General features: G+C 72.4%; 105 protein-coding genes, 1 pseudogene and 1 riboswitch (2 of these 107 only partly in view). Of the genes and pseudogenes, 39 read left to right on the forward strand and 67 right to left on the reverse strand.

Annotated features, from left to right (window positions below):
* A protein-coding gene (locus IE273_RS14590; protein WP_189815589.1) for a TetR/AcrR family transcriptional regulator crosses the window boundary here: on the reverse strand, positions 1 to 517 show its 5' portion. Its footprint begins 95 nt before the window's first position; 517 of the gene's 612 nt are visible here — the first part of the coding sequence; the start codon lies at positions 515 to 517; its stop codon lies beyond the left edge, outside the window.
* A 25-nt stretch (positions 518 to 542) separates the two neighbouring features.
* On the reverse strand, positions 543 to 1328 hold the full coding sequence (locus IE273_RS14595) for an SDR family oxidoreductase (RefSeq protein WP_189815590.1): 786 nt from the start codon (positions 1326 to 1328) through the stop codon (positions 543 to 545).
* 67 nt (positions 1329 to 1395) lie between these two features.
* Here IE273_RS14595 and IE273_RS14600 point away from each other — a divergent pair, with 67 nt between their 5' ends.
* Both IE273_RS14600 and IE273_RS14605 read left to right on the forward strand, forming a co-directional pair.
* Positions 1396 to 2535, forward strand: a complete 1140-nt coding sequence (locus IE273_RS14600; protein ID WP_189815591.1) for an acyl-CoA dehydrogenase family protein — start codon at positions 1396 to 1398, stop codon at positions 2533 to 2535.
* Positions 2535 to 3488, forward strand: coding sequence for an acyl-CoA dehydrogenase family protein (locus IE273_RS14605; RefSeq protein ID WP_189815592.1), 954 nt, complete (start codon positions 2535 to 2537; stop codon positions 3486 to 3488). The genes IE273_RS14600 and IE273_RS14605 overlap by 1 nt, the downstream gene beginning before the upstream one ends.
* 33 nt (positions 3489 to 3521) lie before the next feature.
* On the opposite strand, the gene IE273_RS14610 is transcribed toward IE273_RS14605, so the two are convergent.
* The 4 genes from IE273_RS14610 to IE273_RS14625 all read right to left on the reverse strand — a co-directional run bounded on the left by IE273_RS14610 (position 3522) and on the right by IE273_RS14625 (position 11676).
* Entirely contained in the window at positions 3522 to 4247 is a 726-nt protein-coding gene (locus tag IE273_RS14610) for a vWA domain-containing protein (protein WP_189815593.1), read from the reverse strand.
* Positions 4248 to 4412: 165 nt separating this feature from the next.
* Positions 4413 to 5876, reverse strand: coding sequence for a glutamate synthase subunit beta (locus tag IE273_RS14615; protein ID WP_189815594.1), 1464 nt, complete (start codon positions 5874 to 5876; stop codon positions 4413 to 4415).
* Positions 5869 to 10467, reverse strand: coding sequence for a glutamate synthase large subunit (gene gltB / locus IE273_RS14620; RefSeq protein WP_189815595.1), 4599 nt, complete (start codon positions 10465 to 10467; stop codon positions 5869 to 5871). Before gltB ends, IE273_RS14615 begins: the two co-directional genes overlap by 8 nt.
* Before the next feature lie 477 nt (positions 10468 to 10944).
* On the reverse strand, positions 10945 to 11676 hold the full coding sequence (locus IE273_RS14625; protein WP_189815596.1) for a VIT1/CCC1 transporter family protein: 732 nt from the start codon (positions 11674 to 11676) through the stop codon (positions 10945 to 10947).
* Positions 11677 to 11938: 262 nt separating this feature from the next.
* On the opposite strand from IE273_RS14625, the gene IE273_RS43505 reads away from it, so the two are divergent.
* From IE273_RS43505 to IE273_RS14660, 7 genes are read left to right on the forward strand one after another with little or no spacing between them, the layout of a single operon-like run.
* Complete coding sequence (locus tag IE273_RS43505) at positions 11939 to 13552, forward strand: ADP-ribosylglycohydrolase family protein (RefSeq protein WP_229887232.1); 1614 nt, start codon at positions 11939 to 11941, stop codon at positions 13550 to 13552.
* Positions 13549 to 14667 (forward strand): ADP-ribosylglycohydrolase family protein, encoded by a 1119-nt coding sequence (locus tag IE273_RS14635; protein WP_189815597.1) that lies wholly within the window; start codon positions 13549 to 13551, stop codon positions 14665 to 14667. Before IE273_RS43505 ends, IE273_RS14635 begins: the two co-directional genes overlap by 4 nt.
* An 8-nt stretch (positions 14668 to 14675) precedes the next feature.
* A complete protein-coding gene (locus IE273_RS14640) occupies positions 14676 to 15860 on the forward strand; it encodes an ADP-ribosylglycohydrolase family protein (protein WP_189815598.1) in 1185 nt (394 codons plus the stop codon).
* Positions 15848 to 17209 carry an ADP-ribosylglycohydrolase family protein gene (locus IE273_RS14645; protein WP_189815599.1) on the forward strand — a complete coding sequence of 454 codons (1362 nt, stop codon included), beginning with the start codon at positions 15848 to 15850 and terminating at the stop codon, positions 17207 to 17209. Before IE273_RS14640 ends, IE273_RS14645 begins: the two co-directional genes overlap by 13 nt.
* Positions 17206 to 18099, forward strand: coding sequence for a ribokinase (rbsK, locus tag IE273_RS14650; RefSeq protein ID WP_189815600.1), 894 nt, complete (start codon positions 17206 to 17208; stop codon positions 18097 to 18099). Before IE273_RS14645 ends, rbsK begins: the two co-directional genes overlap by 4 nt.
* Positions 18096 to 19355, forward strand: coding sequence for a CaiB/BaiF CoA transferase family protein (locus IE273_RS14655; protein ID WP_268257505.1), 1260 nt, complete (start codon positions 18096 to 18098; stop codon positions 19353 to 19355). The genes rbsK and IE273_RS14655 overlap by 4 nt, the downstream gene beginning before the upstream one ends.
* Complete coding sequence (locus IE273_RS14660) at positions 19352 to 20164, forward strand: HpcH/HpaI aldolase/citrate lyase family protein (protein ID WP_189815601.1); 813 nt, start codon at positions 19352 to 19354, stop codon at positions 20162 to 20164. Before IE273_RS14655 ends, IE273_RS14660 begins: the two co-directional genes overlap by 4 nt.
* Positions 20165 to 20229: 65 nt before the next feature.
* On the opposite strand, the gene lgt is transcribed toward IE273_RS14660, so the two are convergent.
* From lgt to hisI, 11 genes are all read right to left on the reverse strand, one after another.
* The gene (lgt, locus tag IE273_RS14665) at positions 20230 to 21210 is read right to left on the reverse strand and encodes a prolipoprotein diacylglyceryl transferase (RefSeq protein WP_189815602.1); all 981 of its coding nucleotides are present in this window, start codon (positions 21208 to 21210) and stop codon (positions 20230 to 20232) included.
* Positions 21211 to 21301: 91 nt separating this feature from the next.
* Positions 21302 to 22075, reverse strand: coding sequence for a DsbA family protein (locus IE273_RS14670; protein ID WP_189815603.1), 774 nt, complete (start codon positions 22073 to 22075; stop codon positions 21302 to 21304).
* A gap of 111 nt (positions 22076 to 22186) precedes the next feature.
* Positions 22187 to 23005 carry a tryptophan synthase subunit alpha gene (gene trpA / locus IE273_RS14675; RefSeq protein ID WP_189815604.1) on the reverse strand — a complete coding sequence of 273 codons (819 nt, stop codon included), beginning with the start codon at positions 23003 to 23005 and terminating at the stop codon, positions 22187 to 22189.
* Positions 23002 to 24285, reverse strand: a complete 1284-nt coding sequence (gene trpB / locus IE273_RS14680; protein WP_189815605.1) for a tryptophan synthase subunit beta — start codon at positions 24283 to 24285, stop codon at positions 23002 to 23004. Before trpB ends, trpA begins: the two co-directional genes overlap by 4 nt.
* Positions 24286 to 24400: 115 nt before the next feature.
* On the reverse strand, positions 24401 to 24589 hold the full coding sequence (gene trpM / locus IE273_RS45120; protein ID WP_189883883.1) for a tryptophan biosynthesis modulator TrpM: 189 nt from the start codon (positions 24587 to 24589) through the stop codon (positions 24401 to 24403).
* A 20-nt stretch (positions 24590 to 24609) separates the two neighbouring features.
* Positions 24610 to 25419: an indole-3-glycerol phosphate synthase TrpC gene (gene trpC / locus IE273_RS14685; protein ID WP_014672119.1), complete on the reverse strand. Its 810-nt coding sequence runs from the start codon at positions 25417 to 25419 to the stop codon at positions 24610 to 24612.
* A gap of 133 nt (positions 25420 to 25552) precedes the next feature.
* Positions 25553 to 25996 carry a DUF2752 domain-containing protein gene (locus tag IE273_RS14690; protein ID WP_189815606.1) on the reverse strand — a complete coding sequence of 148 codons (444 nt, stop codon included), beginning with the start codon at positions 25994 to 25996 and terminating at the stop codon, positions 25553 to 25555.
* 148 nt (positions 25997 to 26144) lie between these two features.
* Positions 26145 to 26402 (reverse strand): HGxxPAAW family protein, encoded by a 258-nt coding sequence (locus IE273_RS14695; RefSeq protein ID WP_189815607.1) that lies wholly within the window; start codon positions 26400 to 26402, stop codon positions 26145 to 26147.
* A 159-nt stretch (positions 26403 to 26561) separates the two neighbouring features.
* Entirely contained in the window at positions 26562 to 27200 is a 639-nt protein-coding gene (locus tag IE273_RS14700; RefSeq protein WP_103815173.1) for a TIGR02234 family membrane protein, read from the reverse strand.
* Between the two features lie 72 nt (positions 27201 to 27272).
* Positions 27273 to 28751, reverse strand: a complete 1479-nt coding sequence (locus IE273_RS14705; RefSeq protein WP_189815608.1) for an anthranilate synthase component I — start codon at positions 28749 to 28751, stop codon at positions 27273 to 27275.
* An 11-nt stretch (positions 28752 to 28762) separates the two neighbouring features.
* Positions 28763 to 29164 (reverse strand): phosphoribosyl-AMP cyclohydrolase, encoded by a 402-nt coding sequence (hisI, locus tag IE273_RS14710; RefSeq protein WP_014672124.1) that lies wholly within the window; start codon positions 29162 to 29164, stop codon positions 28763 to 28765.
* 118 nt (positions 29165 to 29282) lie between these two features.
* Between hisI and IE273_RS14715 the strand changes: the two genes are divergently transcribed.
* Both IE273_RS14715 and IE273_RS14720 read left to right on the forward strand, forming a co-directional pair.
* Entirely contained in the window at positions 29283 to 29918 is a 636-nt protein-coding gene (locus IE273_RS14715; RefSeq protein ID WP_189815609.1) for a TIGR03085 family metal-binding protein, read from the forward strand.
* Between the two features lie 12 nt (positions 29919 to 29930).
* On the forward strand, positions 29931 to 30329 hold the full coding sequence (locus IE273_RS14720) for a VOC family protein (protein WP_189815610.1): 399 nt from the start codon (positions 29931 to 29933) through the stop codon (positions 30327 to 30329).
* 7 nt (positions 30330 to 30336) lie between these two features.
* On the opposite strand, the gene IE273_RS14725 is transcribed toward IE273_RS14720, so the two are convergent.
* Both IE273_RS14725 and IE273_RS14730 read right to left on the reverse strand, forming a co-directional pair.
* Entirely contained in the window at positions 30337 to 31575 is a 1239-nt protein-coding gene (locus tag IE273_RS14725; protein ID WP_189815611.1) for an MFS transporter, read from the reverse strand.
* Between the two features lie 22 nt (positions 31576 to 31597).
* Positions 31598 to 32185: an ArsR/SmtB family transcription factor gene (locus IE273_RS14730; protein ID WP_189815612.1), complete on the reverse strand. Its 588-nt coding sequence runs from the start codon at positions 32183 to 32185 to the stop codon at positions 31598 to 31600.
* A 165-nt stretch (positions 32186 to 32350) separates the two neighbouring features.
* Between IE273_RS14730 and IE273_RS14735 the strand changes: the two are divergent.
* A pseudogene (locus IE273_RS14735) lies at positions 32351 to 33478 on the forward strand (IS30 family transposase); the annotation flags it as partial.
* Between the two features lie 92 nt (positions 33479 to 33570).
* Here IE273_RS14735 and hisF read toward each other — a convergent pair.
* The 8 genes from hisF to hisD are packed head-to-tail and all read right to left on the reverse strand — an operon-like array spanning position 33571 to position 39305.
* Positions 33571 to 34326 (reverse strand): imidazole glycerol phosphate synthase subunit HisF, encoded by a 756-nt coding sequence (gene hisF / locus IE273_RS14740; RefSeq protein ID WP_189815613.1) that lies wholly within the window; start codon positions 34324 to 34326, stop codon positions 33571 to 33573.
* 24 nt (positions 34327 to 34350) lie between these two features.
* Entirely contained in the window at positions 34351 to 34740 is a 390-nt protein-coding gene (locus IE273_RS14745) for a RidA family protein (RefSeq protein WP_103815187.1), read from the reverse strand.
* Positions 34737 to 35462 carry a bifunctional 1-(5-phosphoribosyl)-5-((5-phosphoribosylamino)methylideneamino)imidazole-4-carboxamide isomerase/phosphoribosylanthranilate isomerase PriA gene (gene priA, locus IE273_RS14750; protein ID WP_189815614.1) on the reverse strand — a complete coding sequence of 242 codons (726 nt, stop codon included), beginning with the start codon at positions 35460 to 35462 and terminating at the stop codon, positions 34737 to 34739. Before priA ends, IE273_RS14745 begins: the two co-directional genes overlap by 4 nt.
* A gap of 3 nt (positions 35463 to 35465) precedes the next feature.
* The gene (gene hisH, locus IE273_RS14755; protein WP_189815615.1) at positions 35466 to 36122 is read right to left on the reverse strand and encodes an imidazole glycerol phosphate synthase subunit HisH; all 657 of its coding nucleotides are present in this window, start codon (positions 36120 to 36122) and stop codon (positions 35466 to 35468) included.
* The gene (locus tag IE273_RS14760; protein WP_014672133.1) at positions 36113 to 36277 is read right to left on the reverse strand and encodes a CG2302 family histidine operon protein; all 165 of its coding nucleotides are present in this window, start codon (positions 36275 to 36277) and stop codon (positions 36113 to 36115) included. The genes hisH and IE273_RS14760 overlap by 10 nt, the downstream gene beginning before the upstream one ends.
* Positions 36278 to 36280: 3 nt before the next feature.
* Positions 36281 to 36874 (reverse strand): imidazoleglycerol-phosphate dehydratase HisB, encoded by a 594-nt coding sequence (gene hisB, locus IE273_RS14765; RefSeq protein ID WP_030783530.1) that lies wholly within the window; start codon positions 36872 to 36874, stop codon positions 36281 to 36283.
* Positions 36871 to 37983 (reverse strand): histidinol-phosphate transaminase, encoded by a 1113-nt coding sequence (locus IE273_RS14770; protein ID WP_189815616.1) that lies wholly within the window; start codon positions 37981 to 37983, stop codon positions 36871 to 36873. The genes hisB and IE273_RS14770 overlap by 4 nt, the downstream gene beginning before the upstream one ends.
* Entirely contained in the window at positions 37980 to 39305 is a 1326-nt protein-coding gene (gene hisD / locus IE273_RS14775; protein WP_189815617.1) for a histidinol dehydrogenase, read from the reverse strand. Before hisD ends, IE273_RS14770 begins: the two co-directional genes overlap by 4 nt.
* A 202-nt stretch (positions 39306 to 39507) precedes the next feature.
* On the opposite strand from hisD, the gene IE273_RS14780 reads away from it, so the two are divergent.
* The 4 genes from IE273_RS14780 (at position 39508) to ybaK (ending at position 43646) form a co-directional block, all read left to right on the forward strand.
* Positions 39508 to 41085 (forward strand): oxidoreductase, encoded by a 1578-nt coding sequence (locus IE273_RS14780; RefSeq protein ID WP_189815618.1) that lies wholly within the window; start codon positions 39508 to 39510, stop codon positions 41083 to 41085.
* A 216-nt stretch (positions 41086 to 41301) separates the two neighbouring features.
* The gene (locus tag IE273_RS14785; RefSeq protein WP_189815619.1) at positions 41302 to 42375 is read left to right on the forward strand and encodes a hypothetical protein; all 1074 of its coding nucleotides are present in this window, start codon (positions 41302 to 41304) and stop codon (positions 42373 to 42375) included.
* Positions 42376 to 42386: 11 nt separating this feature from the next.
* Complete coding sequence (locus IE273_RS14790; RefSeq protein ID WP_189815620.1) at positions 42387 to 43127, forward strand: LON peptidase substrate-binding domain-containing protein; 741 nt, start codon at positions 42387 to 42389, stop codon at positions 43125 to 43127.
* Positions 43128 to 43145: 18 nt separating this feature from the next.
* Entirely contained in the window at positions 43146 to 43646 is a 501-nt protein-coding gene (gene ybaK, locus IE273_RS14795) for a Cys-tRNA(Pro) deacylase (RefSeq protein WP_189815621.1), read from the forward strand.
* 16 nt (positions 43647 to 43662) lie between these two features.
* Here the strand turns inward: ybaK and IE273_RS14800 are convergent, their stop codons facing one another.
* The 4 genes from IE273_RS14800 to IE273_RS14815 form a co-directional block, all read right to left on the reverse strand.
* Entirely contained in the window at positions 43663 to 44289 is a 627-nt protein-coding gene (locus tag IE273_RS14800; RefSeq protein WP_189815622.1) for an AAA family ATPase, read from the reverse strand.
* A gap of 34 nt (positions 44290 to 44323) precedes the next feature.
* Complete coding sequence (locus IE273_RS14805) at positions 44324 to 45145, reverse strand: ABC transporter permease (protein ID WP_189815623.1); 822 nt, start codon at positions 45143 to 45145, stop codon at positions 44324 to 44326.
* A 94-nt stretch (positions 45146 to 45239) separates the two neighbouring features.
* Positions 45240 to 46253, reverse strand: coding sequence for an ABC transporter ATP-binding protein (locus tag IE273_RS14810; RefSeq protein ID WP_189815624.1), 1014 nt, complete (start codon positions 46251 to 46253; stop codon positions 45240 to 45242).
* A gap of 59 nt (positions 46254 to 46312) precedes the next feature.
* On the reverse strand, positions 46313 to 47536 hold the full coding sequence (locus IE273_RS14815) for an NYN domain-containing protein (protein WP_189815625.1): 1224 nt from the start codon (positions 47534 to 47536) through the stop codon (positions 46313 to 46315).
* A 225-nt stretch (positions 47537 to 47761) separates the two neighbouring features.
* Between IE273_RS14815 and IE273_RS14820 the strand changes: the two genes are divergently transcribed.
* On the forward strand, positions 47762 to 47929 hold the full coding sequence (locus tag IE273_RS14820) for a hypothetical protein (RefSeq protein WP_165951540.1): 168 nt from the start codon (positions 47762 to 47764) through the stop codon (positions 47927 to 47929).
* An 81-nt stretch (positions 47930 to 48010) separates the two neighbouring features.
* Here IE273_RS14820 and dnaE read toward each other — a convergent pair whose 3' ends face one another.
* Complete coding sequence (gene dnaE / locus IE273_RS14825) at positions 48011 to 51550, reverse strand: DNA polymerase III subunit alpha (protein WP_189815626.1); 3540 nt, start codon at positions 51548 to 51550, stop codon at positions 48011 to 48013.
* 273 nt (positions 51551 to 51823) lie between these two features.
* On the opposite strand from dnaE, the gene IE273_RS14830 reads away from it, so the two are divergent.
* From IE273_RS14830 to IE273_RS14845, 4 genes are all read left to right on the forward strand, one after another.
* A complete protein-coding gene (locus IE273_RS14830) occupies positions 51824 to 53149 on the forward strand; it encodes a DUF2252 domain-containing protein (protein ID WP_189815627.1) in 1326 nt (441 codons plus the stop codon).
* Positions 53150 to 53216: 67 nt separating this feature from the next.
* A complete protein-coding gene (locus IE273_RS14835) occupies positions 53217 to 53897 on the forward strand; it encodes a hypothetical protein (protein ID WP_189815628.1) in 681 nt (226 codons plus the stop codon).
* A 66-nt stretch (positions 53898 to 53963) separates the two neighbouring features.
* A complete protein-coding gene (locus tag IE273_RS14840; protein WP_189815629.1) occupies positions 53964 to 54776 on the forward strand; it encodes a thioredoxin domain-containing protein in 813 nt (270 codons plus the stop codon).
* A gap of 80 nt (positions 54777 to 54856) precedes the next feature.
* Complete coding sequence (locus IE273_RS14845) at positions 54857 to 56530, forward strand: alkaline phosphatase D family protein (protein WP_189815630.1); 1674 nt, start codon at positions 54857 to 54859, stop codon at positions 56528 to 56530.
* A gap of 18 nt (positions 56531 to 56548) precedes the next feature.
* On the opposite strand, the gene IE273_RS14850 is transcribed toward IE273_RS14845, so the two are convergent.
* Positions 56549 to 57121: a dienelactone hydrolase family protein gene (locus tag IE273_RS14850; RefSeq protein ID WP_189815631.1), complete on the reverse strand. Its 573-nt coding sequence runs from the start codon at positions 57119 to 57121 to the stop codon at positions 56549 to 56551.
* A gap of 105 nt (positions 57122 to 57226) precedes the next feature.
* Here IE273_RS14850 and IE273_RS14855 point away from each other — a divergent pair, with 105 nt between their 5' ends.
* Positions 57227 to 58333, forward strand: coding sequence for a mechanosensitive ion channel family protein (locus IE273_RS14855; protein WP_189815632.1), 1107 nt, complete (start codon positions 57227 to 57229; stop codon positions 58331 to 58333).
* 30 nt (positions 58334 to 58363) lie between these two features.
* Here the strand turns inward: IE273_RS14855 and IE273_RS14860 are convergent, their stop codons facing one another.
* The 6 genes from IE273_RS14860 to IE273_RS14885 form a co-directional block, all read right to left on the reverse strand.
* Positions 58364 to 59104, reverse strand: coding sequence for an SDR family NAD(P)-dependent oxidoreductase (locus IE273_RS14860; protein WP_189815633.1), 741 nt, complete (start codon positions 59102 to 59104; stop codon positions 58364 to 58366).
* 104 nt (positions 59105 to 59208) lie between these two features.
* Positions 59209 to 60795 carry a Na+/H+ antiporter gene (locus IE273_RS14865; protein WP_189815634.1) on the reverse strand — a complete coding sequence of 529 codons (1587 nt, stop codon included), beginning with the start codon at positions 60793 to 60795 and terminating at the stop codon, positions 59209 to 59211.
* A gap of 130 nt (positions 60796 to 60925) precedes the next feature.
* Positions 60926 to 61399, reverse strand: a complete 474-nt coding sequence (locus IE273_RS14870; protein WP_189815635.1) for a GNAT family N-acetyltransferase — start codon at positions 61397 to 61399, stop codon at positions 60926 to 60928.
* Entirely contained in the window at positions 61390 to 62334 is a 945-nt protein-coding gene (locus IE273_RS14875) for an RluA family pseudouridine synthase (RefSeq protein ID WP_189815636.1), read from the reverse strand. Before IE273_RS14875 ends, IE273_RS14870 begins: the two co-directional genes overlap by 10 nt.
* A 69-nt stretch (positions 62335 to 62403) precedes the next feature.
* Positions 62404 to 63045 carry a signal peptidase II gene (gene lspA / locus IE273_RS14880; RefSeq protein WP_189815637.1) on the reverse strand — a complete coding sequence of 214 codons (642 nt, stop codon included), beginning with the start codon at positions 63043 to 63045 and terminating at the stop codon, positions 62404 to 62406.
* 67 nt (positions 63046 to 63112) lie between these two features.
* Entirely contained in the window at positions 63113 to 64339 is a 1227-nt protein-coding gene (locus IE273_RS14885) for a TraR/DksA family transcriptional regulator (RefSeq protein WP_189815638.1), read from the reverse strand.
* A 605-nt stretch (positions 64340 to 64944) separates the two neighbouring features.
* Between IE273_RS14885 and ileS the strand changes: the two genes are divergently transcribed.
* On the forward strand, positions 64945 to 68088 hold the full coding sequence (gene ileS / locus IE273_RS14890) for an isoleucine--tRNA ligase (protein ID WP_189815639.1): 3144 nt from the start codon (positions 64945 to 64947) through the stop codon (positions 68086 to 68088).
* A 171-nt stretch (positions 68089 to 68259) separates the two neighbouring features.
* On the opposite strand, the gene IE273_RS14895 is transcribed toward ileS, so the two are convergent.
* The 16 genes from IE273_RS14895 to rsmH all read right to left on the reverse strand — a co-directional run bounded on the left by IE273_RS14895 (position 68260) and on the right by rsmH (position 86362).
* The gene (locus IE273_RS14895) at positions 68260 to 69408 is read right to left on the reverse strand and encodes a DivIVA domain-containing protein (protein WP_189815640.1); all 1149 of its coding nucleotides are present in this window, start codon (positions 69406 to 69408) and stop codon (positions 68260 to 68262) included.
* 54 nt (positions 69409 to 69462) lie between these two features.
* The gene (locus tag IE273_RS14900) at positions 69463 to 69753 is read right to left on the reverse strand and encodes a YggT family protein (protein WP_189815641.1); all 291 of its coding nucleotides are present in this window, start codon (positions 69751 to 69753) and stop codon (positions 69463 to 69465) included.
* Positions 69754 to 69813: 60 nt separating this feature from the next.
* The gene (locus IE273_RS14905; protein ID WP_030642042.1) at positions 69814 to 70455 is read right to left on the reverse strand and encodes a cell division protein SepF; all 642 of its coding nucleotides are present in this window, start codon (positions 70453 to 70455) and stop codon (positions 69814 to 69816) included.
* Between the two features lie 128 nt (positions 70456 to 70583).
* A complete protein-coding gene (locus IE273_RS14910) occupies positions 70584 to 71303 on the reverse strand; it encodes a YggS family pyridoxal phosphate-dependent enzyme (RefSeq protein ID WP_189815642.1) in 720 nt (239 codons plus the stop codon).
* A 6-nt stretch (positions 71304 to 71309) separates the two neighbouring features.
* Positions 71310 to 72041, reverse strand: a complete 732-nt coding sequence (gene pgeF, locus IE273_RS14915; protein WP_189815643.1) for a peptidoglycan editing factor PgeF — start codon at positions 72039 to 72041, stop codon at positions 71310 to 71312.
* The gene (gene ftsZ, locus IE273_RS14920; RefSeq protein ID WP_189815644.1) at positions 72038 to 73246 is read right to left on the reverse strand and encodes a cell division protein FtsZ; all 1209 of its coding nucleotides are present in this window, start codon (positions 73244 to 73246) and stop codon (positions 72038 to 72040) included. Before ftsZ ends, pgeF begins: the two co-directional genes overlap by 4 nt.
* A gap of 279 nt (positions 73247 to 73525) precedes the next feature.
* Positions 73526 to 74320 carry a cell division protein FtsQ/DivIB gene (locus tag IE273_RS14925; protein WP_189815715.1) on the reverse strand — a complete coding sequence of 265 codons (795 nt, stop codon included), beginning with the start codon at positions 74318 to 74320 and terminating at the stop codon, positions 73526 to 73528.
* A gap of 29 nt (positions 74321 to 74349) precedes the next feature.
* Positions 74350 to 75438: an undecaprenyldiphospho-muramoylpentapeptide beta-N-acetylglucosaminyltransferase gene (gene murG / locus IE273_RS14930; RefSeq protein ID WP_189815645.1), complete on the reverse strand. Its 1089-nt coding sequence runs from the start codon at positions 75436 to 75438 to the stop codon at positions 74350 to 74352.
* 6 nt (positions 75439 to 75444) lie between these two features.
* Positions 75445 to 76824: a putative lipid II flippase FtsW gene (gene ftsW, locus IE273_RS14935; RefSeq protein WP_189815646.1), complete on the reverse strand. Its 1380-nt coding sequence runs from the start codon at positions 76822 to 76824 to the stop codon at positions 75445 to 75447.
* 68 nt (positions 76825 to 76892) lie between these two features.
* Positions 76893 to 78335, reverse strand: a complete 1443-nt coding sequence (gene murD / locus IE273_RS14940; protein WP_189815647.1) for a UDP-N-acetylmuramoyl-L-alanine--D-glutamate ligase — start codon at positions 78333 to 78335, stop codon at positions 76893 to 76895.
* The gene (gene mraY, locus IE273_RS14945) at positions 78317 to 79387 is read right to left on the reverse strand and encodes a phospho-N-acetylmuramoyl-pentapeptide-transferase (RefSeq protein ID WP_030347870.1); all 1071 of its coding nucleotides are present in this window, start codon (positions 79385 to 79387) and stop codon (positions 78317 to 78319) included. Before mraY ends, murD begins: the two co-directional genes overlap by 19 nt.
* Entirely contained in the window at positions 79387 to 80802 is a 1416-nt protein-coding gene (locus IE273_RS14950; RefSeq protein WP_189815648.1) for a UDP-N-acetylmuramoyl-tripeptide--D-alanyl-D-alanine ligase, read from the reverse strand. Before IE273_RS14950 ends, mraY begins: the two co-directional genes overlap by 1 nt.
* 28 nt (positions 80803 to 80830) lie before the next feature.
* Entirely contained in the window at positions 80831 to 82486 is a 1656-nt protein-coding gene (locus tag IE273_RS14955; protein ID WP_189815649.1) for a UDP-N-acetylmuramoyl-L-alanyl-D-glutamate--2,6-diaminopimelate ligase, read from the reverse strand.
* Positions 82487 to 82517: 31 nt separating this feature from the next.
* Positions 82518 to 84482 (reverse strand): peptidoglycan D,D-transpeptidase FtsI family protein, encoded by a 1965-nt coding sequence (locus tag IE273_RS14960; protein ID WP_308437036.1) that lies wholly within the window; start codon positions 84480 to 84482, stop codon positions 82518 to 82520.
* A gap of 310 nt (positions 84483 to 84792) precedes the next feature.
* Positions 84793 to 85338 (reverse strand): cell division protein FtsL, encoded by a 546-nt coding sequence (gene ftsL / locus IE273_RS14965; protein ID WP_189815651.1) that lies wholly within the window; start codon positions 85336 to 85338, stop codon positions 84793 to 84795.
* A 67-nt stretch (positions 85339 to 85405) separates the two neighbouring features.
* Complete coding sequence (rsmH, locus tag IE273_RS14970) at positions 85406 to 86362, reverse strand: 16S rRNA (cytosine(1402)-N(4))-methyltransferase RsmH (RefSeq protein ID WP_189815652.1); 957 nt, start codon at positions 86360 to 86362, stop codon at positions 85406 to 85408.
* 419 nt (positions 86363 to 86781) lie between these two features.
* On the opposite strand from rsmH, the gene IE273_RS14975 reads away from it, so the two are divergent.
* From IE273_RS14975 to IE273_RS14990, 4 genes are all read left to right on the forward strand, one after another.
* Positions 86782 to 87330 carry a beta-class carbonic anhydrase gene (locus IE273_RS14975; protein WP_189815653.1) on the forward strand — a complete coding sequence of 183 codons (549 nt, stop codon included), beginning with the start codon at positions 86782 to 86784 and terminating at the stop codon, positions 87328 to 87330.
* A 247-nt stretch (positions 87331 to 87577) separates the two neighbouring features.
* Positions 87578 to 88624, forward strand: a complete 1047-nt coding sequence (locus IE273_RS14980) for an AAA family ATPase (protein ID WP_189815654.1) — start codon at positions 87578 to 87580, stop codon at positions 88622 to 88624.
* Positions 88624 to 89985, forward strand: a complete 1362-nt coding sequence (locus IE273_RS14985) for a DUF58 domain-containing protein (protein ID WP_189815655.1) — start codon at positions 88624 to 88626, stop codon at positions 89983 to 89985. The genes IE273_RS14980 and IE273_RS14985 overlap by 1 nt, the downstream gene beginning before the upstream one ends.
* A complete protein-coding gene (locus IE273_RS14990) occupies positions 89982 to 92360 on the forward strand; it encodes a transglutaminase TgpA family protein (RefSeq protein ID WP_189815656.1) in 2379 nt (792 codons plus the stop codon). The genes IE273_RS14985 and IE273_RS14990 overlap by 4 nt, the downstream gene beginning before the upstream one ends.
* 312 nt (positions 92361 to 92672) lie before the next feature.
* On the opposite strand, the gene IE273_RS14995 is transcribed toward IE273_RS14990, so the two are convergent.
* The 3 genes from IE273_RS14995 to IE273_RS15005 all read right to left on the reverse strand — a co-directional run bounded on the left by IE273_RS14995 (position 92673) and on the right by IE273_RS15005 (position 94922).
* Entirely contained in the window at positions 92673 to 93056 is a 384-nt protein-coding gene (locus tag IE273_RS14995; protein WP_189815657.1) for an SCO2097 family morphological protein, read from the reverse strand.
* A 315-nt stretch (positions 93057 to 93371) separates the two neighbouring features.
* The gene (locus IE273_RS15000) at positions 93372 to 94199 is read right to left on the reverse strand and encodes a class I SAM-dependent methyltransferase (protein WP_189815658.1); all 828 of its coding nucleotides are present in this window, start codon (positions 94197 to 94199) and stop codon (positions 93372 to 93374) included.
* A 120-nt stretch (positions 94200 to 94319) separates the two neighbouring features.
* Positions 94320 to 94922, reverse strand: a complete 603-nt coding sequence (locus IE273_RS15005; protein WP_189815659.1) for an SAV_6107 family HEPN domain-containing protein — start codon at positions 94920 to 94922, stop codon at positions 94320 to 94322.
* 168 nt (positions 94923 to 95090) lie between these two features.
* Between IE273_RS15005 and IE273_RS15010 the strand changes: the two genes are divergently transcribed.
* The 5 genes from IE273_RS15010 (at position 95091) to IE273_RS15030 (ending at position 101384) form a co-directional block, all read left to right on the forward strand.
* Positions 95091 to 95984 (forward strand): ATP-binding cassette domain-containing protein, encoded by an 894-nt coding sequence (locus IE273_RS15010; RefSeq protein WP_373309345.1) that lies wholly within the window; start codon positions 95091 to 95093, stop codon positions 95982 to 95984.
* Positions 95956 to 98040, forward strand: a complete 2085-nt coding sequence (locus tag IE273_RS15015) for a YhgE/Pip domain-containing protein (RefSeq protein WP_189815660.1) — start codon at positions 95956 to 95958, stop codon at positions 98038 to 98040. Before IE273_RS15010 ends, IE273_RS15015 begins: the two co-directional genes overlap by 29 nt.
* Before the next feature lie 47 nt (positions 98041 to 98087).
* Positions 98088 to 98717: a TetR/AcrR family transcriptional regulator gene (locus IE273_RS15020; protein ID WP_189815661.1), complete on the forward strand. Its 630-nt coding sequence runs from the start codon at positions 98088 to 98090 to the stop codon at positions 98715 to 98717.
* A 470-nt stretch (positions 98718 to 99187) separates the two neighbouring features.
* A complete protein-coding gene (locus IE273_RS15025) occupies positions 99188 to 99790 on the forward strand; it encodes a DUF4126 domain-containing protein (protein ID WP_014672187.1) in 603 nt (200 codons plus the stop codon).
* A gap of 58 nt (positions 99791 to 99848) precedes the next feature.
* Positions 99849 to 101384 carry a phytoene desaturase family protein gene (locus IE273_RS15030; protein WP_189815662.1) on the forward strand — a complete coding sequence of 512 codons (1536 nt, stop codon included), beginning with the start codon at positions 99849 to 99851 and terminating at the stop codon, positions 101382 to 101384.
* Positions 101385 to 101481: 97 nt separating this feature from the next.
* Here the strand turns inward: IE273_RS15030 and IE273_RS15035 are convergent, their stop codons facing one another.
* The 6 genes from IE273_RS15035 to IE273_RS15060 all read right to left on the reverse strand — a co-directional run bounded on the left by IE273_RS15035 (position 101482) and on the right by IE273_RS15060 (position 106273).
* Positions 101482 to 102417 carry an SCO2102 family sporulation regulator gene (locus tag IE273_RS15035; protein WP_189815663.1) on the reverse strand — a complete coding sequence of 312 codons (936 nt, stop codon included), beginning with the start codon at positions 102415 to 102417 and terminating at the stop codon, positions 101482 to 101484.
* A 56-nt stretch (positions 102418 to 102473) separates the two neighbouring features.
* On the reverse strand, positions 102474 to 103397 hold the full coding sequence (metF, locus tag IE273_RS15040; protein ID WP_189815664.1) for a methylenetetrahydrofolate reductase [NAD(P)H]: 924 nt from the start codon (positions 103395 to 103397) through the stop codon (positions 102474 to 102476).
* A gap of 96 nt (positions 103398 to 103493) precedes the next feature.
* A complete protein-coding gene (gene thiE, locus IE273_RS15045; protein ID WP_189815665.1) occupies positions 103494 to 104144 on the reverse strand; it encodes a thiamine phosphate synthase in 651 nt (216 codons plus the stop codon).
* Positions 104145 to 104227: 83 nt separating this feature from the next.
* A complete protein-coding gene (locus IE273_RS15050; RefSeq protein WP_189815666.1) occupies positions 104228 to 104593 on the reverse strand; it encodes an Rv2175c family DNA-binding protein in 366 nt (121 codons plus the stop codon).
* Positions 104594 to 104657: 64 nt separating this feature from the next.
* Positions 104658 to 105890 carry an NAD(P)/FAD-dependent oxidoreductase gene (locus IE273_RS15055; protein WP_189815667.1) on the reverse strand — a complete coding sequence of 411 codons (1233 nt, stop codon included), beginning with the start codon at positions 105888 to 105890 and terminating at the stop codon, positions 104658 to 104660.
* A gap of 32 nt (positions 105891 to 105922) precedes the next feature.
* Positions 105923 to 106273: an avidin-fold protein gene (locus IE273_RS15060; RefSeq protein ID WP_041665116.1), complete on the reverse strand. Its 351-nt coding sequence runs from the start codon at positions 106271 to 106273 to the stop codon at positions 105923 to 105925.
* 53 nt (positions 106274 to 106326) lie between these two features.
* Positions 106327 to 106438, forward strand: a riboswitch (TPP riboswitch).
* On the opposite strand from IE273_RS15060, the gene thiO reads away from it, so the two are divergent.
* The 6 genes from thiO (at position 106436) to IE273_RS15090 (ending at position 112265) form a co-directional block, all read left to right on the forward strand.
* Positions 106436 to 107632 carry a glycine oxidase ThiO gene (gene thiO, locus IE273_RS15065; protein WP_189815668.1) on the forward strand — a complete coding sequence of 399 codons (1197 nt, stop codon included), beginning with the start codon at positions 106436 to 106438 and terminating at the stop codon, positions 107630 to 107632. (Overlaps the previous riboswitch by 3 nt.)
* Positions 107629 to 107841: a sulfur carrier protein ThiS gene (gene thiS, locus IE273_RS15070; RefSeq protein ID WP_189815669.1), complete on the forward strand. Its 213-nt coding sequence runs from the start codon at positions 107629 to 107631 to the stop codon at positions 107839 to 107841. Before thiO ends, thiS begins: the two co-directional genes overlap by 4 nt.
* A gap of 3 nt (positions 107842 to 107844) precedes the next feature.
* On the forward strand, positions 107845 to 108639 hold the full coding sequence (locus tag IE273_RS15075; protein ID WP_189815670.1) for a thiazole synthase: 795 nt from the start codon (positions 107845 to 107847) through the stop codon (positions 108637 to 108639).
* Between the two features lie 129 nt (positions 108640 to 108768).
* Complete coding sequence (gene pknB, locus IE273_RS15080; protein WP_189815671.1) at positions 108769 to 110736, forward strand: Stk1 family PASTA domain-containing Ser/Thr kinase; 1968 nt, start codon at positions 108769 to 108771, stop codon at positions 110734 to 110736.
* 56 nt (positions 110737 to 110792) lie between these two features.
* Positions 110793 to 111671: a deoxyribonuclease IV gene (locus tag IE273_RS15085; RefSeq protein WP_189815672.1), complete on the forward strand. Its 879-nt coding sequence runs from the start codon at positions 110793 to 110795 to the stop codon at positions 111669 to 111671.
* Between the two features lie 75 nt (positions 111672 to 111746).
* On the forward strand, positions 111747 to 112265 hold the full coding sequence (locus IE273_RS15090; protein ID WP_189815717.1) for a DUF4396 domain-containing protein: 519 nt from the start codon (positions 111747 to 111749) through the stop codon (positions 112263 to 112265).
* A 12-nt stretch (positions 112266 to 112277) separates the two neighbouring features.
* Here IE273_RS15090 and IE273_RS15095 read toward each other — a convergent pair whose 3' ends face one another.
* Positions 112278 to 112910, reverse strand: coding sequence for a sulfite oxidase-like oxidoreductase (locus tag IE273_RS15095; protein ID WP_189815673.1), 633 nt, complete (start codon positions 112908 to 112910; stop codon positions 112278 to 112280).
* 171 nt (positions 112911 to 113081) lie between these two features.
* On the opposite strand from IE273_RS15095, the gene bfr reads away from it, so the two are divergent.
* Complete coding sequence (gene bfr / locus IE273_RS15100; protein WP_189815674.1) at positions 113082 to 113600, forward strand: bacterioferritin; 519 nt, start codon at positions 113082 to 113084, stop codon at positions 113598 to 113600.
* A gap of 19 nt (positions 113601 to 113619) precedes the next feature.
* Here bfr and IE273_RS15105 read toward each other — a convergent pair whose 3' ends face one another.
* Both IE273_RS15105 and IE273_RS15110 read right to left on the reverse strand, forming a co-directional pair.
* Complete coding sequence (locus IE273_RS15105; protein ID WP_014672203.1) at positions 113620 to 113844, reverse strand: (2Fe-2S)-binding protein; 225 nt, start codon at positions 113842 to 113844, stop codon at positions 113620 to 113622.
* 181 nt (positions 113845 to 114025) lie between these two features.
* A protein-coding gene (locus IE273_RS15110) for a class II 3-deoxy-7-phosphoheptulonate synthase (RefSeq protein ID WP_189815675.1) crosses the window boundary here: on the reverse strand, positions 114026 to 114163 show its final stretch. 1215 nt of this gene lie beyond the right edge of the window; the window shows 138 of its 1353 coding nt (coding positions 1216-1353); its start codon lies beyond the right edge, outside the window; its stop codon occupies positions 114026 to 114028.

Raw genomic sequence — 114163 nt, forward strand, 5'->3', positions numbered from 1 at the left:
CGGCGACCCACACGGTGTCGCGGACGAACCGGTAGGTGAGCCGGACGTCCAGGTCCGCGCGGAAGACCCGCTCGGCGACCCCGCGTTCCAGCGTGCTGAGCCAGGCCTTCTCGAACCGGCGCTGGGACTCGGCGAGGAAGGCGAACCGGTCCTGGGCGACGAGCTGTCTGCTCTCCTTCTGGTAGATCGCGACGGCCGCGCGGTGCCGGTCGATCTCCCGGAAGGACTCGGTGACCAGCGCCTCCAGCGTCTCGCGGGGCCCGAGTCCGGAGGCGAGGACGGTGTCGTAGCCGTCCCAGAGCTCGTCGAGGAAGGTCCGCAGGATCTCCTCAAGCATCGACTCCTTGGAGTCGAAGTGGTAGTAGAGGCTGCCCGCGAGCATCCCTGCGTGGTCGGCGATCCTGCGGACGGTGGTGGCGTTGTAGCCGTGCTCGGCGAAGACCTCGGCGGCGGTGCTCAGGAGCTCTCCGCGCCGGGCCGCTGCCGCGGTCACCTGGGGCTTCTTCTTGGTCGGCACGCACCCATTGTGGTCTGCCCGCCCGTCAGGGGTGCTGGCTGCTGACGGCGACGACCTCGCCGGTCAGGTAGGAGGAGTAGCCGGAGGCGAGGAAGACGATCACGTTGGCCACCTCCCAGGGCTGCGCGTACCGCCCGAAGGCCTCCCGTCGGGTCAGCTCGGCCAGCAGTTCGGCGGAGGTGACCTTCTCCAGGTGGGGGTGCATGGCGAGGCTGGGGGCGACCGCGTTGACCCGCACGCCGTACGCGGCGGCCTCGATCGCCGCGCAGCGGGTCAGCGCCATCACACCGGCCTTGGCGGCGGCGTAGTGGGCCTGTCCGGCCTGGGCGCGCCAGCCGACGACGGAGGCGTTGTTGACGATCACCCCGCCGCCGCTCCCGCGCATGGCGCGCAGGGCGGCCCGGGTGCAGCGGAAGGTGCCGTTCAGGGTGACGTCCAGGACTCGGGACCACTGGTCGTCGGTCATGTCGACGAGGGCCGAAGTGCCGCCGAGGCCGGCGTTGTTGACGACGATGTCCAGCCGTCCGTGGGCGGCGACGGCCGCGTCGAACATGGCCCGCACCTGGGCCTCGTCGGTGACGTCGCACGGCACCGCGGCGACCGCGCCGGGGAACTGACGGCCCAGCGCGGCCTCGTGCTCCTTCAGTCGGCGCGGGTGGGCGTCGCTGATCAGGACCCGGGCGCCCTCCTCCAGGAAGCGGCGCGCGGTGGCTCCGCCGATGCCGGTGCCGGCCGCCGCGGTGACGACGGCGGTGCGCCCGCGCAGCAGTCCGTGCCCGGGTGTGTAGGCCGGGCTCTCGACGCCTGTCATAGGGCCACGCTAACCTACCAAACACTTGTTAGGGAAGATGGGCGGCACCGGAAGGAAGGCGGCGATCGTGGACCTGACCCACTCTCCGGCCGACGAGGAGTTCCGCGCCGCGGCCCGGTCCTGGCTGGCCGCGCACGTGCCGCGTACGCCGCTGCCGTCCCTGGAGACGGAGGAGGGCTTCGCGGCCCACCGCGCGTGGGAGGCCGAACTGGCCGCGGACCGCTGGTCGGTGGTGTCGTGGCCGGAGCGGTTCGGCGGACGGGACGCCGGGCTGCTGCGCTGGCTGGTGTTCGAGGAGGAGTACTGGGCGGCGGGCGCGCCCGGCCGGGTCGGCCAGAACGGCGTCAGCCTGCTCGCGCCGACCCTCTTCGCGTACGGCACGGAGGAGCAACGCGCGCGCGTGCTGCCGCCGATGGCCACCGGTGAGGTGGTCTGGGCGCAGGCATGGTCGGAGCCGGAGGCGGGCTCGGACCTCGCCGCGCTCACCTCACGGGCGGTGCGCGCGGACGGCGGCTGGCGGCTGCGCGGGCAGAAGACCTGGTCCTCGCGCGCCGCGTTCGCGGACCGGGCCTTCGGCCTGTTCCGCAGTGATCCCGACGCTCCCAGGCGGCACGAGGGGCTCACGTACCTGATGTTCGACCTGCGGGCGCCCGGCGTCACCGTCCGCCCGATCGGCCGGCTGGACGGCAAGCCGGCCTTCGCGGAGCTGTTCCTCGACGAGGTGTTCGTCCCGGACGAGGACGTGATCGGCGCGCCGGGCCAGGGCTGGCGGATCGCGATGTCCACGGCGGGCGACGAACGCGGGCTCACCCTGCGCTCCCCGGGCCGTTTCCTCGCCTCCGCCGCCCGGCTGCGCGAGCTGTGGCGGGCCCGGGGTGCGCCGGAGCACGCCCGCGCCCGGGTGGCCGACGCCCTGATCGCGGCCCGTGCCTACCAGTTGTTCACCTACGCCGCCGCCTCCCGGGTCCTGGACGGCGCCCGGCTCGGCCCGGAGTCCAGCATGAACAAGGTGTTCTGGTCCGAGCTGGACCTCGCCCTGCACGAGACGGCGCTCGATCTGCTGGGCGCGGACGGCGAACTGGCGGACGGCGCCTGGTCGGAGGGGTACGTCTTCTCGCTGGCGGGGCCGGTCTACGCGGGCACGAACGAGATCCAGCGGGACATCGTCGCCGAGCGGCTGCTCGGCCTGCCGAAGGGACGCCGCTGATGCTCTTCCTCCTCGACGCCGGCCAGCGCGCCCTCGCCGACACGCTGCACGCGATGCTGAGCGCGGCGGACACCCCGGCGGCGGTCCGGGACTGGAGCCGGGGGGACCACACGCGCGGGCGCGCGCTGTGGTCGCGGATCGCCGAGGTGGGGGTGTTCGGTCTGGCGGTGCCGGAGGAGTACGGCGGGGCGGGGCCGCACCCGGTGGAACTGGCGGTGGCCTTCGTGGAGCTGGGCCGCCACGCCGTACCCGGCCCGCTCGCGGAGACGGTCGCGGCGGCCGTGCTCCTCGCCGAGCCCCCGCTGGCCGAGCGCTTCCTGCCGGGGCTCGCGGCCGGCACGGACATGGCGACCGTGGCGGCGCCCGGCGGCTGCGCCCTCGACGGCGACGCCGCGTCCCTCCGTCTGGTCCCGGCCCCCGACGGCCTGTGCCTGTCCACGGCGGCCCCCGGCCCCGTGCGCCGCTCCCTGGACCCGGCCCGCCGGCTGACCGCGCTCTCCCCCGCCGGTGAACTCCTCACCCCCGACGCGCCGTACGACCGGGCACTCACCTGGACCCGCCTGGCCACCGCCGCCCAGGCCCTCGGTGTCGGCCTCGCCCTGCTCGACCGGACCGTCACGTATGTGAGGCAGCGCACCCAGTTCGGCGTCCCCGTCGGCTCCTTCCAGGCCGTCAAGCACCGCCTGGCCGACGCGAAGACCGCCCTGGAGTTCGCCCGCCCCCTGCTGTTCGGCGCGGCGGTGTCCCTGCGCCCGGCGGAGGTGGCCGCCGCCAAGCTCACGGCGTGCGAGGCGGCGTACCGGACGGCCCGTACGGCGCTGCACCTGCACGGCGCGATCGGGTACACGGCGGAGTACGACCTGTCCCTGTGGCTGTCCAAGGCCCGGGCGCTGCGCTCGGCGTGGGGGACGCCCGAGGAGTGCCGTGACCTGGTGCTCACGGACGGGCTCTGAGAGGTGGTGGCGGATCGACGCGAGGTCGTCGTGTCAGTCCGGTCGTACGACGCCCGCCGCGCGCGCGGCCGTGAGCCACCTCGGGAACTCGCCGACGAGACGGTCGTACAGCTCTGCGTCGGAGACCCGGCGCGGGTCCTGGCCGGCGTGGAAGAAGCCGGCGTTGTCCACGATCCGCTTGCCGGGGACCGCCAGTTCGTCCAGCTTGCGCAGGAACTCGAACTGCCGGCTGCCGGGGTCACCGAAGCCGACGAACTGCCAGAACAGCGGGAGCCGCGCGGCCTTGCACAGATAGCGCTCGGCGGCGAGCTTGCTGATGGGGCCGCCGTCGGTCTGGAAGACGACGAGGGCGGGGGTGGTGGCGCCGCTGTCCAGGTAGTGGTCGATGACGGCGTCCATCGCCAGGTGGTAGCTGGTCCTGCCCATGTGGCCGAGCCCGGCCACGATCCGCTCGACGCGGCCCTCGTGTCCGGCGAGGGCGATGTCGGTGACCGCGTCGACGTCCGTGGAGAAGAACACGACGGGCACCCGGCCGTCGTCGTCCAGGTGCGCGGACAGGCCGAGCACCCGGTCGGCGAGCGCCTGCACACTGCCGTCCTGGTAGTACGGCCTCATCGAGCCCGAGTAGTCGACCACGAGGTAGACGGCGGCCCGCAGTCCGTCCAGGCCGTGCTTGCGCAGGGACACCCCCGCCGACCGGTAGGCGCCGACCAGCGCGGGCGCGGTCTCCTCCACCTTGCGCAGACTGATCGCGGCCATGATCTCCCCCCTCGGCTGTTCCGGCGCCCGAGCGTACCCGTACGACGTATATGCGACGACGCCTGCCCAGTCGTCCGGTCGGGGACAGGCGGGCAGGCGCCGTTCATGTTCCGTACGCCTTTGTACGGGACGTCTGTGCGGGACCTGGGGTCCGTTGTGCGCGCGTCAGACCGCCAGGGCGCGGTCCGTCGGGCGGATCGGGGCCGGCAGGTCGCTGGCTCCGGTCAGGAAGCGGTCGACTCCGCGGGCGGCCGAGCGGCCCTCCGCGATCGCCCACACGATGAGGGACTGGCCGCGGCCGGCGTCACCGGCGACGAACACACCCGGCACGTTGGTCTGGAAGTCGGCGTCGCGGGCGATGTTACCGCGTTCATCGAGCTCCAGGCCGAACTGCTCCACCAGGCCGTTCTCCCGGTCGGTGCCGGTGAAGCCCATGGCGAGGGTGACCAGCTGAGCGGGGATCTTGCGCTCGGTGCCCGGCTTCGGGGTGAGCTTGCCGTCGATGAACTCCACCTCGGTGAGGTGCAGCCACTGGACGTTGCCGTCCTCGTCGCCCTCGAAGTGGGTGGTGGAGACGGAGTAGACCCGCTCGCCGCCCTCCTCGTGCGCGCTGGTGACCTTGTAGAGCATCGGGAAGGTCGGCCAGGGCTGGTTCGTCGGGTGCCGGTCGTCGTTCGGGCGGGGCATGATCTCCAGCTGGGTGACGGAGGCCGCGCCCTGCCGGTGGGCGGTGCCCACGCAGTCCGCGCCGGTGTCACCGCCGCCGATGACGACGACGTGCTTGCCCTCGGCCGAGATCGGCGTGGTGACGTAGTCGCCCTCCTGGACCTTGTTGGCCAGCGGCAGGTACTCCATGGCCTGGTAGACGCCCTTGAGCTCGCGGCCGGGCACCGGCAGGTCACGGGCGGTCGTGGCACCGACGGCCAGGACGACCGCGTCGTACCGCTTCTTCAGGTCGGTCGCCTTGAGGTCGCGGCCGATCTCGACGCCGGTGCGGAAGCGGGTGCCCTCCGCGCGCATCTGCTCGATACGGCGGTTGATGTGCCGCTTCTCCATCTTGAACTCGGGGATGCCGTACCGGAGGAGACCTCCGACGCGGTCCGCGCGCTCGTAGACGGCGACCGTGTGGCCGGCCCGGGTCAGCTGCTGGGCGGCGGCGAGACCCGCCGGGCCGGAGCCGATGACCGCGACCGTCTTGCCGGACAGGCGCTCGGGGATCTGCGGGGCGACGTCCCCGGTCTCCCACGCCTTGTCGATGATCGAGACCTCGACGTTCTTGATGGTGACCGGCGGCTGGTTGATGCCCAGCACGCACGCCGACTCGCAGGGGGCCGGGCAGAGGCGACCGGTGAACTCCGGGAAGTTGTTGGTCGCGTGCAGCCGCTCCTGGGCGGCAGCCCAGTCCTCGCGGTAGGCGTAGTCGTTCCACTCGGGGATCAGGTTCCCCAGCGGACAGCCGTTGTGGCAGAAGGGGATGCCGCAGTCCATGCAGCGGCTGGCCTGCTTGCTGATGATCGGCAGCAGGGAGCCGGGGACGTAGACCTCGTTCCAGTCCTTCTTGCGCTCTTCGACGGGACGGGTCTTGGCGACCTCACGGCCGTGATTCAGGAAGCCCTTCGGGTCAGCCATTGATCGCCGCCTCCATCATCTTCTCGGTGATCTCGGTCTCGGTGAGACCGGCTCGCTCGGCGGCGTCCTTGGCGGCGAGCACTGCCTTGTACGTGCTGGGGATGATCTTGCTGAACCGCTCCACGGCCGTGGCCCAGTCGGCGAGCAGCTTCTCGGCGACCGTCGAGCCGGTCTCCTCGGCGTGGCGGCGCACCACGTCGTGCAGCCACTGCTTGTCGGTCTCGTCCAGCGCCTCGACGGAGCCGGCGTTGCCGGCGTTGACGTTGTCGCGGTCGAGGTCGATGACGTAGGCGACACCGCCGGACATGCCGGCCGCGAAGTTGCGGCCGGTCGGGCCGAGGACGACCGCGTGACCGCCGGTCATGTACTCGCAGCCGTGGTCGCCCACGCCCTCGGAGACGACCAGCGCGCCGGAGTTGCGGACGCAGAACCGCTCACCGGTACGGCCGCGCAGGAACAGCTCGCCGCCGGTGGCGCCGTAGGCGATGGTGTTGCCCGCGATGGTCGAGTACTCGGCGAGGTGGTCGGCGGCCCGGTCCGGGCGGACGACGATCCGGCCGCCGGAGAGGCCCTTGCCGACGTAGTCGTTGGCGTCGCCCTCCAGGCGGAGCGTGACACCGCGCGGCAGGAAGGCGCCGAAGGACTGGCCGGCCGAGCCGGTGAAGGTGATGTCGATGGTGTCGTCGGGCAGGCCCGCGCCACCGAACTTCTTCGTCACCTCGTGGCCGAGCATGGTGCCGACCGTGCGGTTGATGTTGCGGATGGCGACCTGGGCGCGCACCGGCTGTGCCTCGGTGGCGTCCGAAGCGCCCAGCGCGTCGGCGGCGAGCTTGATCAGCTCGTTGTCCAGGGCCTTCTCCAGGCCGTGGTCCTGGGCGACCAGCTGGTGGCGGACCGCGCCCTCGGGCAGGTCCGGCACGTGGAACAGCGGCTCCAGGTCCAGGCCCTGCGCCTTCCAGTGGTCGACCGCGCGCTCGACGTCCAGCACCTCGGCGTGGCCGACGGCCTCCTCGATGGAGCGGAAGCCCAGCTCGGCGAGGAGCTCGCGGACCTCCTCGGCGATGAACTGGAAGAAGTTCACCACGTACTCGGCCTTGCCGGCGAAGCGGTCGCGCAGGGCCGGGTTCTGGGTGGCGATGCCGACCGGGCAGGTGTCCAGGTGGCAGACGCGCATCATCACGCAGCCGGAGACGACGAGCGGGGCGGTCGCGAAACCGAACTCCTCGGCGCCGAGCAGCGCGGCGATGACCACGTCACGGCCGGTCTTGAGCTGGCCGTCGGTCTGGACGACGATGCGGTCGCGCAGGCCGTTGAGCAGCAGGGTCTGCTGGGTCTCGGCGAGGCCCAGCTCCCAGGGGCCGCCCGCGTGCTTCAGCGAGGTCAGCGGGGAGGCGCCGGTACCGCCGTCGTGGCCGGAGATGAGCACGACGTCCGCGTGCGCCTTGGACACACCGGCCGCGACCGTGCCGACGCCGACCTCGGAGACCAGCTTCACGTGGACCCGCGCCTGCGGGTTCGCGTTCTTCAGGTCGTGGATCAGCTGGGCCAGGTCCTCGATGGAGTAGATGTCGTGGTGCGGCGGCGGCGAGATCAGGCCGACGCCCGGCGTCGAGTGACGCGTCTTGGCGACCCACGGGTAGACCTTGTGGCCGGGCAGCTGGCCGCCCTCGCCGGGCTTGGCGCCCTGGGCCATCTTGATCTGGATGTCGTCCGCGTTGACCAGGTACTCGGAGGTCACGCCGAAGCGGCCGGAGGCGACCTGCTTGATCGCCGAGCGGCGCGCCGGGTCGTACAGGCGCTCCGGGTCCTCGCCGCCCTCACCGGTGTTGGACTTGCCGCCCAGCTGGTTCATGGCGATGGCGAGGGTCTCGTGCGCCTCCTTGGAGATGGAGCCGTACGACATCGCGCCCGTCGAGAACCGCTTGACGATCTCGCTCGCCGGCTCGACCTCGTCGATGGAGATCGGCTGCCGGTCGGACGTGAAGCCGAACAGGCCGCGCAGCGTCATCAGGCGCTCGGACTGCTCGTTCACACGCCCGGTGTACTTCTTGAAGATGTCGTACCGGCCGGTGCGCGTGGAGTGCTGGAGGCGGAAGACCGTCTCCGGGTCGAACAGGTGCGGCTCGCCCTCGCGGCGCCACTGGTACTCGCCGCCGATCTCCAGCGCGCGGTGCGCCGGGGCGATGCCGGAGGCCGGGTATGCCTTGGCGTGGCGGGCGGCGACCTCCTCGGCGATGACGTCGATGCCGACGCCGCCGATCTTGGTGGCGGTGCCGTTGAAGTACTTCTCCACGAAGGTCTCGTCCAGGCCGACGGCCTCGAAGACCTGGGCGCCGCGGTAGGAGGCGACGGTGGAGATGCCCATCTTGGACATGACCTTCAGGACGCCCTTGCCGAGGGCGTAGATCAGGTTGCGGATGGCCTTCTCGGGCTCGACGCCGTTGATGAAGGTGCCCGCGCGCAGCAGGTCCTCCACCGACTCCATCGCCAGGTACGGGTTGACGGCGGCGGCGCCGTAGCCGATGAGCAGGGCGACGTGGTGGACCTCGCGGACGTCCCCGGCCTCGACCAGCAGGCCCACCTGGGTGCGCTGCTTGGTGCGGATGAGGTGGTGGTGGACGGCCGCGGTGAGCAGCAGCGACGGGATCGGCGCGTGCTCGGCGTCGGAGTGCCGGTCGGACAGGACGATCAGGCGGGCGCCGTTCCCGATCGCCGCGTCCGCCTCGGCGCAGATCTCCTCGATGCGGGCGGCGAGGGCCTCACCGCCGCCGGAGACCCGGTACAGACCGGACAGCGTGGCGGCCTTGAAGCCGGGCATGTCGCCGTCGGCGTTGATGTGGATGAGCTTGGCCAGCTCGTCGTTGTCGATGACCGGGAAGGGCAGCACGACGGACCGGCAGGACGCGGCGGTCGGCTCCAGCAGGTTGCCCTGCGGGCCCAGCGACGAGCGCAGGGAGGTGACCAGTTCCTCGCGGATCGCGTCCAGCGGCGGGTTGGTGACCTGCGCGAACAGCTGGGTGAAGTAGTCGAAGAGCAGCCGCGGGCGCTCGGACAGGGCCGCGATCGGCGAGTCCGTGCCCATGGAGCCGATCGGCTCGGCGCCGGTGCGGGCCATCGGGGCGAGGATGACGCGCAGCTCCTCCTCGGTGTAGCCGAAGGTCTGCTGGCGGCGGGTGACCGAGGCGTGGGTGTGGACGATGTGCTCGCGCTCGGGCAGGTCGCCCAGCTCGATCTCGCCGGCCTCCAGCCACTCGGCGTACGGCTTCTCCGCGGCGAGGGACGCCTTGATCTCGTCGTCCTCGATGATGCGGTGCTCGGCGGTGTCGACGAGGAACATCCTGCCGGGCTGGAGGCGGCCCTTGCGGACGACCCTGGCCGGGTCGATGTCGAGGACGCCGACCTCGGAGGCGAGGACGACGAGGCCCTCGTCGGTGACCCAGTAGCGGCCGGGGCGCAGGCCGTTGCGGTCGAGGACCGCGCCGACCTGGGTGCCGTCGGTGAAGGTGACGGTGGCGGGGCCGTCCCAGGGCTCCATCATCGTGGAGTGGAACTGGTAGAAGGCGCGCCGGGCCGGGTCCATGGAGGCGTGGTTCTCCCACGCCTCCGGGATCATCATCAGAACGGAGTGCGGCAGCGAACGGCCGCCGAGGTGCAGCAGCTCCAGGACCTCGTCGAAGGAGGCGGAGTCGGAGGCGTCCGGGGTGCAGACCGGGAAGATCCGCTCGATGGACTTGCCGTCGGAGCCGAACAGGTCCGACACCAGCTGCGACTCACGGGCGCGCATCCAGTTGCGGTTGCCCTTGACGGTGTTGATCTCACCGTTGTGCGCGACGAAGCGGTACGGGTGCGCGAGCGGCCACGACGGGAAGGTGTTCGTGGAGAACCGGGAGTGCACGAGCGCGATCGCGGAGGCGAAGCGGCGGTCGGACAGGTCCGGGAAGAAGGGCTCCAGCTGGCCGGTGGTCAGCATGCCCTTGTAGACGATCGTCCGGGCGGACAGGGACGGGAAGTAGACCCCGGCCTCGCGCTCGGCGCGCTTGCGCAGCACGAACGCCTTGCGGTCCAGCGCGATGCCCTCGCCGGCGCCCGCGGTGACGAAGATCTGCCGGAAGACCGGCATGGTGGAGCGGGCGGTGGCACCCAGCAGCTCGGGGGCGACCGGGACCTCGCGCCAGCCGAGGACGGTCAGCCCCTCGTCGGCGGCGATCGTCTCGATCTGTGAGACGGCGCCCTCGGTCCCGTCCTCCGGCAGGAAGGCGATGCCTACGGCATAGGAGCCGGCCGCGGGAAGGTCGAAACCGGCCACTTCGCGGAGGAAGGCGTCCGGCACCTGCGAGAGGATGCCCGCGCCGTCGCCGGAGTCGGGCTCGGAGCCGGTGGCGCCACGGTGCTCCAGGTTGCGCAGGACGGTGAGGGCCTGCTCAACCAGGGTGTGGGACGCCTCGCCGGTGAGGGTGGCGACGAAACCGACGCCACACGCGTCGTGTTCGTTGCGGGGGTCGTACATACCCTGCGCAGCAGGGCGAGCATCCATGAACGACCACTTCTGGCCATTCGCGGAATGCTGGGACGGCTGGCGCGGCGTACGCATCGGCTCTCCCGTCGTCGTCATGTGGCATGTGGCAGGTGCCGAGGGACGACGTTGGCCCTCTGCGTGAGATCTGCGATGAGATCAAAATTTCGTGCAGGTTACATGATGGAGCGGTTCTCGGGAACCGGAAACACCGTTCCAACATGCGGACGCCGCGGTCGCGGCTCGGGTGCCGCGCGGACGCGGCGGATGCCGTGCGGTGGCGGCGTGATGCCGCGCCAGGACGGCGGTGCCGTGCGGTGACGGCGGGGGCCGCGCGGTGGCGGCCGACGTGTACGGGGGGGACCGTTGCGGACACGATCGGTCGGATCGGCGTCCGGCGGCCCGAAGGGGGCCGGAGCGAGCGTCATCGCCCACCCCGCGGGGTACGGCAGGCGTCATTGCCCACAGCGCTTACGGCTCATGCCCGGTGGTCATGCACTCGAAACCAGCGAGTAACGGGTACTTATGCGGCCCATCGCATAGGTACCGGTCGAGCTATCCTACGGCCGTTCCGAACAGAGTGCCCAGGGCGTACGTCACACCGGCCGCCGCACCACCGAGCGCGAGCTGCCGCAGACCGCTGAACCACCAGCTGCGCGCGGTCACCTTGGCCACGACGGCACCGCACGCGAAGAGTCCGGCGAGGGCCAGCAGGACGGCGGGCCACAGCGCGGCCGCACCGAGCAGGTACGGCAGCACGGGCAGCAGGGCGCCGAGCGCGAACGAGCCGAAGGACGAGACGGCGGCGACCAGCGGCGAGGGCAGGTCCCCGGGGTCGATGCCCAGCTCCTCGCGGGCATGGATCTCCAGCGCCTGCTCCGGGTCCTTGGAGAGCTGCTGGGCGACCTGCCGGGCCAGTCCCGGCTCGACCCCGCGGGCCACGTACAGCGCGGCCAGCTCGTCCTCCTCGTCCTGCGGGTGCCTGCGCAGCTCACGGCGCTCGACGTCGAGTTCCGCCTCGACGAGTTCCCGCTGGGAGGCGACGGACGTGTACTCGCCGGCGGCCATGGAGAACGCGCCGGCGGCGAGTCCCGCGAGACCGGTGATGACGATGGTGTGCTGAGTCACGGACCCGCCGGCCACACCCGTCATCAGGGCGAGGTTGGAGACGAGACCGTCCATGGCACCGAAGACGGCGGGGCGCAGCCATCCGCCGTTCACATCGCGGTGCGTGTGGTTGTCGCGGTGCGCCTCGTGCAGCGCGGCCTCGGTTTCGATGATGGCCATCCGGGCCCCCCAGGGAAGCTAAGCCAAAGCTAACTTTGGACGAGTTCTACTTTTCGACAACACGGAATTTACGCTCATCATTTCGCCCGCGCCAGCAAGGAAAGGCTGGGCTAACCTGCGACTTCTCCGTTGGCCGCTCAGATGTGCCAGAGCTGGCTCAGATGCCGACCGGGTGACAGAGCCCCTCCCCCGGCTCACGCGGGCGCCTCCCGTGGGACACATCCGCAAAGGGTCCCGTGGGGCCCGCCGAAGGAGGCCGCCCATGGCATCGACCGCCTGCACTCCCCCGGCCCCGGCGCCCGGTGACGCCGCCGGACCGCGCGAGCGGGCCCGGGGTGCGCTGCTGGGCCTGGCCGTCGGGGACGCGCTGGGCGCACCGGCGGAGAACCTCAGGCCCTCCGAGATCCGCGCCCGCTGGGGCCGGATCACCGGGTACGTCAGCGAGCAGCCGTACGGCACCGACGACACCGAGTACGCGATCTTCTCCGGTCTGCTGCTGGCCCGGCACGGCTCGGCGCTCACCCCGGAGCATGTCGAGGCGGCCTGGCACGAGTGGATCGCCGACCGGGCGGAGGGTCCCTTCCGCGGCGCGGGCTTCAGCGAGCGCGGCACGCTGGAGAACCTCCGCCGTGGCCTCGCCGCCCCCATCTCGGCCCAGCACCGGCACGCCTGGAGCGACGGGCTGGCGATGCGGGCGGCGCCCTTCGGGGTCTTCGCCGCCGGGCGCCCCGCCGAAGCGGCCCGGCTGGTGGCCATCGACGGCTCCGTCAGCCACGAGGGCGAGGGCATCTACGGCGGCCAGGCGGTCGCGGCGGGCGTGGCGGCGGCGATGACCGGCGCGGCGGTCGCGGTGGTGATCGCCGCCGCGCTCGCGGTGATCCCGGACGACTCCTGGACGGCCCGTTCCCTGCGGCGCGCGGTGTCGGTGGCGCATCGCGGGGAACGCGCGGTCCGCTCCGCGGTCGTCATCGGCGGCTACCCCTGGACCGACCTGGCCCCGGAAGCGGTCGCCCTCGCCTTCGGCGCGTACGCGGCGGCCGACGGCGACTTCCGGGAGGCGGTCCTGACGGCCGTCAACATGGGCCGCGACGCGGACACGACGGCGGCGGTGGCGGGCGCCCTCTCCGGCGCCACCCAGGGCCTCTCGGCCATCCCGCCCCACTGGTCCTCCGCGATCGGCCCGGCCCGGGGCCGCTGCCTGCCGTCCATCACCGGCCACCACGTCCTGGAGATCGCGGAACTCCTGGTGACGGCGGCGGGGACGGGCACGGGAGAGGCCGGTGCGGCCGGGGAGCGGGGGACGATCGCGGCGAAGGCACCGGTGGCATGGGCAGCGGTCCTGCCGGGGGCCGCGGCCAAGGGGGGCACCGCAGAAGCGGGAGCGGCGGGGATGCCAGGGGTGACCGCAGCGGAGCCGGCGGGAACGTTGGCCGCGGTCCTGCCGGCGTCCGTGGCACAGGGAGAGCGGGCAGCAGCCGAGAGCGGGACGGAGCCGACCGAACTCCTCCCCCTACCTGACGCCGCCCAGCCCACCGAAGACGCACCACCCCATGCCCCCACCGCTCAGCCGGCCGAGTCGGGTGGCGGATGGGCGGGGGATCAGGGGGCCGGGGGGCGGAGCCCCCTGGTGGGGGACCGCAACGCCGGGCAAGCGGACAGCGGGCGGAGCCCCCTGGTGGGTGCCGGGCATGCCGGGCGACCCGACAGCCAGGGTCATTGGGGCACCGGGCGGAGCCCCCTCGCCGGGCGACCCGACAGCGAAGGTCGTGGGGGCACCGGGCGGAGCCCCCTCGCCGGGCGACCCGACAGCGAAGGTCGTGGGGGCACCGGGCGGAGCCCCCTCGCCGGGCGACCGGACAGCGAGGGTCGGCCATGACAGCGCGCCGCATCGAGGGCCTCCTCCTCGGCCTCGCCGCGGGAGACGCCGCCGGCTGGCCCGCCGCCCGGCACCGCGCCGCCCGGATGCCCGAGTGGACCCGCCGTCTCACCCGGGAACTGGACACCTTCGCCGAGCAGAACGCCACCACCACCCTCCCGGTGCCGATCGCCCTCAACCAGCCCCCCGAGCCCCTCCGCCTCGGCCCCTCCGACGACGCCGAGTGGGCGGCGTTCGCCGCGGAGACGGTCCTGCGCGCCGGCGCCGACGACGTCCTCGGCGACCTCAGCCGGGCCCGCCGTATGCGCGCCGCCATCGACCTCACCTGGACCGCCGTGGCCTCCGAGGTCGCCGCCGCGGCGGACCGCGCCCCGGAGATCGAGTCCGCCGTACTGCCGCTGCGCGCCCGCATCTCCGTCCGCGCCGGCCTCGGCAACCTCGCCACCGGCCTGCGCCCGCCCGCCACCGGCCACGACAACCCGCACTACTTCGACGACGCGGCCTGCGTCCGCGCCTGCGTCCTCGCCGTGGCCCACCCCGGCGACCCGCAACAGGCCGCCGCGCTCGCCGAGTTCGACGCCCGTTACACCCAGGACGGGGACGGCGTGCACGGCGCGCGGGCCATGGCGGCGGCCCTCTCCCTCGCCCTCGCCGACGCGGACACCGGCACCTGCGTGACCGCCGCGCTCGCCGAACTCCCGGCGGACACCGAGATCGGCCGCAACACCCGCCACGCCGTCGCCCTGGCCGAGGACAGCGGGTCCGCCTTCGCCCTCGTCCCCCTCCTGGAACACCAGATCGTCGACCACGTCTACAGCTACGGCATCGCCGCCGCGGAGACCGTCCCCGTCGCCCTCGCCCTGGCCACCGCCGCCCGGGGCCGGATCGCCGAGGCCGTACCGGCCGCCGCCTGCCTGTCCCGGGTCGCCGACTCCGCGCCCGCCCTCGCCGGCGCGCTCACCGGCGCCCTCGGCGGCGGCGCGGCCATCCCCGCGACCTGGCGGGACGCCTGCCGCGTCCTGCCCGGCTGCACCCTGCCCCGTCTCACCGGCACCGACCTGGTGGAACTCGCCGGACTCCTGGAAGCCGCACAACCGGCCCGCCCAGGAGGATGATTCGGGGCATGACGCCCAAAGAAGAAGGAATCAGCGGGCCCGGCCCGAACGGTCTCGCCGACCGCGTCACCGCCGCCGTGGTGGGAGCCGCCGTCGGTGACGCCCTCGGCGGCCCGGTCGAGGGCTACTCCCCCGACCAGATCGCCGAGCGGCACGGCGGTCGCGTGCGCGGCATCGTCGGCCCCTGGCACGGTGACGCCTGGCGCACCGCCCGCCCCGTCGCGCCCTACCACAAGGGCGACGGCCACGTCACCGACGACACCTTGATGACGCACGCGCTCATCCGCGTCTACGACCGCGTCCGCGACCACCTCGACGCCTACGCGATCGTCGACCACCTGGTCCCGGACCTGATGACCACCCCCCGCTGGATCCCCGAGCTGGAGGCCGAGGCACTGCCGCTGCACCGGCTCTTCCTCGCCGAGAAATGGCTGGTGGCCCGGCTGGCCTACGGCCACGCCGACCCCCGGGAAGCGGGCACCGGCAACATCGTCAACTGCGGCGCGGCGATGTACATGGCCCCGGTCGGCCTGGTCAACGCGGCCAACCCGGCCGCCGCGTACGCCGAGGCGCTGGACATCGCGGGCGCGCACCAGTCGTCGTACGGCCGTGAGGCGGCCGGTGTGTTCGCCGCTGCGGTGGCCGCCGCCACCGCCCCCGGCGCGACCCCGGACTCGGTGGTGGGCGCCTGCCTGACCCTGGCCAAGGACGGCACCCGTACGGCGATCGAGAAGGTCTGCGAAGTCGCCTCCGGACACCGGGACTTCGAGTCGGCGCTCGGTCCGCTGCGCGCGGCGGTGGAGCCGTACGACACCGTCGGGCCGGACTACCGTGCCCCCTCCCTCGCCGCCCGCCGCCCCTCCCGGCTGCACTCCATCGAGGAACTCCCGGTCGCGCTCGGCATGCTGGTCGTCTCCGGCGGCGACTACCGGCATGCCGTGCTCGGCTCGGTCAACTACGGCCGTGACTGCGACTCGATCGCGACGATGGCCGGTGCCCTCGCGGGCGCGCTCGGCTCGCCCGCCCCCGAGGAGTGGGCGAAGACGGTCGCCGACGCCAGCCGCCTGGACCTGTGGGCGCCGGCCCGGACGCTCACCGAGGTCACGCGCGAGGTCTTCGACCGGGACGTCCGCCGCCGGCGCGCCCACGAGGAGGCGTTCACCGCGCTCGGAGGCCGGCCGTGCTCCGACTGACCTGGGTCCAGCCGGAGGACCTGCTGGGCCACGAGCTGCGCCAGGCCCGCCTGGACGGGCGCGAGCCGAAGGCGGTCGAGGCGCGCTGGCGGGCGGCGGGCGGCCCGGACGCCCCGGAGCGCGCGGGCGCGTCCCCGCACCGGGCGTCCCGCTATCTGCGCCTGCTGGCGGAGGACCTGCTGGACGAACTCGCCGATCTGCCCAGCCGCTTCGCCGACGACGAGCCCACGGACCTGGCCCGCATCAGGGCCCAGTGCCCCGACTGGCCCGCCGGACGGTCCGCCGCCGCTGCCGGCCCCCGCGCCCTGGAGGCCGCCTGGCTCGGGCGGGCCATCGGCTGTCTCCTCGGCAAACCGGTGGAGAAACTCCCGCTCGACGGCATCCGCGCCCTCGCCCGGGCGACCGGGAACTGGCCCCTCACCACCTGGTTCACCGCCAGGGGAGTCCCCGACGACCTGCTGGCCGCCCACCCCTGGAACCGCCGCTCGGCCCCCACCTCGCTCGCCGAGAACATCGACGGCATGCCCCAGGACGACGACCTCGACTACCCCCTGCTCAACCTGCTGCTGCTCCAGCGCCACGGGAGGACCTTCACCACCGACGACGTGGCCCGGCTCTGGCTCGAAGAACTCCCGCCCGGCCGTACCTTCACCGCCGAACGCGTCGCCCACCGCAACCTCCTCGCCGGCATCGAACCCCCGCACACGGCCCGCCACCGCAACCCGTTCCGCGAGTGGATCGGCGCGCTGATCCGCGCCGACATGCACGGCTGGAGCAACCCGGGTGACCCGGCCGCCGCCGCGGAGCAGGCCCACCGCGACGCGGTCCTCACCCACACCGCCAACGGCGTCTACGCGGCGATGTTCACGGCCGCCACCATCGCCACGGCCGCCACCGGCACGCACGGCGTCCACGCCTGTCTGCGCACCGGCCGCGCGGTGGTCCCGGCCCGCTCCCGCCTGGCGAAGGCGATCGACCACGCCGTCCGACTGGCGACCGCCACCGACGACTTCGACGACGTCGTGGACGAACTCCACGCCGTCTACGGCCCCACCCACCACTGGGTCCACGCCCTCCCCAACACCGCCTTGACCGTTGCCGCCCTCACCCACGCCGACGGCGACTTCACGGGTTCCGTCTGCCGCGCGGTGTCGGGGGGTTGGGACACCGATTCCAACGGCGCCACCGCCGGAAGCGTCGCCGGCCTGCTCGCCGGCTCCCCCGGCGCGCTCCCCGACCGCTGGCGGGCCCCGCTGAAGAACCGGCTCGCCACGACCGTCGCGGACTTCGACGGCACCGGCTTCGACACCCTCGCCCACCTCACCCATCTGGAGGCGACCCGACCATGACCCACATCGCCGTCCTCGGCAGCACGAACATGGACCTCGTCACGTATGTCGGCAAGGCCCCGCAGCGCGGGGAGACCGTGACGGGACGGGAGTTCCGTACGATCCCCGGCGGCAAGGGCGCCAACCAGGCGATCGCCGCGGCCCGCGCCGGCGCCACCGTCTCGATGATCGGCGCGGTCGGCAACGACGCCTTCGGCGCGCGGCTGCGCGACACCCTCGAACACTCCGGCGTGGACACCGACTTCCTGCGCACGGTCGAGGGCCCGTCCGGCACCGCGCACATCGTGGTGGACGACGAGGGCGGCAACGCGATCGTCGTCATCCCCGGCGCGAACGGCACGGTCGACCACCTCTCCCCCGGCGACGAGGGGGTGATCGCCACCGCCGACGCCCTGCTGCTGCAACTGGAGATCCCGCCGGCGGCGGTCGTCGCCGGCGCGCAGGCGGCCCGCCGGCACGGCATCCGTACCGTCCTCACCCCGTCCCCCGTCCAGCCGCTGCCGCCCGAACTCCTGGCCGCCGTCGACCTGTTGGTGCCGAACGAGTACGAGGCGGTCACCCTCACCGGCCGCACCGACCCGCGCGAGGCGGCGGCGGCCCTGCTGGACCTGGTGCCGGAGGTCGTGGTCACCCTGGGCGCCACGGGCTGCCTGTACCTCGCCCGGGGCGCCGAACCGCTCGTCGTCCCCGCGCCCCGCGTGCGGGCCGTGGACTCCACGGGCGCGGGCGACACCTTCGTCGGCACGCTCGCGGTGGCCCTCGCCGAGGAGAAACCGGTACGGGAGGCCCTGTCCTGGGCAGCCGCCGCGGCGGCGATCTCCGTCCAGCGGGAAGGCGCGTCGGCGTCGATGCCGTACCGCCCGGAGATCGAGGCCCAGTACAGCGCATGAACACGACGAGCACGACGAGCACGACACGTACGACGACTACGACGGCCACGACGGCCACGACGGCACGGACGACCCCGGCCCTGGACGGCCTGCGGGTGCTGGACCTCGCGACCCTCTTCGCCGGGCCGATGGCCGCGACGCTGCTCGGTGACTTCGGCGCCGAGGTGATCAAGGTGGAGCACCCGCGGCGGCCCGACCCGTCCCGGGGCCACGGCCCGGCCAAGGACGGCGTCGGCCTGTGGTGGAAGGTGCTCGGCCGCAACAAGCGGGCCATCACCCTCGACCTGTCCGCACCCGGCGGCCGGGCCACCCTGCTGCGGCTCGCCGCCACCGCCGACGTGGTGATCGAGAACTTCCGCCCCGGCACCCTGGAGAAATGGGACCTCGGCTGGCCGGAGCTGTCCGCGGCCAACCCCCGGCTGGTCCTCGCCCGGGTCACCGCCTTCGGCCAGTTCGGCCCCTGCGCGCACCGCCCCGGCTTCGGCACCCTCGCCGAGGCGATGAGCGGCTTCGCCGCGGTCACCGGCGAACCGGACGCGCCCCCGACGCTGCCGCCCTTCGGTCTCGCCGACTCGATCGCCGGCCTGGCGACCGCCTACGCCGTGCTGACGGCACTGGCCGCGCGCGAGCGCACCGGCGCGGGACAGACGGTCGACATGGCGATCATCGAGCCGATCCTGTCGGTCCTCGGCCCCCACGCCACCTGGTACGACCAGCTCGGCTACGTCCAGGAACGCACCGGCAACCGGTCCGCGAACAACGCCCCGCGCAACACCTACCGCACCGCTGACGGCACCTGGGTCGCCGTCTCCACCTCCGCCCAGTCGGTCGCCGAACGGGTGCTACGGCTGGTGGGCCGCCCGGAGCTGATCGAGGAGCCGTGGTTCGCCACCGGCGCGGACCGTGCCGCCCACGCCGATGTGCTGGACGAGGCGGTCGGCTCCTGGATCGCCGGCCGTACCCGCGCCGAGGTGCTCGCGGCCTTCGAGGAGGCGGAGGCCGCGGTGGCCCCGGTGCAGGACGTCCGGGACGTCCTGGCGGACCCCCAGTACCAGGCACTGGACACGGTCACCACCGTCGACGACCCTGAGCTGGGCCCGCTGCGCATGCAGAACGTCCTCTTCCGGCTCTCCGCCACGCCCGGCGGGATCCGCTGGGCCGGCCGCCCGCACGGCGCCGACACCGACGCCGTGCTCAGCGAACTCGGCCTCACCCCGGCCGACATCGCGGCGCTGCGCGCGGAGGGCGCCCTGTGACCCGGTTCCCGCTCACCTGGCTCTACGTCCCCGGCGACCGCCCGCATGTCGTGGCCAAGGCCCTGGTGGCGGGCGCCGACGTGGTGGTGGTCGACCTGGAGGACGCGGTCGCCCCGGACCGCAAGGAGTACGCCCGCGCGGCCACCGCGGAACTCCTGACGGAGCCCCAGCCGGTCCCGGTGCACGTGCGCGTCAACGCCCTGGACGGCGCCTGGGCCGACGCCGACCTCCACGCCCTGGCCGGTCTGCCGGGCCTGTCCGGCGTACGGCTGCCGAAGGTGACGGCCCCGGGCGAGGTACGGCAGGCCGCCGTGGCCACGCCGGTCCCCCTCTACGCGCTCCTGGAGTCGGCCCTCGGCATCGAGCACGCCTACGCCATCGCCACCGCCCACCCCGCCCTGCGGGGCATCGCCCTGGGCGAGGCCGACCTCCGCGCCGACCTCGGGGTGCGGGCCGACGCGGGCCTGGACTGGCCGCGCTCACGGGTGATCGTCGCCGCCCGCGCGGCGGGCCTGGCCCCGCCGTCCCAGACGGTCTACCCGGACATCCGTGACCTGGACGGCCTGGCGGCCTCCTGCGCCCACGGCCGGGCTCTCGGGTTCCTGGGCCGCGCCGCGATCCACCCGCGCCAGTTGCCGGTGATCGAGCGGGCCTACCTGCCCACGGAGGCGGAGACCGAACACGCGGAGACGGTCATCAAAGCGGCCTCGGCGAACGAGGGCGCCCAGGCCCTCCCGGACGGCCGCTTCATCGACGCGGCGGTGGTGGCGATGGCGCGGCGGACCCTGTCGCTGGCTGCCCGGAGCTGACCCTCCGCACACACCGAGGGCGCCCGGAAGAACTCCGGGCGCCCTCGGTGTCGTACCACGAACGGTCAGCTCTTCTCGGCCGGAGCCGCCTTCTCCTCGCCCTGGGCGCCGGCGTCGTCCTCGGCGTCGGCCTTCGTGTCCTCGACGGCCTTCGTGTCCTCGACGGCCTTCGTGTCCTCGACGGCTTCCGTGTCCTTGACAGCCCCGGTGTCCTTGACCGGACCGTCGGAGAACCCCGGCTCGACCACGGCTTCCCGTCCCGGCCGCTTCTTCGACGACACCACGATGTACGCCACCGCCAGCAGGAAGACGAGCAGCGCGGTCCAGTCGTTCAGACGGAGGCCCAGGATGTGGTGGGCGTCGTCCACCCGCATGTACTCGATCCAGCCCCGGCCCACGCAGTACGCGGCGACGTACAGGGCGAACGCCCGGCCGTGCCCCAGCTTGAAGCGGCGGTCCGCCCAGATGACCAGCAGGCCCACCCCGACGCACCACAGGGACTCGTAGAGGAAGGTCGGGTGGTAGTACCCCGGCACCCGGCCGCCCTCGGAGGAGGTGATGTGCAGCGCCCAGGGCAGATGGGTCTCGCGGCCGTACAGCTCCTGGTTGAACCAGTTGCCCCAGCGGCCGATGGCCTGCGCGAAGGCGATGCCGGGCGCGACGGCGTCGGCGTACGCGGGCATCGGGACGCCCCGGCGCCGGGCGCCGATCCACGCGCCGAGCGCGCCGAGCGCGATGGCGCCCCAGATGCCCAGGCCGCCCTCCCACACCTTGAAGGCGTCCACCCAGTCACGGCCCTCGCTGAAGTACAGCTCGTAGTCCGTGATCACGTGGTAGAGCCGGCCGCCGACCAGGCCGAAGGGCACGGCCCAGACGGCGATGTCCGCGACCGTGCCGGACTGCCCGCCGCGGGCGATCCAGCGCCTGTTGCCGAACCAGACGGCAACGAAGACGCCGATGATGATGCAGAAGGCGTAGGCGCGCAGCGGGATGGGGCCGAGGTACTGCACCCCGTGCGACGGGCTGGGGATGTAGGCAAGGTTCATGGGGTTCATGGCAAGTCCGACGCTACCGTGCCGGGCCATGGGGACGGCAAGCATCCCGGCTACGGGTCCATAACGGGGGCGTGAGAAACGCTTACCCCCGGTCGGCCGCCTCCACGAGTTGCTTGAGCTTGGCCGGGGTCATCGTCTGGTCCTGGTAGATGTTCTTGCCGCCGAGCAGCACCGTGGGCGTACCGGTGAGGCCGCCGGAGTGGAACGCCTGGTTGGACCTCTCCACCCAGCTGTCGTGCGTGCCGTCCTGGACGCACTTGCGGAAGGCGGGCGTGCCCAGGCCCTTCACCTTGCCGGCCAGCTCGATCAGCTTGTCGTTGCTCGCGAAGGCGTCGTCGGTCTCCTTCGGCTGGTTCGCGTACAGCACGTCGTGGAATTCGCGGAACTTCCCGGCGTCCTGGGCGCAGGCCGCGGCGTTGGCGGCGCGCAGCGAGCCGCTGCCGCCGAGGTTGCCGTCGATCAGCCGGACGAGGTGGTACTCGATTCTGAGCTTGCCGGCGTCGGTCAGTTCATGGAGGGTCGGCCGGTACGCCACCTCGAAGGCCTGGCAGGCCGGGCAGCGGAAGTCCTCCCACACGGTGAGCGTCGACTTGGCGCCGTCCTTGCCGACCGGGATCGCGAGGCCGTCCTTGCCCTGCGCCCCCGACGGCGCCACAGCCGGGCCCGCGCTGCTGCCCTTGTGCTTGCCGGAGTTCGCGGCGACCACGCCGATCACCGCCGCCAGCCCCAGGACGCAGACGACGCTCGCCCCCACGATCAGCGCGCGCCGTCGCTTCTCCGTGGCCTTCTGCTTCTCGCGCTCGACCGCCAGCCGTTCCCGGGCGGTGCGCTTTCCGTCACGGTTCTTCTCGCTCACACCCCCAGAACGAACCGGGGAGGCGCAGCGCGCCTCCCCGGTCCGAGGTCCACCCGTTCGAGTGACCGCATCATCCGGTGCGGGATGTCCGCCGACGGTCGCTCCCGCCCGTCACGCCTGTCCGCGCACGCCTTTCGCCAGCTCACCGGCCAGCTCGCGGACCGCCGCGAGGCCGGAGGCGTGGTCAGGGGCGTCCAGCATCCGCTTCACGAACGCCGAACCGACGATCACGCCGTCGGCGAAGCCGGCGACCTCGGCGGCCTGGGCCCGGTTGGAGACGCCGAGCCCGACACAGACGGGCAGGTCGGTGCCGGTGGCGCGGGTGCGCCGGACCAGGTCCTGGGCCTGCGTACCGACGGACTCCCGGGTGCCGGTGACGCCCATGAGGGAGGCGGCGTACACGAAGCCGCTGCCCGCCGCGGTGATCTGGGCGAGCCGCTCGTCCTTGCTGCTCGGCGCCACGACGAAGACCGTGGCGAGGCCGTGCTTCTCGGCGTGCTCCCGCCACAGCGCCGACTCCTGCACGGGCAGGTCGGGCAGGATGCAGCCCGCGCCGCCCGCCTCGGCCAGCTCGGCGGTGAACCGCTCCACGCCGTAGCGGTCGATGGGGTTCCAGTACGTCATGACGAGCACCGGCTTCCCGGTGGCCTCGTGGGCCTCCCGGACCGTGCGCATGACGTCGGCGATCCTCACTCCGCCCCGCAGGGCGATGTCGTCGGCGGTCTGGATGACCGGGCCGTCGAGCACCGGGTCGCTGTGCGGCAGCCCGACCTCGACCACGTCGGCGCCCCCGGCGAAGACGGCCTTGATCGCCTCGATGCCGCCGTCCACGGTCGGGAAACCGGCCGGGAGGTAGGCGATGAGCGCGGAGCGGCCCTCGGCCTTGGCGGCGGCGAGGGTGTCGTTCAGCAGCTGTGCGTTCCCGCTCACTTGGCGTCCCCCTCGATCTCGGCGGTGTCGGCTTCGTTGGCGGCCACCTCGGCGTCGGTGTCGTAGAGGCCGAAGTAGCGGGCGGCGGTGTCCATGTCCTTGTCGCCGCGGCCGGACAGGTTGACCACGATCAGGCCGTCCTTGCCCAGCTCCTTGCCGACCTCCAGGGCGCCGGCCAGCGCGTGGGCGCTCTCGATGGCCGGGATGATGCCCTCGGTGCGCGACAGCAGGCGCAGGGCCTGCATGGCGGCGTCGTCGGTGACCGCGCGGTACTCGCCGCGGCCGGAGTCGCGGAGGTAGGAGTGCTCCGGACCGACACCCGGGTAGTCCAGGCCGGCCGAGATCGAGTACGGCTCGGTGATCTGGCCCTCGTCGTCCTGGAGGACGTACGACCGGGAGCCGTGCAGGATGCCGGGCTCGCCGGCGGTGAGGGTGGCCGCGTGCTCGCCGGTCGCGACGCCGTGGCCGGCCGGCTCGCAGCCGATGAGGCGGACGCTCTCGTCGGGGATGAAGGCGTGGAAGAGGCCGATGGCGTTGGAGCCGCCGCCGACACAGGCGACGGCCGCGTCGGGGAGACGGCCGGCGCGCTCCAGGAGCTGACGCCGTACCTCCACCCCGATCACCCGGTGGAAGTCGCGGACCATGGCCGGGAACGGGTGCGGGCCGGCGACCGTGCCGAAGAGGTAGTGGGTGCGGTCGACGTTGGCGACCCAGTCCCGGAACGCCTCGTTGATGGCGTCCTTGAGGGTGCGGCTGCCGGACTTCACGGCGACGACCTCGGCGCCGAGCATACGCATACGGGCCACGTTGAGGGCCTGGCGCCTGGTGTCGACCTCGCCCATGTAGATGGTGCAGTCGAGGCCGAACAGCGCGCAGGCGGTGGCCGTCGCGACACCGTGCTGGCCGGCGCCGGTCTCGGCGATGACCCGGGTCTTGCCCATGCGCTTGGTGAGCAGGGCCTGGCCGAGCACGTTGTTGATCTTGTGGGAGCCGGTGTGGTTGAGGTCCTCGCGCTTGAGGAACACACGGGCGCCACCGGCGTGTTCGGCGAAACGGGGCACCTCGGTGAGCGCCGACGGACGGCCGGTGTAGTGGACGAGCAGGTCGTCGAGCTCACGGGCGAACTCGGGGTCGTGCTTGGCCTTGTCGTACTCGACGGCTACCTCGTCCACGGCGGCGACGAGGGCCTCCGGGATGAACTTGCCGCCGAACGCGCCGAAGTAGCCCTCGGCGCTGGGCACCTGGCCGCTGGGGTCAGGGATGAAGAACTCGCTGGGCATGCGGAAACCTCACGGTGAGTGCGGTGGGACAACACTGATCGCCGTGGGGGCGGGGCCAGTCGTGCGGCCTCAGGCCGGGTGTGGTTGCTCGCGCACACGCGGCGGCAGCCGCATGTCAGACAGGAGTCCCGCGCCCCTTCGGGGCGCGCTGCCATCGGCGTCCGTTGACCTGCCCGGGTTCGTCGCCGATGACGTACCGGACGCGACGGCCGTGCACGCGCCGCGCGGGCGCCCGGCAGCCACGCGGACGGCAGCCGCGCGCCAGGCGCGCGTGCCGGTCCACGGTCGTCACGGTGGGAGTCATCGCTGCCAAGCCTAGCGGGATCAGCCGCGCCCGTGCCGCAGGGCCGGGTGTTCGCCCGCCGCCACCAGGTCGGCCACCGCGGCCTTGGGGTCGCGGCCGGTCACCAGGGACTCGCCGACCAGCACCGCGTCGGCGCCGGCGTTGGCGTACGCGATCAGGTCGTGCGGGCCGCGGACGCCGGACTCGGCGACCTTCACGATGGTGTCCGGGATCTCCGGGGCGACCCGCTCGAACGTGCCGCGGTCCACCTCCAGCGTCTTCAGGTTGCGCGCGTTGACGCCGATGACCTTGGCGCCCGCGTCCACCGCCCGCTCGACCTCGTCCTCGTCGTGCACCTCGACCAGGGGGGTCAGGCCGATGGACACCGCCCGCTCGATCAGCGACTCCAGGGCCGGCTGGTCCAGGGCGGCCACGATCAGCAGCGCGAGGTCGGCGCCGTACGCCCGGGCCTCCCAGAGCTGGTACGACGTGACGATGAAGTCCTTGCGCAGGACGGGGATGTCGACCCGCGCGCGCACCGCCTCCAGGTCGGCGAGCGAACCGCCGAAACGGCGCTGTTCGGTGAGGACGGAGATGACGGCCGCGCCGCCCGCTTCGTAGTCCGCGGCGAGTCCGGCGGGGTCGGCGATGGCGGCCAGCGCGCCCTTGGAGGGGCTGGAGCGCTTCACCTCGCAGATCACCTTGACGCCGTCGCCCTTGAGCGCGGCCACCCCGTCCTTGGCGGCGTGGGCCTTGGCCGCGCGCTCCTTGAGCTCGTCGAGGGTGACGCGTGCCTGCCGCTCCGCGAGGTCGGCACGGACTCCGTCGATGATCTCGTCGAGCACACTCACGCGAGCGGCCCCCTTCCAGACGGTGGTTCCTTCAGGTTCTGAAAACCCGTGGTCAAACCGATGGTATCCGCAGGAGCGCCGAGGCCTCGCATCCGGTGGCAGGCGGTCCCACTACCTGGACATTCGCTGTTGATCAAGGGTGGAGCCAGCCACCGAACGGCAGGTTCCGGACGACGGTGAACACCAGCAGCAGGACGCCGGCCGCCCACAGCGGCGCCGGTCCGACGTCGATCCGCGGCGGCCTGCCGCGTGCCGCGCGGACCACCCACACGGACCACAGCACGGCGAAGCCCAGATAGGCGGCCACGGCCGGCGCGTTGTCGCGCAGGGCGGCGAGGAGGTCGCCGTGCACGAAGGCATGCGCACTGCGCAGCCCGCCGCAGCCGGGGCAGTACAGACCGGTGAGCCGGTACAGGGGGCAGACGGGGTAGTGCCCGGGTTCACCCGGATCGACGACACCGACGTAGGCGAAGGCCCCGCCGACGGCCGCGAACAGCCCCGCGGGGACGGCGACCCGCCGCCAGAGGGGGGCGGGCCCCGGCACCGGGCGGCCGGAGGCATCCACAGGGGCGTTCACGGGGGCATCCGCGGGGGCGTTCACGCGGGCATTCTCCCCCGCCGCCCGTCGGCGTGCCCGCTCGCGGCCCCGGTCGGCGGCATCGCCGGCTCCCACGCGAAGGGCGGCCGGCACCGGGTGCCGGCCGCCCTTCGCGGAAACCCTGGGCTCAGCTCTCGGCCGCGGCCGGCTCCCGCGTGGCCGCGGGCGCGGTGTGCGGCAGCGTACGGGACTCCTTCGGCTGCCCCAGACCCATGGCGCGCATGATGGCGCCGACCACACCGCCGAGGAGCGTGAGGGCCATGCCGGCCCAGAAGCCGACGGGCTGGGCCATCACCATGAAGGCGCCCGCGACGCAGAAACCGATGAAGGCGATGATGACACCGGTCCAGGCGGCCGGGGTGTGACCGTGGCTGCTGCCCGCCATGACTTGCTCCTCGTTGCTGTGTACGTGTCGTACTGTCCGAGCCGGACGCTCGCCCTCCATTGTCCCGTACGCGCACGCGTGCCCGACGCGGGGGTGGCGTCTGTTTCACCACACCTGGGTCCCCGCTCCGGATGCGGGCTCCGGGCGCGCCCCGCGGATTCAGGCGCCCGTCGGGTCCTCGCCCCGGTCCAGCGCCTTCCAGATCTCCTCGGGCCGCTCCGGATCGACCGGCCGGGCCGTGCGCCGCGGGCGGGCGGTGCCGCGCTCGTAGCGGCCGGACATGGCGGGCCACAGACGGCCGTAGCGCAGGGCGAGCAGTCCGGCGAGCAGGAGCAGCACGCCGCCGGCGGCGGCGACATACGGCCAGCCGGTGTGGGTGAGCGCGTCGACCGTGGCGGAGGTGTCGCCGCTCGCCTTGGCGGCCTGCTCGTCCAGCGCGGAGCTGTCGGAGGCGGACACGAGGGCCGCGGCGGCGATCCCGGCGCCGGACAGCGCGAGCAGCCCGGAGACGAGGAACCGGCCGGCCCTGCGGACGGCGAAGACGGCGACGAGCGCGGCGAGGCCCACTATGGCGAGGGCCGCGGGGACGCCCGTGACGTCGCTGCCCTTGGCGGTCAGCGGGAACGCGCCGCCGGCCACCGTCGCGGTGCCCTCCGCCCAGCGCTGCCGGGTCGCGAGCAGCGCCACGGCCGCGCCGAGCGCACCGCACAGGAGGGCCACGGCGAGGCTCCGCCGGCCGGACCGGGCGGACGCGGCGGCTTGGGAACGGGGGTCAGGTACGGCAGTCACGTACTCCACTATCGCCTGAACCCCGGGTGAGCCGTCACCCGGGGTTCGTATGAGAAGCGCCCTATGCGCGAGCGGAATGCCCTACGCGCCCAACCGGTTGGCGGTGTGCACGGCCCGCAGCACCGCCGCCGCCTTGTTGCGGCACTCCTGGTCCTCCGCGACCGGGTCGGAGTCGGCGACGATGCCGGCGCCGGCCTGGACGTAGGCCGTGCCGTCGCGGAGCAGGGCCGTACGGATGGCGATCGCGGTGTCGGAGTCGCCGGCGAAGTCCAGGTAGCCGACGCAGCCGCCGTACAGGCCGCGCCGGGACGGCTCCAGTTCGTCGATGATCTGCATCGCGCGGGGCTTGGGGGCGCCGGAGAGGGTGCCGGCCGGGAAGCAGGCGGTGAGCACGTCGAAGGCCGTGCGGCCGGGGGCGACGGTGCCGGTGACGGTCGAGACGATGTGCATCACGTGCGAGTAGCGCTCGACGGACATGAAGTCGACCACCTCGACCGAGCCGGGCTCGCAGACCCGGCCGAGGTCGTTGCGGCCGAGGTCGACCAGCATCAGGTGCTCGGCGCGTTCCTTGGGGTCGGCGAGGAGTTCCTCGGCGAGGGCCTGGTCCTCCTGCGGGGTGGCCCCGCGGTGCCGGGTGCCGGCGATGGGGTGGACCATCGCGCGTCCGTCCTCGACCTTCACCAGCGCTTCCGGGGAGGAGCCGACGACGTCGAACCCGTCGAAGCGGAAGAGGTACATGTACGGCGAGGGGTTGGTGGCCCGCAGGACCCGGTAGACGTCCAGGGCGCCGGCCGTGCACGGGGTCTCGAAGCGCTGGGAGGGCACGACCTGGAAGGCCTCGCCCGCGCGGATGCGCTCCTTGACGTCCTCGACGGCCCGCTGGAAGTCGGGGCCGCCCCAGCGGGCGGTGTACTCGGGGAGCTCGGAGGGCGGCAGGTGGGCCGGGGGCTGGGCGACCGGGCGGGTGAGGTCGGCCTCCATGGCGTCGAGGCGGGCGACGGCGTCCGCGTACGCCTCGTCGACGCCGGTGTCGAGGTCGTTGTGGTTGATCGCGTTGGCGATCAGCAGGACCGAGCCCTCCCAGTGGTCCATCACCGCGAGGTCGCTGGTCAGCAGCATGGTCAGTTCGGGCAGCCTCAGGTCGTCGCGCTCGCCGGGGCCGATCTTCTCCAGGCGGCGGACGATGTCGTAGCCCAGGTAGCCGACCATGCCGCCGGTGAAGGGCGGCAGGCCCTCCTGGTGCGGGGTGTGCAGGGCCTGGAGGGTGGCGCGCAGGGCCGCGAGGGGGTCGCCGTCGGTGGGGACGCCGACGGGCGGGGTGCCGAGCCAGTGGGCCTGTCCGTCCCGCGCGGTGAGCGTGGCGGCGCTGCGGACGCCGACGAAGGAGTAACGGGACCAGGAACGGCCGTTCTCCGCGGACTCCAGCAGGAAGGTGCCGGGGCGCTCGGCGGCGAGCTTGCGGTACAGCGCGACCGGGGTGTCGCCGTCGGCGAGCAGCTTGCGCGTGACCGGGATGACGCGCCGGTCGGTGGCCAGCTTGCGGAAGGTCTCCAGTTCCATGGCCGCTGACCTTACTGACCGGATCCGGGTACGCCGGAACCGGCGTCCTTGAGGAGCACGTCCGCGTCGAAGCAGGTGCGGGCCCCGGTGTGGCAGGCGGCGCCGACCTGGTCGACCTTGACCAGCAGGGTGTCGGCGTCGCAGTCCAGCGCGACCGACTTCACCCACTGGACGTGGCCGGAGGTGTCGCCCTTGACCCAGTACTCCTGGCGGCTGCGCGACCAGTAGGTGCAGCGGCCGGTGGTCAGCGTCCGGTGCAGCGCCTCGTCGTCCATCCAGCCGAGCATGAGCACCTCGCCGGTGTCGTACTGCTGGGCGATGGCGGGGACGAGCCCGTCGGCGCTGCGCTTGAGCCGCGCGACGATCTCCGGGTCGAGGCTGCTGGGCCGGGGGGCACCGGTCGTACTGGTCATGGGTCACATTGTGCCGCGCGGGACCGACAGCGGGACGCGGCCGTCCACGAAATGGTCACGGCGGCGCGGAGCGACTCCACGGGTGGGCGGACCTGTTACGTGGTCGTAGGCTGACACCATGTCGACCTTCGCCAAGCGTGAACGGCTCCTCCTCGCCGACCTCTTGGAAACCGTCGGGCCGGACGCCGAGACCCTCTGCGAGGGCTGGCGGACCCGGGACCTGGCCGCGCACGTGGTCGTGCGCGAGCGCCGCCCGGACGCGGCGGGGGGCGCGCTGATCAAGCAGCTCGCGCCGCGTCTGGAGAAGGTGACGGCCGAGTACACGGCGAAGCCGTACGAGGAGCTGATCCAGCTGATCCGTACCGGCCCGCCGCGCTTCTCGCCCTTCCAGCTCAAGCAGGTCGACGAGGCGGCCAACATCGTGGAGTTCTACGTCCACACGGAGGACGTCCGCCGCGCCCAGCCGGACTGGAGCCCGCGCGAGCTGGACCCGGTCTTCCAGGACGCGCTGTGGTCCCGCCTCGAACGCGCCGCGCGGCTGATGGGCCGGGGCGCGCCGACGGGTCTGGTGCTGCGCCGCCCGAACGGCCAGACGGCGGTGGCGCACCGGGGCACCCCGGTGGTCACGGCGACCGGTGAGCCGTCGGAGCTGCTGATGTTCGCGTTCGGCCGGCAGCGCGCGGCCAAGGTGGAGCTGGACGGCGACACGGAGGCGATCGCCAGGCTGCACGAGACCGGGCAGCTGGGCATCTGAGAGGGCCGGGCCGTGATCAAGGTGGCGATGACCGGCGTCTACGTCGACGACGTGGCGACGGCGCACGCCTTCTACACCGACGTCCTCGGCTTCGAGACCCGTGCGCACATGGACCTCGGCGACGGCACGCTCTTCGTGACGGTCGGGGCGCGGGAGGGCGCCCAGCCGGATCTCCAGCTGCTGCTGGAGCCCGGCCAGGGACCGATCGCGGAGCCGTACCGCAGGGCGCTGTACGAGGCGGGGCTGCCGTGCATCGTCTTCTCCGTGGACGACCTGGGAGCGGAGTACGACCGGCTGCGCGGCCTCGGTGTCCGGTTCACGCATCCCCCGCGGGAGCAGGGGCCGGTCATCGCGGCGGTGTTCGACGACACGGTGGGCAATCTGGTGCAGCTGGTTCAGCCCAAGGAGTGAACGGCGGTCAGCCCGGGAGTTCGGCGCGGCGCAGGGCCGGTACGGCGAGGGCGACGACCCCGCCGAGCCCGCAGACGACCGCGCTGGCCACGAACACCGGGCCGAGACCCCAGGCCCCGATCGCGGCGGCGGCGAACGGCATGCTCAGCGGGGTGAGGCCCAGGCTGACCAGGCCGGAGACGGAGGTGACCCGGCCGAGGTAGGCGGGGTCGGAGTGGGTCTGGAGCAGGGCGCCGCACATCGCGCCGCTGAGCCCGGTGAGCAGACCGACCAGCACGGCCGTGGCGACGGCTGTGACGAGGCCCGGCACATAGGCGAGGGCGCCGATGGCCACGCAGCCCGCGATGATGGCGGCCCCGGCGACCAGCCCGGCGCGCGGCAGCCGCCCCCGGACGGTCAGCAGCAGCGAGGCGGCCCCCGCGCCGGCCCCGAATCCGGCGAGCACCCAGCCCATGCCCGCGGCACCCCAGCCGCGCCGGTCGGCGAGCAGGGTCAGCCCGACGTTCAACGGCCCGACGAAGCCGAGGTCACCGAGGGCGATGGCGACCATGAGCGGCGCGAGCACCCGGTGCCGCCGGATGTACCGCAGCCCGGCCCGCAGGTCACCCCAGGGGGTTCCCGCCGTGCCGGGGGTGCCGTCCTCGGGCAGCTCCCGCACCCGTACCGACACCAGGAGCGGTACGGACAGCGCGATGAGCAGCCCGGCGACGGTGAACGCGGCCGGGGCTCCGCCGGCGGCCACGGCGAGCCCGCCGAGCGGGGCGCCCGCGACGCTCGCGAAACGGATCGCGAGGCCGCGCATGCCCTGGACGCGGGCGAGCTGGTCCTTCTCGGTGAGACGGGCCGGCAGCGCGCCCACGGCGGGCATGAACACGGCGTCGACGGTGCCGAAGGCCAGCGCCAGCAGGGCGAGCGGCCACAGCCCGGGGCTGGTGAGGTACAGCAGGGCGGCCACGGCGAGGACGGCGGCGCAGCGTACGGCGTCGCTGCCGATGACGACCCGCCGCGGCCCGAACCGGTCGGCGACCACTCCCCCGCCGAGCATCAGCACGGCCCTGGGCAGCGCGCTGGCCGACATCACGAGTCCGGCCTGCGCGGGACTCCCGGCCTGGACGGCGGCCCAGGACAGGGCGAGGTAGTAGACGCTGTCGCCGAGCATCGAGGAGGTGTAGGCCCCGAGCCAGCGCAGCACGTTGGGGTCGCGGTGGGCCCGCGCGGTGGCCGGCGGTATGAGCGTGGCGGTCACGGGAGGGCTGTCCTCTCAGACGTCAGACACGGAACGGGAAGCCGTACACGTGCAGCGCGACGTGCTCGCGCCCCTCGGTGTCACCGGCGGCCTCGCGGGCCCGCCCCCGCTCGTCGTACCGCTTGAGCAGATCGGTCAGGTCCTTCTTCAGCTCGGCGAGTTCACCGGTGGTGAGCCGGAGCAGGGACTCGGAGTCGTGGGCCGCGGTGTTCCACCCGGGGCCCCAGTGGGCGCGTTCGTCGAGGTACCTCCGGTACATCTCGGCGCGCTGCTCCAGGAACATCCGCGAGGCCGCCAGGTGCGCCGCCGCCTTCTCGGGGGCGTCCCGGAAGTCCTCGTCGCGGATGGTGACGCCCTCGGACGACGGCTGCCACCAGCGCTCCCGCGCGTCCGCGCTGCGTGGCTCGGCCTCCTCGACGAGACCGTGCTCGGCCAGCTTGCGCAGGTGGTAGCTGACGAGGGAGACGGCCTCGTCCACCTGCTCGGCGAGCTGTGAGGCGGTGGCGACCTCCGCGACGAACAGCAGGCGGTACAGCTTCATGCGCAGCGGGTGGGCGAGCGCCTTGAGCGTCCCGATGTCGGTGATCCGGCGGTTCTCCTCGCGTGTCATGATCCGAACCCTAGATACGCAAGAGAAGTTGCGCAATATTCCTTGCGCAACTTCTCTTGCGCGACTCTCCTGCATGACTTCTCTCGCGCGTCCGGCGTACGAGAAGGCCCCGGCCGCCCGCTTCCGTTCTAGTGGTCGTCGCAACACCCCAGTTCAAGGGGTGCGGTGGACTTCGAGATCCGGAAGGATCGGCGGCCTCAGGGGCCGAGGAGGTTGGACCGTGAGCGGGAGGAATACCTTCGGCTCGTGGATCTTGGAATAGGGAACACGGAAGCCTGCCGGATCGTCGGTATCAACCGCCGCACCGGCAAGCGTTGGCTCTACGGCCGGCAGGCATCCGGGAGGTACAAGGCAGCCCCGCCCATCGTGGATACGGGGCTGCCCTGGCAGGCGCCCGAACCCCCGGCTCGTCCTGAGGAGCCCGTTGGCCCCTCGCGCTACCTCACCGAGGGCGACCGCATCCACATCGCTGACCGGATCCGGGAGAAGGCGTCCGTCCGGGCCATCGCGGCCGAGCCGGGCCGTAGTCCCTCCACCGTCAGCCGGGAGATCCGCCGCAACCGCACGCTCATGCCAGGCGGCGGCTGGTACTACCGTCCGCACGCCGCCCAGCGCCGCGCGGACGCCCGCAAACCGCGCCCCAAGCCCGGCAAGATCGGCCAGAACCCCGAGCTGCGGGACTTCGTCCAGGACCACCTGACCCGGCGGTGGAGTCCGGAGCAGATCTGCCACGCTCTACGGGCACGTTTCCCCGACCGGCCGCAGATGCACGTGGTCCACGAGACGATCTACCAGGCGCTTTACGTCCAGGGCCGCAGGGAACTGAGGCGCGAGCTGACCCGGGCACTGCGGACCGGACGCGCGATGCGCCGCCCGCACCGGCACTCGGCAGCCCGCCGATCGCGGTTCGTGCACCCCATGGTCATGATCAGCGAACGGCCGGCCGAGGTCGCCGACCGGGCCATCCCCGGCCACTGGGAAGGCGACCTGATCCTCGGCAAGAACAACGGCTCCGCCATCGGCACCCTGGTCGGACGCAGCACCCGCTGCCTGATGCTCGTCCACCTCCCACGCGACCACGGCGCCGCCGCTGTCCGAAACGCGCTCACCGAGACCGTCCAGACTCTCCCACCTCACCTGATGCGGTCACTGACCTGGGACCAGGGCATCGAGATGGCCTCCCACCGAGCCTTCACCGTCACCACGGACATCCCGGTCTACTTCTGCGACCCGGCCAGCCCCTGGCAGCGCGGCTCGAACGAGAACACCAACGGCCTGCTGCGGCAGTACTTCCGACTTGTATAGGGGGCAGCGGTGTTCGTGATCGGGTTGTTGCTACGACCCCTGGAATCCGCCAATTCGCCCGGGGCCCTTCGGAGCGGCGGCTACCTCACCGGGTGCCCTGCCCCCCGCAGCGCGTCCTTCACCTGGCCGATCCTCAGGTCGCCGAAGTGGAACACCGATGCCGCGAGGACCGCGTCCGCGCCCGCGTCGATGGCCGGGGGGAAGTCGGCCAGCTTGCCGGCGCCGCCGGAGGCGATCACCGGGACGGTCACGTGCTTGCGCACCGCCGCGATCATCTCCAGGTCGTAGCCGTCCTTCGTGCCGTCCGCGTCCATGGAGTTCAGCAGGATCTCCCCCGCGCCCAGCTCGGCCGCCCGGTGCGCCCACTCCACCGCGTCGATGCCGGTGCCGCGCCGGCCGCCGTGGGTGGTCACCTCGAAGGTGCCCCCGGGGGTGCGGCGCGCGTCCACCGAGAGGACCAGCACCTGCCGGCCGAACCGCTCGGCGATCTCGCGGATCAGGTCGGGGCGCGCGATGGCCGCCGTGTTGACACCCACCTTGTCGGCGCCCGCCCGCAGCAGCTTGTCCACGTCCTCCGCCGTGCGGACGCCGCCGCCGACGGTCAGGGGGATGAACACCTGCTCGGCGGTGCGGCGCACCACGTCGTACGTCGTCTCCCGGTCGCCGGAGGACGCGGTGATGTCCAGGAACGTCAGCTCGTCGGCGCCCTCGGCGTCGTACACCTTGGCCATCTCGACGGGGTCGCCGGCGTCGCGCAGGTTCTGGAAGTTGACGCCCTTGACGACCCGGCCGTTGTCCACGTCCAGGCAGGGGATGACTCGGACCGCCAGGGTCATGAATCCACGGCTCCTTAAAGGCCTTCAGCCTCTGAATGCTTCTAGTTCTACTTCGACCAGGATGCGCGGGTCGACGAAGCCCTCCACGACCAGCAGGGTCGAGACCGGGCGGACGGCGTCGAACAGCTCCTGGTGGGCCCGCCCGACGGCGTCCACGTCCCGCACATGGGTCAGGTACATCCGCGTACGGATCACGGACTCGATGCCGAGCCCGAACTCGCCGATCGCCTCCAGGGCGCTGGTGAAGGCCACCTTGGCCTGTTCGTACGGGTCGCCCTCCCCGTACAGCACGGTGCCCTTGAAGGACGTCGTGCCGCCCACCAGCACCCGGTCACCCGCCGCGACGGCGCGTGCGAACCCGAAACTCTCTTCCCAGGGACTTCCGCTCTGCACGCGCCGCACGGCTCCGCTCATGACGACACAGCCTCCAAGGCCTCTTCCAGGGTGAACGCCTTCGCGTACAGCGCCTTCCCTACGATGGCGCCCTCGACACCGAGGGGTACCAGTTCGGCGATGGCGCGGAGGTCGTCCAGGGACGACACGCCGCCGGAGGCCACGACCGGGCGGTCGGTTGCGGCACACACGTTCCTCAGCAGCTCCAGGTTGGGACCCTGGAGGGTGCCGTCCTTGGCGATGTCGGTGACGACGTAGCGGGCGCAGCCCTCCTTGTCCAGGCGCGCCAGCGTCTCGTAGAGGTCGCCGCCGTCGCGGGTCCAGCCCCGGCCGCGCAGCGTGGTGCCGCGCACGTCCAGGCCGACGGCGACCTTGTCGCCGTGCTCGGCGATGACCTCGGCGACCCACTCGGGGGTCTCCAGGGCGGCCGTGCCGAGGTTCACCCGGGTGCAGCCGGTGGCGAGGGCGGCGGCGAGGGTGTCGTCGTCGCGGATGCCGCCGGACAGCTCCACCTTGATGTCCATGGCCCTCGCGACCTCGGCGATCAGGGCGCGGTTGTCGCCGGTGCCGAACGCGGCGTCCAGGTCGACCAGGTGCAGCCACTCGGCGCCGGACCGCTGCCAGGCGAGGGCGGCCTCCAGCGGGGAGCCGTAGGAGGTCTCGGTCCCGGACTCGCCGTGCACGAGGCGGACGGCCTGGCCGTCGCGGACGTCGACGGCGGGGAGGAGTTCGAGCTTGGCCATGGTCTACAGGGTTCCGATCCAGTTGGTGAGGAGCTGGGCGCCGGCGTCGCCGGACTTCTCGGGGTGGAACTGGGTGGCCCACAGGGCGCCGTTCTCCACGGCGGCCACGAACGGCTTGCCGTGCGTCGACCAGGTGACCTTGGGAGCCTCGATCACCGGGTTGTGGCTCTCCAGGGCCCAGTCGTGGACGGCGTAGGAGTGCACGAAGTAGAACCGCGCGTCGGCGGGCAGGCCGGCGAACAGCCGCGAGTCGGCCGGGGCGTCCACGGTGTTCCAGCCCATGTGGGGCACGACCTCGGCCTGGAGCGGCGCGACCGTGCCGGGCCACTCGTCCAGGCCCTCGGCCTCCACGCCGTGCTCGATGCCGCGCGCGAAGAGGATCTGCATGCCGACGCAGATGCCCATGACCGGGCGCCCGCCGGACAGCCGGCGGTCCACGACCCAGTCGCCCCGGGCGGCGCGCAGGCCCCGCATGCAGGCGGCGAAGGCGCCGACGCCCGGCACGAGCAGGCCGTCGGCGTTCATCGCCTTGTCGAAGTCACGCGTGATCTCGACGTCGGCGCCCACGCGCGCGAGGGCCCGCTCGGCGGAGCGGACGTTGCCGAAGCCGTAGTCGAAGACGACGACCTTCTTGTTCGTGGACGTGGTGCTCAATTCCACACCTCCAGCCGCATGACGCCCGCCACCAGGCACAGGCCCGCGCCGATCGAGAGCAGCACGATCAGGCTGGTGGGCATCTTCTGCTTGACGAAGGAGATGATGCCGCCGACCAGGAAGAGGCCGACGACGATCAGGAGGGTCGACAGACCGGTCATGGGTTACAGCGCGCCCTTCGTCGACGGGAGGATGCCAGCCGCGCGCGGGTCGCGCTCGGAGGCGTAACGCAGCGCCCGGGCCAGCGCCTTGAACTGGCACTCCACGATGTGGTGCGCGTTGCGCCCGTACGGGACGTGCACGTGCAGCGCGATCTGCGCCTGGGCGACGAAGGACTCCAGGATGTGCCGGGTCATCGTCGTGTCGTACTCGCCGATCATCGGCGCCATGTTCTCGGGCTCGGTGTGCACGAGGTACGGGCGGCCGGACAGGTCGACGGTGACCTGGGCGAGGGACTCGTCCAGCGGGACCGTGCAGTTGCCGAAGCGGTAGATGCCCACCTTGTCGCCGAGCGCCTGCTTGAAGGCGGCGCCGAGCGCGAGGGCGGTGTCCTCGATGGTGTGGTGGGAGTCGATGTGCAGGTCGCCGTCGGTCTTGACGGTCAGGTCGAACAGACCGTGCCGGCCGAGCTGGTCGAGCATGTGGTCGTAGAAGCCGACGCCGGTGGCGATGTCGGTCCGGCCGGTGCCGTCGAGGTCTATCTCGACCAGCACCGACGTCTCCTTGGTGGTGCGCTCCACGCGTCCAACGCGGCTCATCGCTCAAGCTCCTTCTTCAACTCACGGACCGCGTCGAGGAACGCGTCGTTCTCCTCCGGGGTGCCGGCGGAGACCCGCAGCCATCCCGGTACGCCGTTGTCCCGGACCAGGACGCCCCGGTCGAGGATCTTCCGCCAGGCCTCGTGGGCGCTGGCGAACCGGCCGAACTGCACGAAGTTCGCGTCGGACTCGGTCACCTCGTAGCCGATCGCGCGCAGCTCGGCGACCAGCCGGTCCCGCTCCGCCTTCAGCTGCTCGACGTACCCGAGCAGCGTGTCGGTGTGCTCCAGCGCGGCCAGGGCGGTCGCCTGGGTGATCGCCGACAGGTGGTACGGCAGCCGGACCAGCTGGACGGCGTCCACGACCGCCGGGTGCGCGGCCAGGTAGCCGAGGCGCAGGCCGGCCGCGCCGAACGCCTTGGACATCGTCCGGGAGATCACCAGGTGCGGACGGCCGGCCAGCAGCGGCAGCAGCGAGTCGCCGTGGCTGAACTCGATGTACGCCTCGTCCACGACCACCATCGACGGCTTGGCCGCCTGCGCCGCCTCGTACAGCGCGAGGACCGTCTCCGGCGGGACCGCGTTGCCGGTGGGGTTGTTGGGGGTGGTGATGAAGACGACGTCCGGCTCGTGCTCGGCGATGGCCCGCCGGGCGGCGTCGAGGTCGATCGTGAAGTCCTCGGCGCGCGGGCCGGAGATCCAGCCGGTGCCGGTCCCGCGCGCGATGAGCGCGTGCATCGAGTACGACGGCTCGAAGCCGATCGCGGTGCGGCCCGGTCCGCCGAAGGTCTGGAGGAGCTGCTGGATGACCTCGTTGGAGCCGTTGGCGGCCCACACGTTCTCGACGCCGAGGGGGTACTTGCCGGTCTTCGTCAGATACTTGGCCAGCTCGGTGCGCAGCTGGACGGCGTCCCGGTCGGGGTAGCGGTTCAGGCCGCGGGCGGCCTCCCGCACCCGCTCCGCGATCCGCTCGACCAGCGGCTCGGGCAGCGGGTAGGGGTTCTCGTTGGTGTTCAGCCGTACGGGGACGTCCAGCTGGGGCGCTCCGTAGGGGGACTTGCCACGCAGCTCGTCCCGTACGGGGAGATCGTCGATCCGCACGTCGCTCACTTGCTCTCGGGTACCTTCCAGCCGAACCGCGCCTTGACCGCCGCACCGTGCGCCGGCAGGTCCTCCGCCTCCGCCAGCGTCACCACGTGGTGGGCGACCTCGGCGAGCGCGTCCCTCGTGTAGTCCACGACGTGGATGCCGCGCAGGAAGGACTGGACGGACAGGCCCGAGGAGTGGCAGGCGCAGCCTCCGGTGGGCAGGACGTGGTTGGACCCGGCCGCGTAGTCGCCGAGCGAGACGGGGGCCCAGGGGCCGATGAAGATCGCGCCGGCGTTGCGGACCCGGTCGGCCACCGCCGCGGCGTCGGCGGTCTGGATCTCCAGGTGCTCGGCGCCGTACGCGTCGACGACCCGCAGGCCCTCGTCGATGCCGTCGACCAGCACGATCGCGGACTGCTTGCCCTTCAGCGCGGGCACGATCCGGTCCTCGATGTGCTTGGTGGCCGCGACCTGCGGCTCCAGCTCCTTCTCGACCGCGTCCGCCAGCTCGACGGAGTCGGTGACCAGGACGGCCGCCGCCAGCGGGTCGTGCTCGGCCTGGCTGATCAGGTCGGAGGCGACGTGCACCGGGTCGGCGCCGGCGTCCGCGAGGATCGCGATCTCGGTCGGGCCGGCCTCGGCGTCGATGCCGATCTTGCCCGTGAAGTAACGCTTGGCGGCGGCGACCCAGATGTTGCCGGGCCCGGTGACCATGTTGACGGGCGGGCAGGACTCCGTGCCGTACGCGAACATCGCGACGGCGGTGGCGCCGCCGGCCGCGTACACCTCGTCCACGCCCAGCAGGGCGCAGGCGGCGAGGATCGTCGGGTGCGGCAGCCCGCCGAACTCGGCCTGGGCCGGTGAGGCGAGCGCGATGGACTCGACGCCGGCCTCCTGGGCGGGCACCACGTTCATCACCACGGAGGACGGGTAGACCGAGCGGCCGCCGGGCGCGTACAGCCCGACGCGCTCGACCGGAACCCATTTCTCGGTCACCGAGCCGCCGGGCACGACCTGTGTGGTGTGGGTCGTACGGCGCTGCTCCCGGTGGACCAGCCGGGCGCGCCGGATGGACTCCTCCAGGGCGGCGCGCACGGCCGGGTCGAGTCCGGCGAGCGCGTCGGTGAGCGCCTGGGCCGGGACACGGACGGTTTCCAGCCGTACTCCGTCGAACTTCTCGGCGAAGTCGATCAGCGCCGCGTCGCCACGATGATGCACGGCCTCGCAGATCGGGCGCACCTTCTCCAGGGCGGCCTGAACGTCGAAGTCGGCTCGGGGCAGCAGGTCGCGCAGGGCGGGGCCCTCGGGAAGGGCGTCGCCGCGCAGATCGATTCGGGAAATCACAGTCCCAATTCTCTCAGACCGCCGTCGGGAGCCGTTCGCGCGTATCAATGGCTGATACAGACCGCGGGTCAATGACTGGTACAGAGGGTGGCCGGAACCCGGAAGATCACCTTCACGGGTGGTGTTCCGGCGGTCACAGAGGGCATGAACGGCTGTACGAAAACCATCGAATCGGAAGAATCCTGGAGAGAAGAGGAGAACGGTGAGCGAGGGGGCCGGCATCCGCACGGGGGACCTGCCGGACGACCTGACCGCGACCGAGGCGGGCATGTGGCAGGCCTTCCGCAACGGCAGTGTGTACGACCTGACCAGCGGCGACTTCGCGGTGGACGATCCGCACGGCGGGCACCCCTGGGGTCCGGAGCGGACCGTCCGCGCCCGCATCGTCTGCTGGCTGCTCCTCGACGGCCCACCGGCGCTCGCCGGCCGGGTGTCCGCGCTGAAGCTCGCCGGTGTGCGCATCACCGACCCGCTGGACCTGGCGGGCGGCCAGGTCACGCCGTACGTGGAGCTGCGCGGCTGCCGCTTCGACGAGGAGATCCGGCTGCCGGAGGCCCGGTTCACGACCGTGCGCCTGGTGGACTGCGCGGTGCCGCGCCTGGAGGCCGCCCGCGTGCACACGGAGGGTGATCTGCATCTGCCGCGCTGCCGGTTCCAGAACGGGGTCCGGCTGACGGACGCGCACATCGGCACCGATCTGCTGCTCAACCAGGCGGTCGCCTACCGGGACCGCAGCGGGCGGTCGATCGCGGCCGACGGCCTGACCGTCGGCCAGGACCTCCAGGCGGAGATGCTGGAGTCGCACGGCGAGTTCAGCCTGCGCGGCGCCCAGATCGGCGTCTCGCTCAGCCTGCGCGGCGCCAAGCTCGCCAACCCCTACGCCCGGTTCGCCCTGAACGCCCCCCAGCTGACGGTCGAGCGCACCCTGTACCTGACCCCGGCCGGCGTGGGCAACCCGCTGCTGAGCGGCACGACGCCCGCGCGCGGGACGCGCATCCAGCGCTTCGAGTCCCGGGGCGGGGTGCGCCTGGACGACGGGCGGTTCGGGGACGCCGTCGACCTGGAGCGGGCCGGGTTCGCCTTCACCGACGACCAGGAGCTGTCGCTGCGCCGGGTGCAGACGCCGGAGCTGCGCTTCCTCGGGGACAAGCCGCAGCGCGGCAAGGTGGTGCTGTCCGGGGCGCGGATCGGGAACCTGGTGGACCGGGCGAGCAGCTGGCCGGACGCGGGCAGTCTGCACATGGGCGGGTTCACCTACGAGAGCCTGGTGCCGCAGGGCCCGTTCCCGCTGGCCCAGCGCCTGGACTGGGTGGCGGCGGCCACCGCCGAGTACGCCCCGGAGCCGTACGAGCGGCTGGCGGCGGTGTTGCGCGCGGCCGGGGAGGACGAGGACGCGCGCGAGGTGCTGCTCGCCAAGCAGCGCCGGCGGCGGGAGACGCTGCCGCTGGCCGGCAAGTCCTGGGGCTACCTCCAGGACTGGACGGTCGCCTACGGCTACCGCCCCGGCCGGGCCGCGGTGTGGATGGCGGTGCTGTGGGCGGCGGGCACGCTCGCCTTCACGCGCGCGGACCATCCGCCGGTCAGCTCCGGCGGCCATCCGGTCTGGAGCCCGGCGCTGTTCACGCTGGACCTGCTGCTGCCGGTGATCGACCTGGGCCAGGCCGGCCAGTGGCAGCTGCGCGGCGGCTGGCAGTGGCTGGCGGCGGCGCTGATCCTGATCGGCTGGGTGCTGGCGACGACCGTGGCCGCGGGCGCGACCCGGCTGCTGCGGCGGAGCTGACGGCACCCGGCGGCACCGAAACGCGGCGCTGGGCCGGCGCCGGCCATCAGGACCGGCCATCCATCAGGACCGACGGAATCTGCCCGTCGCGCACACACTCCACACAAAACACACATTCACCCTTTACCGGTCCTTGACTCTCGACCGTACAACCTTCCCTGACTTGCCCAGGCCCTCTGGCGCCGCCCCGACCTGCGGACTTTCAATGGTCGAACCATGGCTCTGCTGCCCTCGTTCATCCGCCCCACCCGGATGACCAAACGCTCCGCGCGCCCGGCCGGCCGCCCGTCGGCCGGGGACGAGGCCGTGCTCGACGCGCCCGACGACCGCCTCTCGCCCGCGCTCGTCGCGGCCGGCCGGGGCGAGTACACCGCCGCGGCCGGCCTGCTCGCCGCCACCCGCACCGCGGCCGACTGGGAGAACCGGGACCGGTACGTACGGCGCCTGGCCGCCTTCGCCCGCTCGCGCCCCGAGTGGTACGAGGAGTGGCGTGCCGCCGCCCCGGACGACCCGGGCGTGCTGCTGCTCGGGGCCCAGCTGGCGGTGGACCGCGTCTGGTCCTCGCCCGCCCGGGCCGAGCTGCTGCGCGAGGTGAGCCCGCTCATCACCGCCGCCGCCCGCGCCGACGCACTCGACCCGGTGCCGTGGCGGATCGCGCTCGACCACGCGCGCGGCTCGCGCACCGGGCACCGTTACTTCGAGGAGCTGTGGGAGGCGGCCGTCCGGCGCGCCCCGCACCACTACGGCTGCCACGTGGCCGCCCTGCGCTACCTGGCCGCCTTCTGCTGCGCCCGGTGGGGAGACACGCCCCACACTCCCCATGGCTCGCACCACGCGTGCTTCGACTTCGCCGAGCGGGCCGCGCAGGACGCCCCGGCCGACTCGCTCGTCCAGGCGCTGCCCGCCCGCGCGGCCTTCGGCTGTCTGACCGACGACCGCGGCCCCGACGTGCCGCGCCCCCGGCTGGACGCGGCGGCCGACCGCGCCATCGAGTTGTCCGGACGCTTCCCGGCGGCCGACCCGTGGCCCGCCGAGGTCCGCAACAAACTGCTGTACGTCCTGCTGCGGCTGGACCGCCGGGAGGACGCCCGCGCCCAGCTGCGCCTGATCGGCCCCTACGCCACCTCCTTCCCCTGGGACCGGCTCTCCGACGACCCGCTCGCCCACTTCCTGCGCGTGCGCGACCACCTGGAGACGGCGGCCCCGCGGCCCGCCCCGGCCGGGCTGCTGACGGCGTCCCGGGACCCTCTCGGCGAGCACGGCGGACACGCCCGCGCCGCCGACCACTAGGCTGGGGCGCCGTGACCACCGTCCGTCTTCCGCTCTTTCCGCTGAACTCGGTGCTGTTCCCGGGGCTCGTGCTGCCGCTGAACGTCTTCGAGGAGCGTTATCGCGCCATGATGCGCGCGCTGTCGAAGACCCCCGAGGAGGAGCCGCGCCGCTTCGCCGTCGTCGCCATCCGCGACGGCCACGAGGTCGCGCCGAGCGCCCCGGGCATGCCGGACCCCACGGCCCAGCCCGACCGGGGCCCGGCCGCCGGCTTCGGCCCCGACCCGCTCAAGGCCTTCCACGGAGTGGGATGTGTGGCGGACGCGGCGACCATCCGGGAGCGGTCCGCCGGCACCTTCGAGGTCCTGGCGACGGGCACGACGCGTGTCCGCCTGCTGTCCGTGGACGCGTCCGGTCCGTTCCTGACCGCCGAGCTGGAGGAGCTGCCGGAGGAGCCCGGGGACGAGGCCGGCGCGCTGGCGGAGGGCGTCCTGCGCTCCTTCCGCCAGTACCAGAAGCGTCTTGCGGGCGCCCGCGAGCGCTCGCTGTCCACCGGTGCCGACCTGCCGGACGACCCGGGCGTGGTGTCGTACCTGGTGGCCGCAGCGATGGTGCACGACACGCCGACCAAGCAGCGTCTGCTCCAGGCCCCGGACACCGCCTCGCGGCTCCGGGACGAGCTGAAACTCCTTCGCGCGGAGACGTCCATCATCCGTAGTCTGCCGTCCTTGCCCGCGTTCGAGCTGACGCGGACGCCGACCAGTCTCAACTGAGGGAAGCACGACACCCTGATGGCGAAGAAGCCGAAGAAGCAGCAGTCCGGGGGGACGCCCGCGACGGTGGCCCTGACGGCGGCGGGCGTGGACTTCACGGTCCACGCCTACGACCACGACCCGTCCCACCCCTCCTACGGCGAGGAGGCCGCGGAGGCGATGGGCGTCTCCCCCGAACGGGTCTTCAAGACCCTGGTGGCCGACGTGGACGGCTCCCTGGTGGTCGGTGTGGTCCCGGTGGCCGGCTCGCTGGATCTGAAGGCCCTGGCGGCGGCGGTGGGCGGCAAGCGGGCGACCATGGCCGACCCGGCCCTCGCCGAACGCACCACGGGCTATGTCCGCGGCGGCATCTCCCCGCTCGGCCAGCGCAAGAAGCTCCCGACGGTCATCGACGACTCGGCGGAGGCCCACGCGACGATCTACGTGTCGGCGGGCCGCCGTGGCCTGGAGGTCGAGCTGGCGCCGGGGGACCTGGCGAAGCTGACGGAGGCGGTGCTGGCGCCGATCGGACGCGGCTGACGCGGAGCCCCCCGGGTCACGGCAGCTCGGGGTCCCGGGGCCCGAAGAGCGCGGTCAGTCCGAGATGCACCAGCAACCCCGCCAACGGCCACGCCAGCAACGCCCCCTTCGCAGACAGCTTCAGCGGCGCCGAGAACGTCACCCCCTTGCCCACGGCCTGCGCGTGCGCGAGCACGTTCGACTCGGGCCCCAGCCACACCCCGAGCCGCCAGGCCAGCAGCGACCCGAGCAGCCCGCCGAGGCCGAGGGCCACCGCGAGCGGCACACCGCCGCGCCGCCGCAGCAGGAACACCACCACGGCGCTGACCAGTCCGAAGGCAAGTCCCAGCAGGGTGAACGTTCCGTCCACCCCGACCGCCTGCTCGCCCTCGCTGTCCTTGAGGTAGACGACCCAGTTCTTGTCGACCTCGTCACCGATCAGCGGCACGTGCGGCGCCAGCCACCACCACAGCAGCCCCAGCAGCACCCCGCCGAGGGCCACCGCCACCGTGATCACGGCGGCCTCCCGCAGTTCCGTCTTCATCCCGGGGCCGTCCTGTTCGTACGTGCCCGCGCCCGGCGCCCCGGCGGGCGGCGGCGCCTGCCAGACCTGGTGCGGGGAGTTCTCGTGCGGCGGAGGAGGCGGAGTCAGCGGTGCGGTCACCCGACCATCGTGCCAGGTCGCGCTGTGGGCCGCGTCACCGGACGGCGGCCCTGCGGTACGCCCAGGTCGCCACGGCCAGCGAGACCACCCCGACACCCGCGCACACCCCCAGGTCAACGAGGACGACGGCCCAGTCGGGGTCCGCCCCGAAGGTCCGCGCGTACGCCTCCACGCCGTAGGTCGACGGCAGCAGATCGCGGGCCAGCCGGACGACCTCCGGCATCCGGTCGGCCGGCAGCACGCCCAGCAGCAGCGCGGCCGACATGCCGAGCTGCCCCAGCAGCGTGGCCAGCTCCGGCCGGGGCGCGAGCAGCCCGCAGGCGGCGCCCAGCCCGGCCAGCGCGGCCCCGGCGAGCGGGATGACGGCCACCAGGATCCACAGGTTGGACAGCGGCAGCCCGAAGAGCGCGCAGCCGAAGACGGCCGTCACCAGGGTCCCCGGCACGGTGAAGGAGGCGTACGCCGCCGCCGCGCCCAGCACCACGGCCGCCGGCGGCACCGGCAGCGTGGCGTAGTGGTCGAGCCCGCCACTGGCCCGCAGCTGCCCGAAGTACTGCGAGAGCAGGTTCAGCGCCACGTACGCGACGACCAGCACGGAGGACCCGGCCACCACGGACTGGGCCTCATGGCCGCTGTCGACGACACCGCGCATCATCACGGTGATGCCGATGGACTGGAAGGTCGCCACGAACAGCAGCGGGATCCGCGCCACCCGGGCCCGGGACAGCTGCGCCCGGTAGACGGCCACCAGCGACGGCCACAGCCGCGCGGACGGCCCGAGCTCGGCCGCGCCGGCCGCCGTGTCCGGCACGGCCCGGGCACCGCCCGGCAGAACCTCGGCGGGTACGACACTCACGACGGGCTGCTCCTCTTCCCTACGGCAGTCGCCGCGGCGGGCCTTCCCACCCCGGCGGTCGCGCGGACCCGTACGCATTCCACGGCCGGTGCGCTCATGTCTTCACCAGCCCCTGCCGGGCCGCGCCGCCCAGCGCCAGGTAGACGTCCTCCAGGCTGGGCGTGGCGAGCGTGAAGTCGTCCAGGGCGGCGAAGGCGGCACCGCCGGTCACCGTGGCGACGACGGCGCGGGCCTCCTCGGGCGCGAGCCGGAGCGTCCAGCGCCGGCCGGACTCCGCGGCCCGCTCGCGCAGCACCGCGACCTCGGGCACCTCCAGCGGCGCCCGCTCCCGCCACACCAGCTCCACCCGCACCTCGCCGGCGACCCGCTCCTTGAGTCCGGCGGGGGTGTCGCAGGCGATGACCCGGCCCTGGTCGAGCACGGCGACCCGGTCCAGGACCGTCTCGGCCTCGATGACGTTGTGGGTGACCAGCAGCACGGTCGTGCCGCGCTCGGCCCGCCGCCGGTCCACGGCCGCCCAGACCGCGCGCCGGGCCACCGGGTCCATGCCGGTGGTCGGCTCGTCCAGCACGAGCAGCGGCCGTTCCCCGACGAGGGCGGTGGCGAAGCAGGCGAGCCGCCGCTGCCCGCCGGACAGCTTCTTCAGCGCCCGTCCGGCGATCGGGGTCAGCCCCAGCTCCTCCAGGACGGCGTCCCGCTCGGCCCGCGCCCGCCGGACGTCCAGGCCGCGCAGGCGTCCGGTGGTCTCGGCGGCGAGGGAGACGGTCAGCTCGTCCAGTGCGGTGGACTCCTGGCCCAGGTAGGCGAGGAGCCGCGCGGCCCGCTCGGGATGGCGCACGATGTCGTGGCCGAGTATCTCGACGCTGCCCGTGTCCGGCCGCAGCAGCCCGGTGAGCTGCCGTACGAGGGTGGACTTGCCGGCGCCGTTCGGACCGAGCAGCCCGAAGACCTCGCCGCGCCGTACGTCCAGCTCCACCCCGTCGGTGGCCCGCACCTCGGGGGTGCCCGGTGCGCCCCGCCGGCTCTTCACGGCCGGGTAGGTCTTGCCGAGCCCGCGCACGCGTACGACCTCGTCGTACCGAAGTGCCTGTCCCGCGCGCGTACTCACAAAGGACGAGCCTACGGGGTCGGGGGCCTTTACTCGCCTTCGGGGGCGGCTCCGGGCATTCAGTCGACGGCGGGCACGTGCTGTTCGGCCGCCGCCGGGACGTCGATCTCCCGCCAGAACCCCGCCCGAATGGCGTAACGGTCGTGCTCGTCGATCTGGTCGTCCTTGTGCGCGAGCAGTCCGAACCGCGCCGCGTACCGCAGCAGCTCCCCGTCGATCCGGTGCGGGATGCGCGGGTACATCTGCGACAGCCGCTGGAGGTGGCTCTGGTCGCCGAGCCGGGACATCCAGCGGCGGGCGAAGACCTGCCCGACCTCGTACGGGTCGCCGCCGACGGTGGTGATGTCCTCCTCCCGGTCGGCCCACCGCTGCTCGGCCGTGGTGAGCTGGGCCAGCGTCGGCATGGAGGCGACCTCGGGGGACTCGGCGACCGCTCCCGGCCGGTCGACCCAGCCCTTGTCGGAGGACCAGCGCAGGGTCGCGGTCGCGGGATGCTGCACGGACTGGGCGCCGGGTGCGCGCAGCGCGGCCAGGTCCTTGGGGGTGGGGACGCCCTTGGGGGCGGTCACCCGCTCCTGGGCGCCGTTCTCGGCCGCGGCGGCGGCCGGCGGGTGGGCGGGCTGTTCGGCGGGCCGCTCGCTCGCCGTGCCGAGCGCGGACTCGGGCAGCGGCGCGGAGAGGATCGCGGCGATCTCGGGGCGGGGCGCGGGCGGCGGGGCGCAGACGCCGGTGAGCTCCTTGGCGCGGACGGCCTGGGTGATCCAGGCGCGGTCCAGCACGCGCCGCTCGTCGGCCTCGGCGACCAGGTCCTCGGACTGGTTGTAGTCGCCGTCGGCGGCCTGGACGGCCCACAGGTGGACGGCGACGCCGTGCTCCTTGGCGGCCATCATGCCCGGCAGCAGGTCGCCGTCGCCGGTGACGAGGACGACGTCGGAGCAGGCGCGGTTGCGGGCCAGCTCGGTCAGTTCCGCGTGCATGGCGGCGTCGACGCCCTTCTGCGCCCAGCGTCCGTCGCTGCGGGTGAGGGCGCCGAGGCGGACGGTGACCCGGGGCATCACGCGCAGCCGGCGGTGCTCCGGTTGGGGGACCCGGTCGGGGGCGCCGTCGAACCAGTAGATGCGCAGCAGGGGGCGCTCGGTGTCGGACTCCGCGCGTTCCCGCAGCGCCTGGATCAGCGCGGCGTGGTCGACGGTGATCCGGGACCGCGAGGGCTCGCCGGCGAGGAGGCTGGCGGCGGCTCCCAGCAGATACCCGGCGTCCACCAGGACGATGCAGCGGTCCACGCGACTCACCCTCTTCCCGGGAGGTTTTGCTTCGGACTTCCTTCGAGTCTGCCCGACCTCGCGGGGGTTAACGGCCCGAACTCGATCTTCGGCGTGGCGTTTGCGGTTCCGGTGCACCCACCACCCCTGTCACACACGGTAATTATCCGACATGCGCTTGATGTCAGCGTATGTGAATCTGGTCCCGGCCCTGGCCCCTAGATCCCCCACAGGAGGCAGATCACCATGGCCAAGAACAAGAACCGCAAGCAGTCCGGCCCGCAGAACCGCGCTCCGCAGTCCGAGCACGCGCAGCGTCCGCAGGCGGAGGAGCACGAGCCGCCCATGGCGCACGCCCCGGGCAGCCCCTCGGAGGCCGCGCGCAAGAAGCAGAAGAGCTTCGGCCACAACTAAAGGGCAGTTGAAGCCCGGGCACAGGTGAGGGGCGCACCCGTCAAGGGTGCGCCCCTTCGCGTCGGCGCCTTCCGCCGGGCCTCAGCCGGCCAGGCAGGACGGGCCGAGCAGCACCTTCAGGTCGCCGAACAGCGCCGGGTCGGGCTTGACCCGGTGCCGGTCCAGGCGGAGCACGGTGGTCTTGCGCGGGCCCTGGAGCTTGATCCGCACCTCGCTGTCGCCCTTGTGGTGGCTGAGGATCTCGCCGAGGCGGCTGACCATCGGCGGGGTCACCTTCACGGCCGGGATGGTGAGCACGACGGGCGCGTTGGTGCCCGCGTTGGACAGGTCCGGGACCATCAGCTCCATGGCGACGAGCCGGGGCACGTCCTCGCGCTTGTCGAGGCGGCCCTTGACGAACACCACGGCGTCCTCGACGAGTTGGGTGGACACCAGCTGGTAAGTGGCCGGGAAGAACATGCACTCGATGGAGCCCGCCAGGTCCTCGACGGTGGCGATGGCCCAGGCGTTGCCCTGCTTGGTCATCTTGCGCTGGAGGCCGGAGATGATGCCGCCGATGGTCACCACCGAGCCGTCCGCGTAGTCACCGCCGGTGAGCTGGGCGATGCCCGCGTCCGCCTTGTCGGAGAGCACGTGCTCCAGGCCGAAGAGCGGGTGGTCGGAGACGTACAGACCGAGCATCTCCCGCTCCTGGGCGAGCAGATAGGTCTTGTCCCACTCGTCGTCGGTGAACTCCACGTCGAGGCCGAAGCCGGGCTGGTCGCTGGTCTCCTCGCCCATCCCGCCGAAGAGGTCGAACTGGCCCTCGGCCTCCTTGCGCTTGACCGCGACCACATTGTCGATCATCGGCTCGTACTGGGCCGTGAGGCCCTTGCGGGTGTGGCCCATCGAGTCGAAGGCGCCGGCCTTGATCAGCGATTCGGTGGTGCGCTTGTTGCAGACCACCGCGTCGACCTTGTCGAGGTAGTCGGGGAAGGAGCCGTACTTCCCCTTCGCCTTGCGGCACTTGATGATCGACTCGACGACGTTGGTGCCGACGTTGCGGACGGCGGACAGGCCGAAGAGGATCACGTCGTCGCCCTGGGCGGCGAAGTTGGCCTCGGACTCGTTGACGTTCGGCGGGAGCACCCGGATGCCCATGCGGCGGCACTCGTTGAGGTAGACCGCGGACTTGTCCTTGTCGTCCTTGACCGAGGTGAGCAGGGCGGCCATGTACTCGGCGGGGTGGTTCGCCTTCAGGTACGCCGTCCAGTACGACACCAGGCCGTACGCGGCGGAGTGCGCCTTGTTGAACGCGTAGCCGGCGAAGGGGACCAGCACGTCCCAGAGCGCCTGGATGGCCTCGTCGCTGTAGCCGTTCTTGCGGGCGCCGGCCTGGAAGATGACGAAGTTCTTCTCCAGCTCCTCCGGCTTCTTCTTGCCCATCACGCGGCGGAGGATGTCGGCCTCGCCGAGCGAGTAGCCCGCGATGATCTGGGCGGCCTTCTGCACCTGCTCCTGGTAGACGATCAGGCCGTAGGTGACGTCCAGGACCTCCTTGAGCGGCGCCTCCAGCTCGGGGTGGATCGGCGTGATCTCCTGCTGCCCGTTCTTGCGCAGCGCGTAGTTCGTGTGGGAGTTCATGCCCATCGGGCCCGGCCGGTACAGGGCCGACACGGCGGAGATGTCTTCGAAGTTGTCCGGCTTCATCAGCCGCAGCAGGGACCGCATGGGCCCGCCGTCGAACTGGAAGACGCCGAGGGTGTCGCCGCGCTGGAGCAGCTCGAAGGTCGTGGGGTCGTCGAGCGGGAGGCTCAGGAGGTCGATATCGATCCCCTTGTTGGCCTTCACCATCTTGACGGCGTCGTCCATGATCGTGAGGTTGCGCAGGCCCAGGAAGTCCATCTTCAGCAGGCCGAGCGACTCACAGCTCGGGTAGTCCCACTGGGTGATGGTCACGCCGTCGGTGTGCCTCACCCAGACCGGGACGTGCTCGGTGATGGTCTCGCTGGACATGATCACGCCGGCGGCGTGCACGCCCATCTGCCGGACCAGGCCCTCCACACCGCGCGCGGTGTCGATGACCTTCTTCACGTCCGGCTCGTTCTCGTACATCCCCCGGACCTCGCCGGCCTCCGAGTAGCGGGGGTGGGTGGGGTCGGTGATGCCGGACAGCGGGATGCCCTTGCCGAGGACGTCGGCGGGCATGGCCTTGGTGATGCGGTCGCCCATCGCGTACGGGTAGCCCAGCACGCGCGCGGAGTCCTTGATCGCGTTCTTGGCCTTGATGGTGCCGTAGGTGCCGATCATGGCGACCTTGTCGGCGCCGTACTTCTCCGTCACGTACCGGATCACCTCGACGCGCCGGCGCTCGTCGAAGTCGATGTCGACATCGGGCATCGAGATGCGCTCGGGGTTGAGGAACCGCTCGAAGATCAGGCCGTGCGGGATCGGGTCGAGGTCGGTGATGCCGAGCGCGTAGGCGACGATCGAGCCGGCCGCGGAGCCTCGGCCGGGGCCGACCGCGATGCCCTGGCGCTTGGCCCACATGATGAAGTCGGCGACCACGAGGAAGTAGCCCGGGAACCCCATCTGGATGATGACGTCCATCTCGTACTCGGCCTGCTTCTGGCGGTCCTCGGGGACGCCGCCCGGGAAGCGGCGCTCCATGCCACGGCGGACCTCCTCCTGGAACCAGGTGACCTCGGTGTAGCCCTCGGGGATGTCGAACTTGGGCATGAGGTCGCGCTTCTCGAACATGCCGGTGGTGTCCACCATCTCGGCGACGAGGAGCGTGTTGGCGCAGCCCTCCTGCCAGGCGTCCGAGGAGTCGATGGCGTACATCTCGTCCGTGGACTTCAGGTAGTAGCCGGTGCCGTCGAACTTGAAGCGGTCGGGGTCGGAGAGGTTCTTGCCGGTCTGGATGCACAACAGGGCGTCGTGGGCGCCCGCCTCGTGCGCGTACGTGTAGTGCGAGTCGTTGGTGACCAGCGGCGGGATGCCGAGCTTCTTGCCGATCTCCAGCAGGCCGTCGCGGACCCGGCGCTCGATCTCGATGCCGTGGTCCATCAGCTCCAGGAAGTACCTCTCCTTGCCGAAGATGTCCTGGTAGTCGGCGGCGGCCTTGAGGGCCTCGTCGAAGTGGCCGAGGCGCAGCCGGGTCTGCACCTCGCCGGAGGGGCAGCCGGTGGAGGCGACGATGCCCTCGGACCACTGGGCGATGGTCTCCTTGTCCATCCGGGGCCACTTCTGGAGCCAGCCCTCGGCGTAGGCGTCGGAGGAGAGCCGGAAGAGGTTGTGCAGGCCGGTCCTGTTCACGGCCCACATCGTCTTGTGGGTGTAACCACCCGAACCGGAGATGTCGTCCCGCTTCTGGTGCGGCTGGCCCCAGAGGATCTTGCGCTTGTTCCGCCGGGACTCGGGGGCGACATACGCCTCGATCCCGATGATCGGGGTGATTCCGGCCTTCTTCGCGGAGTGGAAGAAGTCGTACGCCCCGTGGAGGTTGCCGTGGTCGGACATGGCGATGTGCGTCATGCCCATCTCGTTGCACGCGTTGAACATGTCCTTCAGCCGCGCGGCACCGTCCAGCAGCGAGTACTGGGTGTGGACGTGCAGGTGCGTGAAGGGCGGCTTTGACACGGTGAGTCCTCCGGGGCAAACACTCGGCGACGGGCGGGCGGACAGTTCTGGGGTCAGCGTCGAAGTCTATGCCGCGGCACTGACAACGGGATGAAGACGTGGCGCGGAGCGCCTCGACGGGGGTGGTGGTCGGGCGGCGAGATGAAATCTTGGCGCGAAGCGCCTCGACGGGGGGTGGTGGTCGGGCGACGGGCGGGCACTCCCGCGTACCTTCGTGCGTTGGGTACGGCAGAAACGCTGTCGTACAGGTAACGCACCAGGAGGCACCCCGCGATGTCGGTCCCCCAGCTCGACGAGGAGCAGCGCGGCGAGGAGATCCTCGCCGTCTTCGACACCGCCTTCGGCCGGCTCCTGGCCGCCGACCCGGCCGCGTTCCGGGTGAAGTTCCGGAAGATGGCGGCCTCGGCCTTCGCGTTCTACCGGGGCACGGCGGCCCTCTTCTACCACGACCTCGACGCCGAGAAGCGCGGCGGCCCGTACCTGGACGAGCGCACCTCGCGCGTGTGGATCCACGGCGATCTGCACGCCGAGAACTTCGGCACGTACATGGACTCCAACGGCCGCCTGGTCTTCAACGTCAACGACTTCGACGAGGCCTACGTCGGTCCGTTCACCTGGGACCTGAAGCGCTTCTCGGCGTCGGTCGCGCTCATCGGGTACGCGAAGGCCCTCAGCGACGCGCAGATCACCGAGCTGGTGACGGTCTACGCCGCCGCCTACCGCGAGCGCGTCCACGCCCTGGCCACGGGCGCCAAGCGGGACGAGGTGCCGCCGTTCACGCTGGACACCGCGCAGGGTCCGCTGCTGGACGCGCTGCGTGACGCCCGCTCGCTGACCCGCTTCGGCCTGCTGGACTCGATGACCGAGATCCGCGACTTCGAGCGCCGTTTCGCACCGGGCGGCGGCTCCATCGAGCTGGACGCGGCCACCCGCTACAAGGTCCTGGCGGCCTTCGACGGCTATCTGGAGACGCTGCCGGACTCCTCCCTGGCGCGCCCGGACTCGTACCGGGTGAAGGACGTCGTGGGCCGCCGGGGCATCGGCATCGGCTCCGCGGGCCTGCCGTCGTACAACATCCTCCTGGAGGGCCACAGCGACGCCCTGGAGAACGATGTCGTGATCTACATCAAGCAGGCCCAGACCCCGGCCGTCTCCCGGCACATCACGGATCCGGCCATCGCGGAGTACTTCCGGCACGAGGGCCACCGCACGGTGATCTCCCAGCGCGCCCTCCAGGCGCACGCCGACCCGTGGCTCGGCTGGACCGAGCTGGACGGTGCCGGCCAGTTGGTCGCCGAGGTCTCGCCGTACGCCGTGGACCTGGACTGGGACGACATCGACGACCCGGAGGAGATCGCGGCAGTCGTCGCCGACCTGGGCCGGGCCACCGCGACCATGCACGCGGCGGCGGACGACACCTCCGGCGAGTCCCTGGTGCCGTTCTCCACCGAGCGGGCCATCGACGCGGCGCTCGCGGCCGACGAGGAGGGCTTCGCCCCCCTGCTGGTGGACTTCGCGCACAGCTACGGCGCACGCGCGCGTGCCGATCACCAGATCTTCGTCGACCTGTTCCGCAACGGCCGGATTCCGGGGCTGTGACCTCACGGATTCACAGGCACCCTTTAGGGGTCCTTTACCCGTGTACGTGACAGACTCTCCTTTCGCTATGGACATATCCGGGACCCAGCTCAGAGCCGTGCGCGCGGCGCTGTTCACGGCCTTCGTCGTGACGCTCAGCACCGCGTCGCACGTGCTGCTGTCCCGTGCTCCGCTGCCGCTGGCGACCGTGGGCGCGGTCGCCGCCGGGGTGTTCGTCACCGCGTACGCGCTGGCGGGCCGTGAGCGCGGCTTCGGGCGGATCGCGGCCCTGCTGGTCCCGCTGGAGCTGGCCGCCGACACGGTGTTCACCACCGGCCAGCACGCCTGCTACGGCCGCGCGGGCGGCCCGGTCGCCGGTCCGCTGCGCGCGGTCGGCCTGGACGTGCTGTGCGAGGGGCGGGTGGGCACCCCGCTGGCCCAGATGACCGGCGGTCCCGACCGCGCCGGGACGCTGCTCGCCCACGCCGGCCCGGCCGCCGCCTGGCTGCTGCTCGCCGCGCACATCGGTGTGGGGCTGCTCGCCGCCGCCTGGCTGCGCCGGGGCGAGCGGGCGCTGACCCAACTGCTGCGGGCGGTCGCCGCCACCACGTTCCGGCCGCTGCTGCTGGCGGTGGCCGCGGTCGCCGCACGGCCGCTGCCGGCCCGCCGGCTGCCCCGCCCGGCCCCGCGCCGCGCCGCCGCCCGCGACCGGCTCCTCACCCACTCCCTGGGACGGCGTGGACCGCCGTGCTCACCGGCATTCGCCTGAGCACGACCAGTCCCCCACCCGTATTCCGCGTACGACGTGTGCGCGTCCCACATGGAGATCACCAATATGAGCAAGCGGAACACCCAGGCGGCGAAGACGGCGGCCCGGGAGCGGCTGCGCCAAGAGCGCGAGCGGCAGGCCAAGCGCGACAAGGCCAGGCGGCAGCTCATCGTGGCCGCCTCGGTCGTGGCCGTCCTGGCCGCGGCCGGCGGCATAGGCTACGCCGTCGTGCAGAACAACAAGCCCGCCTACTGGGAGGCCGCGAAGGACGACAAGCTCGTCAAGCCGGCCAACACCACGGGCACGGACGGCACGACGGTCGTCATCGGCAAGGGCAGCGCCAAGAAGACCCTCGTGATGTACGAGGACCCGCGCTGCCCGGTCTGCGCCGTTTTCGAGCAGACGGTCGGCCCGACCGTCAAGAAGGACCTCGACGCCGGCAAGTTCAAGATCCAGTACGTCGGTGCCACCTTCCTCGACAAGAACCTCACCGGCGAGGGCTCCAAGAACGCGCTCAGCGCCCTGGGCGCCGCGCTCAACGTCAGCCCCGAGGCCTTCCTGGAGTACAAGACCGCGATGTACTCCAAGAAGTGGCACCCCGAGGAGACCACCGACAAGTTCAAGGACGACAGCTACCTGATCCAGATCGCTGACACGGTCCCCGCGCTGAAGGGCAACGCGGCGTTCCAGAAGGCCGTGAAGGACGGCACCTACGACAGGTGGGCGCTGGAGGAGTCCAAGATCTTCGACAAGGACGGCATCTCGGGCACCCCGACCCTGAAGATGGACGGCAAGACGCTGACGGGCTCCGACGGGAAGAACGCGCCCATGTCGGTCGCCGAGTTCAACACCGCGCTGGAGGCGGCCCTCAAGGGCTGAGTCGACCATCGGCCAAAGAGCGGGCGAACTTTTCCGAGTTCGCCCGCTCTCGCGTGTACCGATCAGTAACCTGATCGTCCGTGACCAGTCGATACAGATCATCCGCCGAGGCCTCCCAGGGCCTCGGTTCGCTTTCGCCCCGCCGCCGTACGGTCGTCAAGGCCGCGGCGGCGACCGCCGTCCTGGCCGGCCCGCTCGCCGCCGCTGCTTCGGCCCGCGCCGCCACGGACACCCCCGCCTTCCTGCACGGTGTCGCCTCCGGCGACCCGCTGCCCGACGGCGTGCTGCTGTGGACCCGGGTGACCCCGGCCCCGGAGGCGATACCGGGTTCGGGGCTCGGCCCGGACACCGAGGTCAGCTGGGTCGTCGCCAGGGACAAGGCGTTCACCAGCATCGTCGCCAAGGGCTCCACCACCGCGACGGCCGCCTCCGACCACACCGTGAAGGCCGACATCCGCGGACTGGAACCGGCCACCGACTACTGGTTTCGCTTCTCGGCCGGCGGCACCGACTCCCCGGTGGCGCGCACCCGCACCGCGCCGGCGGCGGACGCGGACGTCTCCTCCTTGCGCTTCGGCGTGGTCTCCTGCGCCAACTGGGAGGCCGGCTACTTCTCCGCCTACCGCCACCTCGCGGCCCGGAACGACCTCGACGCCTGGCTGCACCTCGGCGACTACATCTACGAGTACAGGTCCGGCGAGTACGGGACCCGGGGCACGGTCGTCCGCCCGCACGCGCCCGCGGGCGAGATCCTCACCCTCGCCGACTACCGGATCCGGCACGCCAGGTACAAGACCGACCCCGACCTCCAGGCCCTGCACCTGAAGGCACCGGTCGTCGCGATCTGGGACGACCACGAGTTCGCCGACAACGCCTGGTCGGGCGGCGCCGTCAACCACACCGAGGGCGCCGAGGGCACCTGGGCGGCCCGTCAGGCCGCCGCGAAGCAGGCGTACTTCGAGTGGATGCCGGTCCGCCCGGCCGTCGCGGGCACCACCTACCGCCGACTGCGCTTCGGCAAGCTCGCCGACCTCTCCCTGCTGGACCTGCGCTCCTTCCGCTCCCAGCAGGCGTCCACGGCCAGCGGCTCGGTGGACGATCCGGACCGCACGCTCACCGGGCGCGCCCAGCTCGACTGGCTGAAGGCCGGTCTGAAGGCCTCCGACACCAGGTGGCGGCTGGTCGGCAACTCGGTGATGATCTCGCCCTTCTCCTTCGGCTCCCTCTCCGCCGACCTGTTCAAGCCGCTCGCCAAGCTGCTCGGACTGCCGCAGGAGGGCATCGCCGCCAACACCGACCAGTGGGACGGCTACACCGACGACCGCCGCGAACTACTGGCCCACCTGCGCTCCAACGCCATCGGCAACACCGTCTTCCTGACCGGTGACATCCACATGGCGTGGGCCAACGACGTCCCGGTGGACGCGGGCACCTACCCGCTGTCGGCGTCGGCCGCCACCGAGTTCGTGGTGACCTCGGTGACCTCCGACAACCTGGACGACATCGTGAAGGTGCCCGAGGGCACCGTCTCGGCGGTCGCCGCGCCGGTCATCAAGGCCGCCAACCGGCACGTCCACTGGGTGGACACCGACCGGCACGGTTACGGCGTGCTCGACATCACCGCGGACCGCGCGCAGATGGACTACTACGCGCTGTCCGACCGCACCGACGCGAACGCCACCTCCAGCTGGGTGCGTTCCTACCGCACCCGCAGCGGCACGCAGAAGGTCGAGCGGACCTACGACCCGGTGTAACCGCCCCGGTCCGGCCGCTCAGCCGAGCGATTCGAGGAAGCCGAGCGCCACCCGCCAGGTGGCCTCGGCGGCCTCCGCGTCGTAGTCCGGCAGCCCGGGGTCGGTGTAGAGGTGCCCGGCCCCGGCGTACCGGTAGACCTCCACATCGGCGCCCGCCCGGCCCATCTGCAGATACCAGGCGCTCAGCCAGTCGTCCGTCTCGAACGGGTCCGGCTCGGCCACGTGCAGCTGCACCGGCAGCTCGTCCACGTGCGCGTTCGGCGCGATGTCCGAGGTGCCGTGCAGGAGCAGCAGCCCGCGCGCCTTGTCGTCGCCGAGGGCCAGGGTCTGGGCGACGGAGGCGCCGAGCGAGAACCCCGCGTACACCAGCCCCCGGTCGGAGTACGGCGCCGCCGCCAGCACGGCCCGCTTGAGCAGCTCCTCCTTGCCGATCCGCTCCTTGAACTCCATGCCCTCCTCGACGGTGTCGAACGTCCGTCCCTCGAAGAGGTCCGGCGTCCACACCTCGTGGCCCGCCGCGCGCAGCCGGTCCGCGGCCTCGCGCACCGCGGGCCTGAGCCCGTAGGTCGAGTGAAAGAGCATGATGTTCATGAGGCCATGGTGCCAGCCGGCTCCGGCAGTGCCGGTGCCGCTGTACCCAGGAACCCGCCGAACTCACATGTTCATGCCCCGCGCACTCCGGTTAGGAGCGGAGGCATGGAGAACGTACTCCGCCCACTGATCGTGCTCGGCGGCACGGTGCTGTTGACCCTGGCCATCGGCTGGGTCACCGACCGGCTGCTGTGCAAGGCCGACGAACGCGACCACGACACCCCCCTGTGGGGGCTGCTGCGCCGTGCCCGCATCCCCTACCAGCTCGTCCTGTGTGCCGCTCTGCTGCGCGGGTCGTACGACCAGGCGAAGCTGCTGGAGCGCCACCAGGTCGGCATCGGCCGGACGCTGACACTGGTGCTGATCGGCTCGGCCGCCTGGCTGGTGATCCGGATCGCCGCGGCGATCGTCGAGACCACCTACAGCCGCTACGCCCGCGTCCACCGCGATGCGGCCCGGGTGCGCCGGGTGCGCACCCAGGTGGAGCTGATCATGCGGGTGGTGTCCGCGATCGTCATCGTCGTGGCCGTCTCGTCGATGCTGCTGACGTTCCCGGCGATGCGCGCGGCGGGCGCCTCCCTGCTGGCTTCGGCGGGCATCATCGCCGCCATCGCCGGTGTCGCCGCCCAGTCGACGCTGTCGAACATGTTCGCCGGGCTCCAGATCGCCTTCGGCGACATGGTGCGCATAGGCGACACCGTCGTGGTCGACGGCGAGTGGGGCACGGTCGAGGAGATCACCCTGACCTTTCTGACGGTACGGACCTGGGACGAGCGCCGGATCACCATGCCGGTGTCGTACTTCACCTCCAAACCCTTCGAGAACTGGTCCCGTGGCACCCCGCAGATGACCGGGATCGTCTACTGGCATCTCGACCACAGCGCGCCGATCGAGGCGATGCGCGAGAAGCTGCGGGACATCCTGCGCGCGTGCCCGGCCTGGGACGGCCGCGCGTGCAACCTCCAGGTGACGGACACCACGCCGAACACCATCCAGGTGCGCGCGCTGGTGACGTCGAAGGACGCCGACGACATCTGGTCGGTACGGGTCACGGTCCGCGAGCAGATGATCAGCTGGCTGTCGGCGGAGCACCCCTACGCGCTGCCCCGGGTGAACACCGCGGAGTCGGTGCTGCCGCCGTCCCGTGTCCCGTCCCCCGACCGCGCGTCCCTGCGCAGGGCCTACGAGTTCCCGCGCACCGGCCGGGGCTGACCGGTCACCGGCCGGGGCCGGCCGCGCCGCTCAACGGCCCCGTTCCGCGCCCCCGTTCACCTGGACGATCTGCGAGGTGACGTGCCCGGCGGCGGGCGAGGCCAGCCAGCGCAGGGTCTCGGCGACGTCCCCCGGTATGCCGGCGCGGCCGGTCGAGGTGTCCGCGATGAGCTTCTCCCGCCGGGCCCCGTCCATGGTGTCGCCGAAGAACTCGGTGTCCTCGACATACCCCGGCGCCACCACGTTCACGGTGATGCCGCGCGGACCCAGCTCCCGGGCCAGGTCGTGGGCGTACGGGTGCAGCCCGGCCTTGGCCGCCGCGTAGGCACCGGTGCCCGAGCCCCGGTAGGCGGCGATGGAACTCAGGAACAGCACCCGGCCCCCGGGCTCGGCGAGCCGGTCCTTCAGCGCCTCGGTGAGGAGCGCGGCGGTCAGGGTGTTCTGCCGGAAGTTGACGGTCCAGTTGTGGGCGACCCGGTCGAGGGGGTCGTCACTGCCGACCGGGGGCTCCAGGTAGCCGGCTCCTCCGGCACTGTTCACGAGCACGTCCACGGTGCCCAGTTCGTCGGCGACGAACCGCGCGACACCGCGGACGTCACCCGGTTCGGCGAGGTCCGCCGCGTAGGTGAGCGCCCCGGGCACACCGGCCTTCTCCAGCACCTCCGCGCGCCGCCCGAGCAACAGCACCCGGTCCCCGTCCGCCGCGAACGCCTTCGCCGCCGCCAGTCCGATGCCCGTACCGCCACCACTGATCACGATGTTGCGAGTCATGATCCGAGAGTAGGAGCGTGAGGCGAACGATGCCGGGAGTTATCCACAGGGTCACCACATTCATATGACTGGCGGGGGCGGCCTTCACGGCTGGTGCGCGGCACTCACCGCAGGCTCCGCACGTCGAGATGCCGGAGCACCCGGTCCACGATCTCCGGGTCCGCCCCCGGTTCGCTCCGCGCCGCCAGGACCTCGTGGCGCGCGGCGCTCAGCATCTCGTTCTGGATGCGCCGCACCCGCTTCAGCCGCTTGGCCCGCTGGTGGTGCGCCTCCCGCCGCTCCTCCTCGCCCATGTCCGGGCTGATCCGGATCCCGATGTCGAAGGCTCGCCGCAGCATCTGCTCGGAGAGCTCCTCGGGCAGCTCCTCCACCTGCTCGATCTCCCGCAGCCGCTGCTTCGCCGCCTTCGCCGCCCGCACCGCCAGCTCCTTCTCGAACTCCTTCTCCCGTTCGGAGTCGGCCCGCACCCCGAGCCGCTTCACCAGCCAGGGCAACGTCAGCCCCTGCACCACCAGCGTGGCGACGATCACCCCGAAGGCGATGAAGACGATCTCGTCCCGGTCGGGGAACGGCGCCCCGGCGTCCGTCTTGAGCGGCACGGCCAGCGCCAGCGCCACCGAGGCCACCCCGCGCATCCCGGACCACCACATCACGACGGTCTCCCGCCAGCTCACCGGGATCTCCTCGTCGTAGTCCCGGCGGGCGTGCAGCCGCTTGGTCAGCCAGGTCGCCGGCAGCAGCCACAGCAGCCGTACGACGACCACCACGCCCACGACGGCCGCCGCCCAGCCGAGCATCTCGCCCCAGCGTCCCTGGGCCGTGCGGACGGCGTTGTGCAGCTCCAGTCCGATGAGTCCGAAGGCGACGCCGGTGACGAGCGTGTCGATGATGTCCCAGAAGGTGTGGCCGGCGAGCCGGGTCATCACGTCGTCGGCGTCGGTGGCGTACTCGGCGAGGAAGAGCGCCGTGGTCAGCACCGCGAGCACCCCGGAGCCGTGCAGCTTCTCGGCGAGCACGTAGGAGGCGTACGGCACCAGCAGGGTCATGCCGATCTGGAGGGTCGGATCGCCGAGCAGGTCCATCAGCTTGTTCGCGCCCCAGCCCAGCACCAGGCCCACGGCCACCGCGACGACGGCGGACAGCACCAGGTCCAGACCGGCCCGCCAGGGCGAGAACGCACCGCTCACGGCCGCGGCGATGGCCACGTGGTACAGCACGATGGCGGTGACGTCGTTGAAGAGGCCCTCGCCCTCCAGGATCGACACCAGGCGGCGCGGCAGCCCGAGCTGTCCGGCGACGCTGGTCGCGGCGACCGGGTCGGGCGGCGCGATCAGGGCACCCAGTGCGACGGCGGCAGCGATCGGCAGCCCCGGCACGATGGCGTTGGCGACGAACGCGACGCACACCGTCGTGACGAACACCAGGGCCACGGCCAGCAGGAAGATCGGCCGGAGGTTGGCCGCGAACTGCCGCCAGGAGGTCCGGCGGACGGCGGCGTAGAGCAGCGGTGGCAGCAACCCGGGCAGGATCAGGTCCGGCGGGATGTCCACGTTGGGCACGAATTCGGCCACGGCCAGGACCCCGCCGAACAGGGTCATCAGCACCGGCGCCGGCACCCCGAACCGGTCCCCCACCGGGACACTCACCAGGGCCCCGAGCAGAAGGACGAACAACAGAGCCAGCTGATCCACGGACGGCGCTCCGGGAGTCGACGATCACACGGCAGACCTCAAGCCTGCCACGACGCCCGCGACCCGGCGTACCGACGCCTTGGCGCCCGCGTGCCCCGGCGCGGAGTCGCGCGGGCGGCGGCTCCCCCGGCTACAGGGCCCGGCGCATCGCCCGGTGCGGTATGCCCGCGTCCGGGAACTCGGGGCCGTACGCCTCGTAGCCGAGCCGCGCGTAGAAACCCAGGGCGTGGGTCTGCGCGTGCAGGTCCACCGCCGTGAGGCCACGCGCGCGGGCCGCGTCCTCGATGGCGCGCACCAGGGCCGCGCCGACGCCGAGCCCACGGGCCTCCCGGGAGACGGCGAGCCGGCCCAGCGAGCCCACCGCCGGGTCCCCGCCGGTCTTCGCGACCGCCACCTCGCCGTGCAGCAGGCGCCCGGTGCCCAGCGGCACCCCGTCCTCGCGGACCGCCAGCACATGGACGGCCACGGCGTCGTAGGCGTCGTACTCGATGTCCTCGGCCACGCCCTGCTCGGCCACGAAGACCTCCTTGCGGACCGCGAAGCAGGCCTCGCGGTCGGCGGGGTCCTCGGCGACCCGAACGGTGTGGGCGGGGCTCACGCCCATGTCTCCTCCCGCACCTGGTCGAGTGCCTGCTGGAGGTCCTCGGGGTAGTCGCTCTCGAACTCCACCCAGGAGCCGTCGCCGGGGTGCTCGAAGCCGAGGCGTACGGCGTGCAGCCACTGGCGGGTCAGGCGCAGCCGCTTGGCGAGGGTGGGGTCGGCGCCGTAGGTGAGGTCGCCGACGCACGGGTGGCGGTGGGCGGCCATGTGGACGCGGATCTGGTGGGTGCGGCCCGTCTCCAGCTTGACGTCCAGCAGGGAGGCGGCACGGAAGGCCTCGATGAGGTCGTAGTGGGTCACCGAGGGCTTGCCGTCGGCCGTGACCGCCCACTTGTAGTCGTGGTTCGGGTGGCGGCCGATCGGGGCGTCGATGGTGCCGCTCGTCGGGTCCGGGTGGCCCTGGACCAGGGTGTGGTAGCGCTTGTCGACCGTGCGCTCCTTGAACTGGCGCTTGAGCGAGGTGTACGCGTACTCCGACTTGGCGACCACCATCAGGCCCGACGTGCCGACGTCCAGGCGGTGCACGATGCCCTGGCGCTCGGCGGCGCCGGAGGTGGAGATCCGGTACCCGGCGGCGGCGAGACCGCCGATGACGGTGGGGCCGGACCAGCCCGGCGACGGGTGCGCGGCCACGCCGACCGGCTTGACGATCACGACCACGTCATCGTCGTCGTGCACGATCTCCATGCCCTCGACCGGCTCGGCGACCACCTGCACCGGCGCGGGCGCCTGCGGCATCTCGACCTCAAGCCAGGCGCCGCCGCGCACCCGCTCGGACTTGCCGACCACCGCGCCGTCGACCTGCACCTTGCCGGCCGCGGCCAGCTCCGCCGCCTTCGTGCGGGAGAAGCCGAACATGCGGGAGATGGCTGCGTCGACGCGCTCGCCCTCCAGGCCGTCGGGCACGGGCAGGGTACGGATCTCGGGAATCGTGCTCACCCGTCGAGTATGCCGGACGGGCCGGACGGCTCCGCACGAGCCTGTGGAAAACCCGGACGGACCCCGGGATCAGTCCTTGTGGACCGTGCCGTCGGGGTCCAGGCCGCGGAAGGACAGCAGCACGATCAGGATGCCGCCGCACACGATGGCCGAGTCGGCGAGGTTGAACACCGCGAAGCCCTTGGGCGCGATGAAGTCCACCACCTCGCCCTCGAAGACGCCCGGCGCCCGGAAGATCCGGTCGGTGAGGTTGCCGAGCGCGCCGCCGAGCAGCAGGCCGAGCGCGACCGCCCACGGGAAGCTGTACAGCTTGCGGGCCAGGCGGATGATCACGACGATCACGGCCGCGGCGATCAGCGTGAAGATCACCGTGAAGGCCGCGCCGAACCCGAAGGCGGCACCCGGGTTGCGGATCGCGTGCAGCTCCAGCAGGTCACCGACGACCTGGATGGGCGCGTGCCCCTCCAGACGGGACACGACGAGCATCTTGCTGATCAGGTCGAGGGCGTACGCGAACACGGCCACCGCGAACAGCACGGCGATCCGGCGCCCCCGGCCGGTCCGCCCCGCCGTGGTCCCCTGCCCGCCCGCGCCGGCCTCCCCGGACGCACCGACCGCGCCGGTGCCGGCGGGTGCCCCGGCCGCCGCCGTGTGCTCGCCGCCGTCGTCCGGGGTGTCCGGCGTACCGATGATCCGCTCCGCCTCTGCCACGTGAGTCCCTCAACCTAGGTGCCTGACTGAGCACGAGACTACGGCACGCCCTGAGGGCCCCTCACGCTCAGGAGCGGCGTTCCTGCTTCTGCTTGCACTCCACGCACAGCGTGGCCCTCGGGAACGCCTGCATCCGGGCCTTCCCGATGGGGTTGCCGCAGTTCTCGCACAGGCCGTAGGTACCCGCGTCGAGCCGTTCCAGGGCACGCTCGGTCTGGACGAGCATCTCGCGCGCGTTGGCGGCCAGCGCCAGCTCGTGCTCGCGCGTGATGTTCTTGGTGCCGGTGTCGGCCTGGTCGTCGCCGGCGCCGTCCCCGGAGTCCCGCATCAGGCCGACCAGGGACGCCTCGGACGAGCTGATCTCCTCCCGCAGCCGCTCCAGCTCGGACTGCAACGCCGCGCGGGCCTCGTCGACCTCTTCCGCGGTCCAGGGATCCTCGCCGGGGCGTACCGCCAGTTCGCCGGGCTCCACCGCGCCGAGCCGCGCCTTGGGAACGGCGGTCTGCTCCGCCGTGGCCGTGCCAGGAGTCTTCTTCGCAACCACCGTCGTGGCTCCCGTCTGCTTCGCGGCCCGCGCCGCGCCCGCGTCCTTGGTCGTGCTCTTGTCGGCCGTCTCCTTCACCGCGGCCTTCTCGGCCGCGGCCTTCCTGGGGGCGGCCTTCTTGGCGACGGCCTTCTTGCCGACCGTTTCTTCGGCCACCGTCTCCTCGGCGGCCGTTTGGCTCATCGCGGACTTCTCCGCCGCGGCCGTCCGCTGGGCGGCCGGCCTCTTCGTGGCCGTCTTCTTCATCGCGGACTTCTCCGCCCCGGCCGTCCTCCCGGCCGCCGCGTCCTTCCCAGCCGCCTCCTTCACGGCGTCCTTCACGGCCCTCACGGCCCTCACGGCCTTCGCGGCCTTCGCGGCCGACTTCTTGCCGACCGTCCTGCCGGGGTCCGTCCGGTCGGCCGCCGTCGCCCTGGTGGCCGCCTTGGTGCCCACGTCCTCCTTCGCGGCCGTTCTGCAGGCAGTCTCCTTCACCGCCGCCTTCTTCGCAGCAGCGTTCTTCCCGGCGGCCTTCTTCTCAGCCGTCTTCTTCGCGACCTTCCCCGTAGCGGCCGATTTCCTGCCGACGACCGCCTTGGTGCCCACCGCTTTCGTGCCCACCGCTTTCGTGGCCACCGCCTTCTCGGCCACCGCCTTCGTGGCAGCCGTCTGTGTGGCGGCCGTCCTGCCCGGGGCCGTCTTCTCGGTGGCAGGCCTCGCGCCGGTCTTCCCGGTCGCCGGCTGCTGTACGGCGGTCTTCTTCGCCACCATGGCCGCGGCCCCTTCACATATTGTGATCTTGCTCGCGAATCGTGCTGGGACGATAAATCGACTTGAGTCCCGCGGCAACGGGGCACACCGCCCGATTCGCCCGCCCGCACCCCCCGAGCCACGGGCATGCATCCGTTGTGCCCAGCTCCCGGCCGGGTAATCCGCCGGGCCGGACCCACGGCGACCCCGGCGCCCCCTCCCCTCGCCATTCGGGTCACACGGCCCGGCCGGAGAGCCCCGCCCCCGCCGCGCGGAAAACCGGTCCGCCGCTGTCCGCGCGGCGCCGTACACTGGGCGGAGCGAGAAGCGTGGATGGGGACGAGTAGCGGCGTACGCAGCCCAGAGCGACCCGGGGACGGTGTGAGCCCGGGGGCGAGCGCGACGTGAAGATCACCCCGGAGCCGCCGGAAGAAAGCCGCAGCCGCAGGGCCGCGGCGAGTAGAACCGGCTTCGCGACCCCAATGAGGGGGCTCACCGGCGCGTACGGCGTGGCGGGGAGCCAAGGAGGGTGGTACCGCGGGAGCGCGCCGCACACGGCGTAGACAGGAACGAAGGCTCTCGTCCCTCCGACGGAAGGCAGCAAGTCCGTTGGAGGATGCTCGCAGATGACAGCGCCGACGTACCGCCAGGTGCCCGCACAGGTCGACCTGCCCGCTCTTGAGCACGCCGTGCTCGACTTCTGGCGCGAGCAGAAGATCTTCGCCAAGAGCCTGGAGCAGTCCGAGGGCCGCCCGGAATGGGTGTTCTACGAGGGCCCGCCCACCGCGAACGGCATGCCCGGCGCCCACCACATCGAGGCCCGCGTCTTCAAGGACGTCTTCCCCCGCTTCCGCACCATGCGCGGCTACCACGTGGCCCGCAAGGCGGGCTGGGACTGCCACGGCCTGCCCGTCGAGCTGGCCGTCGAGAAGGAGCTGGGCTTCTCCGGCAAACCGGACATCGAGGCTTACGGCATCGCCGAGTTCAACGCCAAGTGCCGCGAGTCCGTGACCCGGCACACCGACGCGTTCGCCGAGCTGACGACCCGCATGGGCTACTGGGTCGACCTGGACGACGCCTACCGGACCATGGACCCCGACTACGTGCAGTCGGTGTGGTGGTCGCTGAAGCAGATCTTCGACAAGGGGCTCCTCACCCAGGACTACCGGGTCGCCCCCTGGTGCCCGCGCTGCGGCACCGGCCTGTCCGACCACGAGCTGGCGCAGGGCTACGAGACGGTCGTCGACCCGTCGGTGTACGTCCGTTTCCCGCTCACCTCCGGTCCGCTCGCCGGCCAGGCCGCCCTCCTGGTGTGGACGACGACCCCCTGGACCCTGGTGTCCAACACGGCGGTCGCCGCGCACCCGGAGGTGACCTACGTGGTCGCCACCGACGGCGAGGAGAAGCTCGTCGTCGCCGAGCCGCTGGTCGCCAAGGCGCTCGGCGAGGGCTGGGAGACCACGGGCCAGACCTTCACCGGCGCCGAGATGGAGCGCTGGACGTACCAACGTCCGTTCGAGCTGGTGGAGTTCCCGGCCCCGGCGCACTTCGTCGTGAACGCCGAGTACGTCACCACCGACGACGGTACGGGCCTGGTGCACCAGTCCCCGGCCTTCGGTGAGGACGACCTCAAGGTCTGCCGCTCCTACGGCCTGCCGGTCGTGAACCCGGTCCGCCCGGACGGCACCTTCGAGGAGGACCTCCCGCTGGTCGGCGGTGTCTTCTTCAAGAAGGCGGACGAACAGCTCACCGAGGACCTGAACCAGCGCGGCCTGTTGTTCAAGCACCTGCCGTACGAACACAGCTACCCGCACTGCTGGCGCTGCCACACCGCGCTGCTCTACTACGCGCAGCCCTCCTGGTACATCCGCACGACGGCCATCAAGGACCGGCTCATCCAGGAGAACGAGAAGACCAACTGGTTCCCGGAGACGGTCAAGCACGGCCGGTACGGCGACTGGCTGAACAACAACATCGACTGGGCGCTGTCCCGCAACCGCTACTGGGGCACCCCGCTGCCGATCTGGCGCTGCGAGGAGGACCACCTCACCTGCGTCGGCTCCCTCACCGAGCTGAGCGAGCTGACCGGCACCGACCAGTCGGGCCTCGACCCGCACCGCCCGTACATCGACGAGGTCACCTTCGCCTGCCCGCACGAGGGCTGCGGCGCGACGGCCACGCGCGTGCCGGAGGTCATCGACGCCTGGTACGACTCGGGCTCGATGCCGTTCGCGCAGTGGGGCTACCCGTACAAGAACAAGGAGCTGTTCGAGAGCCGGTACCCGGCGCAGTTCATCTCCGAGGCGATCGACCAGACCCGTGGCTGGTTCTACACGCTGATGGCCGTCGGCACGCTCGTCTTCGACCAGTCGTCGTACGAGAACGTCGTCTGCCTGGGCCACATCCTGGCCGAGGACGGCCGCAAGATGTCCAAGCACCTGGGCAACATCCTCCAGCCGATCCCGCTCATGGACCAGCACGGCGCGGACGCGGTGCGCTGGTTCATGGCGGCCGGCGGCTCCCCGTGGGCCGCGCGCCGGGTGGGCCACGGCACCATCCAGGAGGTCGTCCGCAAGACGCTGCTGACCTACTGGAACACGGTCGCCTTCCAGGCCCTGTACGCCCGTACGTCGAACTGGGCGCCGTCCGCGGCGGACCCGGCGCCGGCCGAACGGCCGGTGCTGGACCGCTGGCTGCTGTCCGAGCTGCACGCGCTCACCGACCAGGTGACGCAGGCACTGGAGGCGTATGACACCCAGCGCGCCGGCAAGCTGCTGTCCGCGTTCGTCGACGACCTGTCGAACTGGTACGTCCGCCGTTCCCGCCGCCGTTTCTGGCAGGGCGACAAGGCCGCGCTGCGCACGCTGCACGAGGTGCTGGAGACGGTCACCAAGCTGATGGCGCCGATCACCCCGTTCATCACCGAGCGGGTGTGGCAGGACATGGTCGTTCCCGTCACCCCGGGCGCGCCGGAGTCCGTGCACCTGGCCACCTGGCCGCAGGCGGACCTGTCGGCGATCGACCCGGAGCTGTCGAAGCAGATGGTCCTGGTCCGCCGGCTGGTGGAGCTGGGCCGTGCCACGCGCGCGGAGTCCGGGGTCAAGACGCGTCAGCCGCTGTCGCGGGCGCTGATCGCGGCGACCGGGTTCGAGGCCCTGGACCGGGAGCTGCACGCGCAGATCACGGAGGAGCTGAACGTCGAGGGCCTGGCGTCGCTCAGCGAGGTCGGCGGCAGCCTGGTCGACACGACCGCGAAGGCCAACTTCCGGGCGCTCGGCAAGCGGTTCGGCAAGCGGGTGCAGGACGTGGCGAAGGCGGTCGCCGCCGCCGACGCCGCCGCGCTGTCCCTCGCCCTGCGCGAGGGCACGGCCTCCGTGGAGGTCGACGGTGAGACGGTCGCCCTCGCTCCGGACGAGGTGATCATCACGGAGACCCCGCGCGAGGGCTGGTCGGTGGCCTCCGACTCCGGTGCCACGGTGGCGCTGGACCTGGAGATCACCGAGGAGCTGCGGCAGGCGGGCCTGGCCCGTGACGCGATCCGGCTGATCCAGGAGGCCCGCAAGAACAGCGGACTGGATGTCGCCGACCGGATCGCGCTGCGCTGGACGTCCACGGACCCGGCTGTGGTCGCGGCCCTCATCGAGCACGCGGGGCTGATCGCCGACGAGGTCCTGTCGACCGACTTCGGCCAGGGTGAGGCCGACGACAGCTTCGGTGAGCCGTTCACCGACGAGGGGCTGTCCCTCACGTTCCGGCTGCGCAAGGCGTAAGCGCCGAGCGGTTCGAAGAAGGGCCCGGTCTCCCCCAGGGAGGCCGGGCCCTTCGTTCATGGTTCCGTCCGCATGCAACCCGCGTAAAAAGGGCGGGCCCCCAGGACCGAAGTCCGGGGGGCCCGCCCTATCAGACGCTGCCGACGCCGTTGTCGTACTGGTGTCCGGTGCTCAGTTGTCGTCCTCGTCGATCAGGAACCCACGCATCGGCGAGGGAGCCTGACCCATCGGGGACGGACCCTGCGGGCGGACCGGCGCCATGGGCTGGGTCATGGCCGGGGTCATCTGCTGCTGACCGCCGTAGGACGGGGCGGACGACGAGGGGTTGCCGCCCATCGTCTGGTTGCCACCGTAGGACGGTGCGCTCGCGCCGGCCGGGGCCATGGAGGGCGCCGGGGACGGCGGCAGGGACGCGGCGGCCGGGGTGCGCGGCGGGGCCAGCGAGTCGTCGGCCTGGGTCTCCAGCTGACGCAGCTGCGACTCCAGGTACGACTTCAGGCGCGTGCGGTACTCGCGCTCGAAGCCGCGCAGGTCCTCGACCTTGCGCTCCAGCGTGGCGCGGGCGGACTCCAGGGAGCCCATGGCGACGCGGTGCTTCTCCTGCGCGTCCCGCTCCAGGGCGTCGGCCTTGGCACGGGCGTCACGCTCCAGACCCTCGGCGCGGCTGCGGGCCTCGCCGACGATCTTGTTGGCCTCGGAGCGGGCCTCGGCGATCGCCTGGTCGGCGGTCTGCTGGGCCAGCGAGAGGACACGGGCGGCGCTGTCGCCACCGGGGCCCTGACCGGGGCCGCCCATCGGACCGCCCATGGGGCCACCCATGGGACCGCCCATCGGGCCGCCCATCTGCTGCTGCATGGGCGGCTGTCCGCCCATCGGGCCCTGACCCATCGGACCCTGGCCCATCGGACCCTGGCCCATCGGGCCGGGACCCTGCGGGCCGCCCTGACCGCCGGGGCCGGCGGGCAGCTGCGGGGCACCGCTCGGCAGCTGGGGCGGACCACCCATGGGGCCACCCATCTGCTGCTGCGGCGGGCCCGATATCCCGGCGGGCACCGGAGCGCCGGGACCTCGCATGCCCTGCTGCTGCGGGTGCTGCTGCTGGTCCTGCTCCGGGGGCTTGCGCGCGTTCTGCTGGTTCTGCGCGGCGGCACGGGTGGCCGCGGCCAGCTTGGCGCGCAGGTCCTCGTTCTCGCGGAGCAGACGGGTCAGTTCGGCTTCGACCTCGTCGAGGAAGGCATCGACCTCGTCCTCGTCATAGCCTTCTCGGAGGCGGACGGTCGTGAACTGCTTGTTCCGCACGTCCTCGGGGGTCAACGGCATCTCTTCACCTCAACGTAGTCATCGGCAGTCGGCAAGACCGGATCGTCCCCATCCTCATCTCACGAAGCTCTGCGCGACGGCGATGAGAATGTAGACGATGATCATCAGTACGAAGAAGGACAGGTCGAGCGCCACGCCCCCGAGACGCAGCGGCGGGATAAACCGCCGCAGAAGCTTCAGCGGTGGATCGGTGACAGTGTAGGTGGCCTCCAGTACGACCACCATCGCCTTGCCGGGTTGCCACGAGCGGGCGAACTGGAAAACGTAGTCCATGACGAGCCGGAAGATGAGCACGACGAGGAACACCATCAGCGCGATGTAGATCACCTGCGCGAACACGCTCATGGCTTGTGGTTCCCTCTCCCCTGTTCCGTGCTCTTCCGTGCTTCGATCCGGTCGTACGTCTCAGCTCTGGTTGAAGAACCCGCCCTCTGCGATGCGGGCCTTGTCCTCCGCCGTGACATCGACGTTAGCAGGAGACAACAGGAACACCTTCTGCGTCACCCGCTCGATGCTGCCGTGAAGACCAAACACCAAACCGGCCGCAAAGTCGACAAGTCGCTTGGCGTCTGTGTCATCCATCTCAGTCAGATTCATGATCACCGGGGTGCCCTCACGGAAGTGTTCCCCGATGGTACGGGCCTCGTTGTAGGTCCGCGGGTGAAGCGTGGTGATCCGGTAAGGCTCTCGTTCCGACACGACCTTGGGCATGATCACCGGCGCGTTCTTCTCCAGGGACTGACGTTCTTGTGTGATGGATGCCACGGGCGCGATCCGCGCCGGACGTCCGGATTCCGCGGCGAGCGAAGTCGAACGGGCCACCGGTTCGCGAGGCGCGGGCGGTTGTACGATTCGCACCTCTTCGTCCCTTTGGGACTGGTGTGCACCGTGCGACTGGTGCGACGGCTCGTGCCGTCGGTGGTCCCGCTCGGGCTCCGGGTCCAACTCGGGCTCGAAGTCGTCGTCGGGGTCGAATCCGCGGCCGTCGTACCCATCGTCCTCCACGAGGCCGAGGTAGACCGCCATCTTGCGCATCGCGCCGGCCATGCTCTGAGTCCTCCGCTCTGTGGTGGATCGACTGACGACTGCCAAGTGCCCGCGATCCACGTGGTCGTTGTGCCCGTCTTGGCGCGCACTGACCATATTTTCTGCTGTGGTCCGACTTCCTGGCGACGTTACCCGAGCCTGGGGCGGACTCCGAGTACCGCGGTGCCGACGCGCACATGTGTCGCACCGGCGGCCACGGCCTGTTCGAGGTCCGCGCTCATCCCTGCCGACACCATGGTTGCAGCCGGATGAGCCCGGCGCAGGTCAGTCGACAAAACCACCAGGCGCTCGAACGCCGCCTGTTCGCGTCCCGCGTACTCCCCGGTGAGCGGAGCGACGGTCATCAGTCCGTCGAGCCGCAGTCCGGGCGCCTCGGCGACCAGGTCGGCCAACTCTTCGATTCCTTCCGGGCCCACGCCACCGCGGTCGCCCCTGCCGCTCGCTCCGGCGTCGAGCGCGACCTGGATGAGACAGCCCACCTCGCGCTCCGCCCGCACCGCCTCCCTCGACAGCGCGGCGACGAGCCGCGAACGGTCGACCGACTGCACGACATCGGCGTAACCGACCACGGAACGCACCTTGTTGGTCTGCAACTGACCGACAAAGTGCCATTTCAGGGGCAGATCCGCACAGGCGGCGGCCTTCGGGGCAGCGTCCTGGTCGCGGTTCTCGGCGACATGGCGCACACCGAGTTCCGACAGGATCCGCACATCGCTCGCCGGATAGGTCTTGGTGACCACGATCAGGGTCACCTCCTCCCGCGCGCGCCCGGCCGCCGCGCACGCGGCGGTGATGCGCTCCTCCACCTTCGCCAGATTCGCGGCGAGTTCGGTCTTACGGTCCGTCATGCCCCATCAGTCCAGCCAGACATAGCCCGCGAGCCGCCCGGTGGCGCGCTCGCGGCGGTACGAGAAATGGTCGTCCGACTCCAGCGTGCACACCGGCGCCTGCGCCCGGTCGCACACCCCGAGCCGGTCGAGCTGCGCGTGCACCCCGGCGCTCACATCGAGCGCCGGCGTGCCCCAGCTCGTCTCGGCGTGCGCCGCCGGCTCGACGGCGGCCACCTCGGCGCGCATCGCCTCCGGCACCTCGTAGCACCGGCCGCACACGGACGGGCCGCTGCGGGCCACGATCCGGCGCGCCTCGGCACCGAGTTCGACCATGGCGCGCACGGCGGCGGGGACGACCCCCTTGACCATGCCGGGCCGGCCGGCGTGGGCCGCCGCGACGATCCCGGCGACGGGGTCGGCCAGCAGCACCGGCACGCAGTCGGCGGTGAGGACGGCGAGGGCGAGCCCGCGCCGGGCGGTGACGATCGCGTCGACCTCCGGCACCGGGTTCCCCGCACCCCACGGCTCGTCCACCACGGCGACGTCGGCGCCGTGCACCTGGTTCATCCAGACGACCCGGCCGGGGTCCAGGCCGAGCGACTTGGCCGCCAGCTCCCGGTTGCCCCGTACCGCCTCGGGCGCGTCGCCTACCGCGCCGCCGAGGTTCAGCTCCTCATACGGAGCGGCGCTCACCCCGCCCCACCGGTCGGTGAAGGCGAAGTGCGCGCCGCTCACGCTCTCGCGCTGTCCTATCACTTGAGGAAGTCCGGGACGTCCAGTTCCTCGGCCGCGCTGTCCGAGTAGGTCCGGGGCGCCGGCGGCACCGGCGGGGCGACCGGGATCTCGGTCACCGGCTCGGGCGCCGGCTCCGGCTCCTCCTTCGGCTTGACGCTGCCCAGCGAGCCGAAGGACGGACGGCTCGGCTCGCTCGGCCGGGCCGGAGCGGGCTCCTCGCGGCGGGCGGGGGCCGGTCCGGAGGCCGTGCCGAGGACGTTGTCCCGGCGGGCGGGCGGCTGGCCGCCGTCGAAGCCGGCCGCGATCACGGTGACCCGGACCTCGTCGCCGAGGGCGTCGTCGATGACCGCGCCGAAGATGATGTTGGCCTCGGGGTGGGCGGCCTCGCTGACCAGTTGGGCGGCCTCGTTGATCTCGAACAGGCCGAGGTCGGAGCCGCCGGAGATGGAGAGCAGCACGCCGCGGGCGCCGTCGATGGACGCCTCCAGCAGCGGCGAGGAGATCGCCATCTCGGCCGCGGCCACCGCGCGGTCGTCGCCGCGGGCCGAGCCGATGCCCATGAGGGCCGAACCGGCCTCGGACATGACCGACTTGACGTCGGCGAAGTCGAGGTTGATCAGGCCGGGGGTGGTGATGAGGTCGGTGATGCCCTGAACACCGGAGAGTAGGACCTGGTCGGCGGACTTGAAGGCGTCCAGGACCGAGACCTGGCGGTCCGAGATGGACAGCAGCCGGTCGTTCGGGATGACGATGAGGGTGTCGACCTCTTCGCGGAGTTCGGCGATGCCGTCCTCGGCCTGGTTCGCGCGGCGCCGTCCCTCGAAGGTGAACGGGCGGGTGACCACGCCGATGGTGAGGGCGCCCAGCGAGCGCGCGATGTTGGCCACGACGGGCGCGCCGCCGGTGCCGGTGCCGCCGCCTTCACCGGCCGTCACGAAGACCATGTCGGCCCCCTTGAGGACCTCCTCGATCTCCTCGCGGTGGTCCTCGGCGGCCTTGCGGCCGACGGCCGGGTTGGCTCCGGCGCCGAGTCCGCGGGTGAGTTCGCGGCCGACGTCGAGTTTGACGTCGGCGTCGCTCATCAACAGCGCCTGTGCGTCGGTGTTGATGGCGATGAACTCGACGCCCTTGAGACCGACCTCGATCATCCGGTTGATGGCATTGACACCACCGCCGCCGACACCGATGACCTTGATGACTGCGAGGTAGTTCTGCGGTGCTGCCACGTCGAAGGCCTCTCGCCTCGAATTACGTTGTCGCCGCCGTGCGGTGCCCCGCGCCGGGACGACAGATGCCGAATGGGACGGTCCGTAACGCCGACCCGAACCCTAACCCTGAAGTTTAGGGTTACCAGTGTGTCTGTTCCCTGGAGTCTTCTGAACAGGACACTAAGTCGACAAGTGGCGCCCGTTCAACGAACACGCCGAACCTCCCGTTTTTCTTTTCACCCTATGTGATCAGCCGTAGCGGTGCCCAACCAGGGTGCTGGCCTGCGCGGATGTGCGTCAACTGCCCGATGACGCAGGGGCGGTGGGGACGCTGACATCGAAGTGCCGCGCGCCGGGAGATGCTTTCATGAGAGCCGTGAGGGCCCGTGCCTTGGCGCGGCCCTGCTCGCCGCTGCCCCACTCGACGGTGCGGCCTCCGGCCAACTCCAGCGTGATGTCGTCGTAGGTGCGCACGTGGACGCTCCGGGCGGTCTTGGCCACGGCGGCCGGCAGGTCCCCCGCGACCCGGACCGCCTCGCGTACCAGCCGGTCGGTGCCGAAGCGCCGGAAGCTGGCGGCGCCCGGACCCGTCCGGGACGCGGACAGGCGCAGCATCGGAACGCCGTTCGGCGCCTGCGCGACCGTGGCGAAGCGGACGCCGTCGTCGTCGACTTCGACGAAGTCCGCGCCCTTTCGGATGAGCAGAACCGGAGTGCGCTCGATCACTTTCAGGCTGATTTCGTGCGGCCAGGAACGAACCACTTCTACGGTGTCAATCCGGGGCAATTTCCGGCGAAGTCGGGCTTCGATGGCACCCATGTCGGCGGAAATCATCGGTTTCCCGACAGGCACGGCCGCCGCCCGGCGCACCTCGGCCGGCGTCAGCACGCGCGTGCCCGACACCGAGACGTGCTCGACGCGCAGCCACGTCGAGCCGTACAAGACCCAGACGGAACCGGCGCCGAGGAGCACGAGGAGGGCGGCCAGGGCGGCGATCGCGCGAAGGCGCCGCCGGCCCGGCCCGCGGGCGGGCGGCGGGCCGGACGACTCCTGCTGGCGTTCACCGCGCTCGGCGGTGGAGGGTCCGGCCACGCTGCTCACTGCCCTTTCGTCATACGGTCCTATCGGCGCGAGGCGATCGCCTCGTACACCATGCCGACGAGCAGGTCGTCGGCGTCCCGGCGGCCGAACTCACTCGCCGCGCGGGACATCTCGTACAACCGGTGCGGGTCGGCGAGCACGGGCAGCACGTTCTGCTGCACCCACTCGGGGGTCAGGTCCGCGTCGTCGACGAGGAGCCCGCCGCCGGCCTTGACCACCGGCTGGGCGTTGAGCCGCTGTTCGCCGTTGCCGATGGGCAGCGGGACGTACGCGGCCGGGAGTCCGACGGCGGAGAGTTCGGCGACGGTCATCGCGCCCGCGCGGCAGAGCATCATGTCGGCCGCCGCGTACGCGAGGTCCATCCGGTCCAGGTAACTTACCGGGATGTAGGGGGGCATTCCCGGCATCTGCTGCACCTGCGGCAGTTCGTTCTTCGGGCCGACCGCGTGCAGGATCTGGATGCCGGCCTGCTGGAGCCACGGGGCGACCGCCTGGGTCACCTCGTTCAGCCGCCGGGCGCCCTGCGATCCGCCGGAGACGAGCAGCGTGGGCAGGTTGGGGTCGAGGCCGAAGCGGTGGCGGGCCTCGGGGCGGACGGCGGCGCGGTCCAGCGTGGCGATGGAGCGGCGCAGCGGGATGCCGATGTAACGGGCGTCACGCAGCTTGCTGTCCGGGGTGGAGACGGCGACCCGGGCCGCGTACCGCGAGCCGATCTTGTTGGCCAGGCCCGGACGGGCGTTGGCCTCGTGGATCACGATGGGCACGCCGAGGCGCTTGGCGGCCAGATAGCCGGGCAGGGCGACATAGCCGCCGAAGCCGACCACGCAGTCCGCCTTGGTGCGCTCCAGGATCTGCTCGGCCGCCTTGATCGTGCCGCGCAGCCGGCCCGGGACGGTGATCAGCTCGGGGGTGGGCTTGCGCGGCAGCGGCACCGCCGGGATCAGCGCCAGCTCGTAGCCGCGCTCCGGGACGAGCCGGGTCTCCAGGCCGCGCTCCGTGCCCAGGGCCGTGATCCCCACGGTCGGGTCCTGCCTGCGCAGGGCGTCCGCGAGGGCGAGCGCGGGCTCGATGTGGCCGGCGGTCCCCCCACCGGCGAGTACGACATGCACCGAAATTCACCGCTCTCCGGACGAACGCGCCGCCGAGGCACGCCGTCGCATCGTGTTCCATCTCCGAGGAGCTCCGGTTGGCCTTTTGACGGGCACTGGATCTCCCGCCCGCTTTCTACCAAAGCGAGGTTGCCGCATCGCAAGCGCTGCCCGCGCAGCGGGCTCGTCGCGCGCGAAGGCGATCAGCAGCCCGATGGCGAACATGGCCGGCAGCAGGGCGGACCCTCCGTAGGAGAACAGCGGGAGGGGGACACCGGCGATCGGCAGCAGACCGAGCACCGCACCGATGTTGATCACCGCCTGGGCGGTGATCCAGGTGGTCACGCCTCCCGCGGCATACCTCACGAAGGGGTCCTCCGTGCGTCCGGCCACGCGGATACCCGCATAGCCTAGAGCCGCGAACAGGGCGAGCACCGACAGCGTCCCCGCCAGGCCCAGTTCCTCACCGGTGACGGCGAAGATGAAGTCGGTGTGCGCTTCCGGGAGTTGGCCCCATTTTTCCACACTCGCGCCGAGTCCGGAGCCGAAGAGTCCGCCGGAGGCCAGGGCGTAGATGCCGTGCACGGCCTGCCAGCAGTCGGCGACCCCGGCCTTGGGCTCGGTGGCACCGATGCAGGCGAGGCGGGCCATCCGGTTGGGGCTCGTCTTGATGAGCGTCACACCGATCAGGCCGGCGACGGACAGCACGCCCGCGAACAGCCGGGTCGGGGCGCCCGCCAGCCAGAGCAGGCCGAAGAGGATCGCCGTGAGGATGATCGCGGTGCCCATGTCGCCGCCGAGCATGATCAGCCCGAGCAGCAGGAACGCGACCGGGACCAGCGGCACCAGCATGTGCTTCCACTGGGTCAGCAGCTTCCTCTCGTGCTTGCGGGCGATCAGGTCCGCGCCCCACAGCACCAGGGCGAGCTTGCCGAACTCGCTGGGCTGGATCTGGAAGGAGCCGCCGAGGGAGATCCAGTTCTGGTTGCCGTTGACCGCCATCCCTATCCCGGGCACCTGCACCAGGGCCATCAGGAAGACGGCGCCGGCGAGGATCGGGTAGGCCAGCGCCCGGTGCAGCTTCACCGGCATGCGGGAGGCGGCGAACAGCAGTGCGCCGCCGATCAGCGCGGCGAGGAACTGCTTACGGAAGAAGTACGACCCGGGCAGCGACAGCTGGAGCGCGGTGATCTGGGAGGCCGAGTAGACCATCACCAGGCCCAGCACGGTGATCAGCACACTGCCGCCGACGATCAGGTAGTAGGCGGTCAGCGGCCGGTCCCAGGCCCTGCGCGCGCGTGTGTAGAGCCGTTGAACGGGGTTCTCGCGCGGGGGCCGGGGAACGGCGGAGCGCGGGCGCCGGGACGCCCGCTGCACGGGTGGCCGGCCGGTACGGCTACTGGGCATCGGCGCCTCCGCTGAACGTCGACCGTCCCACGCGTCCCTCCCAAGATCCGCCCGGCAGGCGGCCGGGGTCAGGCGCCGAGTTCGCGGACCGCCGCCGCGAACGCGTCACCGCGCTGGTTGTAGTTGGTGAACATGTCCATGGAGGCACAGGCCGGGGCCAGCAGCACCGTGTCGCCGGGCTGAGCCAGCCGCTTCGCTTCCGTCACCGCCTGGAGCATCGCCCCAGTGTCGGTCCGGTCGAGGTCGACCACGGGTACTTCCGGCGCGTGTCGCGCGAGGGCGTCCCGGATCAGGGCGCGGTCGGCACCGATCAGGACGGCACCGCGAAGCCGCTTCGCCGACCTGGCGACCAGCTCGTCGAAGGTCGCGCCCTTCGCCAGACCACCCGCGATCCATACGATCGGTTCATATGACGCCAACGATGCTTCCGCGGCGTGGGTATTGGTCGCCTTGGAGTCGTCCACGTACGCGACCCCGTCGACGTCGGCGACGTGCGCGATGCGGTGGGCGTCCGGGCGGAAGGCCCGCAGACCGTCCCGTACGGCGCTCGCGGGCACCCCGAAGGCGCGGGCGAGGGCGGCGGCGGCGAGGGCGTTGGCGATGTTGTGCGGCGCGGGCGGGTCGACGTCGGAGACCTCGGCCAGCTCCTGCGCGTTCTTCTGCCGGTTCTCGACGAAGGCCCGGTCGACCAGGATGCCGTCCACGACGCCGAGTTGGGAGGGGCCGGGCGTGCCGAGCGTGAACCCGACGGCACGGCAGCCCTCTTCGACGTCGGCCTCGCGCACGAGGTCCTCGGTGGCCTTGTCGGCGACGTTGTAGACGCAGGCGACCTGGTTGCCCTCGTAGATGCGGCCCTTGTCGCGCGCGTACGCCTCCATGGAGCCGTGCCAGTCCAGGTGGTCCGGCGCGAGGTTGAGGACCGCCGCGGAGTGCGCCCGCAGGGAGGGCGCCCAGTGGAGCTGGTAGCTGGACAGCTCCACGGCGAGGACGTCGTAGTGCTCCTCGCCGAGGACCGCGTCCAGCAGGGAGACGCCGATGTTGCCCACGGCGGCCGTGCGCAGGCCCGCCGCCTTCAGGATGGAGGCGAGCATCTGGACGGTCGTGGTCTTGCCGTTGGTGCCCGTCACCGCCAGCCAGGGGGCCGCGTCGGGGCCGCGCAGCCGCCAGGCCAGCTCCACGTCGCCCCAGACCGGCACACCGGCCTTCCCGGCGGCGAGGAACAGCGGCTTGTCCGGCTTCCAGCCGGGCGCGGTGACGATCAGCTCGGTGCCTTCCGGCAGGGTCTCGCCGTCGCCGAGGCGCACGGTGATGCCGAGCGCCTCCAGCTCCGCGGCCTGTTCCCGCGCGCGTGCGTCGTCGCCGTCGTTGACGACGGTGACGATCGCCCCGCGCGCGTGCAGCGCTTTCGCCGCCGGGACGCCGGAGACGCCGAGCCCGGCGACGGTGACGTGCTTGCCCTGGAAGTCGGAAGGCCCAGAAGGCACCGAGGAGGTCACTTGTCCGCTGCCCATCCCGCGTAGAAGAGGCCCAGTCCGACGATCACACAGATGCCCTGGATGATCCAGAATCGGACCACCACCAGGACCTCGGACCAGCCCTTGAGTTCGAAGTGGTGCTGGAGCGGTGCCATGCGGAAGACGCGCTTGCCGGTGAGCCGGAAGGAGCCGACCTGGATGACGACCGACATGGTGATGAGGACGAACAGGCCGCCCATGATGGCCACCAGCAGCTCCGTGCGGGAGAGGATGGCCAGGCCGGTGAGGACACCGCCGAGGGCGAGCGAGCCGGTGTCGCCCATGAAGATCTTCGCCGGCGAGGTGTTCCACCACAGGAAGCCGAGGCAGGCGCCCATCAGCGCGGAGGCGACGACCGCGAGGTCGAGCGGGTCGCGCACCTCGTAGCAGGCGCCGGGGTTGGTCAGGGTGCCCGCGTTGGCGCAGGACTCCTGGAACTGCCAGACGCCGATGAAGGTGTAGGCGCCGAAGACGAGCACGGAGGCGCCGGTGGCCAGACCGTCCAGACCGTCGGTGAGGTTCACGCCGTTCGACATCGCGAGGATCATGAACAGCGCCCAGACGACGAACAGCACCGGGCCGATGGACCAGCCGAAGTCGGTGATGAACGACAGCTTGGTGGAGGCCGGGGTGTTGCCGCGGGCGTCGGAGAACTGGAGCGACAGCACGGCGAAGGCGATGCCGACGATCAGCTGGCCGGCCATCTTGGCCTTGGCCCGCAGGCCCAGCGAGCGGCGCTTGACGATCTTGATGTAGTCGTCGAGGAAGCCGACCAGGCCCATGCCGAACATCAGGCCGAGGACCAGCAGCCCGGAGTAGGTGGGCGGGTAACCGGTGATGAGCTTGCTCAGGAAGTACGCGGCGATCGTCGCCAGGATGAAGGCGATACCGCCCATGGTCGGCGTACCGCGCTTGCTGGCGTGCTCGCGCGGGCCGTCGTCACGGATGTACTGGCCGTAGCCCTTGCGGGCGAGGAGCTTGATCAGCAGCGGGGTGCCGACCAGCGTCAGGAAGAGGCCAATGACTCCTGAGAACAGGATCTGCTTCATCATCGGGCGGCAACCTCACCCTCGGCACCGGTCTCGACGAGCGCCTGGGCGACGCTCTCCAGACCCACCGAACGGGACGCCTTCACGAGCACGACGTCCCCCGGGCGCAACTCGCTGCGCAACAGGTCGATCGCCGCCTGTGCGTCGGACACGTGCACCGACTCCTCACCCCACGAACCCTCGTTATATGCGCCCAATTGCAGCCAGGAGGCCTCAATCCCCCCGACGGCGACGAGCTTGCTGACGTTGAGCCGGACGGCGAGCCGTCCGACGGCGTCGTGCTCGGCGAGCGCCTCGTCCCCCAGCTCGGCCATCTTGCCGAGCACCGCCCACGTGCGGCGCCCCTTGCCCATGGCCGCGAGCGCCCTGAGGGCGGCCCGCATGGACTCGGGGTTGGCGTTGTAGGCGTCGTTGACGATGGTCACGCCGTCCGGGCGCTCGGTGACCTCCATGCGCCAGCGGGAGAGGGAGCCCGCCTCGGAGAGCGCGGTGGCGATCTCTTCCGCGGACATGCCCAGCTCATGGGCGACGGCGGCCGCGGCGAGCGCGTTCGACACGTGGTGCTCACCGTACAGGCGCATCGTCAGATCACTTGCACCGGAGGGTGTGTGAAGCGTGAAGGAGGGCTGTCCGCTGTCCGTGAGTCGTACGTTCTCGGCCCGTACGTCCGCTTCGGCCGACTCTCCGAAAAGGACCACCTTCGCCTTGGTACGGGAGGCCATGGCCCGCACCAGCGGGTCGTCGGCGTTGAGGACCGCCACGCCGCCCTCCTCCGCCGGGGGAAGGGCCTCCACGAGTTCGCCCTTGGCCTGGGCGATCTGCTCACGTCCGCCGAACTCGCCGATGTGGGCGGTGCCGACGTTGAGCACCAGGCCGATCCTCGGCGGGGTGAGACCGGTGAGGTAGCGGATGTGCCCGATGCCCCGGGCGCCCATCTCCAGCACGAGGAACCGTGTCTCCTCGGTGGCGGACAGGGCGGTCAGCGGCAGCCCGATCTCGTTGTTGAGCGAGCCGGGCGTGAACACCGTCGGCGCCTTGCGCCGCAGCACCTGGGCGATGAGGTCCTTGGTGCTGGTCTTGCCGGCCGAGCCGGTCAGGGCGACGAGGGTCGCGCCGAGCCGGCGTACGACGTGCCGGGCGAGGGCGCCGAGGGCCGTCTGGACGTCCTCGACGACGATCGCGGGAACGCCGACCGGGCGGGAGGCCAGCACGGCCACCGCGCCGGCCTCGGTCACCGCCCGGGCGTAGTCGTGGCCGTCCACGCGCTCGCCGACGAAGGCGGCGAACAGGCTGCCGGGCACCACCTCGCGGGAGTCCCGGACGACCGGTCCCGTGACCTGCACGGACGGATCCGGTATGTCGTGCGTCTGCCCGCCGACGACTGCTGCGATCTCGGCGAGGGAGAGGGCGATCACAAGTTCATCCCCTGGGTCTTCTGGATTTTCATCCCTGGGTCTTCTGGATAGCTTCGCGAAGCACCTGGCGGTCGTCGAAGGGACGGACCACGCCGGCGATGTCCTGGCCCTGCTCGTGGCCCTTGCCCGCGACGAGCACGGTGTCGCCGGCCTGGGCGCGGCCCACGACGGCGGCCACGGCGGCGGCCCGGTCCTCGAAGAGGAGGACCTCGCCGCGCTCGTGCGCGGGCACGGAGGCCGCGCCCTGGAGCATGGTCGCGAGGATCGCGAGGGGATCCTCGGAGCGGGGGTTGTCGGAGGTCAGTACGGCCGTGTCGGCGAGCCGGGCCACGGCGGCGCCCATCGGTGCGCGCTTGGTCTGGTCGCGGTCGCCGCCGCAGCCGAGGACGACGTGCAGCCGCCCCTTGGTGACCTTGCGCAGCGCCTTGAGCACCGACTCCACGGCGTCGGTCTTGTGGGCGTAGTCGACCACCGCCAGGTAGGGCTGCCCGGCGTCGACGCGCTCCAGGCGGCCCGGGACGCCCGGGACGGCTGCGATGCCGTCGGCGGCGGTCTGCGGGTCGAGGCCGGCCGCGGCGAGGGCGACGATGGCGGCGAGGGTGTTCGCCACGTTGAAGGGGCCCGGCAGCGGCGACTTGGCGTGCACGCGCTCGCCGTTCGGACCCAGGACGGTGAACGTCGAGTCCATGGGACCGACCTGGACGTCCTGGGCGCGCCAGTCGGCGTCGGGGTGGCCCTCGGCGGAGAAGGTGACGACCGGCACGGTCGCCTCCTTCGCGAGCCGGCGGCCGTACTCGTCGTCGGCGTTGACCACGCCGAACGCGCTGCGTTCCGGCGTGAACAGCTGTGCCTTGGCCCGGAAGTAGTCCTCCATGTCGGAGTGGAACTCCATGTGTTCCGGGCTGAGGTTGGTGAAGACGGCGATGTCGAAGACGCAGCCGTCGACCCGGCCGAGGACCAGGGCGTGGCTGGAGACCTCCATGGCGACCGCCTCGACGCCCCCTTCGCGCATGACGGCGAACAGGGCCTGGAGGTCGGTGGCTTCGGGCGTGGTGCGCTCGGACTTGATGCGCTCGTCGCCGATGCGGATCTCGACGGTGCCGATGAGGCCGGTCGAACGGACGGTCTTCAGGCCGCCTTCCACCAGGTAGGCGGTGGTGGTCTTGCCGGAGGTGCCGGTGATGCCGATCTGGAGCAGGTCGCGGCCCGGGTGGCGGTAGATCGTGGCCGCCAGCTCTCCCATCCGCCCGCGCGGGTCCTCGACCACCAGGACGGGCAGCCCGGACGCGGCGGCGCGCTCGGCGCCCGTGGGATCGGTGAGCACGGCGACGGCGCCCAGGCTCGCGGCCTGGGTGACGAAGTCGGCGCCGTGCAGCCGGGCGCCCGGGAGGGCGGCGTACAGGTCACCGGGGCGGACCGCGCGCGAGTCGTGGGTGATCCCCGTGACCTCGGCGGCGGCTTCCGGCGCGGTGACACCCAGCTGGCCGGCGAGCTCCGCGAGGGGTGTGGCGGGGAGCGTCGTCGGCCGGGGCAGTCCCGGATAGGTCACGGGTTGGCCCTTCTGGGTGATGGGGGACTGATCAGCGTGTGGCACGGCGGTGAGCGTACCGGGCGCACCCGCTCCGGAGCGAAGTGAGGGCCTGTGGGCGCCTTGGTTCCCGGGGTCCGGGGTGATCGTTGTCACGAGCTGGTTCCTGGTGTTTCCGAGGTGCTGATCAGGGCTTGTAGTCGACGGGCAGGTTGGCGGCCTTCGCGCCGGTCGGCGGGACCTGGAGGGTCTTCAGGGCGAACTCCATCACCTGCTTGTAGATGGGGGCGCAGATCTGGCCGCCGAAGTAGCTGCCCGAGGTGGCGTTCTGGATGGCGCAGTAGACGGTGATCCGCGGGTTGTCGGCGGGGGCGAAGCCGGCGAAGGACGACGTGTAGCCGCGGTAGCGGCCGGTGACCGGATCCACGCGGTTGGCCGTGCCGGTCTTGCCCGCGACCCGGTACCCGGGGATGCGGGCCTTGATGCCGGTGCCCTGTCCGTCGTCGACGACGGACTCCAGCATCTGCGCGAGGCTCTTGGCGGTCTTCTCGCTGACGACCCGTGTCTGCTCGGGCTTCGGCGCGGGGGCGAAGCTGCCGTCGGCGCCCTTGGTGCCGCGCACCAGGGTCGGCTGGACGCGGACACCGCCGTTGGCGATGGTCGAGTACACGGAGGCGGCCTGCATCGCGTTGATGGAGAAGCCCTGGCCGAAAGGGATCGTGTACTGCTGAGAGGTGGACCACTTCTGCGGCGGCGCGAGGATGCCGGCGGTCTCGCCGGGGAAGCCGAGGCCGGTGGGGCTGCCGATGCCGAACTTGCGCAGGTAGGAGTAGAGGACCTTGTTGGCCTCGGGCTGGGTCTTGCCGAGTTCGCCGGTGGCCAGGATGGTGCCGATGTTGCTGGACTTGGCGAGCACGCCGTTGAGGGTCAGGTTCCAGGTGGCGTGGTCGATGTCGTCCTGGAAGAGCCGGTCGCCGCGGTGCAGCCGGTTGGGTACGACGACATGGGTGAGCGGGGTCGCGACGTTCCGCTCCAGCACGGCCGCCATCGACATCACCTTCGCCGTGGAGCCGGGCTCGTAGGCGTCCTGGACGGCCGCGTTGCCCATGGCGTCGCCGTCGGCCTTCGACAGGTCGTTGGGGTCGAAGCCGGGCGAGTTGGCCATGGCGAGGATCTGGCCGGTGCGGGTGTCCTGGACGATGACGTAGCCCCGGTCCGCCTTGGACTTCCTCACCTGCTCGCTGATCGCGTCCTGCGCGGCCCACTGGATGTCGCGGTCGATGGTCAGCTCGACGTCGGAACCGGGCACGGCGGGGGTCTCCGTGGACCCGGCCGTCGGCACCTGGCGCCCGCCGGCCTGGGCGTAGCGGACCTTGCCGTCCTTCCCGGACAGCTGCTTGTCCAGTTCCTGCTCGATGCCGCCGCCGCCCTGGCCGTCGGCGTTGACCCAGCCCAGTATCCCGGCGGCCAGGTCGCCGTTGGGATACACGCGCTGGCTGCTGGGGTCCGCGAAGACACCGGCCAGCACGTTGACGGTGGTGTGGTCCGTCTCCGACTTGGCGGTGAGCGCGGTCTTCAGGTCCTTGATCTGCTTCCAGACCTGCGGGGTCTGCCGGGCGGCGAGCCGGGTGTAGCGGGAGTTCTTGTTCGCGGGGCGCAGTTTCTTCACGAGCGTGGCCTGGTCCTGGCCGAGGATCGGGGCGAGCAGCGCGGCGGCCTTCTCCGGTCCGTCGGAGATCTTCAGCTGCGCGCGGCCGAACATCGTCGGGTCGGCCGTGATGTCGTACGCGTCCTCGCTGACGGCGAGGGCGACGCCGTTGCGGTCGGTGATCTCGCCGCGCTCGGCGGCCAGCGTGTGCACCACGTACCGGTTCTGCTCGGCCCGCGCCGTGTAGGAGCTCGCGTCGACGGCCTGGACCTGGAGCAGCCGCACCACGAAGGCGAGCAGCACCAGGGTCAGGGCGAGGCTGACCAGGCGCAGCCGGGGCCGGGGGCTGCCCAGCCGGAGGGGGCGCGACACCGGGGGCCGGGTCCCGCCGGAGCGGCGGACCGGCCGGGCACCGGGCCCGGGCTGCCGCCGGACGGCACCCCGCGGCCGGGGAGGCTTGGCGGGCCCGGGCACGCGGCGGCGCGGCGATTCCCTGTCGGACACTTCCGTCACCTGCCGGGGGTCGGGGTGGGGGTGGGCTGGGGGATCGCGAACGGCGTCATCGCACCTGCCGGGGCCGACGTCCGGGCCGGTCGCCGCCGGACGACCTGGCATGGCCGCCGCGCGCGCGGGACCGGCCGCGCCTGGCACCCGTACAAGCCGCCGGCGGCGGAGCGCGACGCGTTCCGGGCCGGCCGGCGCCGGGTGGCACACGGAGGCCGGCGCGGGGAGCGGTGTCCGCCCGGCGCCGGCGGGCCGGAGTACGCGGGCCCGGGCACGCGGCGGCGCGGCGGTTCCCTGTCGGACACTTCCGTCACCTGCCGGGGGTCGGGGTGGGGATGGGCTGGAGGGTGGCGGGCTGCGCGGCTGCCGGGTCGCCCGGGGGCTGGGGCGGCGCGGTGGGGGCCGGGGCGACGGGCGGGGCCGTGGAGAGGGGGGCGCCGGCCGGGGTGAGGGGGCCGGGGCCGGCCGGGGCCATGAGGGCGGCGGGCTCGGGGGCGGCGACGCCGGGGACGCCCTTGACGGTGCCGTCGGGGCCGAGGAAGGCCGGGTCGCCGCCGGGGACCATGCCGAGTTCGCGGGCGCGGCGCTGCAAGGCGTCCGGGGACGAGTAGGCGTCGATGTCCCGCTGGAGGGCCTGCTCCTGGTCGGTGAGGTTCTTCGTCCGCTTCTCCAGGTCGGCGAGTTCGAACGACCCTTCGCTGAGCGCGGAGTTCAGCACCAGCAGCCCGATGAGGCCGCCGCCGAGGAGCAGGACGACGAGCAGGACGAACGGGGTGCGGGCCGCCTGGGCGCGACCGGCCGGGAAGAGCCGGGCCAGCCGGGCGGCCCTCCCCTTCAGCTCGGGTTTCCTGCTCACTGCTCCCCCGGTGCGTGCGGGACACCGCTCCCCCGGTGCGCGGGGGAACCCTTCCGACCCGTCTCGCTCACTCGACGTCCTCCCGGATGCGCTCGGCACCCCGCAGTCTGGCCGGTGCGGCCCGGCGGTTCTCGGCGATCTCTTCCTCGGTGGGAAGTTCGGCACCACGGGTGAGCAGCTTGAGCCGCGGCTGGTACCGCTCGGGCACGACGGGCAGCCCGGGCGGCGCGGTGGTGGCGGCCCCGGCCGCGAACACCTGCTTGACGAGCCGGTCCTCGAGCGAGTGGTACGACAGCACGGCGACGCGCCCGCCGACGTCCAGGGCCTTCACGGCGGCCGGGATCGCCCGCTCCAGGACCGACAGTTCGCCGTTGACCTCGATGCGCAGGGCCTGGAAGGTCCGCTTGGCCGGATTGCCGCCCGTGCGCTTGGCGGCCTGCGGCAGCGCGTCCCGGATGAGTTCCACGAGCCGCGCGCTGTTGCCGAACGGCTCCTTCTCGCGCTCCCGGACGATCGCGGCGACGATCCGCTTGGCCTGCTTCTCCTCGCCGTACGCACGCAGGATCCGCACGAGTTCGCCGGCCGGGTAGGTGTTGAGGACCTCGGCGGCGCTGATCCCGGTCGTCTGGTCCATGCGCATGTCCAGGGGCGCGTCCTGCGCGTAGGCGAAGCCGCGGCCGGCCTCGTCCAGCTGCATGGAGGAGACGCCGAGGTCGAACAGCACGCCCTGCACGCGCGCGATGCCGAGCCGGTCCAGCACCTCGGGCAGCTCGTCGTACACGGCGTGCACGAGGGTGGCGCGGTCCGCGTAGGGAGCCAGCCGCTCACCGGACAGCCGCAGCGCCTCCTTGTCCCGGTCGAGGCCGATCAGCCGCGCCTCGGTGAACCGGCCGAGCAGCGCCTCGCTGTGCCCGCCGAGGCCGAGGGTGCAGTCGACGACCACCGCGCCCGGCCGCTCCAGGGCGGGCGCCAGCAGATCCAGGCACCGCTGGAGCATCACCGGGACGTGTCGACTCTGGCTCAAGGGGGCCTCTCAGGATCCGGCGCAGGATACGCACCGCCGCGGGTCCCCGCCAGCTCGTGAAGGGGCGGCCTGCCGGCGCCGGAAGCGTCAGCCGACCGGGAGCGGGAGGAGGCCGAGCCGTACGTACGCGCCGCGCGCGTGGGGAGACGGTCCGGGCGCATGCCGGGGTCTCCGGGGGTTTCACCAGCAGGAAGAGCCACGCCTCCCGCTTCGCGCCACTTTAGTCCACCCTGTCTCGCGGTCAATCAACCGGCCTGCGCGTCGCGCACCGCGCGCGGACCGGGGCGGTCATTCGAACGGATTCATCCGTCCGGTCGGGTATGCCCTCCGTGTGGGTTAGCTCACAACACGCCACGATGACGATTCTCGCCCCCTCTCACAGCACGCCGGAACCTCGTGTGACCAGTAACGTCGTCAGTATGACGACTTCCGCAGCAGTACCCACTGGATCCGAAGGCGCCATAACAGCCGGCGACACCGTGACCGACCGCCTCGTGGAGGCCAACCAGCGGTACGCCGAGGCGTTCACGGACCCCGGTATGGACGCCAGCCCCGTTCTCCACGTCGCCGTCGTCGCGTGCATGGACGCCCGCCTGGACCTGCACAAGGCCCTCGGCCTCCAGCTCGGCGACTGCCACACGATCCGCAACGCGGGCGGTGTGGTCACCGACGACGTCATCCGGTCGCTGACCATCAGCCAGCGCAAGCTCGGCACCCGCAGCATCGTGCTCATCCACCACACCGGCTGCGGCCTGGAGGCCCTCACCGAGGACTTCCGCACCGAGCTGGAGATGGAGATCGGGCAGCGGCCGTCCTGGGCGGTGGAGTCCTTCCGCGACGTGGACCAGGACGTGCGCCAGTCCATGCAGCGGGTGCGCACCTCGCCGTTCCTGCTGCACACCGACGACGTCCGCGGCTTCGTCTTCGACGTGCGCACCGGTCTGCTGCGCGAGGTCGACCCGGCCTGATCCGGGGTGCAGAGCCACCGCCCCGGTACGCATCCCGCCGTCCCGTATCGAAAATGCGGTCGAAAAGTCGTAAGACCGGCATCGTGCGGGCAGTTGTCCACAGGCGAGTGACACGAATCGGTAACGGCAGCAAGAATGCGGGGGTGTGACGTCACGCGGAACTTTTCCCGCGTGGTGTCCGTGTTTCGGGGTGGGCCGGTTTCGCACGAGAGCGTCGGCCCGGAAAGAACGGGCCGAGGAGGGCCGGGTGACGACCTATGACGATCGAGCGAACCCCAATGAGCTGACCGCCACGGTGGAGCGGGTGCGCGGTTCGGTGGAGGGCGTGATCGAGGGCAAGCCCGAGGTCGTACGACTCGCGCTGACCGTGCTGCTCGCGGAGGGCCACCTGCTGATCGAGGACGTCCCCGGGGTGGGCAAGACCATGCTCGCCAAGGCGCTGGCGCGGTCCATCGACTGCTCGGTGCGGCGCATCCAGTTCACACCGGACCTGCTGCCCTCGGACATCACGGGCGTGTCCATCTGGGACCAGCAGCGCCGCGACTTCGAGTTCAAGCCGGGCGCCATCTTCGCGCAGATCGTGATCGGCGACGAGATCAACCGCGCCTCGCCCAAGACCCAGTCCGCGCTGCTGGAGTCGATGGAGGAGCGACAGGTCACCATCGACGGGCAGACGTACGAACTGCCCAGCCCCTTCATGGTGGTGGCCACCCAGAACCCGGTCGAGATGGAGGGCACCTACCCGCTGCCCGAGGCCCAGCGCGACCGCTTCATGGCCCGCGTCTCCGTCGGCTACCCGAGCGTGGAGGCCGAGCTCCAGATGCTCGACGTCCACGGCGGGGTCAGCCCGCTGGAGGACCTCCAGCCGGTGGCGCACGCGCACGAGATCGTGAAGCTGATCGAGGCGGTGCGCGGGGTGCACGTCGCCGAGCCGGTCCGGCGCTACGCGGTCGAACTCGTCGCCGCCACCCGTACCCACCCCGACCTCAGACTCGGTGCCTCCCCGCGCGCGACGCTGCACCTGCTGCGCGCGGCCAAGGCGTCCGCGGCCCTCGCCGGCCGGGAGTACGCACTGCCGGACGACGTCCAGGCGCTCGCCGCCGCCGTCCTCGCCCACCGTCTGCTGCCCACCGCGCAGGCCCAGCTGAACCGCCGCACGGCCGAGCAGGTGGTGCTGGAGATCCTCCAGCACACCCCGGTGCCCACCGCCCAGGCCCCGGTCCCGCACAACGGCTTCGGCGGTCTGGGCCGTACCGTCCCGGCCTATCCCCAGCAGCCCCCGCGGAGTCTGTGATGAGTTCCTGGGGGGCCGGGCCGGCGGAGGCCGACCGCGGGGAGGCGGGCGGCGTCCGTACGGCCCTGGCGGGGCTCACCACCCGGGGCCGCTCCTTCCTCGCGGCCGGGATCGCCGCCGCGATCTGCTCGTTCGTGCTGGGCCTGAACGAGCTGCTGCGGGTCGGCCTGCTGCTCGCCGTGCTGCCCCTGATCTGCGCGGCCGTGCTGTACCGCACGCGCTACCGGGTGGCCGCGAGCCGCCGCCTCGCCCCCGCGCGCGTCCCCGCCGGCAGCGAGGCGCGGGTGCACCTGCGCATGGACAACGTCTCCCGGCTGCCCACCGGCCTGCTGATGCTCCAGGACCGGGTGCCGTACGTCCTCGGGCCCCGGCCCCGCTTCTTGCTGGACCGGGTCGAGCCGGGCGGTCGCCGCGAGGTGTCCTACCGGGTCCGCTCCGACCTGCGGGGCCGCTATCCGCTCGGCCCCCTCCAGCTGAGGCTCGCCGACCCCTTCGGCATGTGCGAGCTGACCCGCTCCTTCTCGACGCACGACACCCTGACGGTCATCCCGCGCGTGGAGCCGCTCTCCCCGGTCCGCTTCGGCGGCGAGGCCAAGGGCTACGGCGACGGACGGCAGCGCTCGCTGGCCCTCGCCGGCGAGGACGACGTCATCCCGCGCGGCTACCGCTACGGCGACGACCTGCGCCGGGTGCACTGGCGCTCCACCGCCCGCTACGGCGAGCTGATGGTGCGCCGCGAGGAGCAGCCCCGGCGCTCCCGGTGCACCGTGCTCCTGGACACCCGCGGCGGCGCGTACGAGGGCGCGGGCCCGGACTCGGCCTTCGAGTGGGCCGTCTCCGGTGCCGCCTCCGTGCTGGTGCACATGCTGGAGCGCGGTTTCTCGGTACGGCTGCTGACCGACAGCGGCAGCGCGGTGCCCGGCGAGGGCGCCGACGGCTTCGCGGGCACCGGCCAGGAGACCGCGGACGCCGCCGGGCTGATGATGGACACCCTGGCGGTGATCGACCACTCCGACGGCACCGGGCTGTCCCGGGCGTACGACGTGCTGCGCGGCGGCAACGAGGGGCTGCTGATCGCCTTCCTCGGCGACCTGGACGAGGAGCAGGCCACGACGGTCGCCAAGATGAGCCGGCGCAGCGGCGGCGCCGTCGCCTTCGTGCTGGACCCCGACACCTGGACCCGGGAGGCGACCGACGTCCCCCGCCCGGGCGACCGGCACGCGGAGCGGCTGCGGATGCTGCGCGAGGCGGGCTGGACGGCGCTGAGCGTGCCGCGCGGGGCCTCGCCGGACGAACTGTGGCGGCAGGCGGACCGGGAGCGCTCCGGGCTGACCGCCGTGACCGGGGAGGCGCGGGGATGAGCGGGCGGGCACGACTGGCACTGTGCGCGGCGGCGGCCACCCTGATGGCCTCCTGCGCGCTGCTGCCGCTGGTCACCGAGCCGACCTGGCTGCTGCAACTGGTCCCGCTGGTGGCCATCCAGACCGGGGTGGGTGCGGCGGCCCGGCGGGTGCCGCTGGGCCGGACGCTGACGGTGGCGGCACAGGCGCTGGTCACCCTGATGCTGCTGACCCTGGTGTTCGCCCGGGGGCACGCGCTCATCGGGCTGATCCCCGGCCCGGACACCTTCCGGTACTTCGCCGACCTGCTCCAGCAGGGCACGGACGACGTCAGCCGGTACGCGACACCGGCACCGGTCACCGACGGCATCAAGCTGATGCTGATCGGTGGCGCGCTGCTGATCGGCCTGCTGGTGGACACGCTCGCGGTGACCTTCCGCAGCGCGGCCCCGGCCGGTCTGCCGCTGCTCGCGCTGTACTCGGTGGCCGCGGGCCTGTCCGGCGGCGGCGCGGGCTGGCTGTGGTTCCTGGTGGCGGCGGCCGGCTATCTGATGCTGCTGCTCGCGGAGGGCCGGGACCGGCTCGCCCAGTGGGGCCGGGTCTTCGGCGGCGCGCCGCGCACCCCGGGCGGCCCGGAGGGCGCCGTGGCGCCGGTGCGCACCGGGCGCCGGATCGGCGCGGTCGCGCTCGGCGTGGCCCTGGTGGTGCCGCTCGCCCTGCCCACGATCAACGGCGGCCTGCTGGACGCCGCGGGCACCGGCGTGGGAGCGGGGGGCGGCAACGGGGGCACGATCTCGGCGGTCAACCCGCTGGTGTCCCTGCGCGACAACCTGAACACGAACGACGACCGCCAGGTGCTGACGCTGCGGACGGACTCGAACGACATCTCCGACCTGTACCTGCGGATCGTCTCCCTGGACGACTTCGACGGCACCACCTGGAAGCCGGCGCGGCGGCACATCGTCGGCGTGCCGGACAAGCTCCCCACACCCATCGGCCTGGGCTCGGACATCGAGCGCGGCAAGGTGACGACGACCGTCACGGCGGCGGACTGGTACGCGCAGGACTGGCTGCCGATGCCCTACCCGCCGAGCAAGGTGAGGGTCAGCGGCCGGTGGCGGTACGAGCCCGTCGGGATGACCCTCGTCGGCGACCGCGGCCAGACCACGCGCGGCGGGACGTATCAGGTGACCAGCCTGGACGTGCGGCCGACGGCGGAGCAGCTCGCCGCCGCGCCGCAGCCGCCGGCCGCCCTGAGGCGCGAGTACACCAAGGTGCCGTCCTCGGTGCCCAAGGTGGTGGCCCGCACCGCGCGGGAGATCACGGCGGGCGCGAGCAGTCACTACGAGGAAGCCGTCAGGCTCCAGGACTGGTTCGCGGTCAACGGGGGCTTCCAGTACGACACCTCGGTGGAGGTGGGCCGCGGTCCCGGCGCCATAGCGAACTTTCTGAAGAAGAAGCAGGGGTTCTGCGTCCACTTCTCCTTCGCGATGGCCGCGATGGCCCGCACCCTCGGCATCCCGGCCCGGGTCGCGGTGGGCTTCGCGCCCGGCACCCCGCAGGCCGACGGCACGGTCGCGGTGAACCAGAAGGACGCGCACGCGTGGCCCGAGCTGTACTTCGAGGGCGTGGGCTGGACCCGCTTCGAGCCGACCCCGACCCGGGGCACCACGCCGTCGTACACCCAGTCGGACACGCCCGGCAGCTCGCTGCCGGAGGAGGCGCTGCCGTCCAAGGGCGCGTCCTCGGCGCCCTCGGCGGCGGCCTCGCCGAGCGAGAGCTGCGCCGGTGAGCTGCGCAGGCTCCAGGCCTGCGGCAGCCCGTCCGCGGCGGCCGTCCCGCACCACGAGGACGGCGGTGCCGGCTGGTGGTGGCCGCTGATCGGGCTGGGCGCGCTGCTGGTCCTGGCGGTTCCGCTGTCGCCGCTGCTGTGGCGGGAGCGGCTGCGCGGGCGCCGGCTGGGCGGGCACGCCCGGACGGCGGGGGGCTCGGCGGCGCACACCCTGGCGGCGTGGCAGGAGCTGACCGACAGCGCCTGGGACCACGGCATCGCGCCGGACGAGTCGCTGACCGCGCGCAAGGCCGCCGACCGGATCGTCCGGCTCGGCCATCTCGATCCGGCGAGCGGGGCCGCCGTGCACCGGGTGGCGGACGCGGTGGAGCAGGTGCTGTACGCGCCCGCCCCGCGCCCGGCGGCGGGGACGGCGCAGGACGTGCGCCGGGTGATCGAGGGGCTGCGGGCCACGGTGAGCACCGGGACGCGGCTGCGGGCGCGGTTCCTGCCCCGCTCCTCGGTGCGGGTGCTGTGGGCGGTGTCGGCCCGCTGGTCGGCCCTGCGCACCCGGGTCGCGGCGGCCCGCCCGACGCTGCGCCGACCGTCCGGGCAGCGGGGCTGAGCGCGGACGGCGCGGGCCGTCCGGGCGGCCTGGACGACGCGGGCGGCGTGTGCGGTCAGCCGTGGGCGGCATGTGCGGTCAGCGTGGGCGGCGCGGGACTGAACGCACACGGTGGCGGCGCTCCCAGCGCGGCTGACCGCACGCGGCGCGGGCGGCGTGGCTCGGTGGCAGCGCGCCGCTACCCGAGATACGCGTCTCAGCGCGACTGAGCCACCGTGAGGCAGGGCTGAGCACGTGTGAGGGGCGGCCACCGGCTGGTGGCCGCCCCTCACGTATGTCTGCGTGTCCGGCGCCGTGGGAGGCGCGGCGCGGTCAGTGACCCTGTTCGTCCCGGCGGCGCTGCCAGCGCTGCTCGATCCGGTCCATCATGGAGCGCTTCGGCCGCGCCTGGCGGCGCGGGGTGCCCTGGGGGTGCTCACCCGGCTTCGGTGCCTTGCGCCAGCCGGTGACGGCGAGCACGGCACAGCCCAGCATGACGAGGAAACCCACCACGCTGACCCAGATCAGCTGCGCGACCATTCCGGCCATGAGGAGCGCGATACCCGCGAGGAAGCCTGCGACCGCCTGGTAGACCCGCCGCCGGGTGTACGTCCGCAGCCCGTTTCCCTCAAGCGCCGACGCGAACTTGGGGTCTTCGGCGTACAGCGCTCGCTCCATCTGCTCAAGCATTCGCTGCTCGTGCTCAGAGAGCGGCACGGAGTCCTCCTCATCGTGCAGTCGCCGGGGGCGACCCGGGGGGTCCCTTCAGGATAGGCAGGGAATCGCCCCCGTGAAACCCGCCCCTCTACGCCAATTGGCCAACCGGAGCCCGTCATGGCCGTCCGACTCGCTGAGGCTTCCATTCCCCGGCGGCCGACCCGTCATGCCGGACGGTGTACCTCGATCATACGGCGCAAACCCCTCGATCGGGGGGCTTGTGGCGTACTCCATCCGCGCCCGAGGCGCTGATCAGCGGCTCGTCCCGCCTGTGCGCCCCGGTCCCGGTGATGCGCTTCCGTGCCGGTTGTGATCTCAGACCTCTCGGGCGCCGGTGGTCTCACCGAGCACATGGAGCTGGGTGGCGACGGAGTGGAACGCGGGCAGCTCGGCCGCCGCGGCCTCCAGCTTCAACAGCGCGTCCAGGGCACCGGGCTCGGTGTCCACCAGGACCCCGGGCACCAGGTCGGCGAAGACGCGCACACCGTGCACCGCGCCGACCCGCAGACCGGCGCCCTCGACCAGCGCGGTGAGCTGCTCGGCGGTGAAGCGACGGGGCACGGGGTCGCCGGTGCCCCAGCGGCCGTCGGGGTCCTGGAGCGCCTGCCGGGCCTCGGTGAAGTGCCCGGCCAGGGCGCGGGCGAGCACGGCACCGCCGAGGCCGGCCGCGAGCAGGCTGAGGACGCCCTCGGGGCGCAGCGCGGCGACCGCGTTGCGGATGCCCTCGGCCGGGTCGTCCACGTACTCCAGGACGCCGTGGCACAGAACGGCGTCGTAGCCGCCGCGCTCGACCACGTCGAACAGACCGTGCACGTCGCCCTGGACGCCCTTGACCCGGTCGGCGACACCGGCCTCGGCGGCGCGACGCTCCAGCGCGAACAGCGCGTTGGGGCTGGGGTCGACCACGGTGACGCGGTGGCCGAGGCGGGCGAGGGGCACGGCGAACCTGCCGCTGCCGCCCCCGGTGTCCAGGACGTCCAGCGCTTCCCGGCCCGTGCCCTTGACCCGGCGGTCCAGGGCGTCCTGGAGGACCTCCCAGACCACAGCCGTACGGAGAGAGGCGCGAGGACGGGAGGGGTCGGAGCGCGGCGACGTCGCCTGGGGGTGGTGGTGGGAGACGGGCGGGCGCATCGGGTCCGACACGGCAGTTGACTCCTCGGCGGGGCGGGACTTCAGGCGATGTCCACCCTATTGCCTCCACGCCGTGCCTGGTCACCGCGACGGCGCCGCCCCCGTACGCCTCCCCGGCGGGGCGCCCCGCGGTCAGCCCGCGTCCGGCAGATCACCTCCCGGACCGGCCCCCCTCCTCGGACCGTCCCCGCCGGTGCCGGTGCCGCCGGCGGTGTCGCCGGCGGGGTCCTGGCGGGGCTGGGGCAGGACCGGCTGGAGGACCAGCATCCGCTCCACGATGCGGAGGAACATCTCCACGTCGCGTATCAGGTCGTCGGCGTCCCGCTGCCCGGCCGCTCCCTGGATGCCCGCCTCGGCACGGGCGCGACGGGCGGCACCGGAGGCGAACAGCGCGCTCCACTCGGTCAGCTCCGGGGCGATCTCGGGCAGCACCTCCCAGGCGCTGCGGATCCGGGCCCGGCGGCGCGGGGAGGTCTCGGGCCGGCCCCGGGCGGCCAGCACGGCGGCGGCGGTGCGCAGGGCGGCGAGGTGGGCCGTCGCGTAGCGTTCGTTCGGCGTGTCCAGGACGGTGGCCTCCTCCAGTCCGGCACGGGCCTGGGCGAGCAGGTCGAGGGCGGCGGGCGGGGCCGTGGCCCGGCGGAGCACGGGGTGCACGTCGCTCGCCGGGCCGGTCAGTGAGGGGGCAGGGCCGGTGGCGCGGCGCCGGCGTGCGGCGGCTGCGGACGAGTGGGCCATGACGAACCTCCTGTCGTCTGGGTGACGGCACGAATGCCGTATGTGCCCATCGTGCGGTATGCCACTGACAATCCGTTCTGACCTGCGCTTTTGCGTCGATCGTAGATTCGGGCGTATTTTTGCACTGACCAGTCAGTGCAATTGCGGCCTACGCCGTCAGGGGGGCTTGTGGACGACGCACACGGAACGGCCGGCGCGGCCGGAGCCGTCGGCACGGGCGGAACCGTCGACGCGGACGGCCCGGCCGGCGCCGGCATCAGGGCCGAGGCGCTCGGGATCCAAGGGCCACGGGGGTGGGCCTTCCGCGGCGTCGCCCTGGACGCGGAGCCCGGCTCGCTGATCGCGATCGAGGGACCCTCCGGCTCCGGCCGCACGTGTCTGCTGCTCGCACTCACGGGACGGATGAAGCCCACCGAAGGAGTGGCCACCGTCGCCGGGTTCGAACTCCCCCGCCAGATGGCGGCCCTGCGCCGTGTCAGCGCGGTGGCGAACGTGACCGGCGTGACCGACCTGGAGCCGGCCCTCACCGTCGGGGAGCACCTGCGCGAACGGGCCCTGTTGCAGCGCAGGTTCGGCGACTCCCTGCGCCAACTGCTGCACCCCCGCGCCCAGCGCGCGTACGAGGCGCGGCTGCGGGTCGACGCGGCCCTGGCCGCCGCCGGACTCGACCTGGAGACGCTCCCGAAGGGCTCGCGCACGGCCGTACGCGACCTCGAACGGCCGCAGGAGCTGCGCCTGTCGCTCGCGCTGGCCCTGCTCGGCCGGCCCCGGCTGCTCGGGGTGGACGACATCGACATGAAGCTCTCGGACGCCGAACGCGCCGAGGTCTGGGACCTGTTGCGGTCGCTCACGCGCGCGGGCACGACGGTCGTGGCCGTGTGCCGCACCGCTCCCGAGGACTGCGTCAACGTCCCGACCGGGCCGAAGAAGACCGAGCCGAGGGACTCCGAGCCGAGGAACGCCGGGCCGAGGAACTCCGGGCCGAAGGACTCCGGGCCGAGGAACTCCGCGCCGAAGAAGGAGGACGCCGGTGATGCGCTCACCGAGGCTGGCCGCGCTTGAGCTGAGGCGCTTCGGGCGCGGGAAGCTCCCCCGGGCCGCCCTCGTCGCGCTGCTCGTGCTGCCGCTGCTCTACGGCGCCCTGTACCTGTGGTCGTTCTGGGACCCGTACGGCCGTCTGGACCGCATCCCGGTGGCCCTGGTGAACGACGACAAGGGCACCACGGCGGGCGGCAGGAAGATCACCGCCGGTGACGACATCGTCGACGGGCTGCGCGACAGCCGGACCTTCGAGTGGCACGAGGTGAGCGACGAGGAGGCCCGCGCGGGCGTCGAGGACGGCACCTACTACCTGTCGCTGACCATGCCGGCCGGCTTCAGCAGCCGGATCGCGTCCAGTTCCGGCGACTCCCCGGAGACCGGCGCCCTCCAGGTGCGCACCAACGACGCGAACAACTACATCGTCGGCCAGATCTCCCGCACGGTCTTCAACGAGGTGCGCTCGGCCGCGTCCACCAAGGCCTCCCGGAGCTTCCTGGACAAGATCTTCGTGTCCTTCTCCGACATCCACGACAAGACCGTCACGGCCGCGCAGGGCGCCGACAAGCTGAACAGCGGGATCGGAAAGGCGGAGAAGGGCTCCAAGGACCTCGCGGACGGACTGAAGGAGGCCAAGGGCGGCAGCGGCAAGCTGGCCAAGGGCCTGAAGAAGCTCGACACCGGCTCGGGCGACCTCCAGGAGGGCTCGCGGCAGGTCGCCGACGGCACCCAGGCGCTCGCCGACAAGGTCGACGGCGTCTACGCCCAGGCGGGCCCGTTCCTGAAGGACAACGAGAAGACCATCGGGGACACCGCCCGGCTGGTCTCCGACTCGGCCAAGGCGGTCAAGGACAACCTGGACGTGCTGGTGAAGCTCGCGCCGGGCGCCGCGAAGACCGCGCACGCCTCCTCCGCCGTCCTGGACGAGATCTACCAGGCGCGCTGCGCGAGCGCGACGCTCCCCGACCCGGCCTGCCCCGAGCTGAAGCGGGCCAGGACGGCCGCCGCCGAGGTGGCCACCGTCGCCGACGACCTCAACACGCTGATCGCCGACCAGGACGGCGACCTGAAGACGATGCGGGACAACCTGGGCACGCTCCAGAAGCAGGCCGACGCCCTCGCCGAGCGCGCACCGCACCTGTCCGAGGACGTCGAGGACGCCGTCAAGAAGATCGACAAGCTGAACACCGGCGCGCACCAGGTCGCCGCCAGTGCCGAGAAGCTGCACACCGGACTGGGCACCGCCCACACCGGCGCGGTCGCCCTGGACAAGGGCATCGGCACGGCGAAGTCGGGCGCCGAGACCCTCAGCGGCGGCCTGTACAAGCTGTCCGACGGCTCCGGCAAGCTCGCCGGCGGACTGCACTCGGGGGCGAAGAAGATCCCGGACTACGACAAGCAGGACCGCGACCGGCGCACCGGCGTGATGGCCGACCCGGTCCAGCTCGCCTCCCACGACCTGCACAAGGCGCCGAACTACGGCACCGGTTTCGCCCCCTACTTCATCCCGCTGTCGCTGTGGGTCGGCGCGATGGTGGCCTACATGCTGATCCCGCCGCTCAACCGGCGGGCCCTGGCGGCCGGTGCCTCCGCCTGGCGGATCGCGTTCGCCGGCTGGCTCCCGGTGGTCGCGGTGGGCGTGCTCCAGGTGGCCGCCCTGATGGCCGTGCTGCACTGGGCGGTCGGCCTGGAGATGCTGCGGGCGGCCGGCACGATCGGCTTCCTGTTCCTGGTCACGGCCTGCTTCGCGGCGATCGTGCAGTGGCTGAACGCCCACTTCGGCGCGGCCGGCCGGATCCTCGTGCTCGCGCTGCTGATGCTCCAGCTGACCTCGGCGGGCGGCACCTACCCCGTCCAGACCAGCCCGGGCTTCTTCAACGCGATCCACCCGTTCCTGCCGATGAGCTACATCGTGGAGGCGCTGCGCCGGCTGATCACGGGCGGCGGGCTCGGCCCGGTGTGGCTGGCGTGCGGTGTGCTCACCGCGTTCACCGCCGGCGCCCTCGCGCTGACCGCCCTCGCGGCCCGCCGCCGCCAGGTGTGGACGCCGGCACGGCTGCACCCGGAGCTGAGCCTGTGATCCGGGGCGAGCGCCCGCACGCGCGCGTACCTGTGAGAATCGGGGCCATGGAAAGCAGCAGCGCCAAGGCCGGCGGCAGCACGCGTCGCGAGGCCACCCGGCAGAAGCTCTACGAGGCGGCCGTCACGCTCATCGCCGAGCAGGGCTTCTCCGCGACCACGGTGGACGAGATCGCCGAGCGGGCCGGGGTCGCGAAGGGCACGGTCTACTACAACTTCGCGAGCAAGTCCGTTCTCTTCGAGGAGCTGCTCAGGCACGGCGTCGGCCTGCTCACCGCCTCCCTGAAGGAAGCGGCCGAACAGGCGGCACGCGAGGGCCGCGGCAAGGTGGACGCGCTGGACGCGATGATCCGCGCGGGCCTGGTCTTCATCGACCGCTACCCGGCCTTCACCCAGCTGTACGTCGCCGAGCTGTGGCGCACCAACCGGGCCTGGCAGTCCACCCTGATGGTGGTGCGGCAGGAGGCGGTCGCGGTGGTGGAGGGGGTGCTGCGCGAAGGCGTGGCGGTCGGCGAGTTCAGCGACGAGATCGATGTCCAGCTGACGGCGGCGGCACTGGTCGGCATGGTCCTGGTGGCCGCGCTGGACTGGAAGTCGTTCCAGCCGGAGCGCTCCCTGGACGACGTGCACGCGGCCCTGTCCCGGCTGCTCCAGGGACGGGTCAGCGGCAGGGTCTGAGCGGTGCGCCCGGCCCGAGAGCCGCACCCGGCCCAAGCGTCTGAGAGGCGTACGCGGAAGGCGCCGGTCCGCTGTGGACCGGCGCCTTCCCCTTCCCCGTGCCGCCACCGGGATTCCCCCGTTCTCCCCCGTTACTCCCGGTGGCGCCCCCGTTGCTCCCCCGTACTTCCCTCCCGCACTCCTCCGTACGGGCTCCCCCGTGGCGGACCCCCGTGGTGGTCTTCCCCCGAGGCCCCCGTGTCTCGCTTCCGCCGACGGATCGGCGGAAGGAGCGGCCAGGGGGCGGGCGCCGTTCCGCCGCCCCGTGCCGGCGGTGCCGGGCCGCGCCCCTCTGCCGTGTCTCCACTCTCCCGTTCGCACGTCTCCCGGCCCATCCGCGCGCGTACTCATCTGGCCGTCTGAGTACGCGTACTCAGCCGTCCGCGCGCGTGCCCACGCCTGTGGTCCGGCGCCTGGCTACGATCGCGTCCGTGTCCGTACTCCCTCTGGTCTTCACGAGCGGCTGGGCCAGCGGCATCAACGCCTACGCGGTGGTGCTGCTGCTCGGCCTCTTCGGCGCGGCGGGGATCGCCGACGACGTCCCGCAGACGTTGCAGCGCCCCGAGGTGCTGATCGTCGCGGGTGTGCTGTTCCTGTGCGAGGCCGTCGCCGACAAGATCCCCTACGTCGACTCGCTGTGGGACTCCGTGCACACGGTGGTCCGGCCGCTGGCCGGTGCCTGGGTCGGGGCGCTGCTCGCCGGACAGAGCGGCTCGCTCTCCGACGTGGCGGCCGGCCTGATCGGCGGTTCGACGGCGCTGGCCAGCCACGCCGTGAAGGCCGGGACGCGGATGGCGGTCAACACCTCGCCCGAGCCGTTCAGCAACATCGCGCTGAGCCTCGCCGAGGATCTCGGGGTCGGGGGCATCGTCACGTTCGCGGTGTTCCACCCGGAGGCGGCGGCGGTCATCGCGGCCGTCCTGCTGGCCGGCGGGCTGCTGACCCTGCTGTTCCTCGTCTCGCGCATCCGGCGTTTCCTGCGTCGCCGGGCCCAGCGCCGGGAGGAGCGGCGCCTCGCCTCACGGGCTCCCTGACCTGCGCTGGAGCCGCCCGGCGGCCGGATTGTCGGTGGCGGTCGATACAGTCACGGGCATGGCACGGATTGCGGTGATCGGCGCCGGGATGGGCGCGATGGCGGCTGCCGCCCGGCTGGCCGTCGCGGGCCACCGGGTGACGGTGTACGAACGGACGGAGACGTACGGCGGCTCGGTGCGCCGGTTCGAGCGGGACGGGTTCCGCTTCGACACGGGCCCGGGACTGCTGACGCTGCCCGCCGTGTACCGCGACCTGTTCATCAAGACCGGCAAGGAACCGCTCGAGGACCGCGTCGAGCTGGTCCAGGTCGACCCGTCCTCGCGGCACGTCTTCGCGGACGGCACGCGGGTGTCCCTGCCCAACGCCTCCCGCGCGGGCGTCGTCGCGGCTCTGGACGAGGCGCTGGGCGCCGGGGCGGGCGAGCGCTGGGGCGACTTCCTGGTGCGGGCCCGCGAGGCCTGGGACCGCACCCGCCGGCCGCTGCTGGAGGAGCCGCTGTGGCCCAACTGGCAGGTGCTGGCCGACAAGGAGCCGTACCCGGGCACCACGTACAAGCGGCTGCTGGGCAGGCGCCGCGTGGCCAAGCTGTTCGAGATCGGCAAGCGGGAACTGCGCGACCCCCGGCTGGCGCAGCTGCTGGACGGCTACGCGCTCGCGTACGGCGTCGACCCGGGCGTCGCCCCGGCGAGCGCGGCCGTGCTGCCCTACATGGAGCACGCCTTCGGCACCTGGTACGTGCGCGGCGGCATCCGGGAGCTGGCGGACGCGGTGTACGAGCGGTGCCGGGAACGGCGGGTCGAGTTCGTGTTCGGCGCCGAGGTCACCCGGATCCTGGAGAAGGACGGCCGCGCGGCCGGGGTGGAGCTCGCTGGGGGCCCCTCCCAGGCGTCCGGCTCCGGAGCGGGCACGGTGGCCGAGGCGGACTTCGTGATCGGCCAGGGCCCGTGGAGACTGCGCGGCCTGACGGGCCGGCAGGTGTACGGGGCCGGGGCCGTCGAACCGGAGCCGGAGGACCGGTACCCGGGCCGGGTGGTCGTGTGCCTGGCGCTGCGCGGGGCACGGGGGCCCGGCGCGGTGCACCGCACGGTGGTGCACGCGGCCGACGACGAGGGCGACCTGGATCTGTTCCGGCACGGCGTGCTGCCCGACCTGCCGACGACCGTCGTCGACCGGCCGGACGACCCGGCCCTGCGCCCCGACGGGGAGCACGAGAGCGTGGTGCTGACGGCGACGGTGCCGTCGGCGACGGAGTACGACTGGGCGGCGCCCGGTGCCGCCGACGCCTTCGCGGACCGGATGGTCGCCGCCGCCGAGCGGGCCGTTCCGGGGCTGCGCGAGCGGGTGCTGTGGCGCGAGGTCCGCACACCGCTGGACACCGAGCGGGAGACGGGAGCCGTGGGCGGTGCCGTGCCGCCGCCTGCGCTGGCCGCGCCGGAGGGGGTGCTGCATCCGGCCAACTCCACGGCGGTACCGGGCCTGTTCGCCGTCGGCGGCTGGTCCCATCCGGGCGGCGGCCTCCCGCACGCCGGCATGTCGGGCGCGCTGGTGGCCGGCCTGATCGTGGAGGGCCCGGAGTTCCGCGGCTCGCAGTGAACGGGCGCCGGGTGAACGGACGCCCGGTGAACGGACGGCTCGCGCCGGGTGGTTCCCCAGGCTGCCGGTGAGCGGGTGAGCCCGGGGAGCCGGACCGTCAGAAGCGGTACTGCTCGTCGTACCCGGCCCCGGACTGCGGCTGCGGTCCGCCCTGCTGGTGGGGATACGGCTGTTCCTGCGGGAGTTCACCGCCGTAGCTCTCGTCGGTGCGCTGCTGCGGCACCCACACCCCGCCGGCCGGGGTCTCGCCGTAGCCGCCGGTGGCGTACGGGTCCTGCGCGTAGCCCTGCTGCTGCCCGTACTGCTGGGCGTGCCCCTGGTCGTAGGAGCCGTAGGGCTGGCTGCCGATGTACGGGTCGGAGTAGTTGGCGTAGCCCTGCTGGGCGGCGCTGTCGTAGTCGTAACCCTGCTGGCCGTAGCCCGAGTAGTCGTAGGCGTAGCTCTGCTGGTCGCTCTGCTGGGCGGTGTGCGCGTGCGCGGGATCGCCGTAGACGCCGTAGTTGCCGGTGTCGTCAGGGAGGGGCTGCGGCTCGTAGACGGCGGTGGTCTCGGCGGCGGTGGCCTCGGCCGTCCGGGCGGCGGCCGGGGTGAAGACGTCGTCGCGGTCGTAGTCGTCGTAGTCGCCGTGCGCCCGGCCGTGGCCGCCCTGGTCGGTGGCGTGCTCGGGGTCGCGGTCGTCGGCGGCCGGGGCGAACTCGGGGTCGGCGCCCTGCGGGTCCGGCGCGTGCCGGTCCGCCCGGCCGCGGCGCCGCTTGCTGCCGGCCGCCGCCTCGGGGCCGGGCCGCTTGACCGCCCAGCCGGAGGAGAAGCCGCGGCGGAACGACAGCGTGACGTAGGTCTGGCCGACCGCGAAGGCGATCGCGCCCAGCCCGATCACGATGACGGACGGCATCAGCACGCCCACCACGACGCCGAGGAAGCCGCCGAAGGCGAGGAGGCGCCAGCGCAGCCGCGCCTTGTACTGCAACAGCACCTCGCCCAGCAACCACAGCGCGACGCCGCCGAACGCGATGTAGAGGACCGTCCAGCCCATGTACGCCCCTCTCCCAGTGACCGCTACGCAGTGTGTCGTATCGCGGTGCGGCCGGTCTAGGCCTGCGGGGGGTGGTGCAGGCCCAGGTTCTCGTAGATTTCCAGGGTCGCCGTGGAGTTGTTGAGCGTGATGAAGTGCAGTCCGGGCACTCCCTCGGCCAGCAGCCGCGCGCAGAACTCCGTGGCGAACTCGATACCGATGGAGCGTACCGCCGCCGGATCGTCCTTCGCTGTGAGGATCCGCTCTTTCAAGGCGTCCGGGACATGGGCGTTGCTGAGCGTCGGCAACCGTTCCAGCATCTTCACACTGGTGACCGGCAGGATTTCCGGGATGACCGGGGTCTCGCAGCCCGCCGCCGCCACGCGGTCGCGCAGGCGCAGGTACGACTCCGGCTGGAAGAACATCTGCGTGATGGCGTAGTCGGCGCCCGCACGGCACTTGTCCACGAAGTGGGCGACGTCGGTGTCCCAGTCCGCGGAGCGCGGGTGCATCTCCGGGAACGCGGCGACGCCCACGCAGAAGTCGCCCGACTCCTTGATGAGCCGGACGAGTTCGGCCGCGTAGGTCAGGCCGCGGGGGTGCGGCACCCACTCGCCCATCGGGTCGCCGGGCGGGTCGCCGCGCACGGCGAGCATGTTGCGGATGCCGGCGTCCGCGTACTGGCCGATGATGTTGCGCAGTTCGGCGATGGAGTGGTCGACCGCGGTGAGGTGGGCGACCGGGGTCAGTGTGGTGTCCGCGACGATCTGCTGGGTCTCCTTGACGGTGCCCGCGCGGGTGGAACCGCCGGCGCCGTAGGTCACGGAGACGAAGTCGGGGGCGACGGCCTCGACCCGCCGGAGCGCGCTCCACAGGTTCCGCTCGCCCTTCGGGGTCTTCGGCGCCGAGAACTCGAACGAGTACGTCGTCTTGCCTGTGGCGAGGATGTCACTCACGGTACGTGCGCGATCAGTCCTGGTGGATGCGGTTCCTAGGGCCATACCGGCAGGTTAGCCAGGGGTGGGCGGTCCCCCAACCGGATACCGGGAAATTGCCTGAATTGCCGCTCTCTTGTCCAGCAGATGGACAGAACGGCTCTAGCGGGCGTCCCGCAGCCGCTTCGCGAACTCCGTCGCCGCCGCGCCCGGGTCGTCCGCCTCGGTGATGGCGCGGACCACGACCACCCGGCGGGCACCGGCGTCCAGCACCTGGTCCAGGTTGCCGAGGTCGATGCCGCCGATGGCGAACCAGGGGCGGTCGGTGCCGAGGCCCGCCGCGTAGCGGACCAGGTCCAGGCCGGGGGCGTGGCGGCCGGGCTTGGTGGGGGTGGGCCAGCAGGGGCCGGTGCAGAAGTAGTCCACGCCCTCCTGGACGGCGGCAGCGGCGGCCTCCGCCTCGGCGTGCGTGGAGCGGCCGATCAGCACCCGGTCGCCGAGGATCGCCCGGGCCGCGGGGACCGGGAGATCGCCCTGGCCGAGGTGGAGCACGTCGGCGCGGGCGGCATGGGCGACGTCGGCCCGGTCGTTGACCGCGAGCAGCTTGCCGTGCCGGGCGCACGCGTCGGCGAAGACCTCCAGGTGCTCCAGCTCCTCGGCGGCCTCCATGCCCTTGTCCCGCAGCTGCACGATGTCGACGCCGCCGGACAGGACCGCGTCCAGGAACTCGGGCAGGTCGCCCTGGCGCTCGCGGGCGTCCGTGCAGAGGTACAGGCGGGCGTCGGCGAGCGCGGCGCGGGCGGTGTCGGACATGCGTGGGTCCCCCCGTGGTCGGTGTCCCTGGCGGTGGCGTACGGGCGTCCGGCCCGCACGCCACCTGCCTGCTGCGGATCGGCTCAGACAGCGAGCGCCTGGGCGCGGCGCTTCACCTCCGTGCCGCGATTCTCGCTCAGGGCCTGCGCGGGGGTGCCGGGCAGGGTCGGGTCGGGGGTGAAGAGCCACTCGATCATCTCTTCGACCGTGAAGCCGTCGTCCCGCAGGAGCGTCAAGGTCCCGGACAGGCCCTTGACGACCTTGTCCCCGTCGATGAAGGCGGCGGGGACGTGCAGCGCCCTGTTCTCACCGCGGCGTACGGCGATGAGCTGGCCCTCCTTGACCAGCTGCCGGACACGCGTCACCTCGACACCGAGCATGTCGGCGATGTCGGGCAGGGTGAGCCAGCCGGGGACGAGAGCATCAATCTTTGCGTCAATCTCGGTCACGTTTCCTAGCCTGCCATCCCCCACTGACAGTCGGAAGTCAGGCAGGTCCAGGCGGGAGGGTGGCCTAGTCGGCCGTGGCGTTCTTCAGTGGCCGCGCCGGGTCGGTCAGTGCCTCGGGGTCCATCCGCCGGCCCGCCTCGATCAGGCGGCGGCCCTGGGCCAGGTCGCGGGGGCGGCCGACGGCCAGCAGGGCCACCAGGCGGTCTTCGCGCAGCCAGCAGACCGTCCAGGACGGGCCTGCCGGGTCGCCGCGCCAGACCAGGCGGTCGGCGTCGGCGTGGTGGCCGGCGTACTGGACGAACCGGCCGAACTGCTCGGACCAGAAGTACGGCACCGGGTCGTAGACCGCCGGGGTCTCGCCGAGGATGTTCGCGGCGACCGTGCGCGGACCTTGCAGGGCGTTGTCCCAGTGGTGGACGAGGAGCCGTTCGCCGTAGCGCGCCGACGGGAAGGAGGCGCAGTCGCCGACGGCGTACACATCGGGCACGGAGGTGCACAGGCGGTCGTCGGTGAGGACCTCGCCGTGCGCGCCCAGCTCGATGCCGGAGCCGGCCAGCCAGCCGGTGGCGGGTCGGGCGCCGATGCCGACGACGACGGCGCCCGCGGGCAGCCGGGTGCCGTCGGCGAGCACCACCTCGCCGGACTCGACGCGCTCCACGCGCGCGTGGGTGCGCAGTTCCACGCCCGCCTCGGCGTACCAGGCGGCCATGGGCGCGGCGACCTCGGCGGGCAGGGCTCCGGCGAGAGGATGGCCGGCGGCCTCCACCACGATCACCGCGCAGCCGGCCTCGCGGGCTGCGGTGGCGAACTCGGCGCCGATCCAGCCGGCGCCCACGACCACGATGTCGTGCCGGCGGGCGAGCACGGGGCGCAGCCGTTCGGCGTCGTCCAGGGTGCGCAGCAGATGCACGCCGGGCACGCCCTCGGTGCCGGGCAGCCGGACCGGTTCGGCGCCGGTGGCGAGGACCAGGACGTCGTACGGCACCGGGCCCGTCCCGGTGTCCAGCTCGTGCTCGACGGGGCGCACGCCGTACACCTCGCAGCCGAGCCGCAGCCCGACCCCGAGGGACTCGAAGTCCACCTCGAAGGCGGAGTCCTCGGCCTTGCCGAGCAGCACCGCCTTCGACAGCGGCGGCCGGTCGTACGGCTGGTGCGGCTCGGCGCCGATGATGGTCACGTCGCCCCGGAAACCCTGCTCCCGCAGGGCGACCGCGGTCTGCACCCCGGCCATGCCCGCGCCGACGACGACCACGCGCCGCGCCGCCGCCGCGCCCTCTTGCGCTGTCTGCTCGCTCACCCGATCACCATAGACAATTGACGATCCGTCAGTCAGGCGGCGGGCTCGGTGACCTGCTCCACCACGCTCGTGCCGGAGCCGGCCTGGGACTCCCACTCCCAGGTCTCGTCCAGGCGCACCCGCCCGTCCGGCAGCTCGGCGACCGTGGACACGCAGTGCCCCGAGGAGGTCGTCCCGTCGGTCTTGAGCTGCACGTACCGGAAGTCCAGCCGGTCGCCCTCGCGGGTGCCGACCAGATGGCCGCGCACGACGTCACCGCCCGCGTACTCGGCCCAGATCGCGCCGTCCTCCTCGTGGTACGCGAACCGCGTGCGGGTACCCACCTGACCTGGGGCTTGGTCCGCCACGGGGGCGAGGATCAGTCCGTCGAGCGACCGGGCCATGGAACGGGGCTCCCTTACGGGTGAGGAGGGCGGCGGGCTAGGGTTGCCACCGTACAAGCACTCGCGGGAGCCCGGACGCACCGGGCTGAGAGGGAGGCTGGCGGCCTCCGACCGTACGAACCTGATCCGGGTCATGCCGGCGAAGGGAGGGGCTGGACGCCCATGTCGTCACGTACGTCCGACGTCCTCGTCATCGGGGGCGGGATCATCGGCCTGGTCACGGCCTGGCGCGCGGCGCAGCGCGGGCTCGCCACGGCCGTCGTGGACCCCGAGCCCGGCGGCGGGGCCGCGCAGGTCGCGGCCGGGATGCTGGCCGCGGTCACCGAACTGCACTACGGCGAGGAGACCCTGCTCGCCCTGAACCTGGAATCGGCCCGCCGCTACCCCGCCTTCGCGGCCGAGCTGACCGAACTGACCGGCCATGACCTCGGCTACCGCCGCTGCGGCACCCTCGCCATCGCCCTGGACGCCGACGACCGTGCCCACCTGCGCGAACTGCACGCGCTCCAACAGCGCTCGGGCCTCGCCTCGGAGTGGCTGTCGGGGCGCGAGTGCCGGCGCCTGGAGCCGATGCTGGCACCGGGGGTGCGCGGCGGGCTGCGAGTGGACGGCGACCACCAGATCGACCCGCGCCGGCTGGCGGCGGCGCTGGTGGCCGCGTGCGAGCGGGCCGGTGTGGTGTTCCACCGGGCGTGGGCGGAGCGGCTGGACGTGGTGCGGGACCGGGCCACCGGGGTCACCACGGCGGACGGCACGGCTCTGCGCGCGGACCGGGTGGTGCTCGCGGCCGGCAGCCTCAGCGGGCGGCTCGCGGGCGTGCCGGACGAACTGCTGCCTCCGGTGCGGCCGGTGAAGGGGCAGGTGCTGCGGCTGACCGTGCCGCGCCGGTACGCGCCGTTCCTGAGCCGGACCGTACGGGCCGTGGTGCGGGGCGGCCAGGTCTATCTGGTGCCCCGGGAGAACGGCGAACTGGTCGTCGGCGCCACCAGCGAGGAGCTGGGCTGGGACACGACGGTCACCGCCGGGGGCGTGTACGAGCTGCTGCGCGACGCGCACGAGCTGGTGCCCGGCATCACCGAGCTGCCGCTGACCGAGACCCGGGCCGGGCTGCGCCCCGGCTCCCCGGACAACGCGCCGCTGCTCGGCCCGTCCGGGCTGGCCGGGCTGCTGCTGGCCACCGGGCACTACCGCAACGGCGTGCTGCTCACGCCGGTCACCGGGGACGTGCTGGCGCACGCCCTGGTCACCGGTGAGCTTCCGCAGGAGGCCCGTCCGTTCACGCCGCGGCGCTTCGGCACCGCGCGCGGGGAAGGCGCCGCGGTCAGGGAGACGACGCGAGAGCTGGAGCAGCCCGCATGAACGGCCCGGTCATGATTTCCGTCAACGGGGAGCGCCGGGAGATCGCCCCGGGCACCGCCCTCGACACCCTCGTCCGGACCCTCACCGCCGCCCCGCGCGGGGTGGCCGCCGCCGTCAACGAGACCGTCGTCCCGCGCGCGCGGTGGGCGACGACCGCCCTCGCCGACGGCGACCGGGTCGAAGTCCTCACCGCCGTGCAAGGAGGCTGAGCCATGGCCGACGATCCCCTGGTCCTGGGTGACCTGACCTTCTCCTCCCGGCTGATCATGGGCACGGGCGGGGCGCCCAGCCTGGAGGTGCTGGAGCGGGCGCTGGTCGCCTCCGGTACGGAACTGACCACGGTCGCGATGCGCCGGGTGGACCCCTCCGTGCACGGCTCGGTGCTGTCGGTGCTGGAGAAGCTCGGCATCCGGGTGCTGCCGAACACGGCCGGCTGCTTCACCGCGGGCGAGGCCGTGCTGACCGCCCGGCTGGCCCGGGAGGCGCTGGGCACGGACCTGGTGAAGCTGGAGGTCATCGCCGACGAGCGGACGCTGCTGCCGGATCCGGTGGAGCTGCTGGAGGCGGCGGAGACGCTGGTGGACGACGGGTTCACGGTGCTGCCGTACACGAACGACGATCCGGTGCTCGCCCGGAAGCTGGAGGACGTGGGGTGCGCCGCGGTCATGCCGCTGGGGTCGCCGATCGGGTCCGGGCTGGGGATCCGCAACCCCCACAACTTCCAGCTCATCGTGGAGCACGCGCGTGTGCCGGTGATCCTGGACGCGGGGGCCGGTACGGCGTCGGACGTGGCGTTGGCGATGGAGCTGGGGTGCGCCGGGGTGATGCTGGCCTCCGCGGTGACCCGGGCCCAGGAGCCGGAACTGATGGCTTGCGCCATGAAGCTCGCGGTGGAGGGGGGCCGGCTGGCCCGGCTCGCCGGACGGATTCCCCGCAGGTACCTCGCCGAGGCGTCGTCTCCTGCGGAGGGCCTGGCCGTGCTGGATCCCGAGCGGCCCGCGTTCTAGTCCCGTTCCGTCTCCGCCGCCGGCGGCCCCGGGTCCGCGCGTGTGTCGCGTCACAGGTCGGCTCCAGTGCCGGTGGGAAAGCGGTCTCGGCGCGGGAACCGTCGGCACCCCCTCGTAGACTCGCCTCTCGTGGATACGACCCTTCAGGACCCCCTCGTCGGGCAGGTGCTCGACGGCCGGTACCGCGTCGACGCGCGGATCGCGGCCGGTGGCATGGCCACGGTCTACCGGGCCCTGGACACCCGCCTGGACCGCGTGCTCGCGCTGAAGGTGATGCACCCGACGCTCGCGGCCGACGGCACGTTCGTCGAGCGGTTCATCCGGGAGGCCAAGTCGGTCGCCCGGCTCGACCACCCCAACGTGGTGCAGGTCTTCGACCAGGGGACCGACGGGTCGTACGTCTACCTGGCGATGGAGTACATCGCCGGCTGCACCCTGCGGGACGTGCTGCGCGAGCGGGGCGCGGTGCAGCCGCGGGCCGCGCTGGACGTCCTGGAGCCGGTGCTCGCCGCGCTCGGTGCCGCGCACCGGGCCGGGTTCGTGCACCGGGACATGAAGCCCGAGAACGTGCTGATAGGCGACGACGGCCGGGTCAAGGTCGCCGACTTCGGGCTGGTGCGCTCCGTGGACACGGTGACCAGCACGACGGGTGCCGTGCTCGGGACCGTCTCCTATCTCGCGCCGGAGCAGATCGAGCAGGGCACCACCGACCCGCGCGTCGACGTGTACGCGTGCGGTGTGGTGCTGTACGAGATGCTGACGGGCGCCAAGCCGCACTCCGGGGACTCCCCGGCCCAGGTGCTCTACAAGCACCTCCACGAGGACGTGCCGCCGCCCTCGGCGCTCGTGCCCGGCCTGCCGTACCAGCTGGACGAGCTGGTCGCGTCGGCCACCGCGCGCACCCCGGACATCCGGCCGCACGACGCCGTGGCCCTGCTCGCCCAGGTGCGCGAGGCCCGCCTGTCGCTGACCGGCGAGCAGCTGGACGCGCTGCCGCCGCAGGCGCTGACCGCGGCGCACGACAACGCCGAGGACCGCACGAGCGTGATCCCGCGCGCGCTGACCTCCCCCGGGCTCGGCTTCGCCCGCGCGGGGGGACCCCCGTCCCGGCCGCTGCCGGTGACCGAGGACGCGGACGCCCCTGTGGACGGCGTCGAGCGCACCGCCCGGTTCCAGAGCCCGCCCGCGCCGCCCCGCCGGCGCCCGGCGCGGCCCCCGCGCGCGGTGCTGGCGGTGATCGCGGCCGTGCTGGTGGTGTTCGGCGTGGGCGCCGGGGTCTGGTACATCAACACCGGCCAGTTCACCAAGGTGCCGCCGCTGCTGGCCAAGACGGAGGCGCAGGCCAAGGAGCGGCTGAAGACGGCCGGGCTGGACGTCGGGCAGGTCAAGCGCGCGTACAGCGACACGGTCGAGCGCGGCACGGTGATCGGCAGCGACCCGGCGCCCGGCGCGCGGATCCGGGACCACGACTCGGTGACGCTGACCGTGTCGCTGGGACCGGAGACGGTGAACGTGCCGAACGTGGCGGGCCAGTCGCTCGCGAAGGCGCGGGCGCGGCTGAAGGCGGACGACCTGGAGCCGGGCATGGTCACCCGCGCGTTCAGCGACGACGTCCCGAGGGGCTCGGTGATCGGTACGACCCCTGAGGCGGGCACCGAGCGGCACGCGGGCTCGGCGATCGCGCTGATCGTCAGCAAGGGCAGCCCGATCGACGTGCCGGACGTCACCGGCGACGACCTGGAGAGCGCGAAGCAGGAGCTCACGGACGCCGGGCTGAAGGTGAAGGTGGCCGAGAAGCGGGTCAACTCCGAGTACGACGAGGGCGAGGTCGCCGCGCAGAGCCCGGGCGACGGCCGTCAGGCGGCCGAGGGCGACACGGTGACGCTGACGCTGTCCAAGGGCCCGGAGATGATCGAGGTCCCGGACGTGGTCGGCGACAGCGTGGACGACGCCCACCAGGCCCTGGAGGACGCCGGGTTCGCGGTGAAGGAGGACCGCGGGCTGCTCGGGCTGTTCGGGGACACCGTGAAGAAGCAGTCGGTGGACGGCGGCGACGAGGCGCCCAAGGGGTCGACGATCACGATCACCATCCGGTGACCGGTCTCACGGGGAGCGCGGTCCGGGCGTGGGGGCGGACATGACACCCTGAACGGGTGAGTCCTGTTCAGTCCCCCCTCCCCCGCAACCCCGTCGGCGGCCATGTGCCCGTGGCCGGTGGCCTGCACTCCGTCGGGCTGTCGTACGCCCGTGAGCTGAAGGCCGAGACCGTGCAGGTCTTCGTCGCCAATCCGCGCGGCTGGGCCACGCCCGCCGGGAACCCGCGGCAGGACGAGGCGTTCCGCGCGGCCTGCGCCGAGGAGTCGGTCCCGGCGTACGTGCACGCGCCGTACCTGATCAACTTCGGCTCGCACACCGAGGCGACCGTGGAGCGGTCGGTGGAGTCGCTGCGGCACTCGCTGCGGCGCGGGCGGGAGATCGGCGCGCTGGGTGTCGTGGTGCACACCGGGAGCGCCACCGGCGGGCGGACGCGGGAGGTGGCGCTGAAGCAGGTGCGCGCGCGTCTGCTGCCGCTGCTGGACGAGCTGACCCACGACGACGACCCGTTCCTGCTGCTGGAGTCGACCGCCGGGCAGGGCTCCTCGCTGTGCTCGCGGACCTGGGACTTCGGGCCGTACTTCGAGGCGCTGGACGCGCATCCGAAGCTGGGCGTGTGCCTGGACACGTGCCACATCTTCGCCGCCGGGCACGACCTGGCCGGGCCGGACGGCATGCACCGGACCCTGGACCTGCTGGTGGACACCGTCGGGCCGGGGCGGCTGAAGCTGATCCACGCCAACGACTCCAAGGATGTGGTGGGCGCCCACAAGGACCGGCACGAGAACATCGGCGCCGGCCACATCGGGGAGGACCCGTTCCGGGCGCTCATGAGCCACCCCGCGACCGAGGGCGTACCGCTGGTCATCGAGACGCCCGGCGGCAAGGAGGGGCACGCGGAGGACGTGGAGCGACTGAAGAAGCTCCGCGAGGACTGACCCGTTGGGGAATACCCCCATGGGGTATATGGTTCCTGTCACGCGCAGGAGCCGTCACCTGACATGGGGGTAGTCATGCAGCACGAGGCGCACGCGGCGCACGCACACGCACACCACCACGGGCACGCCGACGCGGACCAGGGACACCACGCACCCGCCGCCACCTGGGCCATGGCCGTCCAGGCCACCCTGCACTGCCTCACCGGCTGCGCCATCGGCGAGGTGCTCGGCATGGTCGTCGGCACGGCCTTCGGCTGGGGCAACCTGCCGACCATGGTGCTGGCGATCGTCCTGGCCTTCGTCTTCGGCTACTCGCTCACCCTGCGCGGGGTCCTGCGGGCCGGCGTCGACTTCCGTACGGCCTTCCGGGTGGCGCTGGCGGCGGACACCCTGTCCATCGTCGTGATGGAGCTGATGGACAACGGGGTGATCCTGGTCTGGCCGTCGGCGATGGACGCCACGCTGGGCGACGCGCTGTTCTGGATCTCGCTCGCGGTCTCGTTCGTGATCGCCTTCATGGTGACCACCCCGGTCAACAAGTGGATGATCGGCCGGGGCAAGGGGCACGCGGTGGTGCACCGGTACCACCACTGAGCGGGCCGGGGATCAGAGCTCGGGGCCGTCCCCGGGCTCCTCCTGGTAGGAGTAGCGCTGCTCCTTCCAGGGATCGCCGATGTTGTGGTAGCCGCGCTCCTCCCAGAAGCCGCGGCGGTCGGTGGTCATGTACTCCACGCCCCGGACCCACTTGGGCCCCTTCCAGGCGTACAGATGGGGCACGATCAGCCGGACCGGGAAGCCGTGCTCGGCGGTGAGCAGCTCGCCGTCCTTGTGGGTGGCGAAGATCGCGCGGTCGGAGACGAAGTCCGTGAGGCGCAGGTTCGAGCTGAAGCCGTACTCCGCCCAGACCATCACATGGGTGACGTCCGGCGCCGGCGGGGCCAGGTCCACGATGACGCGGGCCGGGATGCCGCCCCACTCCGCGCCGACCATGCTGAACTTCGTCACGCAGTGCAGGTCGGCCACCACCGTGGCGTACGGCAGGGCCGTGAACTCCTCGTGGTCCCAGGTGCGCTTGTCGCCGTCGGCGGTGGCGCCGAAGACCCGGAACTCCCAGCGCTCGGGCCGGAACTTCGGGACCGGCCCGTAGTGCGTGACCGGCCAGCCGCGCTGGAGCCGCTGACCCGGCGGAAGCTCGGACCCTGCCGCTGCCCCAGACTCTCGCTCCACCGGATGACCCATGTATCCATCCTGACAGACCTCGGGCAGTGCCCCTGACCACCCACTCTCAAACCGGGCAAATGCCATCATCACTGGACGTACTTACTAAGTGCGTACTTACTGGACGATCCTCCTCACCGGTGCAATCATGCGGCGCTATCGGCCGGGTCCACCTGGAAGGAGTCCACAGCGATGCAAGGCGACCCCGAGGTCATCGAACTGCTCAACGAACAGCTGACCGCCGAGCTGACCGCGATCAACCAGTACTTCCTGCATGCCAAGCTCCAGGACCACAAGGGGTGGACGAAGCTCGCCCGGTACACGCGGGCGGAGTCGTTCGACGAGATGCGGCACGCCGAGGTCCTCACCGACCGCATCCTGCTCCTCGACGGCCTGCCCAACTACCAGCGGCTCTTCCATGTGCGGGTCGGGCAGACGGTGACGGAGATGTTCCAGGCCGACCGGCAGATCGAGGTCGAGGCCATCGACCGGCTGCGCCGGGGCGTCCAGGTGATGCGCGAGAAGGACGACATCACGTCGGCGAACGTCTTCGAGGCGATCCTGGCCGACGAGGAGCACCACATCGACTACCTGGACACCCAGCTGGAGCTGGTGGACAAGCTGGGCGAGGCGCTCTACCTGTCGACCGTCATCGAGCAGAGCCAGCCCGACCCCTCGGGCCCGGGCACGGGCGGCTTCTCCACCCACTGAGCCCGCGGGGGCACGGACGCTACGCGGCGTCGTCCAGCGGTACGAGGGCCGGGGCGCGCTGGTCGATCAGTTCCCGGCGGGGGCAGGCGCCACGGCCGAGCAGCGCCTGGATGCGCCGGACGCAGCCGCCGCAGTCGGTGCCCGCCTTGCAGGCGGAGGCTATCTGGCGCGGAGTGCAGGCGCCGTTCTCCGCGTGCTGCTTGACCTGGGCCTCGGTGACACCGAAGCAGCTGCACACGTACACGCGGATCCACCTCCCGACGGGGTCACTGTTCCTGCCACCCCATTTCCGGTGAGGCAAACCTAACCTAACCCATCCCCCGGCAGCCGCAAAAGGGGCAGGGGCGCGGATCGGATGTGATCCGCGCCCCAGGACTCCCCGTCACCGGACCCGGCGTCACCGGACGGTCGCTAACGGTCCCCGGTCACTGGTCCCGGTACATCTCGGCCACCAGGAACGCCAGGTCCAGCGACTGGCTGCGGTTCAGCCGCGGGTCGCAGGCCGTCTCGTAGCGCTGGTGCAGGTCGTCCACGAAGATCTCGTCGCCGCCGCCCACGCACTC

It is taken from the genome of Streptomyces olivaceoviridis, assembly GCF_014650115.1.
GTDB classification, from domain to species: domain Bacteria; phylum Actinomycetota; class Actinomycetes; order Streptomycetales; family Streptomycetaceae; genus Streptomyces; species Streptomyces olivaceoviridis.

Bases quoted from the DNA above. Each gene is read 5' to 3' on its own strand.
- IE273_RS14855 (WP_189815632.1), top strand. From the start codon at position 57,227: ATGGAGAACGTACTCCGCCCACTGATCGTGCTCGGCGGCACGGTGCTG.
- IE273_RS14595 (WP_189815590.1), bottom strand. From the start codon at position 1,328: ATGACAGGCGTCGAGAGCCCGGCCTACACACCCGGGCACGGACTGCTG.
- metF (WP_189815664.1), bottom strand. From the start codon at position 103,397: ATGGCCCTAGGAACCGCATCCACCAGGACTGATCGCGCACGTACCGTG.
- IE273_RS14870 (WP_189815635.1), bottom strand. From the start codon at position 61,399: ATGGGCGTGAGCCCCGCCCACACCGTTCGGGTCGCCGAGGACCCCGCC.
- hisB (WP_030783530.1), bottom strand. From the start codon at position 36,874: ATGAGCCGCGTTGGACGCGTGGAGCGCACCACCAAGGAGACGTCGGTG.
- IE273_RS15060 (WP_041665116.1), bottom strand. From the start codon at position 106,273: ATGGCCCGGTCGCTCGACGGACTGATCCTCGCCCCCGTGGCGGACCAA.
- hisI (WP_014672124.1), bottom strand. From the start codon at position 29,164: ATGACCAGTACGACCGGTGCCCCCCGGCCCAGCAGCCTCGACCCGGAG.
- ftsW (WP_189815646.1), bottom strand. From the start codon at position 76,824: ATGCCCAGTAGCCGTACCGGCCGGCCACCCGTGCAGCGGGCGTCCCGG.
- IE273_RS15020 (WP_189815661.1), top strand. From the start codon at position 98,088: ATGGAAAGCAGCAGCGCCAAGGCCGGCGGCAGCACGCGTCGCGAGGCC.
- IE273_RS15075 (WP_189815670.1), top strand. From the start codon at position 107,845: ATGGCCGACGATCCCCTGGTCCTGGGTGACCTGACCTTCTCCTCCCGG.
- IE273_RS14910 (WP_189815642.1), bottom strand. From the start codon at position 71,303: ATGACGGACCGTAAGACCGAACTCGCCGCGAATCTGGCGAAGGTGGAG.
- IE273_RS14975 (WP_189815653.1), top strand. From the start codon at position 86,782: ATGACGACTTCCGCAGCAGTACCCACTGGATCCGAAGGCGCCATAACA.
- IE273_RS14705 (WP_189815608.1), bottom strand. From the start codon at position 28,751: ATGGAACTGGAGACCTTCCGCAAGCTGGCCACCGACCGGCGCGTCATC.
- lgt (WP_189815602.1), bottom strand. From the start codon at position 21,210: ATGAACCTTGCCTACATCCCCAGCCCGTCGCACGGGGTGCAGTACCTC.
- IE273_RS14895 (WP_189815640.1), bottom strand. From the start codon at position 69,408: ATGCCGTTGACCCCCGAGGACGTGCGGAACAAGCAGTTCACGACCGTC.
- IE273_RS14885 (WP_189815638.1), bottom strand. From the start codon at position 64,339: ATGGTGGCGAAGAAGACCGCCGTACAGCAGCCGGCGACCGGGAAGACC.
- thiO (WP_189815668.1), top strand. From the start codon at position 106,436: ATGTCGTCACGTACGTCCGACGTCCTCGTCATCGGGGGCGGGATCATC.
- IE273_RS14655 (WP_268257505.1), top strand. From the start codon at position 18,096: ATGAACACGACGAGCACGACGAGCACGACACGTACGACGACTACGACG.
- IE273_RS15095 (WP_189815673.1), bottom strand. From the start codon at position 112,910: ATGGGTCATCCGGTGGAGCGAGAGTCTGGGGCAGCGGCAGGGTCCGAG.
- thiE (WP_189815665.1), bottom strand. From the start codon at position 104,144: ATGTCCGACACCGCCCGCGCCGCGCTCGCCGACGCCCGCCTGTACCTC.
- IE273_RS15005 (WP_189815659.1), bottom strand. From the start codon at position 94,922: ATGGCCCACTCGTCCGCAGCCGCCGCACGCCGGCGCCGCGCCACCGGC.
- IE273_RS14835 (WP_189815628.1), top strand. From the start codon at position 53,217: ATGGACATATCCGGGACCCAGCTCAGAGCCGTGCGCGCGGCGCTGTTC.
- priA (WP_189815614.1), bottom strand. From the start codon at position 35,462: ATGGCCAAGCTCGAACTCCTCCCCGCCGTCGACGTCCGCGACGGCCAG.
- IE273_RS14605 (WP_189815592.1), top strand. From the start codon at position 2,535: ATGCTCTTCCTCCTCGACGCCGGCCAGCGCGCCCTCGCCGACACGCTG.
- mraY (WP_030347870.1), bottom strand. From the start codon at position 79,387: ATGAAGCAGATCCTGTTCTCAGGAGTCATTGGCCTCTTCCTGACGCTG.
- murD (WP_189815647.1), bottom strand. From the start codon at position 78,335: ATGGGCAGCGGACAAGTGACCTCCTCGGTGCCTTCTGGGCCTTCCGAC.
- IE273_RS14610 (WP_189815593.1), bottom strand. From the start codon at position 4,247: ATGGCCGCGATCAGTCTGCGCAAGGTGGAGGAGACCGCGCCCGCGCTG.
- IE273_RS15035 (WP_189815663.1), bottom strand. From the start codon at position 102,417: ATGGGCTGGACGGTCCTCTACATCGCGTTCGGCGGCGTCGCGCTGTGG.
- rbsK (WP_189815600.1), top strand. From the start codon at position 17,206: ATGACCCACATCGCCGTCCTCGGCAGCACGAACATGGACCTCGTCACG.
- IE273_RS14640 (WP_189815598.1), top strand. From the start codon at position 14,676: ATGACGCCCAAAGAAGAAGGAATCAGCGGGCCCGGCCCGAACGGTCTC.
- ileS (WP_189815639.1), top strand. From the start codon at position 64,945: ATGACAGCGCCGACGTACCGCCAGGTGCCCGCACAGGTCGACCTGCCC.
- hisF (WP_189815613.1), bottom strand. From the start codon at position 34,326: ATGACCCTGGCGGTCCGAGTCATCCCCTGCCTGGACGTGGACAACGGC.
- bfr (WP_189815674.1), top strand. From the start codon at position 113,082: ATGCAAGGCGACCCCGAGGTCATCGAACTGCTCAACGAACAGCTGACC.
- IE273_RS14695 (WP_189815607.1), bottom strand. From the start codon at position 26,402: ATGGCGGGCAGCAGCCACGGTCACACCCCGGCCGCCTGGACCGGTGTC.
- ybaK (WP_189815621.1), top strand. From the start codon at position 43,146: ATGGCGAAGAAGCCGAAGAAGCAGCAGTCCGGGGGGACGCCCGCGACG.
- IE273_RS15090 (WP_189815717.1), top strand. From the start codon at position 111,747: ATGCAGCACGAGGCGCACGCGGCGCACGCACACGCACACCACCACGGG.
- IE273_RS14615 (WP_189815594.1), bottom strand. From the start codon at position 5,876: ATGGCTGACCCGAAGGGCTTCCTGAATCACGGCCGTGAGGTCGCCAAG.
- IE273_RS14850 (WP_189815631.1), bottom strand. From the start codon at position 57,121: ATGAACATCATGCTCTTTCACTCGACCTACGGGCTCAGGCCCGCGGTG.
- IE273_RS14760 (WP_014672133.1), bottom strand. From the start codon at position 36,277: ATGACCGGTCTGTCGACCCTCCTGATCGTCGTCGGCCTCTTCCTGGTC.
- IE273_RS14990 (WP_189815656.1), top strand. From the start codon at position 89,982: ATGAGCGGGCGGGCACGACTGGCACTGTGCGCGGCGGCGGCCACCCTG.
- IE273_RS14625 (WP_189815596.1), bottom strand. From the start codon at position 11,676: ATGGCCATCATCGAAACCGAGGCCGCGCTGCACGAGGCGCACCGCGAC.
- trpB (WP_189815605.1), bottom strand. From the start codon at position 24,285: ATGCCCAGCGAGTTCTTCATCCCTGACCCCAGCGGCCAGGTGCCCAGC.
- IE273_RS14745 (WP_103815187.1), bottom strand. From the start codon at position 34,740: ATGAGCGGAGCCGTGCGGCGCGTGCAGAGCGGAAGTCCCTGGGAAGAG.
- IE273_RS14860 (WP_189815633.1), bottom strand. From the start codon at position 59,104: ATGACTCGCAACATCGTGATCAGTGGTGGCGGTACGGGCATCGGACTG.
- IE273_RS14715 (WP_189815609.1), top strand. From the start codon at position 29,283: ATGTCGACCTTCGCCAAGCGTGAACGGCTCCTCCTCGCCGACCTCTTG.
- IE273_RS15015 (WP_189815660.1), top strand. From the start codon at position 95,956: ATGCGCTCACCGAGGCTGGCCGCGCTTGAGCTGAGGCGCTTCGGGCGC.
- IE273_RS14820 (WP_165951540.1), top strand. From the start codon at position 47,762: ATGGCCAAGAACAAGAACCGCAAGCAGTCCGGCCCGCAGAACCGCGCT.
- IE273_RS14785 (WP_189815619.1), top strand. From the start codon at position 41,302: ATGGCTCTGCTGCCCTCGTTCATCCGCCCCACCCGGATGACCAAACGC.
- IE273_RS14900 (WP_189815641.1), bottom strand. From the start codon at position 69,753: ATGAGCGTGTTCGCGCAGGTGATCTACATCGCGCTGATGGTGTTCCTC.
- IE273_RS14830 (WP_189815627.1), top strand. From the start codon at position 51,824: ATGTCGGTCCCCCAGCTCGACGAGGAGCAGCGCGGCGAGGAGATCCTC.
- IE273_RS14905 (WP_030642042.1), bottom strand. From the start codon at position 70,455: ATGGCCGGCGCGATGCGCAAGATGGCGGTCTACCTCGGCCTCGTGGAG.
- IE273_RS15030 (WP_189815662.1), top strand. From the start codon at position 99,849: ATGGCACGGATTGCGGTGATCGGCGCCGGGATGGGCGCGATGGCGGCT.
- IE273_RS14635 (WP_189815597.1), top strand. From the start codon at position 13,549: ATGACAGCGCGCCGCATCGAGGGCCTCCTCCTCGGCCTCGCCGCGGGA.
- thiS (WP_189815669.1), top strand. From the start codon at position 107,629: ATGAACGGCCCGGTCATGATTTCCGTCAACGGGGAGCGCCGGGAGATC.
- IE273_RS14730 (WP_189815612.1), bottom strand. From the start codon at position 32,185: ATGACACGCGAGGAGAACCGCCGGATCACCGACATCGGGACGCTCAAG.
- IE273_RS43505 (WP_229887232.1), top strand. From the start codon at position 11,939: ATGGCATCGACCGCCTGCACTCCCCCGGCCCCGGCGCCCGGTGACGCC.
- IE273_RS14985 (WP_189815655.1), top strand. From the start codon at position 88,624: ATGAGTTCCTGGGGGGCCGGGCCGGCGGAGGCCGACCGCGGGGAGGCG.
- trpM (WP_189883883.1), bottom strand. From the start codon at position 24,589: ATGACTCCCACCGTGACGACCGTGGACCGGCACGCGCGCCTGGCGCGC.
- IE273_RS14840 (WP_189815629.1), top strand. From the start codon at position 53,964: ATGAGCAAGCGGAACACCCAGGCGGCGAAGACGGCGGCCCGGGAGCGG.
- gltB (WP_189815595.1), bottom strand. From the start codon at position 10,467: ATGCGTACGCCGCGCCAGCCGTCCCAGCATTCCGCGAATGGCCAGAAG.